Source organism: Actinomadura macrotermitis (genome assembly GCF_009604375.1).
GTDB classification, from domain to species: Bacteria; Actinomycetota; Actinomycetes; order Streptosporangiales; family Streptosporangiaceae; genus Spirillospora; species Spirillospora macrotermitis.
Map to the genome: position 1 here is coordinate 55685 of NZ_WEGH01000005.1, position 110950 is coordinate 166634.

General features: G+C 73.7%; 109 protein-coding genes and 1 riboswitch (1 of these 110 only partly in view). Of the genes, 62 read left to right on the top strand and 47 right to left on the bottom strand.

The window, feature by feature from the left end; translation table 11 throughout:
- The 4 genes from uvrC to whiA form a co-directional block, all read left to right on the top strand.
- Positions 1 to 1247, top strand: partial view of an excinuclease ABC subunit UvrC gene (gene uvrC / locus ACRB68_RS32905; protein WP_328595080.1) — the 3' portion only. 709 nt of this gene lie to the left of the window's left edge; only the last 1247 of its 1956 coding nucleotides appear in the window; its start codon lies beyond the left edge, outside the window; its stop codon occupies positions 1245 to 1247.
- A complete protein-coding gene (gene rapZ / locus ACRB68_RS32910) occupies positions 1244 to 2122 on the top strand; it encodes an RNase adapter RapZ (RefSeq protein ID WP_153539596.1) in 879 nt (292 codons plus the stop codon). The genes uvrC and rapZ overlap by 4 nt, the downstream gene beginning before the upstream one ends.
- A 42-nt stretch (positions 2123 to 2164) precedes the next feature.
- Positions 2165 to 3142, top strand: a complete 978-nt coding sequence (locus ACRB68_RS32915) for a gluconeogenesis factor YvcK family protein (RefSeq protein WP_328595081.1) — start codon at positions 2165 to 2167, stop codon at positions 3140 to 3142.
- Positions 3143 to 3233: 91 nt separating this feature from the next.
- Positions 3234 to 4214 (top strand): DNA-binding protein WhiA, encoded by a 981-nt coding sequence (gene whiA, locus ACRB68_RS32920; RefSeq protein ID WP_153539598.1) that lies wholly within the window; start codon positions 3234 to 3236, stop codon positions 4212 to 4214.
- 64 nt (positions 4215 to 4278) lie between these two features.
- Here the strand turns inward: whiA and ACRB68_RS32925 are convergent, their stop codons facing one another.
- The 3 genes from ACRB68_RS32925 to ACRB68_RS32935 all read right to left on the bottom strand — a co-directional run bounded on the left by ACRB68_RS32925 (position 4279) and on the right by ACRB68_RS32935 (position 7740).
- Complete coding sequence (locus tag ACRB68_RS32925; protein ID WP_153539601.1) at positions 4279 to 5412, bottom strand: hypothetical protein; 1134 nt, start codon at positions 5410 to 5412, stop codon at positions 4279 to 4281.
- On the bottom strand, positions 5409 to 5933 hold the full coding sequence (locus tag ACRB68_RS32930; protein ID WP_153539603.1) for a sigma-70 family RNA polymerase sigma factor: 525 nt from the start codon (positions 5931 to 5933) through the stop codon (positions 5409 to 5411). The genes ACRB68_RS32925 and ACRB68_RS32930 overlap by 4 nt, the downstream gene beginning before the upstream one ends.
- Before the next feature lie 64 nt (positions 5934 to 5997).
- On the bottom strand, positions 5998 to 7740 hold the full coding sequence (locus ACRB68_RS32935; RefSeq protein ID WP_153539605.1) for a heparinase II/III domain-containing protein: 1743 nt from the start codon (positions 7738 to 7740) through the stop codon (positions 5998 to 6000).
- A gap of 382 nt (positions 7741 to 8122) precedes the next feature.
- Here ACRB68_RS32935 and gap point away from each other — a divergent pair, with 382 nt between their 5' ends.
- From gap to ACRB68_RS32960, 5 genes are all read left to right on the top strand, one after another.
- A complete protein-coding gene (gap, locus tag ACRB68_RS32940; protein WP_328595082.1) occupies positions 8123 to 9130 on the top strand; it encodes a type I glyceraldehyde-3-phosphate dehydrogenase in 1008 nt (335 codons plus the stop codon).
- A 72-nt stretch (positions 9131 to 9202) separates the two neighbouring features.
- Positions 9203 to 10390 carry a phosphoglycerate kinase gene (locus ACRB68_RS32945; protein ID WP_153539606.1) on the top strand — a complete coding sequence of 396 codons (1188 nt, stop codon included), beginning with the start codon at positions 9203 to 9205 and terminating at the stop codon, positions 10388 to 10390.
- A gap of 3 nt (positions 10391 to 10393) precedes the next feature.
- Positions 10394 to 11188 carry a triose-phosphate isomerase gene (tpiA, locus tag ACRB68_RS32950; protein WP_153539608.1) on the top strand — a complete coding sequence of 265 codons (795 nt, stop codon included), beginning with the start codon at positions 10394 to 10396 and terminating at the stop codon, positions 11186 to 11188.
- Between the two features lie 170 nt (positions 11189 to 11358).
- A complete protein-coding gene (gene secG, locus ACRB68_RS32955) occupies positions 11359 to 11604 on the top strand; it encodes a preprotein translocase subunit SecG (RefSeq protein WP_456356041.1) in 246 nt (81 codons plus the stop codon).
- Positions 11605 to 11696: 92 nt separating this feature from the next.
- Positions 11697 to 12071, top strand: a complete 375-nt coding sequence (locus ACRB68_RS32960; RefSeq protein WP_328595083.1) for an RNA polymerase-binding protein RbpA — start codon at positions 11697 to 11699, stop codon at positions 12069 to 12071.
- A gap of 79 nt (positions 12072 to 12150) precedes the next feature.
- Here ACRB68_RS32960 and ACRB68_RS32965 read toward each other — a convergent pair whose 3' ends face one another.
- Positions 12151 to 13449 (bottom strand): acyltransferase family protein, encoded by a 1299-nt coding sequence (locus ACRB68_RS32965; RefSeq protein ID WP_235960668.1) that lies wholly within the window; start codon positions 13447 to 13449, stop codon positions 12151 to 12153.
- A gap of 201 nt (positions 13450 to 13650) precedes the next feature.
- Positions 13651 to 13738: riboswitch (ZMP/ZTP riboswitch) on the top strand.
- Between the two features lie 57 nt (positions 13739 to 13795).
- Between ACRB68_RS32965 and ACRB68_RS32970 the strand changes: the two genes are divergently transcribed.
- Complete coding sequence (locus tag ACRB68_RS32970; RefSeq protein WP_153539612.1) at positions 13796 to 15070, top strand: serine hydroxymethyltransferase; 1275 nt, start codon at positions 13796 to 13798, stop codon at positions 15068 to 15070.
- Between the two features lie 7 nt (positions 15071 to 15077).
- Here ACRB68_RS32970 and ACRB68_RS32975 read toward each other — a convergent pair whose 3' ends face one another.
- Both ACRB68_RS32975 and ACRB68_RS32980 read right to left on the bottom strand, forming a co-directional pair.
- On the bottom strand, positions 15078 to 15863 hold the full coding sequence (locus tag ACRB68_RS32975) for a class I SAM-dependent methyltransferase (RefSeq protein WP_194293553.1): 786 nt from the start codon (positions 15861 to 15863) through the stop codon (positions 15078 to 15080).
- Positions 15860 to 16927, bottom strand: coding sequence for a GNAT family N-acetyltransferase (locus ACRB68_RS32980; RefSeq protein WP_153539616.1), 1068 nt, complete (start codon positions 16925 to 16927; stop codon positions 15860 to 15862). Before ACRB68_RS32980 ends, ACRB68_RS32975 begins: the two co-directional genes overlap by 4 nt.
- Positions 16928 to 17072: 145 nt before the next feature.
- Between ACRB68_RS32980 and ACRB68_RS32985 the strand changes: the two genes are divergently transcribed.
- The 3 genes from ACRB68_RS32985 to ACRB68_RS32995 all read left to right on the top strand — a co-directional run bounded on the left by ACRB68_RS32985 (position 17073) and on the right by ACRB68_RS32995 (position 19440).
- Positions 17073 to 17723 carry a carboxymuconolactone decarboxylase family protein gene (locus ACRB68_RS32985; RefSeq protein WP_328595084.1) on the top strand — a complete coding sequence of 217 codons (651 nt, stop codon included), beginning with the start codon at positions 17073 to 17075 and terminating at the stop codon, positions 17721 to 17723.
- Positions 17716 to 17955, top strand: a complete 240-nt coding sequence (locus ACRB68_RS32990; RefSeq protein WP_153539620.1) for a hypothetical protein — start codon at positions 17716 to 17718, stop codon at positions 17953 to 17955. The genes ACRB68_RS32985 and ACRB68_RS32990 overlap by 8 nt, the downstream gene beginning before the upstream one ends.
- An 87-nt stretch (positions 17956 to 18042) precedes the next feature.
- On the top strand, positions 18043 to 19440 hold the full coding sequence (locus ACRB68_RS32995; protein WP_153539622.1) for an NAD(P)/FAD-dependent oxidoreductase: 1398 nt from the start codon (positions 18043 to 18045) through the stop codon (positions 19438 to 19440).
- A gap of 1 nt (position 19441) precedes the next feature.
- On the opposite strand, the gene ACRB68_RS33000 is transcribed toward ACRB68_RS32995, so the two are convergent.
- Genes ACRB68_RS33000 through ACRB68_RS33020 form a run of 5 tightly spaced genes read right to left on the bottom strand, consistent with a single transcriptional unit; the run spans position 19442 to position 22666 of the window.
- Positions 19442 to 19879 (bottom strand): DsbC family protein, encoded by a 438-nt coding sequence (locus ACRB68_RS33000; RefSeq protein WP_153539624.1) that lies wholly within the window; start codon positions 19877 to 19879, stop codon positions 19442 to 19444.
- Positions 19880 to 19933: 54 nt separating this feature from the next.
- On the bottom strand, positions 19934 to 20530 hold the full coding sequence (locus ACRB68_RS33005; protein WP_153539626.1) for a Fic family protein: 597 nt from the start codon (positions 20528 to 20530) through the stop codon (positions 19934 to 19936).
- Positions 20527 to 21204 (bottom strand): hypothetical protein, encoded by a 678-nt coding sequence (locus tag ACRB68_RS33010; RefSeq protein WP_207709917.1) that lies wholly within the window; start codon positions 21202 to 21204, stop codon positions 20527 to 20529. The genes ACRB68_RS33005 and ACRB68_RS33010 overlap by 4 nt, the downstream gene beginning before the upstream one ends.
- A 31-nt stretch (positions 21205 to 21235) precedes the next feature.
- The gene (locus ACRB68_RS33015; protein ID WP_153539628.1) at positions 21236 to 21859 is read right to left on the bottom strand and encodes a hypothetical protein; all 624 of its coding nucleotides are present in this window, start codon (positions 21857 to 21859) and stop codon (positions 21236 to 21238) included.
- Positions 21860 to 21916: 57 nt separating this feature from the next.
- On the bottom strand, positions 21917 to 22666 hold the full coding sequence (locus tag ACRB68_RS33020) for an isocitrate lyase/PEP mutase family protein (RefSeq protein WP_153539630.1): 750 nt from the start codon (positions 22664 to 22666) through the stop codon (positions 21917 to 21919).
- A gap of 68 nt (positions 22667 to 22734) precedes the next feature.
- Here ACRB68_RS33020 and ACRB68_RS33025 point away from each other — a divergent pair, with 68 nt between their 5' ends.
- On the top strand, positions 22735 to 23166 hold the full coding sequence (locus tag ACRB68_RS33025; RefSeq protein WP_207709918.1) for a hypothetical protein: 432 nt from the start codon (positions 22735 to 22737) through the stop codon (positions 23164 to 23166).
- Here the strand turns inward: ACRB68_RS33025 and ACRB68_RS33030 are convergent.
- Positions 23153 to 23551 (bottom strand): ATP-binding protein, encoded by a 399-nt coding sequence (locus ACRB68_RS33030; RefSeq protein WP_153539632.1) that lies wholly within the window; start codon positions 23549 to 23551, stop codon positions 23153 to 23155. The two genes, ACRB68_RS33025 and ACRB68_RS33030, sit on opposite strands and share 14 nt — an antisense overlap.
- 436 nt (positions 23552 to 23987) lie before the next feature.
- Here ACRB68_RS33030 and ACRB68_RS33035 point away from each other — a divergent pair, with 436 nt between their 5' ends.
- On the top strand, positions 23988 to 24854 hold the full coding sequence (locus tag ACRB68_RS33035; protein ID WP_153539633.1) for a helix-turn-helix domain-containing protein: 867 nt from the start codon (positions 23988 to 23990) through the stop codon (positions 24852 to 24854).
- Positions 24851 to 25066 carry a DUF397 domain-containing protein gene (locus ACRB68_RS33040; RefSeq protein WP_153539635.1) on the top strand — a complete coding sequence of 72 codons (216 nt, stop codon included), beginning with the start codon at positions 24851 to 24853 and terminating at the stop codon, positions 25064 to 25066. Before ACRB68_RS33035 ends, ACRB68_RS33040 begins: the two co-directional genes overlap by 4 nt.
- A 221-nt stretch (positions 25067 to 25287) precedes the next feature.
- On the opposite strand, the gene sigJ is transcribed toward ACRB68_RS33040, so the two are convergent.
- Positions 25288 to 26202 carry an RNA polymerase sigma factor SigJ gene (gene sigJ, locus ACRB68_RS33045; RefSeq protein WP_328595085.1) on the bottom strand — a complete coding sequence of 305 codons (915 nt, stop codon included), beginning with the start codon at positions 26200 to 26202 and terminating at the stop codon, positions 25288 to 25290.
- An 84-nt stretch (positions 26203 to 26286) separates the two neighbouring features.
- Between sigJ and ACRB68_RS33050 the strand changes: the two genes are divergently transcribed.
- Positions 26287 to 27201 (top strand): NADP-dependent oxidoreductase, encoded by a 915-nt coding sequence (locus tag ACRB68_RS33050; RefSeq protein WP_153539637.1) that lies wholly within the window; start codon positions 26287 to 26289, stop codon positions 27199 to 27201.
- Between the two features lie 4 nt (positions 27202 to 27205).
- Here the strand turns inward: ACRB68_RS33050 and ACRB68_RS33055 are convergent, their stop codons facing one another.
- Positions 27206 to 28084, bottom strand: coding sequence for an SDR family NAD(P)-dependent oxidoreductase (locus tag ACRB68_RS33055; protein WP_153539639.1), 879 nt, complete (start codon positions 28082 to 28084; stop codon positions 27206 to 27208).
- 81 nt (positions 28085 to 28165) lie between these two features.
- Here ACRB68_RS33055 and ACRB68_RS33060 point away from each other — a divergent pair, with 81 nt between their 5' ends.
- From ACRB68_RS33060 to ACRB68_RS33070, 3 genes are read left to right on the top strand one after another with little or no spacing between them, the layout of a single operon-like run.
- Positions 28166 to 28756, top strand: coding sequence for a TetR/AcrR family transcriptional regulator (locus ACRB68_RS33060; RefSeq protein WP_153539641.1), 591 nt, complete (start codon positions 28166 to 28168; stop codon positions 28754 to 28756).
- The gene (locus ACRB68_RS33065; protein ID WP_153539642.1) at positions 28753 to 29142 is read left to right on the top strand and encodes a RidA family protein; all 390 of its coding nucleotides are present in this window, start codon (positions 28753 to 28755) and stop codon (positions 29140 to 29142) included. Before ACRB68_RS33060 ends, ACRB68_RS33065 begins: the two co-directional genes overlap by 4 nt.
- Positions 29143 to 29165: 23 nt before the next feature.
- Positions 29166 to 29654 (top strand): GNAT family N-acetyltransferase, encoded by a 489-nt coding sequence (locus ACRB68_RS33070; RefSeq protein ID WP_153539644.1) that lies wholly within the window; start codon positions 29166 to 29168, stop codon positions 29652 to 29654.
- On the opposite strand, the gene ACRB68_RS33075 is transcribed toward ACRB68_RS33070, so the two are convergent.
- The 5 genes from ACRB68_RS33075 to ACRB68_RS33095 form a co-directional block, all read right to left on the bottom strand.
- The gene (locus ACRB68_RS33075) at positions 29636 to 30232 is read right to left on the bottom strand and encodes a hypothetical protein (protein ID WP_153539646.1); all 597 of its coding nucleotides are present in this window, start codon (positions 30230 to 30232) and stop codon (positions 29636 to 29638) included. The two genes, ACRB68_RS33070 and ACRB68_RS33075, sit on opposite strands and share 19 nt — an antisense overlap.
- 55 nt (positions 30233 to 30287) lie before the next feature.
- Positions 30288 to 31079 carry an ABC transporter permease gene (locus ACRB68_RS33080; protein ID WP_153539648.1) on the bottom strand — a complete coding sequence of 264 codons (792 nt, stop codon included), beginning with the start codon at positions 31077 to 31079 and terminating at the stop codon, positions 30288 to 30290.
- Positions 31076 to 31963: an ABC transporter ATP-binding protein gene (locus tag ACRB68_RS33085; protein WP_153539650.1), complete on the bottom strand. Its 888-nt coding sequence runs from the start codon at positions 31961 to 31963 to the stop codon at positions 31076 to 31078. The genes ACRB68_RS33080 and ACRB68_RS33085 overlap by 4 nt, the downstream gene beginning before the upstream one ends.
- 91 nt (positions 31964 to 32054) lie before the next feature.
- Positions 32055 to 32726 carry a response regulator transcription factor gene (locus ACRB68_RS33090; RefSeq protein WP_153539652.1) on the bottom strand — a complete coding sequence of 224 codons (672 nt, stop codon included), beginning with the start codon at positions 32724 to 32726 and terminating at the stop codon, positions 32055 to 32057.
- 9 nt (positions 32727 to 32735) lie between these two features.
- Positions 32736 to 33911 (bottom strand): sensor histidine kinase, encoded by a 1176-nt coding sequence (locus ACRB68_RS33095; protein WP_328595086.1) that lies wholly within the window; start codon positions 33909 to 33911, stop codon positions 32736 to 32738.
- Positions 33912 to 34007: 96 nt separating this feature from the next.
- Here ACRB68_RS33095 and ACRB68_RS33100 point away from each other — a divergent pair, with 96 nt between their 5' ends.
- Entirely contained in the window at positions 34008 to 35162 is a 1155-nt protein-coding gene (locus ACRB68_RS33100) for a serine hydrolase domain-containing protein (RefSeq protein WP_153539656.1), read from the top strand.
- Positions 35159 to 36673, top strand: coding sequence for an alpha/beta fold hydrolase (locus ACRB68_RS33105; protein WP_153539658.1), 1515 nt, complete (start codon positions 35159 to 35161; stop codon positions 36671 to 36673). Before ACRB68_RS33100 ends, ACRB68_RS33105 begins: the two co-directional genes overlap by 4 nt.
- A gap of 3 nt (positions 36674 to 36676) precedes the next feature.
- On the opposite strand, the gene ACRB68_RS33110 is transcribed toward ACRB68_RS33105, so the two are convergent.
- From ACRB68_RS33110 to tkt, 9 genes are all read right to left on the bottom strand, one after another.
- Positions 36677 to 37855, bottom strand: coding sequence for a L,D-transpeptidase (locus ACRB68_RS33110; RefSeq protein WP_328595087.1), 1179 nt, complete (start codon positions 37853 to 37855; stop codon positions 36677 to 36679).
- An 86-nt stretch (positions 37856 to 37941) separates the two neighbouring features.
- Positions 37942 to 38721 carry a 6-phosphogluconolactonase gene (gene pgl / locus ACRB68_RS33115; RefSeq protein WP_328595088.1) on the bottom strand — a complete coding sequence of 260 codons (780 nt, stop codon included), beginning with the start codon at positions 38719 to 38721 and terminating at the stop codon, positions 37942 to 37944.
- Positions 38718 to 39722, bottom strand: coding sequence for a glucose-6-phosphate dehydrogenase assembly protein OpcA (locus ACRB68_RS33120; RefSeq protein ID WP_153539660.1), 1005 nt, complete (start codon positions 39720 to 39722; stop codon positions 38718 to 38720). Before ACRB68_RS33120 ends, pgl begins: the two co-directional genes overlap by 4 nt.
- Positions 39722 to 41257, bottom strand: a complete 1536-nt coding sequence (gene zwf / locus ACRB68_RS33125; protein WP_328595089.1) for a glucose-6-phosphate dehydrogenase — start codon at positions 41255 to 41257, stop codon at positions 39722 to 39724. Before zwf ends, ACRB68_RS33120 begins: the two co-directional genes overlap by 1 nt.
- 94 nt (positions 41258 to 41351) lie before the next feature.
- Positions 41352 to 42941 (bottom strand): glucose-6-phosphate isomerase, encoded by a 1590-nt coding sequence (locus tag ACRB68_RS33130; protein WP_153539662.1) that lies wholly within the window; start codon positions 42939 to 42941, stop codon positions 41352 to 41354.
- Complete coding sequence (locus ACRB68_RS33135) at positions 42938 to 44602, bottom strand: phosphoheptose isomerase (protein WP_328595090.1); 1665 nt, start codon at positions 44600 to 44602, stop codon at positions 42938 to 42940. Before ACRB68_RS33135 ends, ACRB68_RS33130 begins: the two co-directional genes overlap by 4 nt.
- Positions 44603 to 44686: 84 nt before the next feature.
- Complete coding sequence (locus ACRB68_RS33140; RefSeq protein ID WP_153539663.1) at positions 44687 to 46354, bottom strand: glucose-6-phosphate isomerase; 1668 nt, start codon at positions 46352 to 46354, stop codon at positions 44687 to 44689.
- Positions 46351 to 47472: a transaldolase gene (tal, locus tag ACRB68_RS33145; RefSeq protein WP_153539665.1), complete on the bottom strand. Its 1122-nt coding sequence runs from the start codon at positions 47470 to 47472 to the stop codon at positions 46351 to 46353. The genes ACRB68_RS33140 and tal overlap by 4 nt, the downstream gene beginning before the upstream one ends.
- Before the next feature lie 48 nt (positions 47473 to 47520).
- Positions 47521 to 49572, bottom strand: a complete 2052-nt coding sequence (gene tkt, locus ACRB68_RS33150) for a transketolase (RefSeq protein ID WP_235960709.1) — start codon at positions 49570 to 49572, stop codon at positions 47521 to 47523.
- A gap of 719 nt (positions 49573 to 50291) precedes the next feature.
- On the opposite strand from tkt, the gene ACRB68_RS33155 reads away from it, so the two are divergent.
- Genes ACRB68_RS33155 through ACRB68_RS33165 form a run of 3 tightly spaced genes read left to right on the top strand, consistent with a single transcriptional unit; the run spans position 50292 to position 53601 of the window.
- Positions 50292 to 51269, top strand: a complete 978-nt coding sequence (locus tag ACRB68_RS33155) for a heme o synthase (RefSeq protein WP_328595240.1) — start codon at positions 50292 to 50294, stop codon at positions 51267 to 51269.
- 60 nt (positions 51270 to 51329) lie between these two features.
- On the top strand, positions 51330 to 52544 hold the full coding sequence (locus ACRB68_RS33160) for a PrsW family intramembrane metalloprotease (RefSeq protein WP_153539668.1): 1215 nt from the start codon (positions 51330 to 51332) through the stop codon (positions 52542 to 52544).
- Positions 52545 to 52599: 55 nt separating this feature from the next.
- Positions 52600 to 53601 carry a COX15/CtaA family protein gene (locus tag ACRB68_RS33165; RefSeq protein ID WP_328595092.1) on the top strand — a complete coding sequence of 334 codons (1002 nt, stop codon included), beginning with the start codon at positions 52600 to 52602 and terminating at the stop codon, positions 53599 to 53601.
- A gap of 32 nt (positions 53602 to 53633) precedes the next feature.
- On the opposite strand, the gene ACRB68_RS33170 is transcribed toward ACRB68_RS33165, so the two are convergent.
- Complete coding sequence (locus tag ACRB68_RS33170; RefSeq protein ID WP_153539670.1) at positions 53634 to 54287, bottom strand: TetR/AcrR family transcriptional regulator; 654 nt, start codon at positions 54285 to 54287, stop codon at positions 53634 to 53636.
- Between the two features lie 167 nt (positions 54288 to 54454).
- Between ACRB68_RS33170 and ACRB68_RS33175 the strand changes: the two genes are divergently transcribed.
- Both ACRB68_RS33175 and ACRB68_RS33180 read left to right on the top strand, forming a co-directional pair.
- Entirely contained in the window at positions 54455 to 55519 is a 1065-nt protein-coding gene (locus ACRB68_RS33175; protein WP_235960670.1) for a medium chain dehydrogenase/reductase family protein, read from the top strand.
- Between the two features lie 44 nt (positions 55520 to 55563).
- Positions 55564 to 56220 carry an SRPBCC family protein gene (locus ACRB68_RS33180; RefSeq protein ID WP_153539672.1) on the top strand — a complete coding sequence of 219 codons (657 nt, stop codon included), beginning with the start codon at positions 55564 to 55566 and terminating at the stop codon, positions 56218 to 56220.
- A 26-nt stretch (positions 56221 to 56246) separates the two neighbouring features.
- Here ACRB68_RS33180 and polX read toward each other — a convergent pair whose 3' ends face one another.
- From polX to ACRB68_RS33205, 5 genes are all read right to left on the bottom strand, one after another.
- Positions 56247 to 57962, bottom strand: coding sequence for a DNA polymerase/3'-5' exonuclease PolX (gene polX / locus ACRB68_RS33185; protein WP_153539674.1), 1716 nt, complete (start codon positions 57960 to 57962; stop codon positions 56247 to 56249).
- Positions 57963 to 58000: 38 nt separating this feature from the next.
- On the bottom strand, positions 58001 to 58831 hold the full coding sequence (gene prcB / locus ACRB68_RS33190; protein ID WP_328595093.1) for a proteasome subunit beta: 831 nt from the start codon (positions 58829 to 58831) through the stop codon (positions 58001 to 58003).
- Positions 58832 to 58908: 77 nt separating this feature from the next.
- Entirely contained in the window at positions 58909 to 59841 is a 933-nt protein-coding gene (locus tag ACRB68_RS33195) for an EamA family transporter (protein ID WP_407924322.1), read from the bottom strand.
- Between the two features lie 3 nt (positions 59842 to 59844).
- Positions 59845 to 60624, bottom strand: a complete 780-nt coding sequence (locus ACRB68_RS33200) for an ABC transporter permease (RefSeq protein ID WP_153539676.1) — start codon at positions 60622 to 60624, stop codon at positions 59845 to 59847.
- On the bottom strand, positions 60621 to 61547 hold the full coding sequence (locus ACRB68_RS33205) for an ABC transporter ATP-binding protein (protein WP_153539678.1): 927 nt from the start codon (positions 61545 to 61547) through the stop codon (positions 60621 to 60623). Before ACRB68_RS33205 ends, ACRB68_RS33200 begins: the two co-directional genes overlap by 4 nt.
- Before the next feature lie 329 nt (positions 61548 to 61876).
- Here ACRB68_RS33205 and ACRB68_RS33210 point away from each other — a divergent pair, with 329 nt between their 5' ends.
- From ACRB68_RS33210 to ACRB68_RS33285, 16 genes are all read left to right on the top strand, one after another.
- Positions 61877 to 63277: an APC family permease gene (locus ACRB68_RS33210; protein ID WP_328595094.1), complete on the top strand. Its 1401-nt coding sequence runs from the start codon at positions 61877 to 61879 to the stop codon at positions 63275 to 63277.
- An 11-nt stretch (positions 63278 to 63288) separates the two neighbouring features.
- Entirely contained in the window at positions 63289 to 64530 is a 1242-nt protein-coding gene (locus ACRB68_RS33215; RefSeq protein ID WP_153539682.1) for an arginine deiminase, read from the top strand.
- A gap of 37 nt (positions 64531 to 64567) precedes the next feature.
- Entirely contained in the window at positions 64568 to 65569 is a 1002-nt protein-coding gene (gene argF, locus ACRB68_RS33220) for an ornithine carbamoyltransferase (protein ID WP_153539684.1), read from the top strand.
- 44 nt (positions 65570 to 65613) lie between these two features.
- A complete protein-coding gene (gene arcC, locus ACRB68_RS33225; RefSeq protein ID WP_153539686.1) occupies positions 65614 to 66549 on the top strand; it encodes a carbamate kinase in 936 nt (311 codons plus the stop codon).
- A 62-nt stretch (positions 66550 to 66611) separates the two neighbouring features.
- On the top strand, positions 66612 to 68084 hold the full coding sequence (locus ACRB68_RS33230) for an amino acid permease (RefSeq protein ID WP_328595095.1): 1473 nt from the start codon (positions 66612 to 66614) through the stop codon (positions 68082 to 68084).
- Positions 68081 to 68989: a universal stress protein gene (locus ACRB68_RS33235; RefSeq protein WP_153539688.1), complete on the top strand. Its 909-nt coding sequence runs from the start codon at positions 68081 to 68083 to the stop codon at positions 68987 to 68989. Before ACRB68_RS33230 ends, ACRB68_RS33235 begins: the two co-directional genes overlap by 4 nt.
- Positions 68990 to 69095: 106 nt before the next feature.
- Positions 69096 to 69875: a helix-turn-helix transcriptional regulator gene (locus tag ACRB68_RS33240; protein ID WP_407924323.1), complete on the top strand. Its 780-nt coding sequence runs from the start codon at positions 69096 to 69098 to the stop codon at positions 69873 to 69875.
- A complete protein-coding gene (sufB, locus tag ACRB68_RS33245; RefSeq protein ID WP_153539690.1) occupies positions 69872 to 71284 on the top strand; it encodes a Fe-S cluster assembly protein SufB in 1413 nt (470 codons plus the stop codon). The genes ACRB68_RS33240 and sufB overlap by 4 nt, the downstream gene beginning before the upstream one ends.
- Positions 71284 to 72408 (top strand): Fe-S cluster assembly protein SufD, encoded by a 1125-nt coding sequence (gene sufD / locus ACRB68_RS33250; RefSeq protein WP_153539692.1) that lies wholly within the window; start codon positions 71284 to 71286, stop codon positions 72406 to 72408. The genes sufB and sufD overlap by 1 nt, the downstream gene beginning before the upstream one ends.
- Positions 72405 to 72722: a bifunctional 3-phenylpropionate/cinnamic acid dioxygenase ferredoxin subunit gene (locus tag ACRB68_RS33255; protein WP_153539694.1), complete on the top strand. Its 318-nt coding sequence runs from the start codon at positions 72405 to 72407 to the stop codon at positions 72720 to 72722. Before sufD ends, ACRB68_RS33255 begins: the two co-directional genes overlap by 4 nt.
- A 24-nt stretch (positions 72723 to 72746) precedes the next feature.
- Positions 72747 to 73514: a Fe-S cluster assembly ATPase SufC gene (gene sufC, locus ACRB68_RS33260; RefSeq protein ID WP_153539696.1), complete on the top strand. Its 768-nt coding sequence runs from the start codon at positions 72747 to 72749 to the stop codon at positions 73512 to 73514.
- Positions 73515 to 73611: 97 nt separating this feature from the next.
- The gene (locus tag ACRB68_RS33265) at positions 73612 to 74877 is read left to right on the top strand and encodes a cysteine desulfurase (protein WP_153539698.1); all 1266 of its coding nucleotides are present in this window, start codon (positions 73612 to 73614) and stop codon (positions 74875 to 74877) included.
- A gap of 90 nt (positions 74878 to 74967) precedes the next feature.
- Entirely contained in the window at positions 74968 to 75426 is a 459-nt protein-coding gene (gene sufU / locus ACRB68_RS33270; RefSeq protein ID WP_153539700.1) for a Fe-S cluster assembly sulfur transfer protein SufU, read from the top strand.
- Entirely contained in the window at positions 75423 to 75818 is a 396-nt protein-coding gene (locus tag ACRB68_RS33275; RefSeq protein WP_153539702.1) for a metal-sulfur cluster assembly factor, read from the top strand. Before sufU ends, ACRB68_RS33275 begins: the two co-directional genes overlap by 4 nt.
- 146 nt (positions 75819 to 75964) lie before the next feature.
- Positions 75965 to 77128 (top strand): sensor histidine kinase, encoded by a 1164-nt coding sequence (locus ACRB68_RS33280; RefSeq protein WP_153539704.1) that lies wholly within the window; start codon positions 75965 to 75967, stop codon positions 77126 to 77128.
- The gene (locus ACRB68_RS33285; protein ID WP_153539706.1) at positions 77125 to 77775 is read left to right on the top strand and encodes a response regulator; all 651 of its coding nucleotides are present in this window, start codon (positions 77125 to 77127) and stop codon (positions 77773 to 77775) included. The genes ACRB68_RS33280 and ACRB68_RS33285 overlap by 4 nt, the downstream gene beginning before the upstream one ends.
- Here the strand turns inward: ACRB68_RS33285 and ACRB68_RS33290 are convergent.
- Both ACRB68_RS33290 and ACRB68_RS33295 read right to left on the bottom strand, forming a co-directional pair.
- Positions 77750 to 78859 (bottom strand): EAL domain-containing protein, encoded by a 1110-nt coding sequence (locus ACRB68_RS33290; protein ID WP_328595096.1) that lies wholly within the window; start codon positions 78857 to 78859, stop codon positions 77750 to 77752. The two genes, ACRB68_RS33285 and ACRB68_RS33290, sit on opposite strands and share 26 nt — an antisense overlap.
- A 151-nt stretch (positions 78860 to 79010) precedes the next feature.
- Entirely contained in the window at positions 79011 to 79406 is a 396-nt protein-coding gene (locus ACRB68_RS33295) for an ABC transporter permease (RefSeq protein ID WP_153539708.1), read from the bottom strand.
- A 93-nt stretch (positions 79407 to 79499) separates the two neighbouring features.
- Here ACRB68_RS33295 and ACRB68_RS33300 point away from each other — a divergent pair, with 93 nt between their 5' ends.
- From ACRB68_RS33300 to ACRB68_RS33325, 6 genes are all read left to right on the top strand, one after another.
- Complete coding sequence (locus ACRB68_RS33300) at positions 79500 to 80138, top strand: AIM24 family protein (RefSeq protein WP_328595097.1); 639 nt, start codon at positions 79500 to 79502, stop codon at positions 80136 to 80138.
- Positions 80138 to 80788: an AIM24 family protein gene (locus tag ACRB68_RS33305; RefSeq protein WP_153539710.1), complete on the top strand. Its 651-nt coding sequence runs from the start codon at positions 80138 to 80140 to the stop codon at positions 80786 to 80788. The genes ACRB68_RS33300 and ACRB68_RS33305 overlap by 1 nt, the downstream gene beginning before the upstream one ends.
- Complete coding sequence (locus ACRB68_RS33310) at positions 80789 to 81541, top strand: AIM24 family protein (protein ID WP_328595098.1); 753 nt, start codon at positions 80789 to 80791, stop codon at positions 81539 to 81541.
- Positions 81542 to 81762: 221 nt separating this feature from the next.
- Positions 81763 to 83361: an ABC-F family ATP-binding cassette domain-containing protein gene (locus tag ACRB68_RS33315; RefSeq protein ID WP_328595099.1), complete on the top strand. Its 1599-nt coding sequence runs from the start codon at positions 81763 to 81765 to the stop codon at positions 83359 to 83361.
- 116 nt (positions 83362 to 83477) lie between these two features.
- Complete coding sequence (locus tag ACRB68_RS33320; protein WP_018656527.1) at positions 83478 to 83690, top strand: helix-turn-helix domain-containing protein; 213 nt, start codon at positions 83478 to 83480, stop codon at positions 83688 to 83690.
- Between the two features lie 171 nt (positions 83691 to 83861).
- Positions 83862 to 84695 (top strand): enoyl-CoA hydratase/isomerase family protein, encoded by an 834-nt coding sequence (locus ACRB68_RS33325; protein ID WP_153539716.1) that lies wholly within the window; start codon positions 83862 to 83864, stop codon positions 84693 to 84695.
- A 60-nt stretch (positions 84696 to 84755) separates the two neighbouring features.
- Here the strand turns inward: ACRB68_RS33325 and ACRB68_RS33330 are convergent, their stop codons facing one another.
- The gene (locus tag ACRB68_RS33330; RefSeq protein WP_153539718.1) at positions 84756 to 86678 is read right to left on the bottom strand and encodes a Xaa-Pro dipeptidyl-peptidase; all 1923 of its coding nucleotides are present in this window, start codon (positions 86676 to 86678) and stop codon (positions 84756 to 84758) included.
- 200 nt (positions 86679 to 86878) lie between these two features.
- Here ACRB68_RS33330 and ACRB68_RS33335 point away from each other — a divergent pair, with 200 nt between their 5' ends.
- Both ACRB68_RS33335 and ACRB68_RS33340 read left to right on the top strand, forming a co-directional pair.
- On the top strand, positions 86879 to 88801 hold the full coding sequence (locus ACRB68_RS33335) for an ABC transporter ATP-binding protein (RefSeq protein WP_194293554.1): 1923 nt from the start codon (positions 86879 to 86881) through the stop codon (positions 88799 to 88801).
- A 215-nt stretch (positions 88802 to 89016) separates the two neighbouring features.
- A complete protein-coding gene (locus ACRB68_RS33340; RefSeq protein WP_153539719.1) occupies positions 89017 to 89169 on the top strand; it encodes a hypothetical protein in 153 nt (50 codons plus the stop codon).
- On the opposite strand, the gene ACRB68_RS33345 is transcribed toward ACRB68_RS33340, so the two are convergent.
- Positions 89153 to 90109, bottom strand: a complete 957-nt coding sequence (locus ACRB68_RS33345; RefSeq protein ID WP_153539721.1) for a sulfotransferase family protein — start codon at positions 90107 to 90109, stop codon at positions 89153 to 89155. The genes ACRB68_RS33340 and ACRB68_RS33345 overlap by 17 nt on opposite strands.
- A 108-nt stretch (positions 90110 to 90217) precedes the next feature.
- Here ACRB68_RS33345 and ACRB68_RS33350 point away from each other — a divergent pair, with 108 nt between their 5' ends.
- The 3 genes from ACRB68_RS33350 to ACRB68_RS33360 all read left to right on the top strand — a co-directional run bounded on the left by ACRB68_RS33350 (position 90218) and on the right by ACRB68_RS33360 (position 92953).
- Positions 90218 to 90979, top strand: a complete 762-nt coding sequence (locus ACRB68_RS33350) for an SIR2 family NAD-dependent protein deacylase (RefSeq protein WP_153539723.1) — start codon at positions 90218 to 90220, stop codon at positions 90977 to 90979.
- A 91-nt stretch (positions 90980 to 91070) separates the two neighbouring features.
- Complete coding sequence (locus ACRB68_RS33355; RefSeq protein ID WP_153539725.1) at positions 91071 to 92069, top strand: S66 peptidase family protein; 999 nt, start codon at positions 91071 to 91073, stop codon at positions 92067 to 92069.
- Positions 92066 to 92953: a hypothetical protein gene (locus ACRB68_RS33360; protein ID WP_153539727.1), complete on the top strand. Its 888-nt coding sequence runs from the start codon at positions 92066 to 92068 to the stop codon at positions 92951 to 92953. The genes ACRB68_RS33355 and ACRB68_RS33360 overlap by 4 nt, the downstream gene beginning before the upstream one ends.
- A gap of 40 nt (positions 92954 to 92993) precedes the next feature.
- Here the strand turns inward: ACRB68_RS33360 and yczE are convergent, their stop codons facing one another.
- Positions 92994 to 93623: a membrane protein YczE gene (gene yczE / locus ACRB68_RS33365; RefSeq protein WP_153539729.1), complete on the bottom strand. Its 630-nt coding sequence runs from the start codon at positions 93621 to 93623 to the stop codon at positions 92994 to 92996.
- Positions 93624 to 93705: 82 nt separating this feature from the next.
- Here yczE and yczR point away from each other — a divergent pair, with 82 nt between their 5' ends.
- A complete protein-coding gene (yczR, locus tag ACRB68_RS33370; protein WP_153539731.1) occupies positions 93706 to 95157 on the top strand; it encodes a MocR-like transcription factor YczR in 1452 nt (483 codons plus the stop codon).
- Between the two features lie 15 nt (positions 95158 to 95172).
- Here yczR and ACRB68_RS33375 read toward each other — a convergent pair whose 3' ends face one another.
- Positions 95173 to 95607, bottom strand: coding sequence for a CBS domain-containing protein (locus tag ACRB68_RS33375; protein ID WP_153539733.1), 435 nt, complete (start codon positions 95605 to 95607; stop codon positions 95173 to 95175).
- A 133-nt stretch (positions 95608 to 95740) separates the two neighbouring features.
- Here ACRB68_RS33375 and ACRB68_RS33380 point away from each other — a divergent pair, with 133 nt between their 5' ends.
- Both ACRB68_RS33380 and ACRB68_RS33385 read left to right on the top strand, forming a co-directional pair.
- Positions 95741 to 97198: an MFS transporter gene (locus ACRB68_RS33380; RefSeq protein WP_153539735.1), complete on the top strand. Its 1458-nt coding sequence runs from the start codon at positions 95741 to 95743 to the stop codon at positions 97196 to 97198.
- A 95-nt stretch (positions 97199 to 97293) separates the two neighbouring features.
- Positions 97294 to 98607, top strand: coding sequence for an NAD(P)/FAD-dependent oxidoreductase (locus ACRB68_RS33385; protein ID WP_328595100.1), 1314 nt, complete (start codon positions 97294 to 97296; stop codon positions 98605 to 98607).
- A gap of 30 nt (positions 98608 to 98637) precedes the next feature.
- On the opposite strand, the gene ACRB68_RS33390 is transcribed toward ACRB68_RS33385, so the two are convergent.
- The 4 genes from ACRB68_RS33390 to fdhD all read right to left on the bottom strand — a co-directional run bounded on the left by ACRB68_RS33390 (position 98638) and on the right by fdhD (position 103393).
- Positions 98638 to 100401 (bottom strand): SDR family oxidoreductase, encoded by a 1764-nt coding sequence (locus tag ACRB68_RS33390; RefSeq protein ID WP_328595101.1) that lies wholly within the window; start codon positions 100399 to 100401, stop codon positions 98638 to 98640.
- Positions 100398 to 101243 (bottom strand): M24 family metallopeptidase, encoded by an 846-nt coding sequence (locus tag ACRB68_RS33395; RefSeq protein ID WP_328595102.1) that lies wholly within the window; start codon positions 101241 to 101243, stop codon positions 100398 to 100400. Before ACRB68_RS33395 ends, ACRB68_RS33390 begins: the two co-directional genes overlap by 4 nt.
- Before the next feature lie 241 nt (positions 101244 to 101484).
- Positions 101485 to 102420 (bottom strand): metal-dependent hydrolase, encoded by a 936-nt coding sequence (locus tag ACRB68_RS33400; protein ID WP_153539737.1) that lies wholly within the window; start codon positions 102418 to 102420, stop codon positions 101485 to 101487.
- A gap of 160 nt (positions 102421 to 102580) precedes the next feature.
- A complete protein-coding gene (fdhD, locus tag ACRB68_RS33405; protein ID WP_153539739.1) occupies positions 102581 to 103393 on the bottom strand; it encodes a formate dehydrogenase accessory sulfurtransferase FdhD in 813 nt (270 codons plus the stop codon).
- A gap of 166 nt (positions 103394 to 103559) precedes the next feature.
- Between fdhD and ACRB68_RS40365 the strand changes: the two genes are divergently transcribed.
- Positions 103560 to 103823, top strand: a complete 264-nt coding sequence (locus tag ACRB68_RS40365; RefSeq protein ID WP_194293555.1) for a DUF4333 domain-containing protein — start codon at positions 103560 to 103562, stop codon at positions 103821 to 103823.
- A gap of 37 nt (positions 103824 to 103860) precedes the next feature.
- On the opposite strand, the gene ACRB68_RS33415 is transcribed toward ACRB68_RS40365, so the two are convergent.
- Both ACRB68_RS33415 and ACRB68_RS33420 read right to left on the bottom strand, forming a co-directional pair.
- Positions 103861 to 104487, bottom strand: a complete 627-nt coding sequence (locus tag ACRB68_RS33415) for a trimeric intracellular cation channel family protein (protein ID WP_153539742.1) — start codon at positions 104485 to 104487, stop codon at positions 103861 to 103863.
- A 23-nt stretch (positions 104488 to 104510) separates the two neighbouring features.
- A complete protein-coding gene (locus ACRB68_RS33420; protein WP_153539744.1) occupies positions 104511 to 104693 on the bottom strand; it encodes a DUF3099 domain-containing protein in 183 nt (60 codons plus the stop codon).
- Between the two features lie 83 nt (positions 104694 to 104776).
- Here ACRB68_RS33420 and ACRB68_RS33425 point away from each other — a divergent pair, with 83 nt between their 5' ends.
- Both ACRB68_RS33425 and ACRB68_RS33430 read left to right on the top strand, forming a co-directional pair.
- A complete protein-coding gene (locus tag ACRB68_RS33425) occupies positions 104777 to 105532 on the top strand; it encodes an SDR family oxidoreductase (RefSeq protein ID WP_153539746.1) in 756 nt (251 codons plus the stop codon).
- 123 nt (positions 105533 to 105655) lie between these two features.
- Positions 105656 to 106309 carry a hypothetical protein gene (locus tag ACRB68_RS33430; RefSeq protein ID WP_153539748.1) on the top strand — a complete coding sequence of 218 codons (654 nt, stop codon included), beginning with the start codon at positions 105656 to 105658 and terminating at the stop codon, positions 106307 to 106309.
- Between the two features lie 7 nt (positions 106310 to 106316).
- Here ACRB68_RS33430 and ACRB68_RS33435 read toward each other — a convergent pair whose 3' ends face one another.
- A complete protein-coding gene (locus ACRB68_RS33435; protein ID WP_153539749.1) occupies positions 106317 to 108152 on the bottom strand; it encodes an AMP-dependent synthetase/ligase in 1836 nt (611 codons plus the stop codon).
- A gap of 151 nt (positions 108153 to 108303) precedes the next feature.
- Here ACRB68_RS33435 and selD point away from each other — a divergent pair, with 151 nt between their 5' ends.
- Positions 108304 to 109314: a selenide, water dikinase SelD gene (gene selD, locus ACRB68_RS33440; protein WP_407924332.1), complete on the top strand. Its 1011-nt coding sequence runs from the start codon at positions 108304 to 108306 to the stop codon at positions 109312 to 109314.
- Positions 109315 to 109401: 87 nt separating this feature from the next.
- Positions 109402 to 110904: a peptide MFS transporter gene (locus tag ACRB68_RS33445; RefSeq protein WP_153539751.1), complete on the top strand. Its 1503-nt coding sequence runs from the start codon at positions 109402 to 109404 to the stop codon at positions 110902 to 110904.
- The last annotated feature ends 46 nt before the right edge of the window (positions 110905 to 110950 follow it).

The following is a 110950-nucleotide window of genomic DNA, read 5'->3' on the forward strand; positions in this document are numbered from 1 at the left end:
TCCGGGCGCTGGAGCAGGCCCTGGAGAAGCAGGCGGTGGTGCTGCCCGACAGCACCGACTGCGACATGGTCGCCTTCGCCGAGGACGAGCTGGAGGCCGCCGTCCAGGTCTTCTACGTGCGCGGCGGCCGCATCCGCGGCCAGCGCGGCTGGGTGGTCGACAAGGTCGAGGCCGTCACCACCGGCGACCTGGTCGAGCACTTCCTGCTGCAGATCTACAGCGAGAGCGACTCGGTGCCGCGCGAGGTGCTGGTCCCGGAGCCGCCGCCGGACGAGGCCGCGATGACCGAGCTGCTGTCGGAGCGGCGCGGCGGCCCCGTCGCGCTGCGGGTGCCCCAGCGCGGCGACAAGAAGTCGCTGCTGGAGACCGTCGCCCGCAACGCCCACGAGGCGCTCAAGCAGCACAAGACCCGCCGCGCGAGCGACCTCACCACCCGCAGCCTGGCGCTGCGCGAGCTGCAGGACGCCCTGGAGCTCGACCAGGCGCCGCTGCGCATCGAGTGCTACGACGTGTCCAACCTGCAGGGCAGCAACGTGGTCGCCTCGATGGTGGTGTTCGAGGACGGCCTGGCCCGCAAGAGCGAGTACCGGCGCTTCTCGATCAAGGCGGTGGAGGGCCAGGACGACGTCCGCTCCATCCACGAGGTGATCACCCGCCGGTTCCGCCGCTACCTGGCCGAGAGCGAGAAGACCGGCGAGCTGGACGCGCTGGCCGAGGACCCGGACGCGCCCGACGACGCCGCGCACCAGCCGATCGACCCCGAGACCGGCAAGCCGCGCCGCTTCGCCTACCCGCCGAACCTGGTGCTGGTCGACGGCGGGCAGCCGCAGGTCGCCGCCGCGCAGCTGGCCCTGGACGAGCTCGGCATCGACGACATCGCCGTCGCCGGCATCGCCAAGCGGCTGGAGGAGCTGTGGCTGCCCGGCGACGACGACCCGGTCATCCTGCCGCGCAACAGCGAGGGCATGTACCTGGTGCAGCGCGTCCGCGACGAGGCGCACCGGTTCGCCATCACCTTCCACCGGCAGAAGCGCTCCAAGGCGATGACGGTGAGCGAGCTGGACGCCGTCCCCGGGCTCGGCCCGGCGCGCCGCGCCGCGCTGCTGAAACACTTCGGCTCGGTGAAACGGTTGAAAGAGGCGACGCCCGAACAGGTCGCCGAAGTGCCCGGCATCGGCCTGCGCAGCGCCGCGGCGATCCTGGCAGCCCTGCACGGCACCACTGACACTGGGGGGAAACCGGCATGACCGCTGAGACCAAGGTCCCGGACATCGTCATCGTCACCGGGATGTCGGGCGCCGGCCGCAGCACCGCGGCCAAGGCGCTGGAGGACCTGGACTGGTTCGTGGTCGACAACCTGCCGCCGGGCCTGCTGGCCACGATGGCCGACCTCGGCGGCCGGGTGAAGGACGCCGTCCCGCGCATCGCCGTCGTCGTCGACGTGCGCAGCCGCGGCTTCACCGAGGACCTGCACTCCTCGATCGCCGAGCTGGAGGCGCGCGGGGTGCACCCGCGGGTGGTGTTCCTGGAGGCCGGCGACGCCGACCTGGTGCGCCGCTTCGAGAGCGTGCGCCGCCCGCACCCGCTGCAGGACGACGGCCGGCTGGTGGACGGCATCGCCCGCGAGCGCGAGCTGGTCCGCGAGGTGCGCGCCGAGGCCGACCTGGTGATCGACACCAGCGGGCTGAACGTGCACGAGCTGCGCGCCAAGATCGTCGGCTTCTTCGGCAACGACACCGGCGAGTCCAGCCTGCGCGCCACCGTGGTGTCGTTCGGCTACAAGTACGGGCTGCCGGTCGACGCCGACCTGGTGGTCGACTGCCGCTTCCTGCCGAACCCGCACTGGGTGCCCGAGCTGCGCCCGAAGACCGGCCGGGACGCCGACGTGCGCGACTACGTCCTCGGCCAGCGCGGCGCCAAGGAGTTCCTGGACGCCTACACCGAGGTGCTGCGGCTGCTCGCCGACGGCTACGAGCGCGAGGGAAAGCACTACGTCACGCTCGCCGTGGGATGTACCGGTGGCAAACACCGTAGTGTGGCCATGGCGGAGCAGATCTCCGCCCGGCTGCGGGACGAGGGCATCGAGGTGCAGGTCGCCCACCGTGACCTCGGCCGTGAGTGAACGAGACCTTCGCGGGTCGGGTACGAGGAGACGAAAGCCGCGGTGAACGCCCCAGGCCCCAAGGTGGTCGCGCTCGGCGGGGGTCACGGCCTGTACGCCTCGCTGTCGGCGCTGCGCCGCGTCACCGACCGGCTGACCGCCGTGGTGACCGTCGCCGACGACGGCGGCTCCAGCGGCCGGCTGCGCGCCGAGCTCGGCGTGCTGCCGCCCGGCGACCTGCGGATGGCGCTGGCCGCCCTGTGCGGCGACGACGAGTGGGGCCAGACCTGGCGTGACGTGGTCCAGCACCGCTTCCGCAGCAAGGGCGACCTGCACGACCACGCCGTCGGCAACCTGCTGATCGTCGCGCTGTGGGAGCTGCTGGCCGAGCAGGCCGGGTCCACCGTGGCCGGCCTGGACTGGGTCGGGCGGCTGCTCGGCGCGCATGGGCGGGTGCTGCCGATGGCGTCGGTGCCGATGGACATCGTCGCCGAGGTGCGCGGCGCCGACCCGGCCCGCCCGGACGAGGTCCGCCACGTCAAGGGGCAGGTCGCGTGCGCCAAGACGCCGGGCGAGGTGCTCGGCGTCTCGCTGGTGCCGGCCGACCCGCCCGCGTGCCCCGAGGCGCTCGCCGCCGTCGAGGACGCCGACTGGGTGGTGTTCGGGCCCGGCTCGTGGTTCACCAGCGTGCTGCCGCACCTGCAGGTCCCGGCGCTGGCGCGGGCGCTCACCGCGACCCGGGCCCGCCGGGTGGTGGCGCTGAACCTGGTCCCCCAGCCGGGCGAGACCGACGACTTCTCCCCGCAGCGGCACCTGGAGGTGCTGCAGGCGCACGCGCCCGGCCTGCGCGTGGACGTGGTGCTGGCCGACCGCGGCGTGGTCGAGGACACCCAGGCGCTGGACCGGGCCGTCAAGGACCTCGGCGGCCGGCTGGTGCTCGCCGACGTCGCCGCGCCGGACGGCTCGCCGCGTCATGATCCCGCCCTGCTGGCCCAAGCCTTCGTACAGATATTCGCCGAGGACCATCCGGCCGGGCCGTAATCGGCCACACTGCTTGGCAGGTTCGACGAGGGGTGGCGCCGGCCCACGGGGCGGGCGAGGATCGCAAGGACGAGGGGGAGAGGGTTCATCCATGGCGATGACCGGTGTGGTGAAGGACGAGCTGAGCAGGCTCACGGTGCTGAAGCCGTGCTGCCGCAAGGCCGAGGTCTCGACGTTGCTGCGGTTCGCCGGCGGCCTGCACCTGGTGAGCGGCCGGATCGTGATCGAGGCCGAGATCGACACCGGGGCGGCGGCCAGGCGGCTGCGCAAGGACATCGCCGAGGTGTTCGGGCACACCTCCGACGTGGTCGTCCTCGCCCCGAGCGGGCTGCGCAAGGGCAACCGCTACGTGGTGCGGGTGTTCCGCGACGGCGAGTCGCTGGCGCGCCAGACCGGGCTGATCGACAACAACGGGCGGCCGGTGCGCGGCCTGCCCCGGCACGTGGTGGCGGGCGCCGGCTGCGACGCCGAGGCGGCCTGGCGCGGCGCGTTCCTGGCGCACGGCTCGCTGACCGAGCCGGGCCGGTCGATGTCGCTGGAGGTGACCTGCCCCGGCCCCGAGGCCGCGCTGGCGCTGGTCGGCGCCGCCCGCCGGCTGAAGATCCACGCCAAGGCCCGCGAGGTGCGCGGGGTGGACCGCGTGGTGGTGCGCGACGGCGACGCGATCAGCGCGCTGCTCACCCGGCTCGGCGCGCACGACAGCGTGCTGGCCTGGGAGGAGCGCCGGATGCGCCGCGAGGTGCGCGCGACCGCCAACCGGCTGGCCAACTTCGACGACGCCAACCTGCGCCGCTCGGCCCGCGCGGCCGTCGCGGCGGGCGCCCGCGTCGCGCGCGCCCTGGAGATCCTCGGCGACGACGCCCCCGACCACCTGGTCAACGCGGGCCGGCTGCGGCTGGAGCACAAGCAGGCGTCGCTGGAGGAGCTCGGCCAGCTCGCCGACCCGCCGCTCACCAAGGACGCGATCGCCGGCCGTATAAGGCGTCTGCTGGCCATGGCCGACAAGCGCGCGAGCGACCAGGGCATCCCCGGCACCGAGGCCAACCTCACCGCCGACATGCTCGCCCCCTGACCGGGCGCCCCCTCCCGTCCTCCGGCCCCGGCCGCCGCCACGGCGGCCGGGGCCGACGGCGTTCTCAGACGGCCCAGACGTTGACGAGGCGGCCCTGCGCGTCGTAGCCGGCCAGCCGGCCGATGCGGTTGGTCGTGGCACCGCGCGCGAGGCCGGTGGCGTGGACCGAGAACACCCGGCCGCCGCCGCCGAGGTCGACCATCCGGGCGGGCAGCTTCCGGCCGTCGCGCAGCTCGGCGACCACCCGCGTCATGCGCGGCGCGGCGAAGCCGTACCACCACCGCGACCGCGGGCCCTCGACGAGGCGGTAGACGGCGCCGAAGTTGCGGCCCGCGCCGGGGCCGGACGCGACGCTCTCCTCGGTGCCGAACCCGACCACCGCACCGTCGCGGAAAAGGTGCATGGTGACCGGGCCGTGCCGGGCCGGGAAGGTGAACAGCGGGGTGCCGGTCGTCAGCGGCCGCGGCTGGCTCAGCGTGAGCGTTCCGACCGGCGGGAACTGCCTGGTCCACCCTTCGGGCGTCAGCTCGTCCAGGTGGGGCGGTGAGACCGCCTGCAGCACCGGCAGCAGCACCGCCGTGTTCGGCCCGGCCATGACCGACAGGCTCGCCGGGCCGTGCCCGTTGCGCTGGGACGGGCTGAGGGGCACCTGCCAGATCCGCGGTGTCCCGCCGCCGATCCGTATGGGCGCGCCGGTCAGCCGGCCGGTCGGACGAAGGTCGGTGACGCGGCCGTCGGCCACCCCGTAGAGCACGCTTCCGGGCTCCTGCCCGTCGCTCTGTCCCGTCGAGCGCTCCATGATGACCGCGGCGTGCTGCCCGCCCGGGATCCGCCAGGGCCGGCAGTCCCCACCGCCCGTGGCGGCCCGCCAGCACAGCAGGTTCCCGGCGATCCACACCGAGGTGTCCCGGTCGGGGCGCCAGACCGGCCCGGTCGGGCGGTAGCGCGGGTCCAGGTCGCGGAGCAGGGACGCCGCCGGGCGCGGCGCCCGCTGTTCCGGCTGGACGACCACGAGCACGGCCGCGGCCAGCGCGAGCACCGATGCGGTCGCGGCGGCGGCGAGCGCGGGCGCCCAGCGGCGGCGGCGCCGGGCGCGTGCGAGCCGGGCCAGGTTGTCGGCGCGGGCGTGCCCGTGCGGCTCGACCCGGGCGGCCTCGGCGGCCAGGGCCGCCCGGATCCGCTCCTCGATGGTCGTCATGACGTCTCCCGCAGGGTCCGGCCGAGCGCGGCGATGGCGCGCGAGGTGTGGGTCTTGACGGTGCCGACGCCGACCCCGAGGGTGTCGGCGGTCTCCCGTTCCCCGAGGTCCAGCCAGTAGCGCAGCACCAGGACCTCGCGCTGGCGGCGCGGCAGCAGGTCCAGGGCGGCCAGCAGCTCGCGCACCGACTCGCGGTGCACGGCGCCGGCCTCGGCCGACGCCTCGGTCCCGGTCTCGGCGAGCTGGGCGCGCCGCCGCCGCGCCACGCCGAGGTGCCGCAACCGGTTGCGTGTCAGGTTGCACACGGTGCTGCGCAGGTAGGCGAGCGCCGCGTTCGGGTCGCGCAGGGCGCGCCGCCTGCGGTGCAGCCGGACGAACGCCTCCTGCGCGACGTCCTCGGGGTCGTCGGCGCCCAGCAGCCGGGCGAAGCGCACCAGGCCCCAGAAGTGGGCGTCGAAGAGCGCGGCGTATCCGGTCTCGGGGAGACCGGCCGCCGCCTCCCCGGCAGGGGAAGAGATCATGGTTGTAGGACAGCCGGGACGCGCCGGCGTTGACGCCGCGATGGTGAACATGCGGTGAACGGGTTCACGGCAGCCGCCGCAGGGAGCCGTCGGCGGCGACCTCGAAGGCCAGCCGCCGGCCGGCGATCCGCGTCTCGGCCCGCAGCGTCCCGCCCGGCCCGGCGGTGGTGCGCACCCGCGGCCTGGCGCCGTTGCGGGACGGCGCGATGAGCGTGAGCATCCGCACGTCGGTCCCCGCCCCGCTCATATGGACGACCGGGGCCTTCAGGACCGTCCGCTCGGCGGGCGCGATCCAGCCCTGCGCGACCTGCGCGGGCAGGGTGCCCGCGCCCGGCAGCGGGATGCCCAGGAAGTCCACCCGGACCCGGCCCGCGCGGGCGACCGCGCCGTCCGCGACGGGGGCGGCGGTGAACGCGGCGGGCAGGTGCCACAGCTGCTCGGCGGTGCGCGGCTCGGTGGAGCGGGCGCCGTCGAGCACGACCATGGCGTCGGGGCCCGACGCGACCAGCACCGACCGGGTCCGGGTCGTGCCGGTGTAGGCGGTGTCGGTGAAGGAGAAGGTGTCGGCGCCGGGGGCGAAGCGGTGCGCCGTCAGGGCGGTCGCGGCGTCGGGCCGTAACTGCGCGCCGCGTACCACCAGCGTGTTGTGGGAGTCGGGGGAGCGCAGCAGCTTCCGCCAGGACGGGTCGCTGTAGCCGGCGTGGCCGCCCGGGACGATGAGGTCGCGGCCCGCGGCGAAGAACGTCAGCGCCATGTGGTCGTCCTGGCCGTGCGCGAACCGGCCGGGCCCGAACCGGGCGGTGTAGGCCATCGCGTTCCGCTTCCAGCCGGAGCGGCCCATCACGTACCCGGCCTGGTAGACGCGGGCGCGGGCCTTCGGCGGGGTGCCGCGGCGCCCGCCGGAGGCCACGTGCTCGATCGGCCCCCGCCCGCGCCTGGAGATCTCGGACGCCCGGCCCGCGTAGGACTCGCCGATCTGCAGCAGGTCCCCGGCCGGGGTGAGCTGGAAGGCGATGAACTCGTCCAGCAGCCCGAGGCGCCGGTCCATCTCGGCCGGCACGGGGCGGCCGCAGGCCCGCATGGTCTTCAGCGCCAGGCGCCACCGGCCCCGGTTGTAGACCGCGTAGTGGGCGGACTGCTCGTTGCCGGCGCCCTCGGCGTCGATCGCGGGCCGCGCCCCGCCCGGCGGGTCCAGCATCGCCTCCACCAGCCGCCGGTGGCCGATGTCCGCCAGGTCGGGCCGGCCGATCGCGCAGCCGGCCGCCAGCAGGATCATGGACTCGTCGGTGCCGTGGTTCCAGGGGCCGGAGTAGTGCCGGGGGTCGGCCAGCCAGGACGCGTGCCGCGCGATCGCCTCGTCCAGCCAGCGCGCCCGGTAGCGGGCGCGCAGGCAGGTCATGGTGATCAGCCGGAACTTGGTGCCCTCCTCGACCGCCTCCCGCCGGTCGGCGCTCAGCCGGCCGGGGGAGGCGTTGTCGTGCAGCCAGTCGCGGACGATCGCGGCGGCCCGCTCCAGCGACGGCCCGTCGCCCGCGCCGATCAGGCCGCCGAGCCATTCCAGCGAGTGCAGCCACAACTGCCACGTCCGGTTGCGGTAGGGGTCCAGGCCCCAGTCCACGTCGGTGCCCGAGGCCACTTTCACCGGTGCGGTGCCGGGGGCGCGGAACAGGCCCGCGGCGACCTGGGCGGGCGGGTTGACGGTGCCGTCCAGGCCGTTGTAGCCGAGGCACGGCATTCCGGCGACGGGAGGGGCGGCCGGCGGCGCGATGCCCGCCGCGGGACCGCCGCAGGCGGCCGCGCCCAGCATCAGGAGGACAGGCCAGAGTCGTGGCTTCACAGGGCGGAGACACCGAGGACCGGTCCCGGGTTGACCCCCGAACGGTGATCATCACGACATTTCCTGCGGTTCATCGCCGCGATGCCTCAGCGCCCCGGAACCGCCCCAAAGCCTTCACCGTGCGGTTCGGCGACCGGCTGCGGCGGCCGGCTCAGGGGCTGCGCGCCATTGGTATAGACAAGGTGGTCTAGACCCTGCCGCCGCAGGCCGGATCCCCCGGACGGGTGAGGGCGGCTCACCCCCTGATTTCCCACGCCACCGGTGTCGGAGGGCGGGGCGGGCATTGGATAGGCTCGGTGGCAGGGGGCGACCCCTGGACCAGTGCGAGACGACGTAAGAGGAGAGCCGTTCCGTGACCATCCGAGTAGGCATCAACGGGTTCGGCCGGATCGGCCGTAACTTCTTCCGCGCGGTCAAGGCCAGCGGGGCCGACATCGAGATCGTGGCGGTCAACGACCTGACCGACAACGCCACCCTGGCCCACCTGCTCAAGTACGACAGCATCCTCGGCCGCTTCCCCGAGGAGGTCAAGGCGACCGCGGACGAGATCATCGTCGGCGGCCAGACCATCAAGGCCTTCGCCGAGCGCGACCCGGCCAACCTCAAGTGGGGCGAGCTCGGCGTCGACGTGGTGGTCGAGTCCACCGGGTTCTTCACCGACGCCAACAAGGCGCGGGTGCACGCCGACAACGGCGCCAAGAAGGTCATCATCTCGGCCCCGGCCAAGAACGAGGACGTCACCATCGTCATGGGCGTCAACGACTCCCAGTACGACGCCGCCGCGCACACGGTGATCTCCAACGCCTCGTGCACCACCAACTGCCTGGCCCCGATGACCAAGGTCCTCCAGGACACCTTCGGCATCGAGAAGGGCCTGATGACCACCATCCACGCCTACACCCAGGACCAGAACCTGCAGGACGCGCCGCACAAGGACCTGCGCCGCGCCCGCGCCGCCGCCCTCAACATCGTGCCGACCTCCACCGGCGCCGCCAAGGCGATCGCGCTGGTCATGCCGGAGCTGAAGGGCAAGCTGGACGGCTACGCGCTGCGCGTGCCGATCCCCACCGGCTCGGCCACCGACCTGACCGTCGAGGTCGCCCGCGAGACCACCGTCGAGGAGGTCAACGCCGCGATGAAGGCCGCGGCCGAGTCCGGCCCGCTGGCCGGCGTGCTGACCTACACCGAGGACGAGATCGTCTCCTCCGACATCGTGACCGACCCGTCGTCGTGCATCTTCGACGCCGGCCTCACCAAGGTGATCGGCAACCAGGTCAAGGTCGTCGGCTGGTACGACAACGAGTGGGGCTACTCCAACCGCCTGGCCGACCTGGTCAAGCTCGTCGGCTCCCAGCTCTGATCCACCCCGTCCGCCGTGGCCCGAGACCCTCGGACCACGGCGGGCGCGTATCCGGAAGGACATCGCGTTTCGATGCGCACCATCGACGATCTCGACGTCGCCGGCCGGCGGGTGCTGGTCCGCGCGGACCTGAACGTCCCGCTGCAGGACGGCACGATCACCGACGACGGCCGGATCCGGGCCAGCCTGCCGACGATCACGAAGCTGGCCGCCGCCGGCGCCAAGGTCATCGTCTGCGCCCACCTCGGCCGCCCCAAGGGTGAGGTGAAGCCCGAGTTCTCCCTCGCGCCCGTCGCCGCCCGCCTCGGCGAGCTGCTCGGCACCGACGTCGCCTTCGCCGGCGACGTGGTCGGCGACTCGGCCCGCGCCACCGTGGACGGCCTGGCCGACGGCCGGGTCGCGCTGCTGGAGAACCTGCGCTTCGAGCCGGGCGAGACCAGCAAGGACGACGCCGAGCGCGGCGCGTTCGCCGACGAGCTGGCCGCCCTCGCCGACCTCTACGTCGGCGACGGCTTCGGCGCCGTGCACCGCAAGCACGCCAGCGTCTACGACGTGCCGAAGCGCCTCCCGCACGCGGCCGGCGGCCTCATCGCCACCGAGGTCGAGGTGCTGAGGAAGCTCACCGAGGACGTCGCGCGCCCGTACGCGGTCGTGCTCGGCGGGTCCAAGGTCTCCGACAAGCTCGGCGTGATCGACAACCTGCTCGGCAAGGCCGACCGCATCCTCATCGGCGGCGGCATGGTCTTCACCTTCCTGAAGGCGCAGGGCCACGAGGTCGGCAAGAGCCTGCTCGAAGAGGACCAGCTGGACACCGTCCGCGAGTACCTGGCGCGGGCCGAGCAGAACGGCGTGGAGTTCGTGCTGCCGGCCGACATCGTCGCCGCCACCGCGTTCGCCGCCGACGCCGACCACGAGGTGGTCGCCGCCGACGCCATCCCGGCCGACCGGCTCGGCCTGGACATCGGCCCCGAGTCGGGCAAGCTGTTCGCCTCCCGCCTCGCCGACGCCGAGACGGTCTTCTGGAACGGCCCGATGGGCGTGTTCGAGATGGAGCCGTACTCGCACGGCACCCGCGCCGTCGCGCAGGGCCTGATCGACTCGGGCGCGTTCACCGTCGTCGGCGGCGGCGACTCGGCCGCGGCCGTGCGGCAGCTCGGCTTCGACGAGGGCGCGTTCTCCCACATCTCCACCGGCGGCGGTGCCAGCCTGGAGTACCTCGAAGGCAAGACGCTGCCCGGCCTGCAGGCTCTGGAGGACTGACACATGGCCCCCACCACCCCTTCCCGTAAGCCGCTCATGGCGGGCAACTGGAAGATGAACAACAACCACCTCGAGGCGATCGCGCTCGTGCAGAAGCTGGCGTTCGCGCTCAAGGAGGCCGACTACGACGCGGTGGACGTGGCGGTGCTGCCGCCGTTCACCGCGATCCGCTCGGTGCAGACCCTGATCGACGCCGACCGGCTGGCGATCGCCTACGGCGCGCAGGACGTCTCCCAGCACGCCTCGGGCGCCTACACCGGCGAGATCTCCGCGGCGATGCTGGCCAAGCTCGGCTGCTCGTACGTGACCGTCGGCCACTCCGAGCGCCGCGAGTACCACAACGAGACCGACGCGGTCGTCAACGCCAAGGCGCGGGCCGCGCTCGGCGCCGAGATCACCCCGATCGTGTGCGTCGGCGAGGGCCTGGACGTGCGCAAGGCCGGCGAGCAGGTCGGGCACGTGCTGGCCCAGCTCGACGGCGCGCTGGAGAAGATCACCGCCGAGCAGGTGCGCGGCCTGGTGATCGCCTACGAGCCGGTTTGGGCGATCGGCACCGGCGAGGTCGCCACGCCGGCCGACGCGCAGGAGGTCTGCGCCGCGATCCGCACCCGGATCGCGGAACTGTACGACGGCGGGGTGGCCGATCAGGTCCGCATTCTGTACGGTGGCTCGGTCAAGGGCGGCAACGTCGCGGGGATCATGGCGCAGTCCGACGTGGACGGCGCCCTGGTCGGCGGGGCCAGCCTGGACCCGGCCGATTTCGTGCGGATCTGCCGGTACCGCGACCAGCCCGCCTGATCAATTCTGATTAATTCGGGCGTGTCACGGGGGTTCTTGCCGAACCAGGGAGTTCTTCGTCGTACCCTTCGTACCTGACGGGTAAACCACCCGGCGCGATCCTCCGTCCTTGCTAGAGACGTACCCCGCTGCAGCGGGGGTGGCCAGAAAAGGCGCTGAACACTGTGAATGTGTGGATCATCACCACGTCCGTCGTGCTCATCATCTGCAGCCTGCTGATGGTGGTCCTCGTGCTGATGCACAAGGGCAAGGGCGGCGGCCTCTCCGACATGTTCGGCGGCGGTATCTCGTCGTCGCTCGGCGGGTCCTCGGTGGTCGAGCGCAACCTCGACCGGCTGACGGTCGGCGTCGGCGTGATCTGGTTCGCCTCGATCATCGTGCTCGGGCTGCTGTTCAAGAGCAAGGGCGTCGGCTGAGCCAGGCCGCGTGGATACGTACGATCGCCGCGCCGCCGTCCGTGCCCCGTCGGGGCGCGGACGGCCGCGGCATACTGAGCGAGGAGTAGTCCGTGGGTAGTGGCAACGCGATTCGGGGTAGCCGTGTCGGGGCCGGCCCGATGGGAGAGGCCGAGCGCGGGGACGCGGCGCCCCGTGTGTGGGTGACCTTCTACTGCGCCAACCGGCACGAGACCCGTCCGAGCTTCGCGACCGACGTCGCGGTGCCGGACACCTGGGACTGCCCGCGCTGCGGGTTCCCGGCCGGTCAGGACAAGGACAACCCCCCGGCCCCGCCGAAGACCGAGCCCTACAAGACGCACCTGGCGTACGTCAAGGAGCGGCGCAGCGACGAGGACGGCGAGGCCATCCTCGAGGAGGCGCTCGCCAAGCTGCGCGAGAAGCGCGCGCTGGTGAAGAAGGCGATGGAGGCCGCCGCCCGCGGCTGACGGCCGCGCCGGTCCTGAGCCGGACGTGGAAAGGCCCCGATCCCGCCCGGGATCGGGGCCTTCGGCGTTCCGGCCTGCGTCAGCCGAGCCGTCTGGCGACCTTGCGGCCGAGCTCCTGCATGGGCTTCTCCACCAGCCGGTAGGTCAGCTGGCTCGCGGCGAGCAGCAGCCCGAGGAACACCACGATGACGAGCGGCTGCTGGTGCACGGGCTTGCCGAACACGTGCGTCATCGCCTCCAGCAGCACCGGGTGCAGGATGTACACCGAGTAGCTGACGACGCCGAGCCACACCAGCCAGCCCGGCATCCGCCGGTCGCGCAGCAGCATGCCGCCCGCGAACACCAGCGCCGCCAGGACCACCGCGCTCGCCCAGGCCCGCTTCACCCCCCAGTCGGTCATCCCCGCGCCCCAGGCGGCCTTCTCGTAGAGGCCGAGCGCCACCGCGGACACCAGCACGGCGGCGGCGGTGAGCAGCGCGGTGCGCCACCGGATCTGGCCGCGCTCGGCCCGGTAGATCGCGGTGCCGGTGAACATCACCGCCAAGATGATCAGGCCCTCCCAGGTGGCGGCCCGGCTGTCGAGGGTGGCCAGGGTGAACGCCAGCGCCGCGCCGAGCAGCGCGCCGGCGCGCATGAGCGCCGGGCGGCGCGCGCAGGCCAGCGTGATCGCGGCGGCCATGGTCACGAACGCGACGACCACCAGCGGGGTCACCCCGGTGGCCTCGGCGAGCATCCTGGTCCGGGCGAGCCCGACCACCGCGATCGCCAGGGCCGTCAGGGTGAGCGCCGCCGAGGCCGAGCGGCGGTGCAGGCCGACCGAGAACAACCCGACGACCAGCAGGTAGAACGCCATCTCGTAGGACAGCGTCCACAGCACGTAGACCGCGTTCGGCACCGACAGCAGGTCCTGCATCATCGTCAGGTGCGCGAGCACGGCGGCCACCGGCCCGGTGCCCGCCAGGTGCGGGCCGAGCGGCCGCACCCCGGACACCGACAGCAGCACCATCGCGGTGAGCGCGACGAGCAGCAGCGGGTAGATCCGGAACACCCGGCTGACCCAGAACCGCCGCACGTCGCCGGTGCGCTCCAGCGAGGCCGGGACGATGTACCCGCTGACCAGGAAGAACACCAGGATGCCGAAGGCGCCCGGGTCGAACCACTCGGTCATCGCCTCGCGGGCGGGGTAGGTGTACTCGCCCATCGCGTGGTGCACCGCGACGACCAGCGCCGCCAGCCCGCGCAGCGCGTCCAGCCAGCCGAGCCGCCCGGTGCCGGACCGGCTCGCGGGAGGGTCGCGGGGAGGGGGCGCCTGCGGCGCCGCCTCGGGGGGCGGGAGGACGGTGACGGGTGCCGCTGTCGAGGAGAGTGCAGAGTCCATTTCCAACTGACCGTAGCGGGTCGGGTGAGTGGCCGGGCCGGGTGACGGACCGGTTCCGGCGGCTCACGAGTCTAGGGGAGCGCTTCGAAAGATCATGGCGTCTCGGGGGCGGGCACGCCAGGGGACCGGCGGCCTTTCCACCCCGCGACCGGATGATCTGCGGCCCGGCCGCCGCCTCGCGCCGGGCCCGGCCCGCTATGCTTGCCCGCAAGCGACTGGCGCAGTCAAGGTGGGCTCGACCACCGGGGAGCGAAGCACGTCCGCTACACCGCGCGCCTGGGTGTACGGGCCCCTCAGCCGGGGGTTCCCGTACCGAGCCCCCGGCGTGACCGGCGCGGAGGCCGTCATGCATGAGCCCGTCATCCCCCACCTTCAGGCCGAAGACCCCGAGATCGCGGGGCTGGTGGAGGCCGAGGCCCGCCGCCAGTTCGAGAAGATCCGGCTGATCGCCTCGGAGAACTACGTCTCGCCCGCGGTGCTGGAGGCCACCGGCTCGGTCCTCACCAACAAGTACTCCGAGGGCTACGCGGGCCGCCGCTACTACGAGGGCCAGCAGAACATCGACCCGGTCGAGCTGCTGGCGATCGAGCGGGCGCGGTCGCTCTTCGGCGCCGAGCACGCCAACGTCCAGCCCTACTCGGGGTCGCCCGCCAACCTCGCGGTCTACCTGGCGTTCCTGCAGCCCGGCGACACCGTCCTCGGCCTGTCGCTGCCGATGGGCGGGCACCTCACCCACGGCTGGTCGGTGTCGGCGACCGGCAAGTGGTTCAACGCGGTCCGCTACGGCGTGCGCGCCGACACCGGCCGCATCGACATGGACGAGGTCCGCGACCTGGCCCGCAGGGAGCGGCCGAAGCTGATCTGGTGCGGCGGCACCGCCATCCCGCGCACGATCGACTTCCCGGCGTTCGCCGAGATCGCCCGGGAGACCGGCGCGGTGCTGGCCGCCGACATCGCGCACATCGCCGGGCTGATCGCGGGCGGCGCGCACCCGTCCCCGTTCGGGCACGCCGACGTGGTGTCGACCACCACGCACAAGACGCTGCGCGGCCCGCGCGGCGCGATGGTCATGTCGACGGCCGAGCACGCCGCCGCGATCGACAAGGCCGTCTTCCCCGGTCTGCAGGGCGGCCCGCACAACCACACCACCGCCGCCATCGCGGTCGCGCTGAAGGAGGCCGCGACACCGGGCTTCGCCGCCTACGCGCGGCAGATCGTGGCGAACGCCCGCGCGCTCGCCGCCGCGCTGCTGGAGCGCGGCTACGACCTGATCTCCGGCGGCACCGACAACCACCTGATCCTGATCGACCTGACCAACAAGGGCGTGGCGGGCAAGCCGGCCGCGCAGGCGCTGGACCGGGCGGGCGTGGAGCTGAACTACAACGCCGTCCCGTTCGACCCGCGCAAGCCGTTCGACCCCTCGGGCCTGCGCCTCGGCACCGCCGCGATCACCACCCGCGGGCTGACCGAGGAGCACATGCCGCAGCTGGCGGCCTGGATCGACGAGGTCGTCCAGGCCACCGCCAAGGGCGACGCGGCGGAGGTGGAGCAGAAGGTGGCGGCGCGGATCCGCGAGCTGCTGGCCGCGCACCCCATGCCCGGCTGGGCCCCCGCGCCCTGACGGGCCGCTAGGCGGTGCGGCGCAGCACGGTGATCATCCGCCAGGCGGCGGGGTCGGTGAGGGCGACCGGGCCGAAGTCGCCGTACTGCGCCGCCGCCTCCAGCCCGCCCGCCAGCCGGATCGCGGCGGCCAGCTCGGTCGCGGTCCAGAACCGGTAGGGGACGACGTCCTCGATCACCCGGGTGCCGGCGGCCTCGGTGATGGCCACCGTCACGTGGTCGTCGGCGATCTGGGTGACCGGGTCGAGCCGGTCGTCCGGGCCGCCCCACTGCACGGCGGCGTGCACGCCGGGCCGATCGACCGTCCACGCGGTGGTGACGCTCGGGTCGTCGCCGAGCCGGTCGCGCGGGTGCGACATCTCCAGCACGTACAGGCCGTCCTCGGCCAGGTGCTCGGCGACCCGCCGCAGGTGCGCGGTGAAGGCGTCCAGCGTCATCAGGTGCGAGGTCGAGTCGAGCATGGTGACGACCAGGTCGAAGCGGCGGCCGAGGGCGAAGGCGGTCATGTCCTCCTGGACGACCTCGAGCCGCACCCCGGCCGCCCGCGCCTCCCGGTCGGCGTAGGCGCACATCGCCGGGTGCAGGTCCAGCGCGGTGGCGGTGAGGCCGCGCCGGGCGAACTCGCGGGCGTGCTCGGCGGGGCCCGCCGCCAGCTCCAGCACGGTGCGGACGGGCCCGGCGGACGCGGGCCGGTGCTCGGCGCACCAGCCGAGCACCGCGTCCACCTCGGGGGCGACGTCACGGAACGAGCAGGTGAGCGCGTAGGCCCAGGGGTCGTCATAGATGCCGGTCACCGCGCCATTTTGCCAGCCGCCCCCGCTCCGGTGTCCGCCGCGGTGCGCCCGTCCAGGCGGAGCCGCACCTCCACGATGCCCGGCTCCTCGGTGCGGCGGGTACGGCCGCCGAGGGAGGTCAGCAGCCGCCGGACGCGGGCGTTCTCGCTGAGCGCGGTCGCGCGCATCTCGACCAGCCCGCGCTCGCGGCCGAGCACCAGCAGCAGGGCGGCCAGGGCGCGGCCGAGGCCGCGGCCCTGCCAGGCGTCCTCCACCAGGAACGCCAGCTCGGCGACGCCGGGGTCCAGCACGTGGATCAGGTGCGCCATCGCCAGCAGCGACCCGTCGGGGCCCTCGGCGACCAGCGTCAGGCCGTGCGCGGGGTCGCAGAACCGGGCGATGGCGCGCGACGTCGGGTAGGGCTTGGCGCTGAAGTAGCGCATCCGGCGGCTGTCCAGCGAGCAGCGCTCGTGCATGGCCCGCACCGCGGCCGCGTCGCGCGGCTCGATCGGCCGGACGGTGATGTGGGTGCCGTCGCGCAGCGGGACGCGGCGCGAGGCGGGCCGCGGCTCCCCGGCGGGCAGCACGGCGCGCACCAGGGCGTCGGCGCGGGCGGCCTCGGTGGCGGTGAACGGCAGGCCGGGGCGGCGCAGCCGGACCGCGCGGCGCTGCCCGACGGGCACGGTCAGCACGTCGGCGCCGCTCTCGGGCGCGTCGCAGGCGTTGGTCCAGGCCGCGCCGCGGGCGCGCAGCAGCTCGGCCAGCACCTCCGGCAGTGTGTGCGGCTCGGCGCGCAGCCGGGCGGCCAGCACCAGGGCGCGGGTGGGCTCGTCCACCAGCTCGCGCGGGCGGGCCGGGACCGCGACGGTGCGGACGCCGCCCGCGGCCTCCAGCGCCGCGGTCAGCTCGGCCGCGCCGGCGCCGCCGGCGGGCACGTCCACGACGAACTCGTCCACCACGCCCTCGGTGTCGACCTGGACGGACAGGCCGAGGATGTTGGCGCCGCGCCGGGCCAGCGCGGCGGTGAGCACGGCCAGCCGGCCGGGGCTGTCCTCGATCTCGGTGCGGATGCGCAGCAGCGGCATGGAACGTTCCTCCGGACGTCGGGGGTCACTTGGGACCCACCGTCCCCCGGCCCTGTTACGGAACGGCTACGTCACCATGAGGCGGGGGTTTCACATAGCGGGCAGGGGCTTGAGGCGGCGCCGCGCACCGCCTAGCGTGCGATGGGTGATCGACCCATTGAGCGGTGACCACATCGGCGAACCCCACCCGCCCGAGCGGCTGCCGGCGCTGCCGCCCGCCGTGCTCGGCGAGGACCAGCGCGCGCTCTACCAGGCGATCACCGGCGGGCCGCGCGGCGCCGGTCCCGCCCCGTTCCGGCTCGTCGACGACGAGGGCCGTCTCACCGGCCCGTTCAGCGCGATGCTCTACAGCCCGGCCATCGGTCAGCCGCTGCAGGAGCTCGGCGCCGCGCTGCGCTTTCGCACCGCCTTCACCCGGCGGGAGCGGGAGATCGCGATCCTGGTGGTGGCGCGGCACTGGCGGTCGGACTTCGAGTGGTACGCGCACGAGCGGACCGGCCGCCGCGCCGGCCTCACCGAGGCCGAGCTGACCGCGCTGCGCGAGGGCCGCGCGCCGATGCTGGCCGACGTGCGCGAACGGCTGGTCTGCGAGGCGGCCGGCCGGCTGGCGGCCGACCACGACCTCGGCGACGCGCTGTACAACGAGGCCGCCGCCACGCTCGGCCGGGCGGCGCTGGTCGAGCTGGTCACCCTGGTCGGCTACTACGCGGGGCTCGCGCTGCAACTGCGGGTGTTCCGGGCCGGCCTGCCGGCCGGCGAGCAGGCGCCCGACTGGGGGGAGAAGGACGATGAGTGACATGACGGGCGCCCGCCGGTCCGCCGCGGGAGCGGCCGCGCCCGTACCGGGCGAGGAGGCCGTCCGCCGGTTCGCCGGGGGCCATGGTCCGCGGGCGGGGCGCGGCGCCGGGATCGACGACGCGGGGACGCCGCGCGCCTTCACCGGGCCGCGCCGCGACCTCACCGGGATCGACGCGGCCGGCGGAGCCGTCCGGCCCGCCGTGTCCATGCATCGCGGCGACCCCGACTGATACGGAACACGTCGTTCAATGGCGGGTTGACAATAGATTCCGTCGCCCTCTGGGCTTTTGACTGGGTGATACAGCAGTATTGTCCCCATGAGTCCTGCTCCCGCCCCGCTCGCGCCCGACTTCGCCAACGGCGGCGTCTCGTACTGGTACCGCGCGATCGGCGTGCCGGAGCCCGGGCCCCGGCTGCCGGGCTCGCTGTCGTGCGACGTGTGCATCGTCGGCGCCGGGTACACGGGGCTGTGGACGGCCTACTACCTCAAGCGGGCTCAGCCCGACCTGCGGATCGTCGTGCTGGACAAGGAGTTCGCCGGGTTCGGGGCGTCCGGCCGCAACGGCGGCTGGCTCGTCGGGGAGATCGCCGGGGCGCGCGAGCGGTACGCCGCCCGGCACGGCCGGCCGGCCGCCGTGGCGCTGCAGCGCGCCATGTTCGACACCGTCGCCGAGGTGGTCAGGGTCGCCGAGGCCGAGGGCATCGACGCCGGCATCGTGCACGGCGGGGTCCTCACCGTCGCCCGCAACGCCGCCCAGCAGGGCCGCCTGGCCGACATGATCGCGGCGAGCCGGGAGTGGGGCTGGACCGAGGACGACCTGATGCCGCTGGACCCCGCCGAGCGCCTGAACGTGGCGGGCGCGACGGGGCTGGCGTGGAGCCCGCACTGCGCCCGCGTCCAGCCCGCCGCGCTCGTGCGCGGCCTCGCGCGGGTCGTGCGGGACCTCGGCGTGGAGGTCTACGAGCGGACCCCGGTGCGGCGCATCCGGCCCGGCGCGGCCGTCACCCCGTACGGGACGGTCAGCGCCGACTACGTCCTGCGCGCCACCGAGGGCTTCACCGCGGACCTCGCCGGGCACCACCGCGACTGGCTGCCGATGAACAGCTCCATGATCGTCACCACCCCGCTGCCGGCGGAGACCTGGGCCGAGATCGGCTGGAAGCGGCGCGAGCTGCTCGGCGACATGGCGCACTACTACATGTACGCCCAGCGCACCGCCGACGACCGCATCGCCTTCGGCGGCCGCGGCAAGCCCTACCGGTACGGCTCCAGGATCGACGACGACGGCCGCACCCGCCCGCGGACCGTCGACGCCCTCTGGGAGATGCTGACCGGCATGTTCCCCGCCGCCGCCTCCACCGGGCGGGTCGCGCACGCCTGGTCAGGGGTGCTCGGCGTGCCCCGCGACTGGTGCTCGACCGCCGTGGTGGACCACACCACCGGCCTCGGCCACGCGGGCGGCTACACCGGCCACGGCGTCGCGGCGGCCAACCTCGCCGGCCGCACCCTGCGCGACCTGGTGCTGCGCCGCGACACCGAGCTGACCGCGCTGCCGTGGGTGGACCGGCGGGTGCGGCGCTGGGAGCCCGAGCCGCTGCGCTGGCTCGGCGTGCACGCCATGTACGCGCTGTACCGGACGGCCGACGCCCGCGAGCGCACCTCGGTGGACACCTCGGCGCTGGCCCGGATCGCCGACGCGATCACAGGTCACTGAATCACTGGGCGGCGAGCCGGCGCTCCAGCTCGCCCGCGGGCAGCGCCCCGGCGATCATCGTGCCGTCGGGGAAGACCAGCGTCGGCGTCGCGTCCACGCCGAGCTCCTCGGCGGCCAGGCGCAGCCGGGCGATCGGCGCGTGCGCGTCGGGCGGGTTCGCCGGCTCCACACCCTCGGCCATCAGCCGCGCCCACGCCGCGGCCCGGTCGGGGGCGCCCCAGACCAGCCGGGTGAGGCGGTCGGCGTCCGGATAGGTCTCCAGCGGCAGCGGGATCGTGTGCACGGTGACGTCGCCGGCCTTGGGCAGGATGTCGCGGAACAGCTCGCGGGTGAACGGGTCGGCCGGATCGCCGAACACCGCTACCTTGCGCCGCCCGTCGCCGTGCGTCTCGGTGAACGCCAGGTCGAGCGGCAGCTCGTCGAACCGCAGTTCCGCCATGTCCGGTCCCCCTCACCGTCGAGGGGCGATGTACCCGCGGGTGAGCGGGGTGAATCACCGGGTGAGGGCCACCAGCAGCCGGGCGAGGTCGGCCGCGCCCTCGGGGTCGTCGGCCCAGCGCGTCGTCCGCAGGGGGAGCGCCCGGCCGAGGCGCACGCCCTCGCGGGCGAGGACGAAGGCCAGCGCGAGCATCGCCGCGCGGGCGTTGCCGTCGGCGAAGGGGTGGAAGAACAGCACGTCGAGGTGGACGCGGGCGGCGCGCGCGGGGAGCGGGAGGCCGGGCTCGGTGCTCTCGGCCAGGTGACGCTCGAACCGGGCCTGCGTGTCCGGCGCGATCCCGTACCGCTCGCGGCCCTGCTTGGCGTAGGCGGGCGTGGTGCGGAAGGGCGCGTCGGCCACGCCGAGGACGGTGCGTTGCCAGGCCGCCATGAGCGGGAAGGAGAGGGGCAGGTCACGCGCGGCGTCGGCGCGGACCTGCCGCAACGCGGCGCGGGCGCGGGCGGCGCCGGCGGGGTCGCGGTCGCCCCGGGTGGCGGTGAAGAAGCCGGCGACGGCGTCGCGGGCGGCGTGGACGGGAGCGGTGACGTCGTCCGGCGGCCAGGGGACGCGGCCGCGTACCTCGCACCAGGCCGCCAGCGCGTCGGCGGTCATTCCATCCCGCCGATCTCGGTGGCGAAGCGCTCTCCGACCTCGGCGATCACGGTGGGCCTCGGCTCGACCCAGCTCTCGAACCGCCCGCCGACCGCCGCCTCGACGATGCGCGCCGCCTGTTCCGCGCCGATGCCCTGCGCGGCCAGGAACCATTCCAGGACCAGCGTGCACATCCCGTGCCAGCCGCTCTCGCTGTGGGTCCGGTCGACGACCAGGGTGACGAGGCGCGTGCAGGCCCGCTCCCAGTACCAGGGGTCGGCCGCCGCGGGGTCGCCGTCCGCGGGCGGGGCCAGCGCGGCGAAGCGCCCGGCGAGGTCCTCCAGCCAGTCGCGCCACTCCCGCAGCGACCGCACGATCAGCCGGGCGGTCTCCTCGCGCGTGCCGTGCATCGAGTGCCCGGCGCAGCACCAGGTGTCCACCACGCCGCTGCCGAGGCCCCCTTCGCCCGGAGACCAGTTCCAGCCCGCCGCCCAGAAGCCGTAGCGGGCGGTGAGCAGCCGGGTGATCGCGGTGGTGTGCTTTTCGCGGTCGTAGTAGCCGACCACCTCGGGGTCGGGGATCAGCGGCATGAGCAGGCCGGTCAGGAGGGCCGCCTCCTGGTCGGAGCGGTCGAAAGGGCGGCCGGCCGGGTCGAGCTCCGCCCAAGTGGCATTCCAGATGAAGCGCTCGTCCACGGGACGAGCCTCCCATAACGGCGTCCGGCGGTCAGGAGAGCTCGGCGTGGACCCGCTTCGCCCGGGCGAGCATGGCGGAGGTGGCCGGGACCTCCATCGTGATCAGGCCGACCGTCCTGCCGTCGGTCCAGACGACCGAGTCGTTGGTGGTCACGGGGCCGCCGGCGAAGGCGTTCTGGTAGGCGCCGAGGCCGAAGCCGACCTGGACGCTCTTCACATCGGGGGAGCCGAAGGGAACGGTCGCGGCCGTCACGGTCCGCCGCCGGTGGTCGGCGGCGAACTTCTTGACGTCTTCGATCACCGCGTCGGCCCCGCCACCGCGCAGCGTGCCGCCGGCATAGAAGAACCGGTCCATGACGCGGTCGCTGCCGGGCATCCGGTAGTAGCCCGCCTTGATCCCGGTGAGCCGGTCGCGCAGCGGCTGCGGCAGCGCCGAGGCCAGCTTGGTGAAGTCGGCCGACCGCTCCAGCTTCGGGTCGCGGGCCCAGCCGGTCAGCCGCTGCGGCGCGTTGAACTCATAGGGACGGACCGCCGGCAGGGCGGGGCCGAGCGCCCTGCCGGCCGCCTGCACCGGGTCGCGCGGCTTGACGGCCTCGGCGGTGCAGCCGGCGGCCGGCGGGACCAGGGCCAGCGCGCAGAGGATCCTGAGGAGCATGTCCCTGATCTTGCCGTCCCGGGAATCCCCACGTCATGGGCCTGTTGTCCCGGGCGATCAGGGACGCAGGAGCCGCTCCACGTCGGCGTAGGAGGGCATGGGCAGGGACGGGCGGCCGGCGAGCTCCAGCGCGGTGCCGACGGCCGCGTGCAGGGCGGCGCGGTAGAGGAGCGAGCCGGTGCTGACGCGCTTGACGCCCAGTTCGGCCAGGCGGGGGAGCGAGGTGCGGCCCGGCAGGTGCAGGACGTTCAAAGGGACCCGTGCGGTGTCCAGGACGGCCTGGATGTCGGCGTCGTCCGCGATGCCGGGCACGAAGACGCCGTCCGCGCCGGCGTCCTGGTAGGCGGCGACGCGGCGCAGCGTCTCGGGCAGGTCGGGCTCGCCGAGCCAGAAGGTGTCGGTGCGGGCGTTGAGGAAGACGCCGGGCGCCGCCTCCTTCACGGCCCGGACGACGGCCGCGTGGTGCCCGGCGTCGCCGCGCGCGTCCTCCAGGTTCACGCCGGCGACGCCGTAGGAGGCCAGTTCGGCGACGAGCGCGCCGACCTCGCCCGGGTCGGCGGAGAAGCCGTCCTCCAGGTCGATACTGACCGGGACCGGCAGCCGGGCGAGGCCGCGGGCCAGCGCTGCGGTCTCCGCGCGGGTCGCGCCGGCGGCGTCGGGCTTGCCCGCGACGGCGGCGACGCCGAGGCTGGTGGTCGCGACCGCGGCGAAGCCGGCCTGAGCGAACATCGCCGCGCTCGCGAAGTCCCAGGCGTTGGGGATGAGCAGGGGATCGGCCCCGTGGTGCAGGTCGTGGAAGCTCGTCATGACCGCAACGGTAGGGCCGGGACGTTTCGGTGCCGGTGGAAGTGTCGGGCACCGGCATACTTGAGGCCGTGATCGATGAATCGGGCGAACTGTGGCGAGGCGACGACTTCGCGGACCTCGCCGAGTTCGTGACGGACTTCGAGCCCGAGGGCCACGAGGTCGAGCGGGTCGTGGAGGCCGTCTGCGGCCCCTGCGGCGGCCGGGTCTTCCGGGTCCTGGCCGACGACGGCAACGGTGCCCGGCGGGAGTGCGCGGGCTGTGGCGGCGCCTCCTTCATCGCCGACAGCGGCGAATACTGGGACGAGCAGAACGCCGAGTACTGCGGCTGTCCCTGCGGCGGCGAGGAGTTCAACCTCGGGGTCGGCTTCTCCCTGTACGAGGAGGGCGACGTGCGCTGGATCAGCATCGGCCTGCGCTGCGTCGCCGACGGCACGCTCGGCGTCTACGCCGGCTGGAAGGTCGGCTACGGCCCCTCGGCGCACCTGCTCAACCAGGTGTGACGAACTCGGCCCAGACGGTGGTGCGCGGACCGTCCGGGCGGTGGCCCCAGCGGACGGCGAGCGCGGCGACGATGTGCAGGCCCCGCCCGCTCTCGCCCGCGGGGTCGGCCCGCGGGACGGGGCGTCCGCCGCCCGCGCCCTCGTCGGTCACCTCCGCGCGCAGGACACCGGGGGCGTGGAAGAGGGCGACGGTGAACTTGCCGCCCCGGCCGGACGCGGTGTGCCGGACGGCGTTGCCCGCCAGCTCGTCGACCACCAGGGCCATGTCGTCGAGGAGCTCGGCGTGGACCGGGGCGAGAATGTCGCGCACGAAGCGGCGCGCGTGGGGGACCGAGCGCTCGACGCCGGGGAGGGTGAGCGCCGCGATGAGGCGCGGGCCGCTCATGCCGCCGCGTCCATCGCGATCTTGCGGGCGACCTGGTCGAGACGCGCGGTGCCGAGCTCGGCGCCGCGCCAGCAGAGGCGCCAGGCCCCGCACCGCTGGACGGCGAGCACGGCGTCCCGCCGCCCGCCCCGGCAAGGGATATGAAGGACAGGTTCGGCATTATAGGGAAATATCAGAATCGCCGTGGCCGGCACGGCGCGCAACTCCCACACGAGCCGGACCAGGAGCGTGAATCTCTCTTCTGAAGGCGCCATCGACCTTCCTTCCCTCGGGGACACGGCCAGGGTCGCCGCGGCGGGTCATGGCTTCAACGCCTTCATGAGAGATGCGACATATCTCTTTGTGAATCTGCGAAGTGCGGGTGTATGAAAAAGCTGATGTATCTAACTTTCTCTGAACTGATTGACAAGACGACTTCCGGTGACATGGTGGCAGCATGTCCTCTGAGCAGCGGATGTCCTATCGGCGCAAGATGATCGGCGATACGCTGCGGCGGTTGCGGGAAGAGCGCAACCTGACCCAGTCCGCCGCCGGAAGGCTGCTGGAGCGGTCGGCCGCCTCGCTGAGCGCTTACGAGAACGGACATCGGGCGATCCGCCCGCGCGACCTTAAGCACATCCTCAACGAATACGGGGTCGCCGACGAGCGTTTGCGCGATCACTTGCTCAGGCTTGCGCATGACGGACGCCAGGACGGCTGGTGGAAAGACCTTGCCGAGCGGGTCAAGCCAGGGTTCATCTTGGAGTACGCCTCGCTGGAGGCGGACTCCGCCTGCATCCGCGACTTTGAGCCCTATGTAGTGCCCGGACTTCTACAAAACGAGAATTATGCCCGAGATGTCATCTCTCAATCGGGCATTACGCTGCGTCGCACTCCGGATTCGGTGGATACGGGCGTCGAGATCCGGATGAGCCGGCAACGCGTGCTGCAACGCGTGCCGCCGCTTCACTACAGCGCCATCCTCGGAGAGGCGGCGCTACGGAACATGGTGGGAGGGCGGAGGGTGATGCGGGAGCAGCTGAACAAGCTGAGGGACGTATCCCTGCTGCCCAATGTCGACCTTCGGGTGATCCCCTTCGAGGTGGGATCACACCCGGGGATCGATGGCGCGTTCTCGATTCTCGATGTGGGGTCGGAAGGGCTGATGCGCATCGTGTCCGTCGACAGCCTCGTCCGAAGCTGGTACGTCGATGAGCCCGAGGATGTCGATCACTACGCGGAGGTGTATGAGCGGCTGCGTGAGTGCGCGCTGTCTCAAGTGGAGTCCCGGGAGCTGATCGAACGGATATCGTCCGACCTATGACGGAGTCATTCATCGTTGGCGCCCACTGGAGGAAGAGCAGCCGCAGTGGTGGTGAAGGGACCAACTGCGTCGAGGCGGCCGCGCGCGTTACGGGGCCGGGCGTCGCGGCGCGTGACTCCAAGGATCCTGACGGCCCGGTGCTGGCCTTCACCCCGTCCGGCTGGGCGTCGCTCCTCTCCGAGATCAAGCGCGGAGCCCTCGACCTCGCCTAACGCGGTGGCGCAGAGCGTTTCCGGCGGCTCCAGGACGTGTCCGGAGTAGGACGAGCGCGCCGCCTGTCCAGGGCCCGATGTCTCCTTTAGTGTCCGAGTCGGGACTGAACCGCTCTTCCTCGGTACTCGCCGCGTAGGAACGGTTACATCGGGGGCGATCCGGCGGTGGACGGCTTCCGCCGCCGACGGTACATAGGGTGATGGCGGAGGTCGCCATGCCCTCAAGGACGCAGCGCCGGCCCGTCCTCTGCCGTCACGGCCGCGAACTTGTCGGGGTTGACGATGAGATGGCAGGCGCTCACCCGGCCGTCGGCGACCTGCAGCTGGAAGTGGACGAACGGGCGGTCGTCGGCCGTGACCTGAAGGGCGGGCCCGCCGTTGGCGGTGACCAGCCGGTAGCCGATCCGCGCCGCGGGGTCGACGCCGGCCGAGTCGGTGAAGGATCTGCTGAGCTTCATGATCTTCAGCACGAACCGGGCCACCTGCTCGGGGCCGGTGATCGGGCGGCGCGGCGCCACCGCCTTGCCGCCGCTGTCGGCGATCAGGCGGACGTCGGGGGCGAGCAGCCCCATCAGCTCCGCGACGTCGCCGTTCAGGCAGGCGCCGAGGAACCGGTCGGTCACCTGCCGCCAGGCGACGGGGTCCACCTCGAAGCGCGGGCGGCGCTCCTGCACGTGCGTGCGCGCCCGTGCCGCCAGCTGCCGCACGGCCGGTTCGCGCCTGTCCAGGGCTGCGGCGATCTCGGCGTAGGGGAACTCGAAGACGTCGCGCAGGACGAACACCGCCCGCTCCAGCGGCGACAGGGACTCCAGGACCACCAGCAGCGCCAGCGACACCGACTCGGTCCGCAGCACGCCGGCGGCGGCGTCCGGGCCGGTCAGCAGCGGGTCGGGCAGCCATTCGCCCACGTAGGCCTCGCGCCGCGCCCGGACCCGCCGGAGCCGGTCGACGGCCAGCCGGGTCGTGACGGTGACCAGGAACGCCTCCGGGTCGGCCACCGGGCCGGCCTTGGACCAGCGCAGCCAGGCCTCCTGCACCACGTCCTCGGCGTCGGCGACCCGCCCGAGCACCCGGTAGGCCACGCCCATCAGCAGGTTCCGGTGGGCCAGGAAGTCCCGCTCGCCGCCGTCCGGCACGCCGCCTCCCGATCATCGCGTTCCGCGGGGCATGCTAGCCGCCCGTCCTATAAGTTTGATCTTCCAACCCACTGAGGAGGGACCATGAAGGCGATACGCATTCACGAAGAGGGCGGTTTCGAGGGCCTGGTCTTCGAGGAGGCGCCCGCCCCGTACAGCGCGACCGGCGACGTGCTGGTGAAGGTGCGCGCGGCGGGCCTCGTGCCGGACGAGCTGTCCTGGCCCGGCACCTGGGTGGACCGCGCCGGGCGCGACCGCACCCCGTCCGTCCCGGCCCACGAGGTGGCCGGGGAGGTCGCCGAGGTCCGCTACGGCACCACCGGCCTCGCCGTGGGCGACCGCGTCTTCGGGCTCACCGACTGGCACCGCGACGGCGCCGCCGCCGAGTACGTCGCGGTGGAGGCCCGCAATCTCGCGCCGATGCCGCGGACCGCGGACTTCGTCCAGGCGGCGTCGCTGCCGGTCGCCGGGCTGACGGCCTACCAGGGACTGTTCGTCCACGGCGGCCTGGAGGCCGGCCGGACGGTGCTGGTCCACGGCGGAGGCGGCGGGACCGGGGCCCTGGCCGTCCAGCTCGCCGCGCAGGCCGGGGCCCGCGTCATCGCGACCGGTCGCGGCCGGGCCGCGCAGGTGGCCCGCGAATGCGGCGCCGAGGACTTCGTCGACCTGGAGGAGCGGGCGTTCGAGGACGCCGTCGGTCCGGTGGACCTGGTCTTCGACACCATCGGCGGTGACGTCCTGGCCCGCTCGGCCGCCGCGGTCGCGCCCGGCGGCGTCCTGGTGTCGATCACCGCGCCGCCGCCGGTGGCGCCGGAGGGAGGCCGCGCCGCCTTCTTCATCGTCGAGCCCGACCGCGCCCAGCTCGCCGAGCTGGCCCGCCTGGTCGACGAGGGCCTGCTCCGTCCCCAGGTGGGCGCCGTCTACCCGCTGGCCGAGGCCAGGGAGGCGTTCGCCGCCAAGCAGCGCGGCGTTCCGGGCAAGGTCGTGCTCGAGGTCTGAGGCCCTAGGCGTCCAGCCCGGCGAGTTCGGCGCTGTCGCGCCACAGGGCGTCGCGCAGGTCGTCCCGGCGGGCCAGTTCGGAGGGCTGCTTCCAGACGAGCTCGTTGTCGCGGAGGGCCGCGTAGTACCGGCCCGCCGGCGGCCGTGCCCGGCCGAGGGCGAGGTCGGCCAGGGCATCTCCTGCGGCCGCGACGCTGTTCGGGGACGGGCCGAGGGCCGACAGCGGCCGGGCCAGGACCCGCCAGCCGGCGCGGACGGCCCGCGGGTAGTGGCGGACCAGGCCGGTGGCGGGGACCGGCCCGGGGTCGTAGGCGAGCACGGTGGCGTCCAGGCCGGGCCGGGCGGCGAGCGCGCGGACGGTGAGGAGGTTGCAGAGCTTGGAGGAGGAGTAGGCGCGGCCGGCGGCGGTCCAGGGCGTCCGGCCGCGCTCGGGGTCGAGCTCGGGGTGGGCCAGCCGCCGGGCGTCGGCGTGGCGCGGCGCGGGCTGGACGGTGCGCTCGGCCGGGTCGTGCGTGCCGCTCGTGGTCAGCACGACGGTCGCGCCCGCGGCCAGGTGCGGCAGCAGGAGCCGCGCCAGCAGGTAGTGGGCGAGGTGGTTCACCCCGAACGCCGTCTCGAACCCGTCCGCCGTCCGGCCGCCGCGCGGCGGGATCAGGCCCGCGTTGAGGACGAGCGCGTCGATCTCCTCGCCCGCCAGGCGGCCGGCGACCGCGCCGGCGAACGCCCGGACGTCGTCCAGCCGGGCCAGGTCGAGCGGGAGCGTCTCGGCGGCCCCGGGCCCGGGACCGCGCGCGCCGAGCAGGACCCGGCCTTCGGCGGCCAGGCGGCGCAGCGCGACCGCGCCGATCCCCGAGGTGCCGCCGGTCATCACGATCGTGGGCATCGGCCGCCTCCACGCTAGGGTGAGTCGTGACTCAGGTTCGCGACAATATGAGTCGCGACTCATCTTTGTCAACGGAGGACGATGGAGCAGCGGGACAGGCCGATGCGCGCCGACGCCCGGCGCAACCGGGCGAAGATCCTGGCGGCGGCCGAGGCGGTGTTCACCGCCAAGGGTCCGGCCGCCTCGACCGAGGAGATCGCCGAGCGGGCCGGGGTGGCGATCGGCACGGTGTTCCGGCACTTCCCGGTCAAGGAGGCGCTGGTCCAGGCCGTCGTCGCCGAGCGGCTGCGCCGGCTCGCCGAGGCGGGGCGCGCGGCGGCCGGGGAGCCGGACCCGGGGGCGGCCTTCTACGCGTTCATCGCGCACTGCGTGGGGGAGGCCGCGACCAAGCATTCCTTCGCCGACGCGCTGCCCACCGCCGGGATGGACCCCTCGGCCGTCCACGACGCGGTGCTGGGCGGGGTGGCCGAGCTGGACGAGGCCGTCGGGGCGCTCCTGGCCAGGGCGCAGCGGGCGGGCGCGGTCCGCGCCGACCTCACCGTCCCCGAGGTGGCCGCCGTGGTCACCGGCGCCGCCCGGGCGGCCGAGTTCTGCGGGCCGGACGGGCGGCTGCGCGCCCGGGTGCTCGGCGTGATCTTCGACGGGCTGCGTCCGCTAGCCTCGGCGCCATGACGCAGCGGCGAGTGATCCTCAGCGGATCCACCTTCGAGGAGCAGATCGGATACGCGCGGGCGGTCGTGGACGGCGACCGCGTGTACGTATCGGGGACGACCGGGTTCGACTACACGGCCATGACGATCTCCGACGACGTGGTCGAGCAGGCCGAGCAGTGCCTGCGCAACATCGAGGCGGCGCTGGCCGAGGCGGGCTGCACGTTCGACGACGTGGTGCGGGTCCGCTACCTGCTGCCCGACCGCGCCGACTTCGAGCCGTGCTGGCCGGTCCTGCGCCGCCGCTTCGGCACCGTCCGCCCGGCCGCGACCATGCTGGAGTGCGGCCTGGCCGACCCCCGCATGAAGATCGAGATCGAGGTCGACGCGCGGCGGACGGCGGGCTGACGAACCGTGGTAGACCAGGGCATATGACCGATCTTGTGACCGGGCGGCTGCTGCTGCACCCGATGAGCGTCGCCGAGGCCGAGCAGTTGGTGGCGGGCGAGCCCGCCGCGGGGGAGCGGTGGGCGCCCGGCTACCCCGAGGAGGTCGACGTCCTCGGGGCGCGCCGCTACCTGGAGGCGTGCGCGGTCACCGGCGACCAGGGGGCGTTCGGCGCCTACGAGATCCGGCGCCGCGCGGACGGCGCGGCGATCGGCGGCGCCGGCTTCCACGGGCCGCCCGACGAGCACGGCGACGTCACCGTCGGCTACGGCCTCATCCCCGCCGTGCGCGGCCACGGCTACGCCGCCGAGGCGCTGCGCGGGCTGCTGGCGCTGGCGGGGGAGCGGGGCGCCCGCCGGGTGCTCGGCGACACCGCGCGCGACAACGTCGCCTCCCAGCGCGTGATGACGGCCGCGGGGATGCGGCTGGTGCGCGAGGAGGACGGCCTCCGCTACTACGCGGTCGAGGTCTGACGGGCCCGCAGCATCGCGGTGGCACGGTCCCGGACGAAGGCCTCGGGGTCGCGTTCGGCGATCTGCCGGACGGTGCGCCCGAACACCTCGTAGCCGGTGTAGTCCGCCGCCCACAGCGCGGCGTAGCGCACCCGGGCGTCGCCGTCGCCGAGGACGGCGCCGATCCGCTCCACCACCCGGCGGTCGGGCTCGGCGGTCGCGGCGAGGCCGAGGCGCAGCGCCGCCTGCCCGCGCTCCCGGGCGCCGGGGGCGTGGTCGAACGCGGCGCACAGGTCGGCGACCGTCCACGGCGCGAGGGCCTGCGCGGCCTCGGCCGACAGCTCCTTCAGCGTCTCGGGGCGGCGGCCGGTGAAGACGTAGTGGCCGATGCCGAACATCGCGTCCTCGAGGTAGTGCAGGGCCGCGCCGTCCGGCGCGGCCCAGGTGACGCGGCCGCCGGTCCCGGCGGCGCGGTCGCGCTCGGTGACCTCGCCCATCGGCCAGCGGCGGGACCGCGCGAACGCGTCCAGGTCCTCCACCGTCGTCTCGGGACGCAGCACGCGCCGCTGGGTCTGGAACCGATCATCGCTGCTGGGCATGCGGGGCATTGTCCTGGTGATCACCGCTTCGCGCCAGCGGAACGCCGGGACCGGCTCACTTCACCTCGCGGCGGGCCAGGCGGACGGTCCCGGCGGCGAGCGGCAGCAGCAGCCACACCGCCAGCGAGGCGGCGACGCGGGCCCACTCCCCGGACGTGACGCCGGGGTGGGTGAGCGCGTCGAGCGTGCGGTGGGTGTCCAGCCACTTGGCCGTCCCCTCCAGCCGGCCCACCATCGCGCCGAGCGTCGACCACAGGGTCGGCAGCAGGAAGTACAGCACGACGGCGAGGGGCGTGTTCATGAACAGCATCCCGAACGCCGTGCCCATGAGGACCGACGCGACCGCGAAGAGCAGCACGGTGGCGACCAGGGACGGCTCGACCGTCCAGCCGCCGCCCGACCGGCCGAGCAGCCCGCCGGCCGCGCGGCCGAGGACGGCGGCGGCCAGCCCGGCCAGCGCGAAGCCCGCGCCGAGGACCGCGCCGCCGAGCAGCTTGGCCGCCACGACCCGGTGCCGGTCCGGGACGAGCAGGCAGGTGCTCAGCATGGTGCGCTGCGACCATTCGGTCGTCACCGCGAGGATGCCGAGCACCGGCAGCAGCAGCCCGACCCCGAGCTGCGCGGCGACGAAGAACTCCCCGAGGCTCTGCTCTCCCTTCGGCGCGGTGTACAGCACCACCGGCATCATCGCGACGGCCGTGAGCGCGACCAGGATCAGCAGCCAGCGGCCCGAGCGGGTGTCGGTCGTCTTGCGCAGCTCGACGGCGGTCAGCCGGGCCAGGGAGGGCCGGGGCGGCTCCGCCAGGTCGGCGTGGGCCGTGGCCGGGCGCGTCAGGGTGGCGGTCATCGCGTGGCTCCATGGGTGAGGGTGAGGAACAGTTCTTCCAGGCCGTTCCCGTTCGCCTGGCGCAGTTCGGTGAGGACGACGCCGGCCCGCGCCGCGGCGTGCCCGGCGGCCTCGGCGGACCCCTGCACCAGGTAGGCGCCGGTGCCGTCGGGCCGGGACGGCAGCCGCGCGCCCGCCAGCGCCGCGTGCAGCGCGGCCGGGTCGGTGGCGCGCACCAGCACCCCGCTGGCGTCGCCGAGCAGCTCCTCCTTGGCGCCCTGGGCCGCGATCCGGCCGCCGGCGATCACCACGAACCGGTCCGCGACGGCCTCGACCTCGCGCAGCAGGTGCGACGACAGCAGCACCGTGCCGCCCCGGTCGGCGAAGCCGCGCAGCAGCGAGCGCATCCAGAAGATGCCCTCGGGGTCCAGGCCGTTGGCGGGCTCGTCCAGGATCAGCACCTTCGGGTCGCCGATCAGGGCCTGCGCGAGGCCGAGCCGCTGGCGCATGCCGAGGGAGTAGGCGCCGACCCGCCGCCGGGCCGCCTTGGCCGGCAGCCCGACCGCCTCCAGCATCTCCCCGACGCGCCGCTGCTCCACGCCGACGGTGCGCGCGGTGAGCGCCAGCACCTCGCGGCCCGAGCGGCCCGCGTGCTGCGCGGCGGCGTCGAGCAGCACCCCGACGTGCCGGCCGGGGTTGGCGATGCGCCGGTAGGGGCGGCCGAGCACGGTCGCCGCGCCGTCCGACGGCGGGGTCAGCCCGCAGATCATCCGCATCGTGGTGGACTTGCCCGCGCCGTTCGGGCCGAGGAAGCCGGTGACGGTGCCGGGCGCGCACCGGAACGTCACGTCCCGGACGGCCTCGGCGCCCCGGTAGCGCTTGGACAGGCGTTCGACTTCGATCATGCGTCCAGCCTGCCGGGGGCGGCCCGGCCGCCGCGACGTCCGAAGGTCGAGACCAGGGCGTCCGAAGGTCGATCCCGCGCCGGCCGGGCGGTCAGTCCCTGGGGCCGTCGTCGCCCGCGTCGTGCACCAGCAGCGCGATCTGCACCCGGTTGTTCAGCTCCAGCTTGGTCAGCAGCCGCGACACGTACGCCTTGACGGTCGCCACGCTGAGCGACAGCTCCCGGCCGATCTCGCTGTTGGTGCGGCCCCGCCCGACCAGCGCGGCGACCGCCCGCTCGCCCTCGCTGAGGCGGCCGAGCAGCTCGCGGGCGCGCTGCCGCCGCGGGTCCACGCCGCTGTCCGCGACGTAGGTCATCATCTTGCGCAGCACGGCCGGCGACAGCATCGGCTCGCCCGCCGCGACCTGCCGGATCGCCTGCACGATCTGCGCCGGCGGGGTGTGCTTCAGCAGGAACCCGCTCGCGCCCGCGCGCATCGCGCGCAGGATGTGCTCGTCGGTGTCGAAGGTGGTGAGGATGATGATCTCCGGCGGCTCGCGGCGGGCGCGCAGCCGCTCGGTGGCCGCCAGGCCGTCCATCCGGGGCATCCGGATGTCCATCAGCACCACGTCGGGGCGGTGCTGGTTCACCGCGGCCACGACCTCGGCGCCGTCGGCGACGTCGCCGACCACCGCCAGGTCGTCCGCGCCCGCCAGCATCATCGCCAGGCCCGCGCGCACCAGGGCGTCGTCGTCCACGATGAGCACGCGGATCGCAGAGTCCATGACGTCAGCCTAGAGGTCGCGGCCGGGGCCGGGGCCCTCGTCCGCCGGGACCGGCAGCCACGCGTAGAGCCGGAAGCCGCCGTCGCCGGTCCGGCCGTGCTCCAGCGTCCCGCCCACCAGCGCGACGCGTTCGCGCAGGCCGAGCAGCCCGGCGCCGGCGCCGGGCAGGGCGTCCGCGGCGGGGCCGGGCGGCGGCGGGTTGACGATCTCGACGGTGAGCCCGGCCCGCCCGGGGAAGCCGAGGGCGACCCGCACCGGCGCGCCGGGCGCGTGCTTGCGGGCGTTGGTGAGCCCCTCCTGGACGATCCGGTAGGCGTGCCGGCCGATCCGGTCGGGCACCTCCGGCGCGTCGGGCAGCCCGTCCTCCAGCGTGACGTGCGCGCCCGCCGCGCGCGCCTGCTCGACCAGCGCGGGCACCTCGGGCAGCGTCGGCTGCGGCCGGTCGGGATCGGCGCCGCGCGTGTCGTCGCGCAGCACCCCGATCACCTGGCGCAGGTCCTCCATCGCCTCGTAGGCGGTCCGCCGGATGACCCCGGCGGCGTCGCGCTGGGCGGCGGGCGCGCCCGGCGGGAACTCCAGTGCCCCGGCGTGCACCGCCAGCAGCGAGATCCGGTGCGCCAGCACGTCGTGCATCTCGCGGGCGATCCGCTCGCGCTCCAGCAGCCGGGCCTCCTCCACCCGCAGCCGCTGCCCCTCCTCGGCCTGCCGGGCCCGCTCCCGCAGCGAGGAGATCAGCTGGCGCCGGGACCGCACCAGCAGCCCGGCGGCGATCAGCACCGCGTAGCCGAGCGTCACCACCACGATCGCCTGCACCCGCTCGCGCGCGCCGCCCAGCGGCACCAGCGCGAAGGTGAGCGCGATGAGCCCGGTGTTCAGCGCCGCCACGGCGGCCGTCGCCCGCCAGGGGCGGTGCACCGCGACGGTGAACGAGGCCATCGCCATCGCGCCCATCGCGACGGCGGAGAACAGCCAGGCGACGGTGAGCAGCAGGCAGACCCGCACCGGCCAGCGGCGGCGGAACAGCACCAGGACCAGCATGGCCGCCGCGCCGACGGCGACGTCGCGCCATGCCTCGGCGGAGGACTTGCCCGGATACTCCTCCAGGGCGCCCTGCAGCATGAACAGGCCGATCACGACGGCGGCGGCGAGCACACCGAGGTCACGTGCCGTCCGCCGCAGATCCACCCGGCCAACGCTACCCCCACGCATGGGGCAGGCCCCCGTGCCGCCGGGGTGATCGCCCTACTGCGGCGCGGCGCGGCGCTGCCTAGCGTCTGAGCCATGACCTTCCGACGCACGACAACGGCGTTGACAGTGGCGTTGGCGGCGGGCGGCGTCCCGGCCGTGCTGGCGGGGCCGGCCTCGGCGGCCCCGCGATGCGGCGACCGCCCGGCCGTCCGCCGCGCCATGGAGCGGCTGACCGGGACCGACCGCGTCCCCGGCGTGGCCGTCCGGATCGAGGATCCCCGCTGCGGGACGTGGTCGGCCGCGAGCGGCAAGGCCGACCTGCGGACCGGGCGGCCGATGCGCGCGGACGAGCGCGTCCGCATCGGCAGCGTCACCAAGTCCTTCACCGCGACGGTGGTGCTGCAGCTCGCCGCCGAGGGCCGCCTCTCGCTGGACGCCCCCGTCGACCGCTACCTGCCCGGCCTGATCCGCAAGGGGCCCTACGACGGCCGCAGGATCACCGTGCGGTCGCTGCTGCGGCACACCAGCGGCCTGCCCGACCACATGGACTCCTTCGACGACTCCGGGCAGTACCGCTTCCGGCACTTCGAGCCGCGCGAGCTCGTCGCGCGGGCCCTCGCCATGGACCCGCCCGCGAAGGAGTGGCACTACTCCACCACCAACTACATCGTCGCCGGGATGATCGTGCAGGCCGTGACCGGGCACCGCACCGAGGACGAGGCCGTCCGGCGGATCGTCCGGCCGCTCGGGCTGCGCGACACCTACTGGCCCGGCGACGCCACCGGCATCCGCGGCCGCCACCCGCGCGGCTACGTCCGCGAGGAGAAGGACGGGACGGTGCGCTGGACCGACCGGACCCGGATGAACATCTCCGCCGGCGGCGCGGGCGGGGCGATCATCTCCAGCCCGCCCGACGTGGCCCGCTTCTTCGGGGCGCTGCTCGGCGGCCGGCTGCTGCCGCCCGCCCTGCTCGCCGAGATGCGGCGCACCGTGCTCGCCGACCCCGACCGGGTCTGGCCGGGCGCCCGGTACGGGCTCGGCCTGATCGAGACGCCGCTCTCCTGCGGCGGCACCTGGACCGGGCACGCCGGCGGCATCGAGGGCTACAGCGCCTACGGCGGCGTGCGGACCGGCGGCCGGCGCCTCGCGGTGTCGATGAACGAGGACGCGCCCGACATGCGGACGTTCCAGGACGTGCTGGCGCTCGTCGACACCGCCTTCTGCGACGACGGAAGGAAGAACTCATGATCAGGGTCGTCCCCGCCGTGGCGCTCGCCGTCGGCCTCGCCGCCGCCTCCGTGGCCGCCGCGCACGCCGCGCGGGGCGAGGAGGGCCTCGGCCGCTTCGAGCACCAGCGGATCACCTGGAAGGGCTGCGCCCTCGGGCCCGGCGACGAGACCGGCACGGAGCTGGACAAGGCCGGCGCGCGCTGCGCGGACGTCACCGTCCCGCTGGACTACGCCGCCCCGGGCGGCCGGACCGTCACGATCGCCGTCTCCAGGCTCGCCGCGACCGACCGCGCGCACCGGATCGGCACGATGATCGTCAACGGCGGCGGGCCCGGCCCCGCCATCGACATGCCGCCCTACATCAAGGCCCTGATGGGCAAGGCCGGGGCCCGCTACGACCTGGTCGGCATGGACCCGCGCTCCACCGGCCGCAGCGTCCCGGTCGACTGCGGCTGGCCGAGCGGCCACTGGGTGCGGTCGGCGGGCACCACCCGGGCCTCGTTCGAGCGGGGCGTCGCGTTCGCCCGCGACCTCGCCGCGCGCTGCGCCGCCCGGCACGCCGACGTGCTCCCGCACATCAGCACCCGCAACGCCGCCCGCGACATGGACGTCATCCGCGCCGCCCTCGGCGAGCGGCGCGTCTCCTACAACGGCGCGTCCTACGGCACCTACCTCGGCGCCGTCTACGCCCAGATGTTCCCCGGACGGCTGGACCGGGTGGTGCTGGACAGCGCCGTCGACCCGGACAAGTGGAGTCCGCGTCTGCTGCACGGCACCGAGGGCGCCAACGAGCGGGCCCTCGCGCACTGGGCGGACTGGGCGGCGCGCCGCGACAGCGCCTACCACCTCGGCCGGAGCCGCGCGGCGGTGCTCGCGACCGTCCGCCGCGTCATCGAGGCCTCCGCGCGGACCCCGCTGCGCGTCGGCCCCTACCGGGCGGACGACACGATCACCCCTGTCGTCCTGTTCAACCTGCTGCAGAACGACCAGGACGGCCCGCGCGCCGAACTCGCGTCGGCCGTCACCGGGATGGCCAGGGCGGCCCGCGGCGAGCACGTCCCGGCCACCGGCCCGCTCGGCGACACCCTGGCGTTCCTGCTGACCGGCGCCGAGTCCCGCTACGGCAGCGCGCAGACGGCGCTGCTCTGCGGCGACGCGGCGGCCCCGCGCGACCCGCAGGTGTACTGGCGCGACGTGCGGAAGGCCCGCCGCGTGCATCCGTTCTTCGGCGGGATCGGCGCGAACATCAACCCGTGCGCGTTCTGGCCTACGGCGCCTCGCGAGCGTCCGACGAAGGTCGCGACCACGCTGCCGTCGATCGTCGTCGGCGCCACCGGCGACACCCGCACCGTCTACCCGGCCTCGCAGGCGCTGCACCGGCTGCTGAAGGGCTCGCGGATGGTCACCCTGCGCGGCGCCGACGTGCACGCCCCCTACCAGGCCGGCTACGGGGACGCCTGCGTGAACGCGCAGGTCAACGGCTATCTGGCGACGGGACGCCGGCCCGCCCGCGACGTCGTCTGCGGCTGAGGGTCACTTGAGCGGCGCGCCCGTCACCGGGGTGCCGAGCGCGCCGTCCTTCAGCCACGCGTCCCACGACTTGGCCCATGGGGTGGGGCCGTTGCCGAACCGCAGCTTGCGGGTGGTGCCGGTGACCTCGATGATGTCGCCCCGGTTGGTGAAGTTGAAGAACCACTTGGCGTCGGCCGGGGAGGCGTTCACGCAGCCGTGGCTGACGTTGGCGTTGCCCTGCGCGCCGGTCGACCAGGGCGCGGCGTGCACGAACGTGCCGCTGTAGGTCATCCGCACGTTCCACTTGGTCGGGATGCGGTAGGCGCCCGGGTCGCCGGTGGTGGCCGAGTCCATGACGATGTCGGCGGCCTTCTCCTGCGCGATCATCACGCCGGAGTAGCTGTCGTCGCCGGGCTTGCCGAGGCTCACGTTCATCGTGCGGACGGTCCGGCCGCCGTCGGTGACCTTCGCGACGTGCTTCTTCGCGTCGATCTTGGTGATGTGCTGCGGGCCGACGGTGAAGTTCAGCGTCCGGTCCTTCATCCCGTAGACCCCGTCGCCGACCTTGAGCCCGGCCAGATGCGCGACGACCTGGACCTTCTGCCCGGCGGGCCAGTACTGCTGCGGCCGGAAGTCGACCTCCTTGTCGCTGACCCAGCTCCACGCGCCCGGCACCGGCGTCGACATCCGCACCTCCAGCGCGCGTTCCACCGCGGCCCTGGCCTCTTTGGTCGCCACGGGGCGCGACAGGATGAGCTGCACCGGCATGCCGACGCCGACCTTCTCGCCCTCCAGCGGCGACATGCCGCTCTCCAGCTTCGCGCGCGGCGTCAGCGTGGTGAACGTGGAGGTGCCGGTGCCGCCCTCGCCCTTGGCGGTGACGGTGTAGGTGGTGCCGGGCCGCAGCCCCCACGCCGACTTCCAGGACGACCTGTCCGGCGCGAGCGCGCCCGCAGCCTTGTTGCCCTTGGCGTCGGCGACGGTGACCTCGGTCAGCTTCCCCTTGCCGGCCTTGACGGTGACCGGCTGGTCGGGGGCGACGTCCTTGGTGCCGTTGGCCGGAGTGATCACCGGGGGAGCGGCCTTGCCGTCCTTGCCGCCCGTGTCACCACCGCCACCGCCGCTGCCGCCGCCGGAACACCCGGCCGCTCCGATCAGCACTACACCGGTGAGCGCCGTCGCCGTCCGTCCCTTCACCACGAAACCCCCTCTTCGATCGACCAGATAGGTCTTCCCCCGCTCGCCGAAGTATGCGGCGGGCGGGGGAAGGATCGGGGGGAACGGGCTCAGGGGGAGGCGATGCGCTCCAGCCCGGGCGGCAGCTCGGCCGCGGCGGCCCGGTCCAGCAGGTACAGCGTGCGCTGGCGGCCCTGCGCGCCCGCCACCGGCACCTGCACCGGACCCGCCCCCGACAGGCCGAGCCGGACCGCGCGGGCCTTGGCCGAGCCCGCCGCGAGCAGCCACACCTCGCGCGCCGCCCGGATCGACGGCAGCGTCAGCGACAGCCGGGTCGGCGGCGGCTTCGGCGCGCCGCGCACCGCCACCACCGGCCGCTCGTCGTGCAGCGCCGGCATCTCGGGGAACAGCGACGCCACATGCGCGTCCGGGCCGACGCCGAGCATCAGCACGTCGAACGAGGGCACCGGGCCGTGGTCCTCGGGCCGGGCGGCGGCGCGCAGCTCGGCGGCGTACCGCGCGGCGGCCGCCTCCGGGTCGTCGCCGCCGGGGCCGTCCAGCGCGGGCATCGCGTGCACCCGCGCCGGGTCGACGCCGACGTGGTCCAGCAGCGCCTCGCGGGCGCCGGTCTCGTTGCGCTCGGGGTCGCCGGCCGGCAGGAACCGCTCGTCGCCCCACCAGATGTCCAGGTTGCGCCAGTCGACGGCGTCGCGGGCGCCGGTGGCGGCCAGCTCGGCCAGCACCGCGGTGCCGACGCCGCCGCCCGTCAGGACGATCGACGCCGACCCGCGGGCCGCCTGCACGTCCACGATCCGCGTCACCAGCCGCGCCGCCGCGGCCTTGGCCAGCAGCTCCTGGTCGCGGTGGACCAGGACCGACGGGGCGCTCACGAGGCGTCCGGCCCGTCCGCCGCCTTGGCGCGCGACCTGCCCGCGCCCTTCTTCGGCTCCGCCTTGGGCTCCGGCGCCGGCTCGCCGGCGGCGGCCTGCTCCTTGGCGAACCGCCGCGCGGCGTCCTCGTAGACCTCGTCGGGGTCCAGCCGCCGCAGCTCCTCGGCCAGCAGGTCGGCCATCGGGCGCCGCATCAGCGACACCTGCCGGTCGGGCTGCCCGTGCCGCGACAGCGTGGCCACCCGGCCGTCCGGCCGGGAGATCTCGATGTCGCCGTCCCTGGTCTTCAGGCTCACCCCGGTGATGCCCGGGCCGTCGGACACCTCGCGGCTCACCTTGACGCCGAGGCGCACCGACAGCCACGCCGCCAGCAGCTCGGCGCTCGGGCTGTCGGGCTCGCCCGACACCGAGCCCGACAGGATCTCGGCGTAGGGCTGGTCGAGCGTCGCCGCCAGCAGCGTCCGCCAGGACGTCAGCCGGGTCCAGGTGAAGTCGGTGTCGCCGGGCCGGTACTCCTCGGCCAGCCGGGCGAGGGTGCCGAGCCGGTCGCGGGCGGCGTAGGAGTCGGTGACCCGCCGCGAGGCGAGCCGGCCGAGCGGGTCCTCGGCCGGGATCTTGGGCACCTTGCCGCCCGGCCACCAGGTGACGACCGGGGTGTCCTGCATCAGCAGCGGCACCACGACCGAGTCGGCGTGGTCGGCCAGCGGCCCGTACATGCGCAGCAGCACGGTCTCGCCGGGCCCGGTCTCGCCCATCCGGATCTCGGCGTCCAGCCGCGAGGAGCTGCCGCGCGAGTCGCGCGAGATCACGGTCAGCACCCGGCAGGGGTGCTCGCGGGCCGCCTCGGTGGCCGCGCGCACCGCGTCGTACTGCGCCGACTCGTCGGTCACGATGATCAGGGTGAGCACCATGCCGACGGCGGGCCCGCCCATCAGGTGCCGGGCCTGGGTCAGCGCGTCCTGGATCTTGCGGGTGGTGGTGTCGGTGAGGTCGATGTTCATCAGAGCCGCCTCCATGCGCGTCCGTCGCGGGCCATGAGCTCGTCGGCGCTGTCGGGGCCGTAACCGCCGGACTTGTACTGCTCGATCCTCCTGCTGCCCGACCAGTACTCCTCGATCGGATCGAGGATCTTCCAGGACAGCTCGACCTCCTCCTGGCGCGGGAACAGCGGCGGGTCGCCGATGAGCACGTCCAGCAGCAGCCGCTCGTAGGCCTCGGGCGAGGACTCGGTGAACGACTCGCCGTAGGCGAAGTCCATGTTGACGTCGCGGATCTCCATCGAGGTGCCCGGCACCTTGGAGCCGAACCGCACGGTGATGCCCTCGTCCGGCTGCACCCGCATCACCAGGGCGTTCTGCCCGAGCTCCTCGGTGTCGGTCAGCGAGAACGGCAGGTGCGGCGCCTTCTGGAAGATCAGCGCGACCTCCGACACCCGGCGGCTGAGCCGCTTGCCGGTGCGCAGGTAGAACGGCACGCCCGCCCAGCGCCGGTTGTCGATCTCCAGCTTGACCGCGGCGTAGGTCTCGGTGCGCGAGTCGGCCGGGATGCCGTCCTCCTCCAGGTACCCCTTGACCCGCACGCCGCCCTGCCAGCCCGAGGAGTACTGGCCGTGCGCGGTGGCCAGGGACAGGTCCTCGGGCACCCGCACCGACGACAGCACCTTGGCCTTCTCCGCCCGGACCGCCTCGGCGCTGAAGGAGGTCGGCTCCTCCATCGCGGTCAGCGCGAGCAGCTGCAGCAGGTGGTTCTGGATGACGTCGCGGGCCGCGCCGATGCCGTCGTAGTAGCCCGCGCGGCCGCCGATGCCGATGTCCTCGGCCATGGTGATCTGCACGTGGTCGACGAAGCCGCGGTTCCAGATCGGCTCGAACATCGTGTTGGCGAACCGCAGCGCCAGGATGTTCTGCACCGTCTCCTTGCCGAGGTAGTGGTCGATCCGGAAGATCGACTCCTCGGGGAAGACGCGGTGCACGGTGTCGTTCAGCTCCACCGCGCTCTTCAGGTCGTGCCCGAACGGCTTCTCGATGACGACCCGCCGGAACCCCTCGTGCCCGGCGTCGTCGCCGTGGGCCAGGCCGCTGCGCTGCAGCTGCTCGACCACCTGCGGGAAGAACTTCGGGGGGATCGACAGGTAGAAGGCGTAGTTGCCGCCGGTGCCGCGGCTCTCGTCCAGCTCCTTGACCGCCATGGCCAGCGCCTCGAACGCGCCGGGGTCGTCGAACTCGCCCGGGACGAAGTGCATGCCCTCGGCCAGGTGGGTCCACACGTCCTCGCGGAACGGCGTGCGGGCGTGCTGCTTGACCGCCTCGTAGGCGATCTGCCGGAAGTCCTGGTGGTCCCAGTCGCGGCGGGCGAAGCCCACCAGCGAGAAGCCCGGCGGCAGCAGCCCCCGGTTGGCCAGGTCGTAGATGGCCGGCAGCAGCTTCTTTCGGGACAGGTCCCCGGTGACACCGAACAGCACCAGCACGCTCGGGCCGGCCACTCGTGGTAGCCGCTTGTCCCGGGGATCCCGGAGCGGATTGGGTGTGTCGCTCACGTGGGCGCCCCCTCTTTTCGCAATCTCAGCACTCTGCGTGGGCGTTCCTGCCCACGCTCACGGTCGGCTATCACGTTGTCCGGCAAGAACGGGTTCATGCCCCCGACCGGGCCGTTTCCAACAATCCGGCCAGGCCCTCCCGCCGGTCGTGCAGCCGCAACCGCACCACCGGCCGCCCGGCCGCCGCCGCCGCGCCGGCCGCGCCCGCGGCCCGCGCCGCCTGCAGCGGGCCGAGCAGGTGTCGCCGGTCCGGAGGCGTGGCGCTGTGGGGGACGTCACCGGACAACACCAGGTATACGCCCTTCTCCCGATGATCATTCCCTATCGCGGGGTAACGGCAACCCCAGCCGACGGTCACGGGGCGTGCCGCACGCGCCGCCAGCACCGCCGCGAGGCGCCTGACCTGCGGGCCCTGCCCCGCGACCGGGTCGGGGTCGAGGAAGGCGGCGATGTGCAGATGGCCCTCGGCCGCCGCGCGCGCCACCAGCTCGTCCAGCAGCTCGCCGAGGTCGCGCGCCCGCGCGAGGCCGGGGTCGGCGGTGTAGGCGGCGACGGCCCCGGCGGCCTCGCCGTCCACGAACAGCGGCTCGTCGCGCCGCGGGTCGGCGACCGGGTCGGGCCGGGGCGGGGCGAGCGGGTCCACGCCGAGCAGGTAGGCGGCGACGGCGGCGCCGTACTCCCACACCACCAGCTGCGCGGCCAGGGGGCCGCTCACGGTCGCGTCGTCCTGGTGCGGGCGGCCGTCCAGCGTCACCAGGAACACCTCCTCGCCCGGCAGCACCGGCACCCCGCCGTGCTGGACGAGCGGCAGCAGCCGCCCGCCGGTCGCGGCCGGCAGCAGCGCCGCGACCCAGTCGGCCAGGCCCGGCAGCGTCGCCGGGTAGCCGCCGATGACCACGGTGCCGCGGCCGGCGCGGACCGCGCCGCCGAGGATGGCGCCGAGCACCAGGCCGGGGTTGTTCTCGGGGCGGGTGAGGGCGGGCAGCACCGTGGCCGCCTGGTCCAGCAGCGCGCCCACGTCGGCGCCCGCGAGCGCCGCCGGGACCAGGGCGTAGGGCGACAGCGCCCCGAACGCGGTCGGCGCGGGGGCCTCCACCAGCGGGTGCCCGGCCTTGGCGGCGAGCTTCGCCGCCGCCGACCCGGGCGCGGCGACCACCACGAACCGCGCGGCGATCTCGGCGGGGGACAGGCCGATCTCCGCGAACGCCTCGGACAGGGCCTGCCGGACGGCGTCGTGGCCGGCGTCGTCGCCGGCCAGCACAACGACCGCGCGGTGCAGCCGCGCCCGGTCGGCGACCAGCCGCGCGACCGGCGCGGGGTCGGCGCCGTCCAGCACCAGCGGCGGCGCGCCCGTCCCGTCGGCGAAGCAGCGCACGATGAGCCCGGCCGCGTGCGCCGCCGCGCCGCGGCCGGCGAGCACCACGTCGGTGAGCCCGGCGTCGCGGGCCGCGTCGCGCAGCTCGCGCAGCCGGGGCAGCAGCGCCCGCGACGAGCCGGGCTGGCCGGGCCAGCACACCGCCGCGCCGTCCCGCCCGGTGGGCCACAGGCCCGGGTCCTCCGAGGCGAGCCGGACCGGCACCTGGTCGATCCACAGCCGCCCGAGCACCCGCTCGGCGGCCTCGCGGACCGGGCCCCGTGCGGTGATGGCCGTGTCGCCCGACACGACCGAGGTGAATCCGGTCACGGGCGGGAGGCCCCCGACAGCGACAGCGACACCGCGCGCACCACCTCGGCGACCCGCCCCGCGTCGGCGACCGGGTCGCGCAGGTGCAGCCGGACGACCGGCAGCCCGCGGTCGCGCAGCGCGCGCGTCTCGGCCAGGCCGCGCGCCAGCTGCAGCCGGGCCAGGCCGTAGGGGCGGCCCGGCACCGGGGGGTCGCCGAGCGGGTCGTCGCCGGCCGGCTCGCCGGTGATGATCAGGAACGCGCCGGTGCCCGGCCCGTCCTTGTGCACCGGGCCGGTCGCGTGCAGGTAGCCCGGGCCCTGCCCGTAGGAGACGGGCCGGTGCGCGCCGCGCGCGAGCGCGGGCGCCAGGTAGCGGCCGGAGAACTCGCCGGACAGGTAGGTCGCCACCGACAGGTAGCCGGTGCCCGGCACCCGGTCCAGCAGGCCCGCCACGACCGAGCCGAGGTCGCGGCCGCCCTGCCAGGACAGGTCGGCGTGCACCTCCACGCCGCCGTCGACGAACGCCGGGCGGCCGGTGTCCAGCGGCCCGGTGCCGGCCTCGCGCAGCAGCGCCGCCGCGTCGTCCTCGGCCTCCTGCACGGCGCTGCTGCCGGCCTCGAAGGGGTTGACGCCGAGCAGCCAGCCCGCCACCGCGGTCGCGTACTCCCACAGCAGGAACTGCGCGCCGAGCGGCGCCCACAGCGAGGTGTCGGCGTCCTCGGGCGCGGCCTGCTTCGGGTTGATGGCGATGCCGTGCGTGTCGGGCAGCGGCTGCGGGCAGCCCGGCGGCGCGAACGCCAGCACGCCGCGGCCGCGCTTGCCGGTGCCGACGGCCAGTAGCTGGGAGATCCACGCGGTGAGCGCGCCGCCCCCGCCGGGCTCGCGCAGCACCACCTTGTCGCGGGCGATCCCGTCGGAGCCCTGCTGGGCGCAGCCGCCGAGGATCGCGCCGAGCAGCAGGCCCGGGTTGTCCTCGGCCTGCGCCAGCGAGGGCGCCAGCGCCGCCGCCTCGTCCAGCAGCAGGTGCACGTCGGCGCCCGCGAGCACCGCCGGGACCAGGCCGTAGGCCGACAGCGCGCCGAAGTGGCCGGGCAGGTAGGGGTCGGTGAGGCCGATCCGGTAGCCGCACTGGCGGGCGAAGTCGTGCAGCGGGCTGCCGTGATCGGTGATCACCAGGAACCGGCCGGCGATCTCGCGCTCGGACAGGCCGTGCGCGCGGAACGCCGCGGTGAAGATCCGCCGGTAGGCGTCGCCCTCCAGGGACACCCCGGCCTTGCTGGACAGCACCACCAGCGTGCGGTCCAGGCGCTCCAGCGCGAACCCGAGCGCGGCCGAGTCGGCGCCGTCCAGCACCGTCAGGCCGCCGCCGGCCGCGCCGGGCCGGCCCTCCACGATCGCCTGCGCGGCGAGCGCCTCGGCGCCCACCCCGATCAGCACGACGTGGTCCAGGCCGGAGTAGCGGGCCTCGGCGACCAGGCCGTCGATCTGCTCCAGCAGCCCGCGCGAGGCGTGCGGCAGGTCCAGCCAGCCGAGGCGGTTGTGGTCCACCGTCCGGCGCCCCCACAGCCGCGGGTCCTTGCCGGCCAGGGCGCCGGGCACGCCGCAGCCCACGAGATAGTCACGCGCCTGCAGGGCCGCGTGCAGCACGTCGCCGCGCGTCAGTACGTCGTATCCGGACACCGTTCCTCCTGACCCCCATCGTTTCAGGAGTGACGCGACATTTGCGACCTTCTGCGCGATCTTCTGGTGTCCGGTCGCGGAACGCTAGTCCTTGAGCGCCTCGACGAGCTGGGCGACGCCTTCGGCGCGGTCGCGCAGGTGCAGCCGCACCACCGGGCGGCCGAGTGAGCGCAGCGCCCGCAGGTCGCCGAACGCCTGCGCCAGCTGGAGTTCGGCGAGGCTGTAGGGCCGGCCCGGCACCGGCAGGTCCCGCATGACGGCGCCGGTGATCTGCAGGAACGCCCCGTTCTGCGGGCCGCCCTTGTGGTACTGGCCGGTGGCGTGCAGGAAACGCGGCCCCCAGCCGAAGGTGACCGGAACCGGCTTGCGGCGCACCTGCGCCGCGCGGGCCGCCAGCAGCGTCCGCAGCTCGGCCGCCCGGGCGTCGCCGTCGCGGTCCAGGAAGGCCAGGACCGCCAGGTAGCCGCCGTCGGGCGGCGCCGCCAGCAGCGCGTCCAGCACGCCGGACAGGTCCTTGACACCCTTCAGCAGCCCCTCGGGGCCGTGCACCTCCACCGCGCCGCTCACCAGCACGGCCGGGCTGGACACGACGGTCGGCGCGGCGCCCTCCTCCGAGCGCAGCAGCGCCGCGGTGCCGGCCGCCGAGGCGGCCTCGTCCGGCGCGCCGAACGGGTCGACGCCGAGCACCCGCCCCGCGATCGCGGTGGCGTACTCCCACAGCAGGAACTGCGCGCCGAGCGGGCCCGCCACGCTGATCCCGGCCTCGCGGCCGGGGCCCGGCTCGTCCGGCCGGCTGCCGAGGACCACCCGGCGCAGGTCGCCGGTGAGCTCGAAGCCGGGGTCGTGCGCGCCGTCCAGGACGACCGGCAGCAGGCCCCTGCCGTCCTTGCCGGTGGCCCCGGCGACGAGCTGCTCGACCCAGCCGGCCAGGCCCGGCAGGCCCGACCCGTGGTCGGCCAGCACCAGCTTGTCGCGGCCGCCGAGCGCGCTCGCGGCGAGCGCCGCGCCGAGCGCGAGCGGGGGGTTGTCGTAGGGCTGGTCCAGCGCCGGGACGAGCGCGGCGGCCTCGTCCAGCAGCCGCGCCGCGTCCACGCCCGCGAGCGCGGCGGGCACCAGGCCGGCCGCGCCGAGCGCGCCGTAGCGGCCGCCGACGTCGGGCTCGGAGTGCACGATATGGTAGCCGGCCTCGACGGCCAGGTCGTTCAGCGGGGTGCCGAGATCGGTGACCGCGACGAAGCGGCCCGCCAGGTCGTCGCCGCCGATCCCGGCCTCGGCGAACGCCCGCTCGAATATCCGGCGCAGCGCGTCGGCCGCCACGCCGGTGCCGCTCCGGCTCGACACCACCACCAGCGTCCGCGCCAGGCCGCCGGCGAGGGCCGCGCCCACCTGGTGCGGGTCGGTGGTGTCCAGGACGGTCAGCGCGGCCCCCGCCGACCGGGCGATCACCTCGGCGGCGAGCACCGAACCGCCCGTGCCGCACAGCACGACCCGGTCCAGCCCGGCGCCGCGGGCGGCGCCGGTGAGCCCGGCCAGCCGGGCGGCCAGCGGACGCGCGGTCCGCGGCAGCTCCAGCCAGCCGAGCCGCCGCGCCGCCAGCGGCGCGGCGTCGGGGCCCCACAGGGTGGTGCCGCCGGCGGCCAGCGAACGCGGCACGCCGTCGTAGGCGAGCCGGTCCAGGACAGTCTCGCCCTGGTCGACGGCGTCGCCGCGCAGGGTGACGGAGACGCCGCCGGCGGTCACCACCGACGTCATGCCACGGCTCCCTGGCCCTTCTTCTCCAGCTCGCCCTGGACGGAGGCGATCAGCTCGGTCCAGGACGCCTCGAACTTCTGCACGCCCTCTTCCTCGAGGACCTTGACGACGTCGTCGTAGTCCACGCCGGCCTTCTTCAGCGCGTCCATGTGCGCCTGCGCGTCGGCGTAGTTCGGGCGGACGGTGTCACCCGAGGGGTCGCCCTGCTCGGCCTCGGCGTCCAGCGTCGCCTCCGGCATCGTGTTGACGGTGCCGGGCGCGACCAGCCCGTCCACGTACAGGGTGGGGGACAGGTCCGGGTCCTTCACGCCGGTGGACGCCCACAGCGGGCGCTGCGGCCGGGCCCCGGCGTCCTTCAGCGCCTTCCAGCGGTCCGAGGCGAACTTCTCCTCGTACAGCTTGTAGGCGAGCCGGGCGTTGGCCAGGCCCGCCTTGGAGCGCAGCGCCTTGGCCTCGTCCGAGCCGATCTTGTCGAGCCGCTTGTCGATCTCGGTGTCCACCCGGCTGACGAAGAACGACGCCACCGAGGAGATCTTCGACAGGTCCAGGCCGTTCTCGCGCGCCTGCTCCAGGCCCTCGAAGTAGGCGTCGATGACCTTGCCGTAGCGCTCCAGCGAGAAGATCAGCGTCACGTTCACGCTGATGCCCTCGGCGATCGCCTGCGCGATCGACGGCAGCCCCTTCTGGGTCGCCGGGATCTTGATGAACAGGTTGGGCCGGTCCACCATCCACCACAGCGCCCGCGCCTCGGCGGTGGTGCGCTCGGCCTCGTGCGCCAGCCGCGGGTCGACCTCGATCGACACCCGGCCGTCCAGCCCGTCGGTGCGGTCGTACACCGGCCGCAGCACGTCGCAGCCCCAGCGGATGTCGTAGGTGGTGATGGCCCGCACGGCCTCCTCCACGTCGACGCCGCGGACGGCCAGGTCGCGGACCTGGTCGTCGTAGGCGTCGCCCTTGCTCAGCGCCTTGGCGAAGATCGTGGGATTGGAGGTGACCCCCACCACGTTCTTGTCCTTGACCAGCGCCTCCAGGTTCCCCGTCCGCAGCCGGTCCCGGCTGATGTCGTCCAGCCAGATGGACACGCCCTCGCCGGAGAGCCTCTTCAGTGCCTCGTTCATGCTTCCTCCTCATCGAGGTCCGCGGTACCCGCCGCGGACGGGGGGTCGTCAGTTGCCGGTGGTCGAACCGCGGCCCGCGTCCGCCACGCCCGCCTTGATCAGGCTGGCCTTGGCGGCGGTGACGACGCGCTCGGCGGTGATGCCGAACTGGTCGAACAGCGTCTTGTAGTCGGCCGAGGCGCCGAAGTGCTCCAGGCCGACCGACTCGCCCGCGTCACCGACGAAGGAGCGCCAGCCGAGCGCGATGCCGGCCTCGACCGAGACCCGCGCGCGGACCCGCGGCGGCAGGACCTCCTGCTTGTAGGACTCGTCCTGCGCCTCGAACCACTCCACGCACGGCATGGACACCACGCGGGTCGGGGTGCCCTCCTCCTCCAGCGTCTCACGGGCGGCGAGCGCCAGCTGGACCTCGCTGCCGGTGGCGATGATCAGCACCGTCGGCTGCCCGTTGCTGGCGTCGGCCAGCACGTAGCCGCCCTTGGCGGCGCCCTCGGCCGAGGCGATGCCGTCGCCGCGCTCGAGCGTCGGCAGCTTCTGCCGGGTCAGCGCCAGGCCCGCCGGGCGGTCGTTGTGCTCCAGCACCGTCCGCCACGCCACGGCGGTCTCGTTGGCGTCGGCCGGGCGGACCACGTCCAGGCCCGGGATGGCGCGCAGCGACCACAGCTGCTCGACCGGCTGGTGCGTCGGGCCGTCCTCGCCGAGGCCGATCGAGTCGTGCGTCCACACGTAGGTGACCGGCAGCTTCATCAGCGCCGCCAGCCGGACCGCCGGCCGCATGTAGTCGCTGAAGATCAGGAAGGTGCCGCCGTAGGGGCGGGTGCCGCCGTGCAGCGCGATGCCGTTGAGGATCGCGCCCATCGCGTGCTCGCGCACGCCGAAGTGCAGGGTGCGGCCGTAGGGCCCGCCCGGGAAGTCCTTGGTCTGGAACTCCTCGGGGATGAAGGACGGCTCGCCCTTCATCGTGGTGTTGTTGCTCTCGGCCAGGTCGGCCGAGCCGCCCCACAGCTCGGGCAGCACCGGCGCCAGCGCCGACAGGATCTCGCCCGAGGCGGCGCGGGTCGCGATGTCCTTGCCCGGCTCGAACTCCGGCAGCGCGTCGGTCCAGCCCGCCGGCAGCCGGCGGGCGGCGATCCGGTCGTACTCGGCGGCGCGCTCGGGGTTGGCCGACCGCCAGGCGTCGAACGCCTTGTTCCACCGCGCGTGCTCGGCGCGGCCCCGGTCCGACACCTCGCGGGCGTGCGCCAGCACCTCCTCGGGCACCACGAAGCTCTCCGCGGGGTCCATGCCGAGGATCTTCTTGGTCGCCGCGACCTCGTCGGCGCCGAGCGCCGAACCGTGGATCTTGCCGGTGTTCTGCTTGTTCGGCGCGGGCCAGCCGATGATGGTGCGCAGCGCGATGAACGAGGGGCGGCCGGTCTCGGCCTTGGCGGCCTCCAGCGCCGCGGCCAGCGCGCCGACGTCCTCCTTGTACTCGCCGCCCTCGGTCCAGTCGACGCTGTGCACGTCCCAGCCGTAGGCCGCGTAGCGGGCCTTGACGTCCTCCGACATCGCGATCGAGGTGTCGTCCTCGATCGAGATGTGGTTGTCGTCGTAGATCACGACCAGGTTGCCCAGCCGCTGGTGCCCGGCGAGCGCGCTCGCCTCGTGGCTGATGCCCTCCTCGATGTCGCCGTCGGAGCAGATCGCCCAGACGGTGTGGTCGAAGGGGGACTCGCCCTGCGGCGCGTCGGGGTCGAACAGGCCGCGCTCGCGGCGGGCCGCCATCGCCATGCCCACCGCGTTGGCCAGGCCCTGGCCGAGCGGCCCGGTGGTGGTCTCCACGCCGGCGGTGTGCCCGTGCTCGGGGTGGCCGGGGGTGAGGCTGTTCCACTTGCGCAGCGACTTGATGTCGTCCAGCGACAGCGGGTAGCCCGACAGGTAGAGCTGGATGTACAGGGTCAGGCTGGTGTGCCCGCAGGAGAGCACGAACCGGTCCCGGCCCGCCCAGTTGGGGTCGGTCGGATCCTGCTTCAGGAAGCGCTGGAAGAGCAGATAGGCGGCGGGCGCGAGGCTCATCGCCGTGCCCGGGTGACCCGAGCCGGCCTCCTCCACCGCGTCCATGGCGAGGGCGCGGACCACGTCCGTCGCCCGCCGGTCCAGGTCGGACCATTCAAACGTGCTGTTGTCCCCACTCACGGAACGCCAGGCTCCTCTCGAACCACTTGTGCTGCAACGTCGAGCTGCAATGTCGTGCGGCGCCGGCCGGGCATCGGGCCCATGAGACCGCAACACGGCCCGCGCCGCCTGTCTTCCCCGAGATCGGCGGAACACGCCCGGCCGGACGGCCGGCGCGAACGCCGGGACGGCCGCCTCGCCGGGACCCGGCGAAGATCGCGCCGGGCCCGCGGCGAGCCTATCGAACCGGCGGGCCGCCGTTCCTGAGCTCGGATCGTCCTCGATGTGATGTGGGCGGCGTCATGCCGCGGGGGCGCCACGCCGTGCCACACAAGGTGACCCTTGCCCGAAGCGGTCCGGAGCTAACCCCCCGCACGGGTGAACCGAGGGGGGATGACGCAGTGCCTTTTCGGGGAGACCCCGATGCCGGGGCTCGTCGCTTCGCTCCGGGCGCCCCGGCCCCCCTCACCCCCTTCGGCGGCGCGTTCGCCGCCCCGGTGCTCGACCCCCGGAGGGGGCGGACTAAAGTGAGGGCGCGGCCGGCGACGACGGCCGCGACTGCTTACTCCAGACCCAGATCGCAGCCGGCCCGTGGCGCGATCCGATCGCGGGGGACCACCTCGGTGGTACGCGATGACTCTCCCTACTCGAACGTGGACCCGATGGTGACGGTGCTCAGTAACAAGCTCGGGATCGATCTCGACGACCAGGTGCCGGGGGCGCCTGCGACTCTCGTCGAGCCGGCGGCCGGACCCCGGTCGGTCGGCGCGAGCGTGCGCGCCTACGTGGCGCTCACCAAGCCCCGCGTCATCGAGCTGCTGCTGATCACCACCATCCCGGTGATGTTCCTGGCCGCCGGGGGAGTGCCGCCGCTCGGCACGGTGCTGCTGACGCTGGCGTTCGGCACGATGTCCGCCGGCGCCGCCAACGCGATCAACTGCTACATCGACCGCGACATCGACGCCAAGATGCGCCGCACCCGGCGCCGCCCGCTCGCCCGCGAGCTGGTCCTGCCGGGCCGCGCCCTGGTGTTCGGGATCACCCTGGCGACGCTGTCCACGATCGGGTTCGCGCTCTCGGTGAACGTGCTCGCCGCCGCGATGTCGCTGTTCGCGATCCTGTTCTACATCTTCGTGTACTCGCTGCTGCTGAAGCGGCGCACCTCGCAGAACGTCGTGTGGGGCGGCATCGCCGGCTGCATGCCGGTGCTGATCGGCTGGACGGCGATCACCGGCGGCATCGCCTGGACCCCGTTCGTGCTGTTCGGCGTGGTGTTCCTGTGGACGCCGCCGCACACCTGGACGCTCGCCATGCGCTACCGCGAGGACTACGCGGTCGCCAACGTGCCGATGCTGCCGGTCGTGGCCACCGAGCACCGCGTCATCGTCGAGAGCCTGGTCTACACCTACGCCACCGTCGCCTGCTCCCTCCTGCTGTGGCCGGTGGCCGGAATGGGCCCGGTCTACGGCGCCGTCGCCGTCGTGCTCGGCGCGGTGTTCCTGGCCGAGGGGCACCGGCTGCTGAAGGCCGTGCGGGCCGGGCAGACCGGCGTCCACCTGCGGCCGATGCGGTTCTTCCACCTGTCGAACGTGTACCTGGCGCTGCTGTTCACCGCCGTCGCCGTCGACCCGATCCTGCACTGATCACCGGCCGGTGACGCCCCGCTGACCCCTGGTGCCCGGCCCTGCGGTTACGCTCACCGCATGGCGCGCGTGGATCCCAAGGCGGTACTGGAAGGGCGAATCCCCGGACGGCCTCCGGTCGCCCTCATCTTCGGCGTCGCGGTGTCGTCGCTGTGCGCCCTGCTGGCGCTGGCCCTGGACGCCGTCCAGGGCGGCGCGGCCTTCTGGGTCGGGCTGGTCCTGGCCATCCTGCCGATCCCGCTGCTGATCGCGCTGGTGCTCACCCTGGACCGGATGGAGCCCGAGCCGCCGCGGGTGCTGGTGTTCTCGTTCATGTGGGGCGCGGGCGTGGCCGTCTTCGGCGCCCTGGTCCTGAACACCCTCGGCCTGCTCTACATCACCGTCCCGGTCTTCGGCGAGGTCAAGGGGCACTACATCAGCGCCACCTTCGGCGCCCCGCTGATCGAGGAGTCGCTGAAGGGCGCGGTGCTGTTCGGGCTGCTCTGGCTGCGCCGCAACGAGATCGACGGCTACGCCGACGGCATCATCTACGCCTGCATGGTCGGCCTCGGCTTCGCGATGATGGAGAACATCACCTACTACGTCCGGGCCTACGAGGAGGGCGGCGCGCACCAGCTGCAGACCGTCTTCATCCTGCGCGGCCTCGTCGTGCCGCTCAGCCATCCCCTGTTCACCTCCATGACCGGGCTCGGCGTCGCCTACGCCGCCACCCACCGGCGCGGCCGGATCATCGCGCCGCTGCTCGGCCTGCTCGCCGCCATGGTGATGCACGGCCTGTGGAACGGCTCCACCGCCTTCGGGGGCGGCGGCCTGGTCCTGGTGTACCTGCTGGACTTCGTGGTCCTGATCGTCCTCATGGTGATCGTCGCGGTGGAGCGGCGCGGCACGGTCCGCCGCATCGAGACCTACCTGCCGATGTACGCCGGGACGGGCCTGGTCACCCCGCAGGACGTGCGGATGCTGCACTCGCTGTCGGCGCGCCGCGCCGCCCGCCGCTGGGCCTCCTCGGTCGGCGGCCGGCCCGCCGCCCGCGCGATGACCGACTACCAGCTCGCCGCGACCGAGCTGTCCCTGCTGCACAAGCGGGCCGAGCGCGGCATCGCCGAGCCCCACTGGTTCGAGACCCGCCGCGACGCGCTGCTGTCCCTGATGGGCCTCGCCCGGCAGGCGTTCCTGCGCGTCCCCCGGCCGTCGGCACCGCAGGCGCCGCCGTGGGCGCCGCAGGGCCAGTCGGGCTTCCTGCCGCCTCCGCCGCCGGGCCCCTACGGCCGCTGAGCCCGAAGCGGGGGCCGGGTCGAGGCCACGCACCCGCGCCCATACGATTGATGCCGTGGCTGAGCGATCCGACGCCGTGGCGTCTCCGGGCAATCCGCTGATCCGAGCGTGGCACGCCGTGTGGCGGCCCACCCCGGCGTCCCTGCGGCTGCTCGCGCTGCTCGGCGTCCTCGGCAACGCCGGGATCGTCGCGACCGGCGGCGCGGTCCGCGTCACCAAGTCCGGCCTCGGCTGCCCCGACTGGCCGCGCTGCTCGGGCGACAGCCTGATCCCGACGCACAACCCCGAGCACCACGCGCTGAACATGACGATCGAGTTCGGCAACCGGATGCTCACCTTCGTGGTGCTGGCGATCGGCTTCGCCGTCTTCGTCGCCGCGCTGCGGCTGCGACCGCGCCGCAAGGACCTGGTGCGGCTGGCGTTCGCCCAGCCGATGAGCGTCGTCGCGCAGGCCGTGATCGGCGGCATCGTCGTGCTCACCGACCTGCACCCGGCGGCGGTGTCGCTGCACTTCCTGGTCTCCCCGGCGCTGCTGGTCTTCTGCGTGGCGCTGTGGGTCCGCGCGGGCGAGGGCGACGCCCCGCCCCGCCCCCTGGTCCCGGCGGGGCTGCACCGCCTCTCCCTGGCCCTCACCGCCGCGTGCGGCGTCGTCCTGGTCGCGGGCACGGTCGTCACCGGCACCGGCCCGCACGCCGGCGACGCCAAGTCGCGCCGCTGGGGGTTCGACATCGAGGACGTCGCCCGCGTCCACGGCGCGCTCGCCTGGATCACCGTGGCCCTCACGGTCGCCCTGCTGGTCTGGGCCTTCCGCGGCGCGGACATCCCGCCGGCCTTCCGGCGCCGGGCGGTGGAGCTGCTCGTCCTGGAGCTGCTGCAGGGCGCGGTCGGCTACATCCAGTACTTCACCGGGGTGCCGGCCCCGCTGGTCGTCCTGCACATGCTCGGCTCGGTGCTGATGTGGATCACGGCCCTGCGGCTGGTCCTGGCCACCCGCGACCGCGGCCCCGTCGCCGCTCCCGAGCCTGCCGCCCCGGCCCGCGAGGCCCAGCCCGCCTGACGCCGGGCGGCGGGGACGGCCGATGGCGGGGCTCAGCCCGCCAGCAGATCGTCCAGTTCGGCCGCGAAGAGCCGGGCGGGGTCGAACCCCATGCCGGTGAAGTGCCCGGCGAGCTCCAGGGACAGGACGCCGTGCAGCCGCGTCCAGAAGCTCAGCGCCCGGTGCAGGGCCGCCGGCGGGGCGGGGTGGTCGCCGGCCCAGTCGCGGTGGTCCGCCAGATGCGCGTCGAACGGCGTCGCGGGACCGTCCGAGGGCAGCGCCGCGCAGGCGTCGAGCAGGACCGCCATGGTCTCGGACGAGATGGCCGTGATGTCGTCGGGGGCGTGGTACCCGGGGACCGGGGTGCCGTAGATGAGCAGGTACCGCTGGGGGTCCTCCAGCGCCCAGGCGCGCAGGGCGTGCGCCAGCGCGGCCAGGTCGGCGCCTGAGCCGGCGGCCGCGCGGAGGGTGTCGGCGAGGCTGCGGTAGGCGTCCCGGACGAGGTCGGTGATCAGCTCGTCGCGCCCGGCGTAGTAGCGGTAGAGCGCGGGGCCGCTCATGCCCATCCGCTTGGCGATCGCGTTGAGGGAGAGCGCGGACGCCCCCGTCGTGGCGATCTGCTCCCGCGCGTGTTCCTTGATCTCCGCGCGCACCTGGGCGCGGTAGCGCTCGCGCGGGGTCGTGGTGTCCGTCGCCGCCTTCGCCATGACCTGCCGTCCGTCCGACCGTGTAGCTACGCCCTGAAGATTTAGTTAGAAGGTATCACGAACCTTGTTGACGTCCCCATGCGCTGGCGGTTATAACTTCTAACGAAAGCGTGACTGCCTAACGCAGCACCGCACTTCTTCTCCATGGCGATGAACGGGAGCCCCACATGAACATGCAGGTCCGTGACCAGAGCCGGCACGCGAACACCGAAGGGCTCGTCGAGGTCGTCCTGCCGGGCGAGGTCGAGCCGGAAGGGCTGCGGATCCGGCACGGCGCCGTCCCCGCCCCGGGCCCCGGCCAGGTCCTGATCCGGATGGAGGCGACGGGCGTCTCCTTCGCCGAGCAGCAGATGCGCCGCGGCCGCTACTACGACCAGCCGCCGTTCCCGTTCGTGCCCGGCTACGACCTGGTCGGCACGGTGGCGGCCGTCGGCGAGGGCGCCGACCCGGGCCTGGCCGGCACCCGGGTCGCCGCGCTGGTCAAGGTGGGCGGCTGGGCCAGCCACGTGCTCGTCGACGCCGCGGACGCGGTGCCGGTGCCGGACGGTATCGGCCCGGCCGAGGCGGAGGCCCTCGTCGTCAACGGCATCACCGCCTGGCAGATGCTGCACCGCAAGGCGCGCGTCCGTGCCGGGCAGACCATCGTGGTGCACGGCGCCAACGGCGGTGTCGGCTCGGTCCTGGTCCAGCTCGCCCACGCCGCGGGCGTGAAGGTCATCGGCACCGCCTCGGCGCGCCACCACGACGCGCTGCGGGAGCAGGGCGTCGTCCCGGTCGACTACCGGGACGGCGACGTCGCCGCCCGGATCCGCGAACTCGCCCCCGGCGGGGTGGACGCCGTCTTCGACCACGTCGGCGGCCGCGGCATCGTCGGCTCCTGGAGCCTGCTGGCCCCCGGCGGCACCCTCGTCTCCTACGGCAGCGCGTCCACCCGCGACGACGAAGGGCCCAAGCAGTGGCCCGTCCTCAAGCTGCTCGGCCGGGTCTGGTTGTGGCACGCCCTGCCCAACCGGCGCCGCGCCTACTTCTTCAACGTCTGGGCCGGACGCGCCCTGGCCAAGGACCGCTTCCGGGCCCGCCTGCGCGCCGACCTCACCCAGGTCTTCGCCGCCTACCGGCGCGGTGACATCACCGTCCAGGTCGCCGCCCGGCTCCCGCTCGCCCGCGTCGCCGACGCCATGCGCCTGGCCGAGTCCGGCACCGTCGCCGGAAAGGTCGTCCTGACGCCGTGACGCGCCGCATCCCCGCACAAGCCCCCAGAACCAGGAGAAGAAGCATGCTCAGCAACGGATCATCGAGCTCGCCCCGTCACCCGCACGTGCGCACCACCGCGCTCACGCTCTCGTTCGCCGCCGCGGGCGTCCTCGTGAGCGGCGCCCCGGTGGCCCAGGCCGCCACCGGGCGGCCCCATCACGACACCAGGCCCGAGTGCCGCGGGGAGGGCGTCGACCCCACCGCCCGTATCCGCTACCGGTCCGACATCGTGATCAAGGCGCCGCTGCGCACCGTCTTCGCGCTGCAGGCCGACGTGGAGCGCTGGCCGGCGTGGCAGGCCCCCGTCCTCACCAGCGAACGCCTCGACGCCGGCCCCCTCCGCAAGGGTTCGCGGTTCCGGTGGACCACCCCGGGGCCGCCCACGCCTACGACCCCCGCCACCACCATGACCATCACCTCCACGGTCCGGCAGCTCCGGCACAACGCCTGCATCCTGTGGAGCGGGCCTGCGGTCGGCCAGGGCGTGCGCATCGACGAGGGCGTCCACCTGTGGACCTTCACCAAGGTCAAGGGCGGCGTGCGCGTGCACACCGAGGAGACCTGGACCGGCGCCCAGGCCGAAGCCGACGTCCCCTGGGCGACCGAGATCCTCGGCGCGGGCCTGGAAGCGTGGCTGCGCGACCTGAAGGCCACCGCCGAAGCCCGCACCGGCCGCTGACGGGCGGCGGACCGGCCGGGCGTCCCTCAGCCCTTCTTGGCGGCCAGGAACTCGCGGAGGCGGGGGAGGGGCCAGGTGTTGATCACGTCGTCGGGGGTCAGCCAGCCGCGCTGGGCGGTGCCGACGCCGAAGCGGATGTTGCGCTGGTCGGCGACCGAGTGCGCGTCGGTGTCGATCGAGAACTTGACGCCGAAGCGCAGCGCGCGGCGGATCAGGTCGGCCGGCAGGTCGAGCCGGTCGGGGAAGCAGTTGACCTCCATGGCCGTGCCGGTGCGGGCGGCGGCGCGGAAGACCTCGTCCCAGTCGGCGTCGACGGGCGCGCGGCGGCCGATCAGCCGGGCCGTCGGGTGGCCGATGACGTGCACGTGCGGGTTCTCGCAGGCCGTGATGAAGCGGCGCGTCATCTCGGCCTGGTCCTGGTTGAAGTGGGAGTGGACCGAGGCGACGCACATGTCGAAGCCCGACAGGAAGTCCGCGTCCCAGTCGACCGAGCCGTCCGGGCCGATGTTCAGCTCGCTGCCGTGCAGGATCGCCAGGTCCGGATACTCCTTCTGCAGGGCGCGGATCCGCTCGCGCTGGGCGAGCATCTTCGCGTCGGTCATCTGGTGCATGGCCAGGTCGGGCGCGTGGTCGGTGACGGCGTAGTACGCGAGGCCCCGCTCGGCGGCGGTGCGGACCATCTCCTCCAGCGTCGCGCGGCCGTCGGTGAGGTCGGTGTGGGTGTGCAGGTCGCCCTTGATGTGTTCGACGGTGACGAGGTCGGGGAGCGCGTCGGCGAGGGCGGCCTCGATCTCGCCGCCGTCCTCGCGCAGCGCCGGCGGGATCCACGGCATGCCGAGGCGCTCGTAGACCTCCTCCTCGGTCTCCGAGACGATCAGCTCGCCGGAGGCGGTGAACAGGCCGTACTCCGACAGCTTCAGCTTGGCCTTGACCGCGATCTCGCGGGTGCGGATGTTGTGCGCCTGCGAGCCGGTGAAGTACTGCAGGGCCGCGCCCCACGACTCCGGCGGGACGACCCGCAGGTCGACCTGCGGCCCCCGGTAGGTGCGCACCGAGGTCTTCTTGTCGCCGCCCGCGATGACCTCGGTGACGAACGGCAGGGCGGTGAACGCCTCCATCAGGGGGCGCGGGTCGGCCGAGGCCGCCAGGACGTCGACGTCGCCGATCGTCTCGCGCATCCGGCGCAGCGAGCCGGCGTGGGTGATCCGTTCGGCGAGCGGGGCCAGGGCCGCGACGATCTCGTCGGCGAGGGCGGCGGCGGTGCCGATCAGGACGCGGTCGCCGGTCTGGCGCAGCAGCTCGATGCCGTGCCGGATGTTCTCCTCGGACTTGGGCCCGAAGCCCTTCAACCCGTGCAGCCGGCCCTCGTCGAGGGCCGCCTCCAGCTCGTCGACGGTCGCCACGCCGAGCCGCTGGTACAGCAGCAGCGCCTTCTTCGGCCCGAGGGTGGGGATCGCGGTCAGCGCGCGGACGCTGCTGGGCACCTGCGCGCGCAGCTCCTCCACCTGCCGGATGGTGCCGGTCTCGTTGTAGTCGACCAGCTTCTTGGCGATCGCCTCGCCGACCGCCGGGATCTTCTTCAGCCCCGTCAGGTTCAGGCCCGAGACGTCCTCGGGATACCCGGCGATCGCCCGCGCCGCCTTCTCGTACGCCCTGATCTTGAACGCGTCGCCGCCGGTGATCGACAGCAGGTCCGCCAGTTCCTGGATGAGGGCCGCAGCCTCGTCGTTCGCCCGTGCCATAGGCCGAGTCTAGGGCGCAGGTACGACGTTCCCCGGGCTCAGCGCAGCGGCGCGACGGGCCCGTCCGGCCGGCGGTGGCGCTGCTCGACGACCCGGTCGACGACCGCCGCCACCTCCTCCTCCGGCAGCATCCGGAAGCCGTCGGCGGTGACGGTGGCGATGCTGGGGTAGATGCGGCGGGTCTGGTCCGGCCCGCCGGTGGCCGCGTCGTCGTCGGCGGCGTCGTACAGCGCCTGCACGCACACCTCGGCGGCCTGCGCCGCCGTCAGGTCGTCGCGGTAGAGCTTCTTCAGCGAGCCGAGCGCGTACGGCGAGCCCGACCCGTCGGCGTGGAAGCGGTGGGTCTCCTGCGGTGAGCCGGTGATGTCGTAGCTGTAGATGTGCCCGGTGCCGCCGTCGACGTCGAACCCGGCGAACAGCGGGACGACGGCGAGGCCCTGCAGCGCCTGCGCGAAGTTGGCCTGGACGACGGCGCCGAGCCGGCGGGCCTTGCCCGGCAGCGACAGCGGGACCATCTCCATCTTCTCGTAGTGCTCCAGCTCGACCTGGAAGAGGCGGACCATCTCCAGCGCGAGGCCGACGGTGCCGGCGAACGCCACGACCGAGTACTCGTCGCCGCGCTGCACCTTGTCCAGCTCGCGGTAGGCGATGCGGTTGCCCGAGGTGGCGCGGCGGTCGCCGGCCATCATCACCCCGCCGGGGAAGGTCAGCGCCAGGATCGTGGTGCCGTGCGGCAGGTCGGGGGTCTCGCCCACCCGGTTGATCGGCAGCATCTCGGGGGAGTGCTCGCGCAGCAGCCCGACGAACGAGGGGTTGCCCGCCTCGAAGAACTCCGCCGGAAGTCCCTGCTCCTCGCCCCAGCCGGTCACGGCGACCCCTCTCCGCTCATCGCTTCGTCCTCTGATCGATCCTTGCACGCGGCGGGAGGTGCCCGCCACCGGCGGGCTCACGCCTCGGCGGCCGCCGGTGGTTCCTTCTGCCCGAGCGTGGCGCCGACGCAGGCGACGATGACGCAGCCGATCGCGGCCCACTGGCGGCCCGACAGCACCTCGCCGAGCAGGACGAGCCCGATCAGCGCCGCCACGGCGGGCTCCAGGCTCATCAGGATGCTGAACAGCCGGGCCGGCATGCGCCGCAGCGCCTCCAGCTCCAGCGAGTAGGGGATGACCGACGACAGCAGCCCGACGCCGAGGCCGAACAGCAGCAGCTCGGGGTCCAGCAGCGCGCCGCCGCCGGTGCCGACGCCGACCGGCAGCACCGCGGCCGTCCCGACGATGCTGGCGATCGCCAGGCCCGAGGTGCCGGAGAAGCGCTGCCCGGTGGCGGCGCTCAGCAGGATGTACCCGGCCCAGCCGGCGCCGGCCAGCAGCGCGAACCCGATGCCGACCAGGTCCATCGACCCGCCGCGGGCGAGCATCGCGACGCCGGCGAACGCCAGCAGCGCCCACACCAGGTCGCGGGGTCGCCGCGAGCCGGCGATCGCCACCACCAGCGGCCCGAGGAACTCGACCGTGACGGCCACGCCGAGCGGGATGCGCTGGAAGGACTGGTAGATGGAGAAGTTCATCAGCGCGAGCGTCAGCCCGAACCCGGCGACGACGGCGAGGTCGCGGCGGGTCCGGCCGCGCAGCTCGGTGCGCAGCGCCTTGCGGCACAGGAACGCCAGCACCAGCGCCGAGGTGCCGAGCCGCAGCAGCACCACCGCCCCGGGCGACATGCGGTCGAACATGTGCTTGGCCAGGCCCGCGCCGACCTGCACCGACACGATCCCGAGCAGGATCAGCGCGGGCGGGGGGACCGAGCCGAGCGACGGCAGCGCGGCCCGGCGCGGCAGCGGGCCCGCGCCGCCGTAGTGACCGGGTGCTTCAGCGAGTGCCACGGGTCATTCCCATCTGAAGAATCGGGCGGCGAGGGCGAGCCCGGCGACGGCCCACACCGCGAGGACGAGCAGCGGCTTGCCGGGGAGGGACGCGCCGTGCTGCAGCACCTGGCGCAGCCCGTCGGCGAGCGCGGAGATCGGCAGCAGTTCCAGGGCCGAGCGCACCCCGCCGGGGAACTTGTCCAGCGGGAACACCACGCCGCCGACCGCCAGCAGCAGGATGTAGACGAGGTTGGCGGCGGCGAGCGTCGCCTCGGCGCGCAGCGTCCCGGCCATCAGCAGCCCGAACCCGCTGAACGCGGCGGTGCCGAGCAGCAGCAGGACCAGCACCGACAGCGGGTCGCCGTGCGGGTGCCAGCCGAGCGCGAGCGCGACGCCGCCGATCACCACCGCCTGCAGGGCCTCGACCAGCACGACGGTGAGGGTCTTGGCGGCGATGAGCCCGGCGCGCGGCAGCGGGGTGGCGCCGAGGCGCTTCAGCACGCCGTAGCGGCGCTCGAAGCCGGTGCCGATCGCCTGCCCGGTGAACGCCGTCGACATCACCGCGAGGGCGAGGACGCCCGGGGCGAGGAAGTCGACGCGGCGGCCCGGCAGGTCCAGCAGCGAGGTCGCGCTGAACAGGGTGAGCAGCACCACCGGGATGATCAGGGTGAGGAGCAGCTGCTCGCCGTTGCGCAGCAGGCCGCGCACCTCGTAGCCGGTCTGCGCGGCGATCATGCGGGGCAGCGGGACGGCGCCGGGCGCGGGCGCCAGGTCCAGCGGCGGGGTGGTGGTGGCGGTCATGCGCGCAGCTCCCGTCCGGTGAGCTCCAGGAAGACGTCTTCCAGGGTCCGCCGTTCGATCCTCAGGTCCTCGGCCAGCACGCCGTTGGAGGCGCACCAGGCCGTCACGGTGGCCAGCAGCTCGGGCCGCACGTCGCCCTCGACGAGGTAGTGCCCGGCGGGCGACTCCTTGGCCGCGCTGCCGGCCGGCAGCGCCGTCAGCAGCTCGTCCAGGCCGAGGCCGGGCCGGGCGCGGAAGCGCAGCTGGCGTTCGGCGCCGGTGAGCTCGGCGGGCGAGCCCTCGGCCACCACCCGGCCGTGGTCGACGATCACGACCCGGTCGGCGAGCCGCTCGGCCTCCTCCATGTAGTGCGTGGTGAGCACCACCGACACCCCGGCGGCGCGCAGCTCGGCGACCAGCTCCCAGGTGGCGTGCCGGGCCTGCGGGTCCAGGCCGGTGGTGGGCTCGTCCAGGAACACCAGCTCGGGGCGGCCGACGATGGCGACGGCGAGCGACAGCCGCTGCTGCTGCCCGCCCGACAGCCGCCGGAACGCGGTGCGCGCGTGCTCGGTGAGGCCGAGCCGCTCCAGCAGCGCGCCGGTGTCCAGCGGCGCGGCGTGGAAGGAGGCGACCAGCTTCAGGAACTCGCCGGCCTTGGCGGTGCCGGGCACGCCGCCCGACTGCGGCATCACCCCGACCCGCGGCTTCAGCGCCCGCGCGTCCGCGGCCGGGTCCAGGCCGAGGACGCGGACGGTGCCGCCGTCGGCGCGGCGGAAGCCCTCGCAGATCTCGATCGCGGTGGTCTTGCCCGCCCCGTTCGGGCCGAGCAGCGCGGTGACCTCGCCGCGTCCGGCGCGCAGGGACAGGCCGTCCACGGCGGCGACGCCGCCGTAGCGCTTCACCAGCGCGTCGATCTCGACCGCGCAGTCTCCGGGGGGTGCCATGACGACGAGTTTAGGTCCGTCCCCGGACGGCTCTGCGCGGGGCCCGCCGACGTGTCCGGGACCACACCCCGGCCGGCGTTCGCCGTTTCCTTTTCCCGTTCGTCGCCGAATGTTCTCCCGCCCCTGGAATACCCAAGCCGGAGTCAAATTCTCTCAATGCCCGCCCAAAAGGGAAGGGGCGGCGCGGCTTGATCGTCGATGGCGTTTCGGTAGATCGCCCCCGGGTAATTCCCAGCCTGTCACCCGCATTGCGGAGATGGCTTCGGGGACTTCTGTTTTCTGCCGGGGGAACGAGCGTGGAAATGGCCGGGTCGGAGGCTTGGGAAGGGGTGACCCTGTCCCGGGCCGAGGCGGCCGCCCCCGCGAAGGACGACGCGGCGGACGCCTCGTCCGGCGGCCGGCTCGGCCTGCCCCAGGCGACCGCCCTGGTCGTCGGCAACATCGTCGGCACCGGCATCTTCCTGCTCCCGGCGTCGCTCGCCGAGATCGGCACGATCAGCTTCGCGGTGATGGGGGCCACCGCGGTCGGCGCCATCGCCCTCGCCCTGGTGTTCGGCCGGCTCGGCGCGCGCGTCCCGGCGAGCGGCGGCCCCTACGCCTACGCCCGCGACGCCTTCGGGGAGTTCGCGGGCTTCCTGACGGCGTGGTCGTTCTGGCTCACCGCCTGGGGCGGCAACGCCGGCATCGCGGTCGCCTGGGTCGGCTACGTCAACTACTTCCTGCACTGGGACTCGGTCCCGGGCAAGATCGCGATCGGGCTGGCCGGGCTGTGGCTGCCGGCGCTGATCAACCTGTCCGGGGTGCGCAACATCGGGGTGTTCCAGCTGGTCACCACGGTGCTGAAGTTCGTGCCGCTGATCTTCGTGGGGATCGTTGGGCTGTTCTTCCTCAAGGCGGGGAACTTCGGCCCGTTCAACGCCAGTGGTGGGTCGCTCTGGCACGCGGGCTGGCTCGCGGCCGGGCTGATCCTGTTCATCTACTCCGGCATGGAGAGCGTGACGATCGTCGCCGAGCGGATCAAGGACCCGGCGCGCAACGTCGGCCGCGCCAGCATCCTCGGCGTGCTGGCCTGCACCGCGCTCTACCTGCTGGCCACCCTCGCGGTCTTCGGCACCGTGCCGCACGCCCGCCTCACGGGCTCCGACGCGCCGTTCGCCGACGCCGTCAACAACATGTTCGGCGGCGGCGGCTGGGGCGCCGCGATGGCGGCCTGCGCGATCGTGTCGGGCATCGGCGCGCTGAACGGCTGGATGCTGCTGGTCGCCGAGATGCCGATGGCCGCCGCCCGTGACGGCATGTTCCCCGCCGCGTTCGGCCGGACGACGCGGCGCGGCGCGCCGGTCGTCGGCATCATCGCCGGAGCCGTTCTCAGCTCGCTGATGCTGCTGTCGTCCTACGCGTCCGAGAACGCTTTCAACACCATTTTGCTGTTCGCCTCGTTCACCACCGCCATCCCCTATTTCTTCTCCGCCGCCGCGCAGCTGTTCTGGCTGGTGACCGGAGGCCGGAAAGTGAGCCGGGGACGCCTGTTGCGGGACATGGCGATGGCGGTCGTCGCGCTGCTGTTCTCCTTCGCCATCGTCTACGGCTCCGGCGACCAGGCCGTCATGCTCGGCGTCCTGGTGCTGCTGGTCGGCGTTCCGGTCTACATCTGGACCAAGGCCGGGCGCGGCGAGTACGGGCCGCGGGAGACGGGTCGCGCCGGGAACCCCAGCGCCAGGAACCACTAGGAGGCCACCGAATGTCTTTCCACGTCGAGTCCGAGGTCGGCACGCTCCGGCGGGTCCTGGTGCACCGGCCCGAGCTGTCACTGAAGCGCCTCACCCCGTCCAACGCCGCCGACCTGCTCTTCGACGACGTGCTGTGGGTGCAGCGGGCCGGGGAGGAGCACGACGAGTTCCGGCGGGTCCTGGCCGGCCGCGGCGTGGAGGTGTTCCTGCTGGAGGACCTGCTGCGCGAGACCATCGAGCTCCCCGAGGCCAGGAAGCACATCCTGGACCACGTGATCGACCCCCGGCGGTACGGGCCGCTCGCCGTCGACGCCGTCCGCAACGGCTTCGACGCCATGGACGTCCGCGAGCTCGCCGCCTACCTGATCGGCGGCATCACCAAGCGGGAGATGCTGGAGCGCGTCTCCGAGCCGAAGTCGATCGCGTCCCACACGCTCGGCATGGACGACTTCATCCTGACCCCGCTGCCGAACCACCTGTTCACCCGCGACACCTCCTGCTGGATCTACGACGGCGTGTCCATCAACCCGATGCGCAAGAAGGCGCGCGAGCGGGAGACGGTCAACTACGAGGCCATCTACAAGTGGCACCCGATGTTCGCCGACGGCTACGGCAGGCCCGACGACGGCGGCTACAACATCTGGTACCAGGGCACCGCGATGGCGCCCGCCACCATCGAGGGCGGCGACGTGCTGGTGATCGGCAACGGCGCGGTCCTGATCGGGGTGAGCGAGCGCACCCAGCCGCAGGCGGTGGAGTTCCTGGCCCGGTCGCTGTTCGCGCGCGGCTCGGTCCGCCGGATCGTGGCGCTGCGGATGCCGCAGCGGCGCGCGTTCATGCACCTGGACACCGTCATGACGATGGTCGACCACGGCGTGTTCACCAAGTACGCCGGGATGGGCATGCTGCCGTCGTTCACCGTCGAGCCGGGCGACAACGAGAAGGAGCTGAAGCTCACCGACCATCCGGCCGAGCAGATGCACAAGGCCATCGCCGCCGCGCTCGGCCTGGACGACATCAAGGTGCTCACCGCCGTCCAGGACGTCTTCGCCGCCGAGCGCGAGCAGTGGGACGACGGCTCCAACGTGCTGGCGGTGGAGCCGGGCGTGGTGATCGCCTACGAGCGCAACACCACCACCAACAACTTCCTCGCCAAAAACGGCATCGAGGTGATCACCATCCGCGGCAGCGAGCTCGGCCGCGGCCGCGGCGGACCCCGCTGCATGAGCTGCCCGCTCGAACGCGACGCCTGAGCGGCCCGGACCGCACGCCGAAGGACGGTAGGACGACATGGCATTCAACCTGCACGGCCGCAGCTTCCTCAAGGAGCTGGACTTCACCCCGCGCGAGTGGCGGCTCCTGCTCGACCTGTCGGCGGACCTGAAGGCCGCCAGGCTCGGCGGCACCGAGCGGCCCGTCCTGGCGGGCAGGAACATCGCGCTGATCTTCGAGAAGACCTCCACCCGCACCCGCTGCGCCTTCGAGGTCGCCGCGCACGACCAGGGCGCGCACGTCACCTACCTGGACTCGAGCGGCTCGCAGCTCGGCCACAAGGAGTCGGTCAAGGACACCGCCCGGGTGCTCGGCCGCATGTTCGACGGCATCGAGTACCGCGGCAGGAGCCAGCAGGCGGTGGAGGAGTTCGCGCGTTTCTCCGGCGTCCCGGTGTGGAACGGTCTCACCGACGAGTGGCACCCCACCCAGATGCTGGCGGACCAGCTGACCATGCGCGAGCACAGCGACAAGCCCCTGCACGAGGTCGCCTTCGCCTACCTCGGCGACGGCCGCAACAACATGGCGCACTCCTACATCGTCTCCGGCGCGCTGATGGGCATGGACGTGCGGATCGTGGCGCCCCGCACCCTGTGGCCCGACGAGGACGGGGTGGTCGGGCCCGCCCGCGAGATCGCCGCCGGCACCGGGGCGACCATCACCGTCACCGAGAAGGTCGACGAGGGCGTGCGCGGCGCCGACTTCGTGATGACCGACGTGTGGGTGTCCATGGGCGAGCCCGAGAAGGTCTGGGACGAGCGGGTGCGGCTGCTGCGGGACTACCAGGTCAACCGCGGCGTCCTGGAGGCGACCGGCAACCCGCGGGTCAGGTTCATGCACTGCCTGCCGGCCTACCACGACCGCGGGACCGCCGTCGGGCGGGAGATCTTCGACAAGACCGGGATGGACGCGCTGGAGGTGACCGACGAGGTCTTCGAGTCCGACGCCTCGATCGTCTTCGACGAGGCCGAGAACCGGCTGCACACCATCAAGGCAATCATGGTCGCCACGCTCGGCTGAGCGGCACCGGCCGCCGGCCCGCCGGCAGGAGGACGGGGAACCACATGCGTGTAGTCGTCGCGCTCGGGGGCAACGCCCTGATGCGGCGCGGGCAGCGGCCCGACGCGGAGCCGCAGCGCGCCAACGTGATGGCGGCGGTGAAGGCGCTCGCCCCGCTCGCCGAGCGGCACCAGCTGATCATCACGCACGGCAACGGCCCGCAGGTGGGGGTGCTGGCGCTGGAGAGCGTCAACGACCCCGAGCTGGAGCGCCCCTACCCGCTGGACACCATCGGCGCCGAGACCCAGGGCATGATCGGGTACTGGATGCTGCAGGCGCTGCAGAACGCGCTGCCGGGCCGCCAGGTCATCGCCATGATCAACCAGACGCTGGTGTCGGCGGTGGACCCGGCGTTCGGCGACCCGGCCAAGTTCGTCGGCCAGGTCTACGACCGCGCGGAGGCCGAGCGGCTCGCCAAGGAGTACGGCTGGACCGTCAAGCCCGACGGCGACCGGTGGCGCCGCGTGGTGCCCTCGCCGGTGCCGCAGCGGGTGGTGGAGATCCGGCTGATCCGCACGCTGGTGGAGGCCGGCACCGTGGTGATCTGCGCGGGCGGCGGCGGCGTCCCGGTGGTGCGCAACGACGTCGGCCGGCTGGAGGGCGTCGAGGCGGTGATCGACAAGGACCTGACCGGGGCGCTGCTGGCCGAGACGCTGGAGGCCGACGCCTTCCTCATCCTCACCGACGTGCCGCGGGTGATGCGCGGCTTCGGCACTCCGGACCAGCAGGAGATCGCCAGCACCACCCCGCACGAGCTGCGCGCCGAGGACTTCCCGGCCGGCTCGATGGGGCCGAAGGTCGAGGCGGCCGCCGGGTTCGTCGAGCGCACCGGCGACATGGCCGCGATCGGCAGGCTCGACGAGTGCGTGCAGATCCTGGAGGGGCGGGCGGGCACGATCATCACGCCGAACGCCACCTGGCCGCTGACCAGCACGCTCTAGCGGAGTAGCGCGCGCTGACCCGGGTATCGAGCACCGTCGTCAACATCGGAGGGGGGCACGGCGTGGAAGCAGGCACCGGTTCCGCCGGGCTGTTGCACAGCCTGGTCCGGACCAAGCCGGTCGACCAGATCGTGAGCGAGGGCGGGCAGGGCGCGGGCGGTGAGCTGAAGCGCACGATGAGCCTGCTGCAGCTGACGCTGTTCAGCGTCGGCGCCACCCTCGGCACCGGCATCTTCGTCGTGCTCGGCGAGGCGGTGCCGCTCGCCGGCCCGGCCGTCGTGCTGGCGTTCGTGCTGGCCGCGGTGACCGCGCTGTTCTCGGCGCTGTCCTACGCCGAGCTCGCCGGCACCATCCCGGTCTCGGGGTCGTCGTACTCCTACGCCTACGCCACGCTCGGCGAGCTGGTCGCCTGGGTGTGCGGCTGGTGCCTGCTGCTGGAGTACGCGGTGTCGGTGTCGGCCGTCGCGGTCGGCTGGGGCGCCTACCTCAACGAGTTCTTCGACAAGACCCTCGGGTTCACCATGCCGGCGGCGATCAGCAACTCGCCGGGCGAGGACGGCGGCGTCGTCAACATCCCCGCCGTCGTGGTGGTGCTGATCGCCACCCTGCTGCTCCTGCGCGGCACGTCCGAGAGCGCGACCGCCAACACCGTCATGGTGATGCTGAAGGTCGGCGTGCTGGCGTTCTTCTGCGTGGTCGCCTTCACCGCGTTCCGCGCGGGCAACCTCACCCCGTTCGCGCCGATGGGCTGGGCCGGGATCAGCGCGGCCGGCTCGAAGGTGTTCTTCTCCTACATCGGGTTCGACGCCGCCTCCACCGCGGGCGAGGAGGCCAAGAACCCCAAGCGCGACCTGCCGCTCGCCATCATCTTGTCGCTGCTCATCGTGACCGTGGTGTACGTGCTGGTCGGGCTGAGCGCGGTCGGCGCGATGCCGTGGAAGCGGTTCTCGCTGAGCGGCTCGGAGGCGTCGCTGGCGCGGGTGCTGGACGAGGCGACCGGCATGGCCTGGCCGTCGGCGGTGCTGTCGTTCGGCGCGGTCGTCGCGATCACCAGCGTGGTGCTGACCGTGATGTACGGCCAGACCCGCATCCTGTTCGCGATGTCGCGCGACGGGCTGATCCCGCCGATCTTCCAGAAGGTGAGCCCGCGACACGCGGTGCCGGTCGCCAACACCCTGATCGTGGCCGGCTTCATCGCGGTGCTGGCCGCGGCGATCCCGCTCGGCCGGCTGGTGGACGCCACCAGCATCGGCACGCTGTTCGCGTTCTCGCTGGTCAGCCTGGGCGTCATCGTGCTGCGCCGGACCCGGCCCGACATGCCGCGCAGCTTCCGCACCCCCTTCTATCCGATCACCCCGCTGCTCGGCATCGGGTTCTGCGTCTACCTGATGGTCGGGCTCGGCGCGGTGACCTGGACGGTCTTCCTGCTGTGGGCCCTGGTCGGGCTCGCCGCCTACTTCGCCTACGGACGCCGGCACTCGCGGCTCGCCGCCGAGCCCGCCGGGCGGCCCGCCACCGGAAAGGAGTCACGATGAGCGACCGGTTGCGCGTGCTGGCCGGCTACTCGCCCGACGACCGCGGCGAGGACGCGCTGGCGCTCGCCGCCCTGCTCGCGCGCGGCACCGGGGCGGCGCTGACCGTCGCCAACGTGCACCCGCCCGCCTGGCCCGCGCGCGGGCCGGGCTCGGTGGACGCCGAGTGGGTCGGCTACCTGAAGGAGCAGTCGGCCGCGGCCCTCGCCCAGGCGGGGGAGCGGCTGGGCGCGCTGAAGGTGGCCAAGAAGGACGCCGCGTTCCGCCAGCACGCCCACCGGGGCAGCGGCCGCGGCCTGATCGAGGTGGCCGGGGAGACCGGCGCGGGGCTGATCGTGATCGGCTCGGCGCCGCGCGGCCGGCGCGGCCGCATCGCCATCGGCAGCACCGCCGACCAGCTCCTGCACGGCTCGCCGGTGCCGGTCCTGCTGGCCCCGCGCGGGTACGCCGAGGAGGCGCCGGAGCGGTTCGGGCGGCTGACCGTCGCCTACTGGCGGCGCCGCGACACCGAGGCCCCGCTGGCGGTGGCCGGGGCCTTCGCGCGCCGGCTCGGGCTGCCGGTCCGGCTGGTCACCCTGGTGCTGCGGCCCCCGGGGCTGCCGGCCCGGTTCCTGCGCGCCGACGACGTCGTGCAGCGCCAGCTCGCGCAGGCCGAGAAGGACCTGGCGCACGCCGCCGGGGTCGTCGGCGCGGACGGCGCGGTGGAGGTGCGGACCGAGGCGGTGCCGGGCGTCGGCATCGCCAAGACGCTCGGCGCGGTGGACATGCCGCCGGGCGAGGTGCTGGCCTGCATGTCCAGCCATGACGGCCCGCTGCGCAAGGTGTTCCTCGGCGAGAGCGCCGGCAAGATCGTCCGCGCCGCGCCGTGCCCGGTGCTGGTGCTGCCGCGGGGCGGCGGGACGCGCTGAGCGCGCATCAGTGCAGGTTAGGTAAGGCTTACCTGCGTGAGCGACGACATCGGGAGTTCACTTGGTGGCCGGGAAGTAATTACGGCACACTGATGTTGTGAAAAACGTGAACGAGCATCCGACGAGCGCCCCGGCCGCCCCCGCGCGGTCCGCCGGCGTGCCGTCGGGTGGCGCCGGGCAGGGCGAGCGCGACACCCGCGCCCGCGTCGCCCGGCTCATCCTCGAGCACGGTCCGATCACCGCGTCCGGCCTCGGCGAGCGCATCGGGCTCACGCCCGCCGCGATCCGCCGGCACCTGGACGCGCTGCTCGCCGAGGGCATGATCGAAACGCGCGAGGCGCGCTCGCAGAAGTCCCGCGGGCGCGGCCGGCCGGCCAAGTGGTTCGCCATCACCGACGCCGGCCGCAGCGCCTTCGTGCACGCCTACGACGACCTGGCCACCAGCGCGCTGCGCTTCCTGGCCGAGACGGCCGGGGAGCAGGCGGTCACCCGCTTCGCCCGGCGTCAGATCGCCGACCTGGAGCGACGCTACCACCCGGTGGTCAAGGGGGCCCCGCCCCAGCAGCGGCTCCGCACGCTGGCCGAGGCCCTGTCGGGCGACGGCTACGCCGCGGCGACCGCCAAGGCCCCCTGGCCCGGCGGCGGCGAGCAGCTCTGCCAGCACCACTGCCCGGTCGCGCACGTCGCCGCGGAGTTCCCGCAGCTGTGCGAGGCCGAGACCGAGGCGTTCGGCCGGCTGCTCGGCCTGCCGGTGCAGCGGCTGGCGACCATCGCCCACGGCGACGGAATCTGCACCACCCACGTCAGCTCGCGCTCCCTGTGCGAAGGGGAGCCGGCCGACGGTCCGGATATTGATGACGAGGAGTCCGGGAGGACCTCCCTATGACGACTGCAGCCCACCCGGAGCTGGAAGGGCTCGACCGGTACAAGTTCGGCTGGGCCGACTCCGACGCCGCCGGCGCCTCGGCCCGCCGCGGCCTGAACGAGGACGTCGTCCGCGACATCTCGGCCAAGAAGAGCGAGCCGGAGTGGATGCTCGACCTGCGCCTGAAGGGGCTGCGGCTGTTCGACAAGAAGCCGATGCCCTCCTGGGGCTCGGACCTGTCGGACATCGACTTCGACAACATCAAGTACTTCGTCCGCTCCACCGAGAAGCAGGCGGCGTCCTGGGAAGAGCTCCCCGAGGACATCAAGAACACCTACGACAAGCTCGGCATCCCCGAGGCCGAGAAGCAGCGGCTGATCGCGGGCGTCGCGGCGCAGTACGAGTCCGAGGTCGTCTACCACAAGATCCGTGAGGACCTCGAGGAGAAGGGCGTCCTGTTCCTGGACACCGACACCGGCCTGCGCGAGCACCCGGAGATCTTCCAGGAGTACTTCGGCAAGGTCATCCCGGTCGGCGACAACAAGTTCGCCGCGCTGAACACCGCGGTGTGGTCGGGCGGCTCGTTCATCTACGTGCCGCCGGGCGTGCACGTGGAGATCCCGCTGCAGGCCTACTTCCGGATCAACACCGAGAACATGGGCCAGTTCGAGCGGACGCTGATCATCGCGGACGAGGGCTCGTACGTGCACTACGTCGAGGGCTGTACCGCGCCGATCTACAAGTCCGACTCGCTGCACTCGGCCGTGGTGGAGATCGTGGTGAAGAAGGACGCGCGCGTCCGCTACACCACCATCCAGAACTGGTCGAACAACGTGTACAACCTGGTGACCAAGCGCGCCGTCGCCTACGAGGGCGCCACCATGGAGTGGATCGACGGCAACATCGGCTCCAAGGTCACCATGAAGTACCCGGCGGTCTACCTGCTCGGCGAGCACGCCAAGGGCGAGACGCTGTCCATCGCCTTCGCCGGCGAGGGCCAGCACCAGGACGCGGGCGCCAAGATGGTGCACGCCGCCCCCAACACCTCCTCCACCATCGTGTCCAAGTCGGTGGCGCGCGGCGGCGGCCGCACGTCCTACCGGGGCCTGGTGCAGATCCAGGAGGGCGCCGAGCACAGCAGGTCCACCGTCAAGTGCGACGCGCTGCTGGTGGACCAGATCAGCCGGTCCGACACCTACCCCTACGTCGACGTCCGCGAGGACGACGTGGAGATGGGCCACGAGGCCACCGTCTCCAAGGTGTCGGAGGACCAGCTGTTCTACCTGATGAGCCGCGGCCTCACCGAGGACGAGGCGATGGCCATGATCGTGCGCGGGTTCGTCGAGCCGATCGCGCGCGAGCTGCCGATGGAATACGCCCTTGAGCTGAACCGGCTCATCGAGCTGCAGATGGAAGGAGCCGTCGGCTGATGGGGCTCGACACTCGTCCCCTCTCGACGTTGCACGAGAGGGGTTCCTTCGAGGTCGCCGACTTCGAGGTCCCGACCGGCCGCGAGGAGGAGTGGCGGTTCACCCCGCTGCGCCGCCTGCGCGGTCTGCACAACGGGTCCGCCGCGGCGGACGGCAAGATCCTCCTCGAGGTGGACGCGGCGCCCGAGGTGACCGTGGAGACCGTGGGCCGCGGCGACGCCCGGATCGGCACGGCGTTCACGCCCGCCGACCGGGTGAGCGCGCAGGCCTGGGCGTCCTTCACCGAGGCGACCGTCGTCACCGTGCCCAAGGAGACCGAGGCGTCCGCGCCGACGGTCCTGCGGCTGCGCGGCGAGGACGCCGGCGCCGCCGCCTACGGGCACACCACCGTGATCCTGGAGCCGTTCGCCCGCGCCACCGTCGTGCTGGCGCACCGCGGCGACGCGACCTACGCCGACAACGTCGAGTTCATCGTCGGCGACGGCGCCTCGCTGTCGGTGATCAGCCTGCAGGACTGGTCGCACGACAGCGTGCACGTGGCGCACCAGTACACCCGCCTCGGCCGCGACGCCCGGTTCGTCTCGCACAACATCACCCTCGGCGGCGACCTGGTGCGGATCTCGCCGACGGTCGCCTACGACGGCCCCGGCGGCGACGCCGAGCTGTACGGCGTCTACTTCGCCGACGGCGGCCAGCACCTGGAGCACCGGCTGCTGGTGGACCACACCGTCCCCAACTGCCGCAGCCGGGTCGACTACCGCGGCGCGCTGCAGGACGAGGGCGCGCACGCCGTCTGGATCGGCGACGTGATCATCCGCGTCGAGGCCGAGGGCACCGACACCTACGAGCTGAACCGCAACCTGGTGCTGACCGACGGCACCCGGGTGGACTCGGTGCCGAACCTGGAGATCCTGACCGGCGAGGTCGCCGGCGCGGGGCACGCCTCGGCGTCCGGACGCCTGGACGACGAGCACCTGTTCTACCTGCAGGCCCGCGGCATCACCTTCGACGAGGCCCGGCGCATGGTCGTCCGCGGCTTCCTCGGCCAGCTCATCGAGCGCATCGAGGTGCCCGAGGTCCGCGAGAAGGTGCAGCAGGCGATCGAAGCGGAGCTGGACCGATGAGCTTTGTGAAGGTGTGCGCCGTCGCCGACATCCCCGCGGACGGGGCCCTCGGCGTGGAGATCGACGACACCCCCGTGGCGCTGGTGCGCACCGGCGACGAGGTGTACGCGGTCAACGACATCTGCTCGCACGCCGAGGTCTCGCTCTCCGAGGGCGAGGTCTACAACGGCACCATCGAGTGCTGGCTGCACGGGTCGTGCTTCGACCTGCGCAGCGGCAAGCCCACCAACCCGCCGGCGACGCAGCCGGTCGCCACCTACCGGGTGAAGGTCGAGGACGGCGACGTCTACGTCTCGCTCGGCTCCGACGACTGAACCCACGAGGGAAAGCACACAGATATGGCCACGCTTGAGATCCGCGACCTCCACGTCTCCGTCGGTGCGGGCACCGACGGCAGCAAGGAGATCCTGCGCGGGGTCAACCTGACGGTCAAGGCCGGCGAGACCCACGCGATCATGGGGCCGAACGGCTCCGGCAAGTCCACCCTGGCCTACGCCATCGCCGGGCACCCCAAGTACACCGTCACCGGCGGCACCGTCACCCTGGACGGCGAGGACGTCCTGGAGATGAGCGTCGACGAGCGCGCCCGCGCGGGCCTGTTCCTGGCGATGCAGTACCCGGTCGAGGTGCCCGGCGTCTCGGTGTCGAACTTCCTGCGCTCGGCCATCACCGCCGTGCGCGGCGAGGCGCCGAAGCTGCGCGACTTCTCCAAGGAGATGAAGGCCGCGATGGACGCGCTGTCCATCGACCCGGCGTTCGCCCAGCGCAGCCTGAACGAGGGCTTCTCCGGCGGCGAGAAGAAGCGGCACGAGATCCTGCAGCTGGAGCTGCTCAAGCCCAAGATCGCGGTGCTGGACGAGACCGACTCGGGCCTGGACGTGGACGCCCTGAAGGTCGTCTCCGAGGGCGTCAACCGGTTCAGCGCGCAGGGCGAGACCGGCGTGCTGCTGATCACGCACTACACCCGCATCCTGCGGTACGTCAAGCCCGACTTCGTGCACGTCTTCGCCGGCGGCAAGATCGTCGCCGAGGGCGGCCCGGAGCTGGCCGACGTGCTGGAGAACGAGGGCTACGAGAAGTACGTGAAGGCGGGCGCATCGGCATGAGCGGGCTGGAGGGGCGCGGCGCCGCCTGGACTGAGGAGCCTGCGACGAGGGAAGGCGGCGCCGTGAAGGCGCCCCGGAAGCCCGCGGGAGGTACGGCATGACATTGCTCCCCGAGGAGATCAAGAAGGACTTCCCGCTGCTGCAGCGCACGGTCCGCGGCGGCGCGCCGCTGGTCTACCTGGACTCGGGCGCGACGTCGCAGAAGCCGGTGCAGGTGCTGGACGCCGAGCGGGAGTTCTACGAGCGGCACAACGCGGCCGTGCACCGCGGCGCGCACCTGCTCGCCGAGGAGGCCACCGACGCGTTCGAGGCCGCCCGCGCCAAGATCGCGGCGTTCGTCGGCGCGGTGCCGGGCGAGATCGTGTTCACCAAGAACGCGACCGAGGCGATCAACCTGGTGGCGTACGCGATGAGCAACGCCGCCACCGCGGGGCCCGAGGCCGAGCGGTTCAAGGTCGGCCCCGGCGACGAGATCGTCGTCACCGAGATGGAGCACCACGCCAACCTGGTGCCCTGGCAGCAGCTCTGCCAGCGGACCGGGGCGACGCTGCGCTGGTTCTCGCTCACCGACGACGGCCGGCTGGACCTGGACGACCTGGACGGGCTGGTCAACGAGCGCACCAGGCTGGTCGCGCTCACCCACCAGTCCAACGTGCTCGGCACCGTCCCGCCGGTCCAGCTGATCGCCGAGCGCGCGCACGCGGTCGGCGCCCTGGTCATCGTGGACGGCGCCCAGTCGGTGCCGCACCAGGCCGTGGACGTGACGACGCTCGGCGCCGACTTCCTGGTCTTCTCGGGGCACAAGATGCTCGGCCCGACCGGCATCGGCGTGCTGTGGGGCCGCCGCGAGCTGCTGGAGGCCATGCCGCCGTTCATCACCGGCGGCTCCATGATCGAGGTCGTCCGGATGGAGGGCTCGACCTTCATGCCGCCGCCGCAGCGGTTCGAGGCGGGCTCGCCGAACGTCGCCCAGGCCGTCGGCCTCGGCGCGGCCTGCGACTACCTCACCGCGCTCGGCATGGACAGCGTGCACGCGCACGAGGAGATCCTCACCGGCTACGCGCTGGAGCGGCTCGGCGAGATCGACGGCGTGCGGATCATCGGCCCGGCCACCACCGAGGCGCGCGGCGGCGCGGTGTCGTTCACGGTGAACGACATCCACCCGCACGACGTCGGGCAGGTGCTGGACGAGCTCGGCGTCGAGGTCCGGGTGGGGCACCACTGCGCGTGGCCGATCTGCCGCCACTTCGGCATCCCGGCGACGACCCGCGCCTCGTTCTACGTGCACAACACCCTGGCCGACATCGACGCGCTCGCCGAGGGTGTGCGCAAGGCGCAGAAGTTCTTCGGCACCGGCCTTTAGCCGGGGCTGCGGAGGGGACGTCCCCTCCGCGAGGAACAGCCTGACACCGGCCCGTGTTGTAGGACGCGAAGGCCGCCGAGAAAGGAAGTCATGCAGCTCGAGGCGATGTACCAGGAGGTCATCCTGGATCATTACCGCAACCCCCTGAACAAGGGGCTGCGGGAGCCGTACGAGGGCGAGGCGCACCACGTCAACCCGACCTGCGGCGACGAGATCACGCTGCGGGTGCACCTGACCGGTGCCGGGCAGGACGCGGTCGTGGCCGACGTCTCCTACGACGCCATGGGCTGCTCCATCAGCCAGGCCAGCGCCTCGGTGATGAGCGACCTGATCATCGGCAAGTCCGTCAAGGAGGCCATGGAGGTCGGGGACGAGTTCCTGACCCTCATGCAGTCGCGCGGACAGGACGTCCAGCTCGACGAGGACCTCCTGGAGGACGCCGTGGCCTTCGCCGGCGTCTCCAAGTACCCCGCCCGCATCAAGTGCGCCCTGCTCGCCTGGATGGCGTGGAAGGACGCGACCGCCCGCGCCCTCGGAGAGGCATCATGACCGACGACATCCCCGCGACCGACTCGCCCGCCACCGAGGCCCCCGCCGAGGCGCCCGCCGCCGAGGCCGCCGCGGCCCCGGCGGGCACCGTGCCCGACGAGGAGATCCTGGAGGCGCTCAAGGACGTGGTGGACCCCGAGCTCGGCATCAACGTCGTCGACCTCGGCCTGATCTACGGCATCGACCTGGCCGACGGGATCGCCACCATCGACATGACGCTGACCAGCGCCGCCTGCCCGCTCACCGACGTGATCGAGGACCAGGCGCACAGCGCGCTGGAGGGCCTGGTCAAGGACGTCAAGATCAACTGGGTCTGGCTGCCGCCGTGGGGCCCCGACAAGATCACCGACGAGGGCCGCGACCAGCTGCGCGCCCTCGGCTTCAACGTCTGACCCGCGTCTCCCGCACAGCGTCTCTCGCACCGGGGCCGCGTCCTGCCAGGGACGCGGCCCCGTCGCTTTTCCGGCCCGGATACTTCGAAGGATGTACGCCCGCCCGTCTCCAGGGCGGACGCGCGGGCCGTCCGGGACATGCTGAGATGGGAAGCGTGCGCTTCACCACCCGCAGGGACGTCCTGTACGCCGTGTCCGCCCTGGCGGGCGGCCTGCTGATGCTGTCGGCGCACGGCTACTCGAGCTGGGGCGAGCACTGGAGGCCCGCCGTCGCGCTGCGCGCCGTCCCGCTCGCCGGCCTGTGCCTCGGCATGCTGTTCCGCCGCACCGCGCCGCTGACCGGCCTGGCGATCTCCAGCGCGTTCAACCTGATGGACCTGGTCCTCGGCCCGAGCCTGGCCAGCGCCGTCATCTACACCGACGCGCTGTACGCGGCCGGCGTCTACGGGCCGCGCCGCCTCATCCGGTGGCTGCTCGGCGGGACCGTCGCCGCGACCCTGCTGGCGGGCGCGGCGGTGTGGGCGGCGACGGGGCGGCCGGGCGTGGCCGTCGTGCTGGGCGCGGTCGCGGGCACCACCTGGGTGGCGCCGGTGCTGACCGCGATGGCCGTCGTGGAGCACCGCGACCGGGCCCGCGCCGAGCACCAGCGCGCCGAGCAGCTGGTCCTGCTGAACGAGCTGGACCGGCGCGGCGCCGTCGTCGCCGAGCGCGCCCGGATGGCCCGCGAGCTGCACGACGTCATCGCCAACCACCTGAGCGCGGTGGCGCTGCACTCCTCGGCCGTGCTGAAGCTGCCCGACATGGACCGGGCCGGCGTGGTCGGCGCGATGGAGGTCATCCGGGAGAACAGCGTGCAGGGCCTGGCCGAGATGCGCCGCATGATCGGGCTGCTGCGCGAGGGCGAGGAGGAGGGCCCGGCCGCCGTGCCGCGCCTGGCCGAGCTGGACCGGCTCGTCGCGCACACCGCCCGCGCCGACCTGGCCGCCGCGCTCACCGTGCGCGGCGACCCGCCCGAGCTGCCCGCCGCCGTCGAGCTCGCCGCCTACCGCATCGTGCAGGAGTCGCTGACCAACGCCCTCAAGCACGGCGGCCCCGGCCGCGCCGAGGTGTGCCTGGAGTACCGCGCCGACCGGGTGGTCGTGGAGGTGTGCAGCCCGCTCGGCGCCGGGGCGGGGCTGCCCGGGTCGGGCAGCGGCCTGATCGGCATGCGCGAGCGGGCCGCCATGCTCGCCGGCGACTTCACCGCCGGCCCCGACCGCGGCCGCTGGCGGGTCCGCGCCGAACTGCCCGTCGAACTGGAGAGCGCATGATCGAGGTGCTGGTGGCCGACGACCAGGCGGCGGTCCGCGCCGGGCTGGTGCTGATCCTGCGCAGCGCGCCCGGCATCACCGTGGTCGGCGAGGCCGCCGACGGCGAGCAGGCCGTCGAGCTGGCCCGGCGGCTGCGCCCCGACGTGGTGCTGATGGACGTGCGGATGCCGCGGCTGGACGGCGTCGCCGCGACCCGCGAGCTGGCCGGCGTCGCCGACGTGCTGGTGCTGACCACCTTCGACGTCGACGAGTACGTCTTCGGCGCGCTGCGGGCCGGCGCCGCCGGGTTCCTGCTGAAGGACGTGGACGCCGACCGGCTCGTCGAGGCCGTGCGCACCGTCGCGGCCGGCGAGGGCGTCATCGCGCCGCAGGTCACCCGCCGCCTGATCGGCGCGTTCGCGGACGGGGCGCCGGCCCGCCCCGGCCCGCCGCCGGACCTGGCCGGGCTCACCCCGCGCGAGCGGGAGGTCTTCGCCTGCCTCGGCGAGGGGCTGTCCAACGGGCAGATCGCGGCCCGCCTGGACATGGCCGAGACGACGACCAAGACCCATGTCAGCCGCATCCTGGGCAAGCTCGGGCTGCGCAGCCGGGTCCAGGCCGCGATCATGGCCCGGGAGGCGCTCAGCGGGCCGCCAGGCCCCGGATGAGGTCGGCCACCCGCACGATGCCGAGGCAGCGGCCGACCTCGTCCACCACCACCAGGTCGTCGTACACCCGGTCGTCCTCGCGGCCCGCCGCGCGCAGCGCCGCGATCGCCGGGACGGTGCGCGGCACCGTGCGCGGCGCGTCGGCGAGCCGCACCGCCGGCTTGTGCGCGTGCAGCGCGTGCCCGTAGGCGCCCGACAGCCGCAGCAGGAAGCGGGTGCGGTCCACCGCGGCGCGGGGCCGCTGCCGCTCGTCCACCAGGATGATGCTGGTGGTGCTCGCCTCGGCGTTCAGCACGTCCAGCACCTCCCCGGCGCTGGCGGTGTCGGGCATCGTCACCGCCGGCAGGGTGAACTCGGTGACGCGCGGCCCGAGGCCGTTGTCGGGCCGCGGCGGCTCCGCGGCCGCCACCGGCACCGTCACCGGCATCCCGGGCCACCACTCCGGCGGCGCGAGCGCCGGGCCCTGCACCAGCCGCACGCCGAGCTCGCGCATCCGCAGCACCTGGTCCTCGCCGGCCAGCCCCGGCGCGAGCACGTGCGCGCCGATCTGCTGCGCCAGCCCGACGACCGCCGACACCAGCGCCGCGCGGGCGGGGTCGGCGCCGGCCCGGCGGGCCAGCTCGGCGTCGATCCTGATCAGATAGGGGACGACGTCCACCAGCAGGTCCAGCGGCGCGTGCGCGGCGCCGATCCCGCCGAGGGCGACCAGGTAGCCGGCCCGGCGCAGGCCGCGCAGCGCGGCCGACACCGCCGGGCGCTGCGCGGGCGGGAAGCCGCCGCCGACGCACAAGATCACCTCGCGCGGGCGGCGGCCGGTCGCGGTGAGGCCCCGGTGCAGCTCCTCCAGCACCTCGTCGCCGAACGCGAGCGACTCGGCGCGCACGCCGATCTGCAGCGGCAGCCGGGTGCCGGCGGCGTCGGCGGCGCGGACGGCCTCGGCGGCGGCGCGCAGGTCCCGCGAGACCGGGTCGCCGGAGCCCTCCCGGCCCGCATGCGGCTCGACGGCGACGACCGCGCCCGAGCCCAGATCGACGACCGGGCGGAAACCCGCGCGGGCCGGTAGCAGGACATCCAGAGGTGACACAACGGCATCATGCCGTCGTGATCATGACAAATACGAAGGCGTGGTCCAGAGTTCACGCACTGTTCGGTGCCCGGTGGGCCGGAGCGCCGGACCGCGGATTACGGTCCGCCCGGGCACCGGTTCCGGCCGCGGAGCATCGGCGGCGGCCGGTTCACAGGCTGCGGCCGCCCGCCACCGCCGACAGCAGGTAGGTGGCCCCGGCGAGCGCCGCCAGCCACGCGTAGGGCGTGACGTCCGCGCCGCGCAGCGCCTGCACGACGAACGCGGCGACGATCCCGGCGGTCAGCATGTCGCCGGTCATCGCCGCCGCCTTCAGGTGCGCGCGGCCGCGGTGCCCGCTGCCGTACCCGTCGCCGAGCGGCAGCGCCGGCTCGTTGCGCCGGTAGGCGAGGTAGCCGGCGTACCCGGCCAGGACGGCGAGCGCGACCAGCGCGGTGCCGGTGCGCCCGGCCGCGCCGAGCACGCCCGCGACGGCGGCGGCGACGGCCAGCACCAGCAGCGGGACGATCCAGCGGCCGGGTCCACGACGTTCGGGAGCGATCCACATGACCGGCATTTTCCCCGATGGGCGGATGAACGGGCGGGCAACGCGCCCGGGGGATCGAACCTTGACCGCGGCGGACCGGTATCTTGTCGCCCCGTGGCGCAATTTCGACTGAACGGCTCAAAGATGCTGGCCGTCGATCTGGCGGGCGAGACGATCCGGGCGCTGAACGGCGCCATGGTCGCCTACGAGGGCCAGATGACGTTCAAACGGCAGGGCATGACCGGTGGTGAGGGACTGCGCGGCGCGCTGAAGCGCCGGATCGCCGGCGAGGGCATGACCCTCATGGAGGTCACCGGGCAGGGCACCGTCTACCTGGCCAGCGAGGCCACCGAGGTGACCCTGGTGCCGCTGGCGGGCGAGACCCTCTACGTGGAGTCCGAGAGCCTGCTGGCGCTGGACGGGCGGCTGCAGACGGGCGTGCAGTTCGTCGGGCTGCGCGGCATGGGCACCGGGCAGGGCATGGCCACCACCAAGGTGGACGGGCACGGCACCGTCGCGATCTTGTCCGACGGCCCCGCGATCGCGCTGGAGGTGACCCCGCAGACGCCGCTCTGCGTCGACCCCGACGCCTACGTCGCGCACCGCGGGCAGCTCCAGCAGGACGTCGTCACCGACGTGAACTGGCGCACCGTGCTCGGGCAGGGCTCGGGCGAGAGCGTGCAGTTCCGGTACCAGGGGCACGGCCTGGTCTACGTCCAGCCGGCCGAGCGCAGCGGGATTCTGGAGATCTGATGCCGGGATACACCTCGATCAACTCGAAGATGCTCCAGGTGCCGGTCGCGCCGGGCCGGGAGGTCTACAGCAAGCGCGGCGCGATGCTCGCCTACACCGGCGAGGTGCACTTCGAGCCGACCGCGACCGCCGGGCAGGGCATCGGCGGCGCCCTCGGCCGCGCCATGGCCGGCGAGCACTCGGCGATGATGCACGTCACCGGGAACGGCCAGGTGATGTTCGGGCACGCCGGGCTGCACGTGCAGGTCATCGACCTGCAGGGCGACACCCTGTACGTGGAGGCCGACCGGCTGCTGGTGCACGACACCGCGCTGCAGGTCGGCACGATGTTCATGGGCGAGCAGGGCGGCGTCGGCGGCGTGCTGCGCGGCGCCGTCACCGGGCAGGGCCTGTTCACCAGCACCCTCACCGGGCACGGCTCGTGCGCGGTGCTGTCGCACGGCGGGGTGATGGAGCTGCCGATCACCCCGCAGCGGCCGGTGCACGTCGACCCGCAGGCCTACGTGGCGCACCGCGGGCAGGTACAGAACAAGCTGACCACCGCCGTCGGGCTGCGCGACCTGATCGGGCGCGGCTCGGGCGAGGGCTTCCAGCTCCAGCTGAGCGGCTCCGGCGTCGTCTACGTCCAGGCCAGCGAGAGGAAGATCTGAGTGAGCACCCAGACGTTCAACGCGCAGACGCTTCCGGCCAACGACAACGTCAACCCCTACGCCTTCAGCGTGGACCTGAACGGCCAGTGGTTCGCGCAGAAGGGCAAGATGATCGCCTACTACGGGCAGATCAGGTTCGAGGCGCTGTCGGCCGGGCCGCTGGACCAGCTCGTCGCCGCCACCTTCCACTCGCCGCTGTACGCGCAGGACTGGATCGTGGCGCAGGGGCAGGGCAAGCTGCTGCTCGCCGACCGCGGCTTCGACATCAACTCCTTCGACCTGGACGAGGGCAACCTCACCATCCGGGCCGGCAACCTGCTGGCCTTCGAGCCGGGCCTGGAGCTCAAGCAGTCGATCATCCCGGGGTTCCTCACCCTGATCGGGACGGGCCGGTTCGTGGCCGCCTCCAACGGCCCGGTGCACTTCGTCGAGCCGCCCATCCGGGTCGACCCGCAGGCGCTGCTCGGCTGGGCCGACTGCCCCTCGCCGTGCCACCACTACGACCACTCCTACATGCGGGGCGTGCTCGGCACGGCGCGCATGCTGACCGGTCTCGGCGGCACCTCGGGGGAGGAGCACCAGTTCGACTTCACCGGGCAGGGCACGGTGCTGATGCAGTCGTCGGAGGTCGTCACCAACCAGGACACGCTGCTGCGCGACCTGGAGGGCCAGGTCGGGATGCTCGGCGTCGGCGGCCTGGAGCGGCTGCACGGCACGATCGGGCAGCGGATCGCCGCCGAGCGCCAGCACTGAGCGGGCGCCCGGCGGCGGCCCGCGCCGCGGCGCGGGCCACCGCTCGTACATCTGTTCTAACGCATTCGGCATGGCCGCTTCCCGGTCCGCCGTCACGTACACTGAACAGATGATTTCGCTCCTGAGCTGACAGGCCCCGCAGGCGCGTCCCGGTCCCGACCGCGACGCGCTGTTTCATGCCGTCCGCCCGCCGAGCCGCCCGTCTGGGGAGCCCCGTCACTGTGATCATCGCCAACGACATCGAACTGCGCGCCGGATCCCGGCTGCTGATCGAGGCCGCGTCCTTCCGCGTCAACCCCGGCGACCGGGTCGGCTTCGTCGGCCGCAACGGCGCCGGCAAGACCACCCTCACCAAGGTCCTGGCGGGCGAGGCCCTGCCCGCCCAGGGGTCGGTGACCCACTCGGGCACCATCGGCTACCTGCCGCAGGACCCGCGCGGCGTGGACCTGGAGGAGCTGGCCCGCGACCGCATCCTGTCCGCGCGCGGCCTGGACGAGGTGATGCGCAAGCTGCACGCCGCCCAGGAGCGGATGGCGACCGCGACCGGCGCCGAGCGCGACAAGGCCGTGCGCCAGTACGGGCGCCTGGAGGACCGGCTGCACGTGCTCGGCGGCTATTCCGCCGAGCACGAGGCCGCCTCCATCGCCTCCAGCCTCGGTCTGCCCGACCGCGTCCTCGGCCAGCCGCTCGGCACCCTGTCGGGCGGCCAGCGGCGCCGCGTGGAGCTGGCCCGCATCCTGTTCTCCGACGCCGACGTGCTGCTGCTGGACGAGCCGACCAACCACCTGGACGCCGACTCCATCGTCTGGCTGCGCGACTTCCTGAAGTCCCACCAGGGCGGCCTCGTGGTGATCAGCCACGATGTGGAGCTGCTGGACGCGGTGGTCAACCGGGTCTTCCATCTGGACGCCAACCGCAGCGTCATCGACGTCTACAACGTCGGCTGGAAGAAGTACCTGGACCAGCGCGAGACCGACGAGCGGCGCCGCAAGCGCGAGACGGCCAACGCCCAGCGGCAGGCCGCGACGCTGCTGTCGCAGGCCGACAAGATGCGCGCCAAGGCGACCAAGGCCAAGGCGGCCCAGCAGATGGACCGGCGCGCCCGGCAGCTGCTGGCGGGCGTGGAGGGGGAGCGGCAGGCCGACAAGGTGGCCAAGATTCGCTTCCCGGATCCGGCACCGTGCGGCAAAACACCCCTCACCGCCACGGGTTTGTCGAAATCGTACGGATCCTTGGAAATCTTCACCGATGTCGATCTCGCCATCGACCGCGGCAGCCGGGTGGTCATCCTCGGCCTGAACGGCGCCGGGAAGACCACCCTGCTGCGCATGCTGGCGGGCGTCGACAAGCCCGACACCGGCACCATCGTGCCCGGCCACGGGCTGCGCGTCGGCTACTACGCGCAGGAGCACGAGACGCTGGAGGTGGAGCGCTCGGTGCTGGAGAACATGCAGTCGGCGGCGCCCGACCTCGCACCGGTGGAGGTCCGCAAGATCCTCGGCTCGTTCCTGTTCTCCGGCGACGACGTGGACAAGCCCGCGGGCGTGCTGTCGGGCGGCGAGAAGACCCGGCTCGCCCTGGCGATGCTGGTGGTCTCCAGCGCCAACGTGCTGCTGCTCGACGAGCCCACCAACAACCTGGACCCGGCCAGCCGCGCCGAGATCCTGGCGGCCCTGCACACCTTCGCCGGCGCCATCGTCATGGTGACCCACGATGAGGGCGCGGTGGAGGCGCTCCGACCGGAAAGAGTGATTTTGCTGCCAGATGGTGTGGAAGACATCTGGAGTGACGAGTTTGCCGATCTGGTGGCACTTGCGTGACCTGCGCGTCAGCTTCCGCAGATCTTTTCTGGCCGAGTGGGTAGCCGAACGGGCGGGAATGACTGATCATGGCGGGGGATAACGCAGCGGTCACCACATCACTACGGGAGGTACTCGTGGCCGAGACCCTCAAGAAGGGCACCCGCGTGACCGGTGCCGAGCGCGACAAGCTGGCGACGGAACTCAAGAAGAGGTACGACTCCGGCGAGAGCATCCGCGCCCTGGCAGCCGCCACCGGCCGCTCGTATGGGTTCATCCACCGGATTCTCACCGAATCCGGCGTCAACCTGCGCGGTCGCGGCGGAGCGACCCGCGGTAAGAAGTCCTGACCGGACGTCGACCCCTCGGATGAGCGCACCGCCTGACCCGTCGCCGGGACCGACCGAGTAAGGTTCGGTCGCGGCGGCGGGGCGGGCGCCGGGAGGTCCCGCACCCGCTGTGACGTGCACGGAACAACATCGGCACCGGCCGGTGAGGCGTTGCTCGCGGAAAGGGAACTCATGGCGGACGCGAAGGTGGAGCAGGGGCGGCCGGATGCGGTCACCGGCGGTACGGGCCTGCCCACGGCCGAGGAGCTGGCCGCGGCCGGGCTGCTGCTGGACATCGACGGCGCGGTGGCGACCGTCGCGCTGAACCGGCCCGAGCGCCGCAACGCCATGACGTTCACCCTGTGGCGGACGCTCGCCCGCATCGGGCGCTCGCTGCCCGCGGAGGTGCGCGTCGTGGTGCTGCGCGGCGAGGGCAGCTGCTTCTCCGCCGGCATCGACCTCGGCATGTTCTCCGGGGAGGGCGAGGGCTTCGCCGACGGCAGCGACGAGGCGGCCGCCGACGCGTTCATCGCCGACCTGCAGCAGGGCTACACCTGGCTGCGGCGGCCCGAGATCGTCACCATCGCGCAGGTGCACGGGCACGCCATCGGCGGCGCCTTCCAGCTGGCGCTGGCCTGCGACATCCGGGTGATCGCCGACGACACCCGCTTCTGCATGAAGGAGCCCGCCCTCGGCCTGGTGCCCGACCTCACCGGCACCAAGCCGCTGGTGGAGATCGTCGGCCTGAACCGGGCGCTGGAGCTCTGCCTGACCGCGCGCACCGTGCTCGCCGACGAGGCGCTGCGCCTCGGCCTGGCCGAGACCGTCGTGCCCGCCGCCGACCTGCCCGGCGCGGTCGCCGACCTCACCGCCTCGCTGCTGGCCGTCAACGCCGGCGCCGCCGTGGCGACCAAGCGGCTGCTGCAGCAGGCGTCCGAGAACACCCTCGAGCAGCAGTGCGCGGCCGAGCGCCGGGAGCAGATCGGCCGGCTGCGCGAGATGTTCGGCGGCGCCGCGCAGGGCTGACCCGCACACAGCGCACGGGCAGGGCCCGGACCGCCGCGGCGGTCCGGGCCCTGCCGCGTCCTACCGCAGGGCCGTGCTCCCGCCGGGCCCGACCGGCAGCCACACCTTGCTGGTGCCCGGCACCAGGGACACCTTGGTGCCCGCCGGGTAGCGCAGCGTGTAGTCGTAGTCGGTGGACAGGACGATCACGCCGAGCCGGTGGCCGGGCTTGACGACGTAGTCGGTCGGCTCCAGGTCCCAGCGCAGGGAGTACTGCTTCCCGGCCCTGAGCGGCTCGCTGCGGGCCGCGCCGTGCCGGTTGCGGGCGTCGAGCCACCCGCGCGTGATGATCTTGTAGGGGGCCGTCTCGGTGTGCAGCACCTGGCGGGTGGTGCAGCCGGGGTCGCCCGGGACGCTCTGGCCGAAGCAGACCTGCTCGGCCGTGGTGTCGCGGGTGCCGGTCGGCCGGGTGTCGGTGCCGTAGTCGACCAGCAGCGCGGTCAGGTACGGGGAGCGGCCGTCCAGGGAGGCGCGCACCGACGCCGCCGGGATGCCGTCCAGGCGGAGCGGCCTGGTCAGCGGCGGGGTGAGGAAGGCCAGCCGGTTCGGGTCGGCCTGGTCCTCGTTGACCAGCAGCTGGTCGGCGGTGCGGGTGCGGCCGGCGTCCACCAGCGTCTGCGGGGCGCCGTGGCGGGGCCGCAGGCCGAGCGTGCCGGGCTGCCCGGCCGGGCCCGCGTTCAGGCTGACCGCGACCTTCGAGGTGCCCGGGACGGGCCAGTCGGCCGCGGTCTCCCACTGGCCGGGGGCGCGCTCGATGTCGACGCGCGGCTCACGCTCGATGCCGTTCCGGATGTCGTACAGGTAGCGGTCGAACCAGTGGTGGATCTGGCGCAGCCACTCCTCGACCCGCCAGCGGAACGGGGTGGAGTGGTTGCCCTGCGACAGCCACAGCTTGCGCGGCACGCCCGCCTGCTTGAGGGCGTTCCACCACTGCGCGGAGTTCTTGACCTTGACGTTCCAGTCGTTCAGGCCGTGCACCACCATGACGGCCGCGTGCACGTTGCGCGCCTGGCCGACGTAGTCGCGCTGCGCCCAGACCTTGCCGTAGTCGCCGGTCTCGCGGTCCTGGGCGGCCTCGATGCCGTCAATGACCTTCGTGCAGACCTCGGGGTTCTGCCGGGTCAGCACGGCCTTGGCGAGGACGTCCAGGTCCTCGCCCTGGTAGCCGCCGGGCGCGACGACGCCGCCGTTGGCGCGGTAGTAGTCGTACCAGGAGGAGATGCCCGCGATCGGCACGATCGCCTTCAGGCCCTTGACGCCCGTCGCGGCCGCCATGTTCGGCAGTGTGCCGTTGTAGGACTGGCCGATCATGCCGACGTTGCCGGTGGACCAGTCGGCGGTCACCGGCGTCCCGTCGGGCGCCCAGCCCTTGGCGCGGCCGTTCAGCCAGTCCACCGCGGCCTTGGCGCCGGCCTGCTCGCTGCGGTCCCCCGACGTCGGGCAGCCGGTCGAGCCGCCGGTGCCGATGCTGTCCAGGTTCGCCACGGCGTAGCCGCGCGGCAGGAAGTAGTTGTCGTAGATGCCGGGGAAGTAGTCGGCGACCGCGCGCTTGCTCGACTGCTTGGCCAGGGCGCGCGCGGAGTCGATGTCGACCGAGTGGTTCGGGACGTCCTTGATGCCGGCCCAGTACGGGCTGGCCTCCAGGATCGTCGGGACCTTCAGCCCGGCCGCGGTCTCCTTCGGCCGCATGATCCGCATCTGCACGCGGTCGCGGACGCCGTCGTGGTCGCTGTCGGCGGTCGTCTCGATGTTCACCGTCTGGGTGAGCGCGTCGGCCCGGCTGTAGATCGGCTGGGTCTCGCCGCCGCGCACGTGGGGGGTCGCGGGCGCCTTGTGGGCGGGTCCGGCCGCGGCGGCGGGCAGGGCGGTGGCGAGCCCGCCGGCGGCCAGCAGCGCCGCGCTGAGGGTGAGCGCGGCGCCGCTTCGCGGGAAGCGTCGTGTCAAGAGGGGCTCCTGAGGGGTGTGAGCCGGAAATTCTTGATCATGTTTACGCCGTGCGGACCTGCCTGTCCACACAAAGGCCCTATGTCGGTCACTTCAGCCGAGAGCGGAGCGCGGGAAGCGGGGCGGCCGGCCCGGTGTTGGATAGGGCGGCGAGATGCTTACTTGATTACGTTTCATCGATCCCCTCGTGGAGGCCCCGAATGACGATGCCGGGCAACGGCTGGCAGGTGATGGCCTCGTTCCGCCGTGACGACTCGGTGACCAAGCAGAAGCTGAAGCCGGGCACCGTGCGGCGCATCGCCGGGTACGCCCGCCCCTACACCCGCGAGCTGGTGCTGTTCCTGGCGCTCAACGCGTTCGCCGCGGTGATCGTGGTGGCCAACCCGCTGCTGCTGAAGTCGATCATCGACCGGGGCATCGTGCCCGGCCGCACCGGCCTGGTGGTCTGGCTGGCCGTCGCGGTCGCCGGCCTCGCCCTGCTGGAGGCCGTCCTCGGCCTGTTCCAGCGCTGGTACTCCGCGCGCATCGGCGAGGGCCTCATCTACGACCTGCGCACCCAGGTGTTCGGGCACGTCCAGCGCCAGCCCGTCGCGTTCTTCATGCGCGCGCAGACCGGGTCCCTGGTCAGCCGGCTGAACTCCGACGTGATCGGCGCGCAGCGCGCCCTCACCACCACGCTGTCGTCGGTGGTGTCCAACGTGATCAGCCTGGTCCTGGTGCTGGTCACCATGCTGGTGCTGTCCTGGCAGGTCACGGTGATCGCGCTGCTGCTCCTGCCGATCTTCATCCTGCCCGCCAAGTGGGTCGGCCGCCGGCTGTCGTCGATCTCCCGCGAGCAGATGCAGCTGGACGCCGAGATGAGCTCGCTGATGACCGAGCGCTTCAACGTCGCCGGCGCCATGCTGGCCAAGCTGTACGGCCGCCCCGCCGACGAGGAGGAGCTGTTCTCCGGCCGCGCCGCGCGGGTCCGCGACATCGGCGTGGTCGCCTCCATGTACGGCCGGGTCTTCTTCACCGCGCTCACCCTCGTCGCGGCCCTCGCCACCGCCATGGTCTACGGCGTCGGCGGCTACCTGGTGGTGGACGGCTCCCTGCAGCTCGGCACGCTGGTCGCCCTCGCCACCCTGCTCACCCGCATGTACGGGCCGCTGACCGCGCTGTCCAACGTGCACGTGGACGTGATGACGGCCTTGGTCAGCTTCGACCGGGTGTTCGAGGTGCTGGACCTCAAGCCGCTCATCGACGACCGCAAGGGCGCCACGCCGCTCGCGGTCCCGGCGGGCGCGGACGGGCAGGGTCCGGCCGCGCCGTCCGTCCAGTTCGACCACGTGCGGTTCGCCTACCCGGCCGCCGAGGAGGTCTCGCTGGCCTCCCTGGAGTCGATCGCGCGCACCGACACCGCCCCCGGCCGCGAGGTGCTGCACGACGTGGACTTCACCGCCGAGCCGGGCCAGCTGGTCGCGCTGGTCGGCCCGTCCGGCGCGGGCAAGTCCACCATCACCCACCTGGTCTCGCGCCTGTACGACGTGTCGGGCGGCGCGGTGCGCGTCGGCGGCGAGGACGTCCGCGACGTCACCCTGGCGTCGCTGCGCGAGCGCGTCGGCGTGGTCAGCCAGGACGCCCACCTGTTCCACGACTCCATCCGCGCCAACATGGCCTACGCCAAGCCGGACGCCTCCGACGAGGAGATCCTGGCGGCGCTGGAGGCCGCGCAGATCGGCGGCCTGGTCGCCGCGATGCCCGAGGGCCTGGACACCGTGGTGGGGGACCGGGGCTACCGGCTGTCGGGCGGCGAGAAGCAGCGCCTGGCCCTCGCCCGGCTGCTGCTGAAGGCCCCCTCGGTGGTGGTGCTGGACGAGGCCACCGCGCACCTGGACTCCGAGTCCGAGGCGGCGGTGCAGCGGGCGCTGAAGACCGCGCTCGCCGGCCGGACCTCGCTGGTGATCGCGCACCGGCTGTCCACCATCCGCGAGGCCGACCAGATCCTGGTCGTCGAGGACGGCCGGATCGCCGAGCGCGGCACCCACGAGGAGCTGCTGCTCGCCGGCGGCCTGTACGCCGAGCTGTACCGCACCCAGTTCTCCCGCCAGAACCGGGAGGAGGCCGCCACCGAGGCGTTCTGACCCGTTCCCCCCGCGCTCCTCTCCAGCGCGACCGGCGTTACCTGTGAATATCGGCGTGTCCTGAGGGAAAACCCTTACGTGTATCCGCGCGATGCGGTTTTCTTGTCTTCCTTTCCGGGCGCCGTGATCGCAACCTGACGGCCATCCCGTGACATCACAGTGGTAGGCGGGTGCCACCGTCCAGTGCGCCGCATCCGCGCGAGAGAGGGGAAAACATGCGTCTGACGATCAACCCCGAACGGCTCGTGAAGCCCGGTCCGGGCCGCTACACCGTGCTGCTGGTCGGCCTCGGCGCCGCGGGCGTCGCGCTCGGCTGGCTCGGCCCGGAGGTGGCGCACTCCTCGGCGGCGGTCATCCGCCGCCGCTGAGCGGGTACCCCAGGCGCGTCAGCTCGGTCCCGGCGATCTTCTCGACCTGCGCGAGCTGCCGCGGCGTCAGCCGCTCGCGCCAGACGCCCGTCGCGGGCTCGGCCGCCTCCCGGTCGCGGGGGCGGACCAGGCCCGCCAGGGTGCCGGTGGACACCGGCGCCTCCAGGAAGGCCGACACCTGCCCGGCGATCCGGCTGGGACTGGCGATCAGGTCCTCGTAGCGGACGGTGTGCAGCTGGTCGTCGGGGGTCTGCGCGCGCAGCCGGGCGCTGAGCCGCACCGAGCCGCGCCAGCGCAGCGCGCACTTGACCGCCGCCGCCGACCTCGGCCAGCGGTCGCGCTCGGTGAGGTCCTCCACGCCGAAGAAGGGGTTGGGGAACACCTTGTCCAGGTTGGCCAGGCCCGGCTTGAACCAGGCCAGGCAGCGCTCGTCGGTGAGCATGTCGGCGACCACGTCGCGGCCGTCGCGGATGACCTGCAGCAGCTGGGCGTCGGGGAAGGCGTCCAGCAGCACGTCGGCGCTGTAGATCAGGTCGGGGGAGGCGTCGGCGAACCGCGCCACCTCGCGCGGCTCCACGCACGGCCCGGCCCGGTCGGCCTCGGCGCGGGTGGCGCCGGCCCGCAGCCGCAGCCCGGCCAGCTCCCGGCACTCGGGCGGGCACTCCGCGCAGGAGCGCGCCGAGATCTGCCACGCCTCGGCGTAGGCGTCGCGCAGCACCCGGGCGGCGCCCGTCCCCTGCTCGGAGGCGATCGCCGGGCGGCGGGCGAAGGCGTACAGCAGCCGCAGCACGCTCGGGCGGCCGGAGGTCAGGTGGAAGCCCGCGGACCGCTTCAGCGCGCGCGCGAGCAGGTCCGCGCCGGAGTGGGGGGCTCCCAGCACGAACACGGGGCGGCGGACCTTCGTGCCGTGGATCACCAGGATGTGCGGCGTCGACCTCATAGAAGTGCCTATTTTCGCATCTCCGAAGGCGTGGACGGCCGCGACGCTCCGCCGGATCCGGCCGGATATCCGTCTCGAACCAGTGCGTTCCGGACCTAGCCTGGGGTCATGGACGTTCCTCCCGCGCTGCTGGCCGCCCTGCCGGACGCCCGGTCGATCACCGTGCTCACCGGCGCCGGGATCAGCACCGACAGCGGCATCCCCGACTTCCGCGGCCCGCAGGGCGTGTGGACCAGGGATCCGGCGGCCGCGCGGCTGTCCACGATCGGCGCCTACCTCGCCGACCCGCAGGTCCGCGCCGACGCCTGGCGGTCTCGCCGCGACCACCCGGCCTGGCACGCCGAGCCGAACGCCGCGCACGCCGCCCTGGCCGGGCTGGAGCGGGCCGGCCGGCTGCGCGCGCTGATCACCCAGAACATCGACGGGCTGCACCAGCGCGCCGGGTCGGCGGCGGTGCTGGAGATCCACGGCACCATGCGCGAGGCCGAGTGCCTGGCCTGCGGCCTGCGCACCCCGATGCCGGAGGTGCTGGCGCGGGTGGACGCGGGCGAGCAGGACCCGCCCTGCCCCGAGTGCGGCGGCATCCAGAAGTCGGCCACGATCTCCTTCGGGCAGCCGCTGCGGCAGGACGTGCTGGACGCCTCGATCACCGCCGCCCGCGAGTGCGACCTGTTCCTGGCCGTCGGCACCTCGCTGACCGTCGAGCCGGCCGCGAGCCTCTGCCTGGAGGCGGTGGAGCGCGGCGCCCCGCTGATGATCCTGAACGCCGAGCCGACGCCCTACGACGCGGTGGCCGCCGCCGTCGTGCGCGGGCCGATCGGGGAGACGCTGCCGCGGCTGGCGGATCTGGTCCTCGGGGCCGCCCGGTGAGCCCCTGCCAGCTCGTGCCCGCCGCCCCCTTTCCCTTGCGCGCGTATCCTGCGAAGCTCTATGGGTCGTACGGCGAGGAGGAGTCGGGTTGATGAGCGGGGGCGCCCGCACGGGGGCGGGGGACGGCCGGTCCGCCGTACCCTCGGCCACCCCGCACCGCCCGCGGCTGCGTCCCGGTGACCGCGTCGCCGTGGTCGCCCCGAGCGGCCCGGTCGACCCGGCCCGCCTGGACGCCGGGCGCGCCGTGCTGCGCGGCCTCGGCCTCGAGGTGATCGTGGGCAAGCACGCGCTGCAGCGGACCGGCCTGGCCGAGGAGCCCGCCCCGGCGTCCTGGCACGGCCTGGCCGGCGCCGACGCCGACCGCGCCGCCGACCTGACGGACGCCTGGTGCGACCCGGCCGTGCGCGGCGTGGTCTGCGCCCGCGGCGGCTACGGCGCCACCCGCGTGCTGGACCACCTGGACTGGGCCGCGCTCGCCGCCGCCGGGCCGAAGGCCCTGCTCGGCTCCAGCGACGTCACCGCCCTGCACGCCGCGTTCGGCGCCCGGCTCGGCGTGACCACCTTCTTCGGGCCGATGCCCGCCGGGTTCCTCGGCACCGGGCACGCGGCCAGCGTGGAGTCGCTGCGCGCCGCGCTGTTCGGCGCGCCGGACGGCCGCCCGGCGGCCGTGCGCGGCACCCACGCCCTGGTCCCGGGCCGCGCCGAGGGCCCGCTGACCGGCGGGACCCTCGCGCTGCTGACGGCGCTGCTCGGCACCCCCTACGCCCCGCCGCCCGCGGCCGGCCGGATCGTGTTCCTGGAGGACGTCACCGAGGCGCCCTACCGGATCGACCGGATGCTGGTGCAGCTGCGCCAGTCGGGCTGGCTGGACGGCGCCGCCGGGTTCGCCCTCGGCGCCTTCACCGACTGCGGCGACCCCGCCGAGCTGGACGCGGTCCTGGCCGCCCGGCTCGGGCCGCTCGGCGTGCCCGTCCTGGCCGGCCTGCCCGCCGGCCACGGAACGTGCCAGTCCACCCTGGAGCTGGGCGCCCGGGTCCGGCTGGACGCGGGCGCACTGACGCTGCAAGCCCCCCACGGAGGTGCCCGATGAGCGGCCGGCACGCGCGTCCCGACCCGACCGATGACGGCACCCTGGACTCCCTGCTGGTGCTGGTCGCCGAGAGCCTCGGCTACTCCTGCCGGGCGCTGCCGGGCGACGTGATGCTGCTGGAGGGCGCCACCCGCCTGCACGTCAGCATGCGCAACCTGCGCCAGCTGGCCCGCCTGGTGCCGCGCGACGACTGGCCCGCGCTGGTCTCCGACCACGTCACCACGATCGTCACCGCGATCGAGGAGCCGCTGGACCTGTCGGACTTCGAGCTCGCCCAGCATCTGCTGCGCACCCGGATCTACCCGGCCGAGGCCGACAACGGCGTGCTGGCCGCGCGGCCGTTCGCGGCCGGGCTGATCGAGGTGGTCGTGGTGGACACCCCGACCACCGTGCGCACCGTCACCGTCGAGGAGATGCACGGCTGGCCGGTGTCGGGCGACGCCCTGTTCATGCTGGGCCGCTCCAACGTGCGCGCCGACGGGTCGCTGGAGCACACCGAGCAGGACCTGGCGGGCGTGCGGGTGTCGGTGCTGCACGGCTGGACGTTCTACGCCGTCACGCACCTGGCCTGGCTGGAGGAGTACCTGCCGATCGGCCCCTACGGCGCCCTGGTGATCGCGCCGAACCGCAGCCTGATCGTGGCGCACGCGCTGCGGCCCGAGGGCGACCCGCGGGCCCGGCACCGGGCCGCGGTCGCCGCCGCGGGCGAGCTGCAGGCGCACGCCCACCGCGCCTACGAGGACGGCCCCGGATCGCTCAGCCCGCACCTGTACTGGTGGCGCGGCGGCGAGCTCACCATGCTGGAGACCCGCTACGACGGCGACACGCTGGTGCTGCCCGGCGAGTTCGTGTCGATGCTGACCACCCTGGCCGCCGAGCACTGAGCCCGGCCCCCGAGGGGGACCGGGCCCGGCACGCGGCGGATCAGCACGCGGCGGGCTCGGGCCGGGGCTCGGCCGCGGGCGCCGGGACGGGCCTCTTGATCTCCAGGGCCGGGATGAACACGTGCGCGAGCGGGCCGATCGCGACCGCGTACAGCAGCGTCCCGACGCCGACGGTGCCGCCGAGCAGCCAGCCGAGCGCGAGCACGCCCACCTCGATGCCGGTGCGCACCACCCGGATGGAGTGGCCGCGCGCGGCGAGGCCGGTGGTCAGGCCGTCGCGCGGGCCCGAGCCGAACCCGGCGCCGATGTAGCAGCCGGTGGCGAAGCCGCCCACCGCGATCGCGGCGATCAGGTACGCCCAGCGGGCCGGCAGCGCGTGCGCCTCCGGCAGCAGGTACAGGAACAGGTCGGCGAACACGCCGACCAGCAGCACGTTGCTGATCGTGCCGAGGCCGGGGCGCTGGCGCAGCGGGATCCAGCCGAGCATGACCACCGCCCCGGCGATGATGATCCAGGTGCCGATGGACAGCCCGAACGTGCGCGACAGCCCCTGGTGGAACACGTCCCACGGGTCGTTGCCGAGCGTCGAGGACACCTGCAGGGCGATGCCGAGCCCGTAGAGGGCCAATCCGCCGTAGAGCTGCACCAGGCGTCGCACCATCAAAGCCATTGTCCGTTCCCCCCTCGATTTCAAGCCAGTTTGTCGCATTTGGCCCTGGAAACTTAAGGGCCAATGGGGGAAAGTGGCCTGTATGACCACCCGTTATGTGAGCGGCCCGCAGCTGGCCCGGCTGCTCGGCCAGACGCCGCGCGAGCGGCCCGTCTACCTGGCGCTGGCCCGGCGGGTCCGGGCGCTGGTCCTGGACGGCCGCCTCGCCGGGCACACCCGGCTGCCCGCCGAGCGCGACCTGGCGTCCGCGCTCGGCCTCAGCCGGACCACGGTGACCGCCGCCTACGACCGGCTGCGCGAGGAGGGGTACGTCGAGAGCCGGCAGGGCGCGGGCAGCTGGACCGCCCTGCCGCCGCTGCGCGGCCCGGCGCCGCTGGCGGGCGGCCCCGGGTACGGGATGAGCCGGGCGCCGGACGAGGCGGGGACCATCGACCTCGGCGCCGCCGCCCCAGGCGCCCCGGCGGCGTTCGGGGAGGCGGTCGCGGCCGCCGTCGCCGAGCTGCCCCGCTACAGCGACGGGCCCGGCTACGAGCCGGGCGGCATCGCCGCGCTGCGCGAGGTGGTCGCCGCCCGCTACGCCGAGCGCGGCGTGCCGACCCGCCCCGACCAGATCGTGGTCACCACCGGCGCCCAGCACGCCCTCGTCATGCTGCTGCGGGTGCTGGTGGAGCCGGGCGCGGCCGTGCTGGCCGAGCGCCCCACCTACCCGCACGCCCTGACCGCGTTGCGCGAGCGGCCCGCCCGGATCGTCCCGGCCGGTGTCACCGGCGGCTGGGACGCCGAGCTGATCGCCGGGGCCATGCGGCAGGCCGCCGTCCGGCTGGCCTACCTGATCCCCGACTTCCAGAACCCGACCGGGCACCTGATGGGGGCGGACGAGCGGGCCGTGCTGGCGGAGGCCGCGCGCCGCGCCGACACCGTCCTGGTCGCCGACGAGACCTTCGCCGAGCTCGCGCTGGACCCCGCCGCGGCGCTGCCGCCGCCGCTCGCCGCGTTCGACGCCACCGGCCGGGTGGTCAGCATCGGCTCGGCGTCCAAGCTGCTGTGGGGCGGCCTGCGCATCGGCTGGATCCGCACCACCGCGCCCCTGGCGCGCCGGCTGGCCGAGTCGCGCGAGTCGCTCGACATGGCCAGCCCCGTGCTGGACCAGCTGATCGTGCGCGAGCTGCTGCTCCGGCTGGGGGAGGTCCGCGCCGAGCGCGCGGCGGCGCTCACCGCGAGCCGCGACGCGCTGGTCGCGGCGCTGCGCGACCGGCTGCCCGGCTGGGAGTTCACGGTCCCGGACGGCGGCATGTCGCTGTGGGCGCGGGTCGGCCTGCCGGTGGCCTCGCTGCTCGCCGAGGCCGCCGAACGGCACGGCGTGCGGGTGGTGCCGGGGCCGGTGTTCGGCGCCGAGGGCGTGCTGGAGGACTTCGTCCGGCTGCCCTTCGTGCTGCCGCCGGGCACGCTGGCGGCCGCGGTGGACCGGCTCGCCGCGGCCTTCGCGGAGGTGCGGGCGGCGCCGGTCGCCCGGCCCCGGCCCGCCTACGTCTGACCCCCCGGGCGGGGGCTAGGGGGCGCGCTGGATGTAGTCGACCAGGTGCTCGCGCTCGCTCTCCAGCGCGTCGATGGCGCTCTTGACCACGTCGCCGATGCTGACGATGCCGGCCAGCCGGCCGCCGTCGACGACCGGCAGGTGCCGGATGCGGTGCTCGGTCATGGTGCGGCGCAGGTCGTCGACCTGGTCGCCGGGCGCGCAGGTGCGCACCTCGGCCGTCATGATCTGCGAGACGGGGGCGTCGAGCAGCGCGGCGCCGCGCTCGTTCAGCCGGCGGACCACGTCGCGCTCGGAGACGATCCCGGCGATGGCGGCGCCGTCGGGCGACACCACGGCGGCGCCGATGTTGTGCTCGGCCAGCACGGCGAGCAGGTCCCGCACGCTGGTACCGGGGGGCACCGTGGCGACCTCGGTCCCCTTCCTCCGCAACACGTCGCTGATGCGCATGTCTCACACTCCAGGGCTCGGCAGGTGACGTACCCGCCACCCTCACATGTTCGGCGACCGGGGAAAAGAGCGGCGGCGTGACGGCCGCGTACATGCGCCTGCATAAATCGTGCGGATCGGGAAGAAGGGGGCCATGACGTCCCCCCAGACCCGCACCATCGACACCGACATACCAGCCAGGCTCGACCGGCTGCCCTGGTCGCGCTGGCACTGGACGGTCCTGATCGGCCTCGGCGCCGTATGGATCCTGGACGGCCTGGAGGTCACGGTCGTCGGGGTCATCGGCCCCCGGCTCACCGGGCCCGAGGGCGGCCTCGGCCTCACCGACTCCCAGGTCGGGCTCGGCGCCTCGGTCTACGTGATCGGGGCCTGCCTCGGCGCGCTGCTGTTCGGCCACCTCACCGACCGGTTCGGCCGCAAGAAGCTGTTCCTGCTCACGCTCGCGCTGTACCTGGCCGCCACCGTCGCGACCGCGTTCTCGTTCGACCCGCTCTGGTTCTACCTCTGCCGCTTCCTCACCGGCGCCGGCATCGGCGGCGAGTACGCGGCGATCAACTCCGCCATCGACGAGCTGATCCCGGCGCGGGTGCGCGGCACCGTCGACGTGGTCGTCAACGGCTCGTTCTGGGTCGGCACCTCGCTCGCCGCCGCGCTGTCCATCCCGGTGCTGACCGGCAGCCTGGTCCCCGAGGACCTCGGCTGGCGGCTGCTGTTCGGCCTCGGCGGCCTGCTCGGCCTCGGCGTGCTGCTGGTGCGCCGCACCGTGCCCGAGAGCCCGCGCTGGCTGTTCATCCACGGCCGCGAGGACGAGGCCGAGCGGATCGTGGCCGGGATCGAGCGCGAGGTCGAGCGGGAGACCGGCGCGGCGCTGGAGCGCCCGGACGGCACGATCCGGGTCCGGCAGCGCCACACCATCGGCTTCGGGGAGATCGTCTCCACCGCCGTCCGCCGCTACCCGCGCCGCACCGTGCTCGGCCTCGCCCTGTTCATCGGGCAGGCGTTCCTGTACAACGCCGTCTACTTCACCTACGCGCTGGTGCTGTCGAAGTTCTTCAAGGTCGCCGACGCGCACGTCGGCTACTACCTCATCCCGATCGGCGTCGGGAACTTCCTCGGCGCGTTCGTGCTCGGCCGGCTGTTCGACACCGTCGGCCGCCGCCGGATGATCGCGATCTCCTACATCGGCTCGGGCGTGCTGCTCGTCGGCACCGGGCTGCTGTTCCGGGCCGACGTGCTGGACGCCTGGACGCTCACCGCCTGCTGGTGCGCGGTGTTCTTCCTCGCCTCGGCGGGCGCGAGCGCGGCCTACCTCACCGTCAGCGAGATCTTCCCGATGGAGACCCGGGCGATGGCGATCGCGGCCTTCTACGCGGTCGGCACCGGGCTCGGCGGCGTGATCGGCCCGGTGCTGTTCGGCCGGCTGGTGGAGACCGGCAAGCTCGCCGCGGTCGCGACCGGCTACTTCATCGGCGCCGCGCTGATGATCGCGGCGGGCGTGGTGGAGCTGCTGATCGGCGTGGAGGCCGCCGGGCGGTCGCTGGAGGACATCGCGCCGCCGCTGTCGGCCGAGGAGGAGAAGGCCGCGGCCTGACCTGCGGTCGCACACCCACCCCGGCTCCGGGGCGGCGGTCCGCCCTCACGTAACGTGATGGGACGAAAGCGGATCGTCGCCCTAAGGAGCAAGTCGTGCCCGCACCCCGGATCGTCATCGTCGGCGCCGGCTTCGCCGGCTACCACCTCGCGCGCCGCCTGGAGCGGCGGCTGCGGCCGCACCAGGCGCACATCCGCATCATCGCGCCGTTCGGCTACACCCTCTACCAGCCGCTGCTGCCCGAGGTGGCGGCGGGCGTGCTGGACCCGCGCTCGATCGCCGGGCCGCTGCACCGGCTGCTGAAGCGCACCCAGCTGACCGCCGGCAAGGCCTCCGGCGTCGACCTGGCCGCCCGCCGCGTCGAGGTCACCATGATCGACGGCTCGACGCGCACCGTGCCCTACGACCGGCTGGTGCTCTGCCCGGGCAGCGTCACCCGCACCTTCGACATCCCCGGGCTCACCGAGCACGCGCACGGGATGAAGAACCTCGCCGAGGCCGTCTACCTGCGCGACCACGTCATCGCCCAGCTGGAGCTGGCCTCCACCGCCCAGGACCCGGCCGAGCGCGCGGCCCGGCTCGGCTTCCTGGTCGTCGGCGGCGGCTACTCGGGCGTGGAGACCGCCGCCAACCTGCAGCTGCTCACCGTCAAGGCGATGCGCGAGTTCCCGCGGCTGGACCCGGCGCTGCTCAGCTGGACGCTGGTGGACGTGGCGCCGCGGCTGCTGCCCGAGCTCGGCGAGCGCCTCGGCGCGGTGGCGCTGCGCAAGCTCACCCACCGCGGCCTGGACATCCGGCTCGGCGTCAGCCTGCGCGAGCTGACCGCCGACACCGCGACGCTCACCGACGGCAAGGTGCTGCCCTGCCGCACCGCGATCTGGACCGCCGGGGTCACCCCGGCGCCGGTCGTGGCGACCCTGGACGCCCCGACCACCAAGGGGCGCCTGGTCGTGGGCGCGGACCTGCGCCTGGCCGGGCACCCCGAGGTGTACGCGCTCGGCGACGCCGCCGCCGTGCCCGACCTGGTCAAGGGCGACGGCGCGATCTGCGCGCCGACCGCCCAGCACGCCACCCGCCAGGCCCGGGTCGCCGCCGACAACGTGCTGGCCTCGCTGCGCGGCGGCGAGCCGCGCGTGTACCGGCACCAGGACCTCGGCATGGTGGTGGACCTCGGCGGCAGCCAGGCGGTGGCGCGGCCGCTCGGCATCAGCCTGACCGGTGTGCCCGCCCAGGCCGTCACCCGCGGCTACCACCTGGCCACCGTCCCGTCGCTGCGGGCGCGGTCCCGGGTGCTCGGGGACTGGCTGCTGCACAACGTGGCGGGCGACGACCTGATCCGGCTCGGGTTCCTGGACACCCGCACCGACGACCTGGCCGACCTGAAGCACACCGTGACCGCGCGGCGGTGAGCCCGGGGCCGCCGCCGCGCGGGCGCCGCCTCAGTCGGCGTCGATCCGGGCGAACAGCCGCATCAGCCCGGGGGAGACCCGCGAGAGCAGGTGGCTGATCCGCGCCTCGGGCGTGACCGGCACGACGGCCTTGTCGCGCTGCACGGCCGCCACGATCTGCTCCGCGACGCGGTCGGGCCCGTAGCCGCGCAGCGCGTAGGCGCGGGCCGCCCGGCGGCGGCTCGCCGCCTGCTGCTCCTCGGACCGCCCGACGAACCGCGACGTCCGGGTGATGGCGGTGTTGACGATGCCGGGGCAGATGGCGCTCACCCCGATGCCCTGGCCCTTCAGCTCGGCGCGCAGGCACTCGCTCAGCATCAGCACCGCCGCCTTGCTGGTGGCGTAGGCGGGCAGTGATCGCGAGGGCGTGAACGCCGCCGCCGACGCGGTGTTGACGATGTGCCCGCCCTGCCCGCGCGCGGTCATCTGCGCGGCGAACAGCCGGGATCCGTGGATGACGCCCCACAGGTTGACGTCCAGCACCTTGCGCCAGTCGTCCTCGGAGTGCTCCAGGAACGGGCCGGCCATGCCGATCCCGGCGTTGTTGACGACCACGTCGGGGACGCCGAGGTCGTGCAGCACCGCCTTGGCGAAGTCCTCCATCGCCGCCGAGTCGGACACGTCCACCCGGTAGGCGCGCCCGGCCGGGCCGAGCAGCCCGGCGAGCTCGGCGGTGCGCTGCGCGGCCGGCAGGTCCAGGTCGGCGGCCACGATCTCGGCGCCGCGCTCGGCGAACGCCAGCGCGGTGGCCCGGCCGATGCCGCTGCCGGCGCCGGTGACGACCACCAGCGAGCCCTCGAAGGGGCGCCGGTCCGCGGCGACCCGGGCCCGGCGCACGGCGCGCTCCGCGGCGATGGCGAGGGGCTCGCCGCGGACCGCGGTGATGTGCTCGGTGATCCACTGGGCGACGACGCCGGGGTGGCTGCGCGGCACCCAGTGCCCGGCCGCGACCGTCCGCAGCGACAGGTTCGGCACCCGCGCGCCGAGGCCCTCGACCAGGTGCGGCGACACGAACAGGTCCCGGGTCGGCACGATGACCTGGGTGGGCACGGTGGTGCGGCGGTCGCGCGGGCGGCGCAGGCGCTGCAGCATGTTGGCCCGGTACAGGCCGACGCCCGCCGCGCCGTCGCGGCCGAGGGTGCGCGCGGGGTGGCCCTCGCGGGCCGGGACGCCCTCGCCGAGCTCCAGGGCGCGCGCGAACGGCCTGCCGAGGCCGGCCCGCCACAGCAGCTCCGGCAGCAGCGGGGTCTGGAAGAAGTAGATGTACCAGGAGCGCACGGCCTGCCCGAGGGCGGCCTTGATGTTGCGCGGCGTCGGCCGGGTCGTCTTGCGCCGGGTCCAGTGCGCCACGTGGTCCAGGCACGGCCCGGAAATGGAGGTGAAGGAGGCGAACCGCTCGGGCATCGTGCAGGCGGCCTCCCAGGACTGGATGGAGCCCCAGTCGTGGCCGACCAGGTGCACCTTGCGGTCGGGCGCGGTCGCGTCCAGCACGGCCCGCAGGTCCGACATCAGGTACTCGAAGGTGTAGCGCCGGCGGCCGAAGGGGCGCGAGGAGGCGCCCGCGCCGCGCACGTCGTAGCGCACCACGTGGTAGCGCTCGGCGAGCAGGCCGGCGACCTCGTCCCACACCGCGTGGGTGTCGGGGTAGCCGTGCATCAGCACGACGGTCGGCCTGGCCGGGTCGCCCTGCTCGTAGACGGCGAGGTCGACGCCGTCGCCGCGGACGTGCCGCCGCCGCTCGTCCCCGGTGCTCACGCGTTCTCCTCCCGTCGCGCCCAGCGGTGCACGTGGGGCAGGTCGTCGTCGAGCCAGAACGCGTCGTCCTCGGTCACCACGAGCAGTTCCTCGAACTTCACGCCCACGCCGCGGAAGCCGATGTGCGGCTCGACCGCCCACAGGCCGGGCGTCGGCGGGTGCGCGGACTGCTTGGCGCCGTTCCACAGCGGGGACCGGCCCGCCATCCGCTCCTTGACCAGCTCGCGGCCGATCGTCTGCAGGAACCGGACGCCGAACGGGAAGCCGACGCCCTTCGGCAGCGGGCCGCCGATGACGCCGACCTGGTGGCCGATGACGCGCCCGGGGTACTTGCGGTGCCGGTTGTCGTAGCCCTGCCGCTCGATGAGGGCGTCCACCTCGGCGTAGATGTCGGCGAACGTGCGGCGCTCGCGCACCAGCTCCAGGATGAGCGTCCGATAGCGGGCGAGGTCGCCGTCCAGCCGCTCCCAGATGCGGTTCTCGCCGAGGACGCCGCCGTAGCCGATGTCGGCGGAGTAGCCCTTCTTCACCGGCGCCATGTCCAGGATGTAGGGCATGCCCTCTTCCAGGCGGGTGCCGGTCGGCAGGAACTGGGTGGGGATCTTGAAGCCGCGGAAGGCGGTGCGGTCGCCGAACCAGGCGAACGGGGTGTGCAGCCAGTCGTCCACGCCGCGGTCGCGCAGCCAGCGGCGCATCCGCCGGCACGCCTCCCGCTCGGTCACGCCCGGTTCGAGCGTGGCGGCCACCTCGTCGGCGCACTGGTAGCACAGACGCTGGATCTCACGGAAACGCTCAAGCTCCGCGGCATTGCCGGTACGGGCGAGCGCGACATTATTGGACACAGCGTTAATTAACCGCCTGCCTTGAACTCAGGTCAAGTCAGGACGAAGCGATGAGCACCCTTCGTGTGCTGTGATCTCCTTCACAACAGCCTGAGCCGTCACGCGAGCGCGACCGAAGTCTGCAGCCGGGGGCCGAAGCCGAAGGCGAGGCCCCCGGCTGCAGATCGCGAAGCGATGCAGCGCTCGCCGATCTCGGTCAGGGGGTGAGCCGCCAGGCGAGCCCCCCTGGGCCGGGATCCCATTAATACGGGTCGTAGCCCGCCGCCTGGGCCGCGGGGGAGTTGAGCAGGTACTCCAGGGCCCGGGGGGTCGAGCACACCTGCGAGGGGTGGTGCGAGGGCTTGAGGTAGACCGGGGCCTCGCCGAGCAGCAGCTTGAAGATGCCCGGGATGTGGCCGTTGCGGACGGAGCGGCGGTAGGCCAGCAGGACGCGCGGCAGCGACAGCCTGTCCTTGACGGCAGGGTCCTGCTTCAGCAGGTACAGCGAGCCGCCGATCAGCGCCCAGTACAGGAAGAACAGCGAGACCACCCAGGCGAAGACGCGGGTCGGGTACCGGCCGCCCACGGCCTTGAAGGTGTCGAACACCACCGACCGGTGCTCGACCTCCTCGGCGCCGTGCCAGCGCAGCAGGTCCAGCATCGTCGGGTCGATGCCCGCCTTGTCCAGCTTGTCGTTGTCCATGAGCCACTGGCCGAGCACGGCGGTGTAGTGCTCGATCGAGGCGACCGCGGCCAGCTCGAAGCGCAGGCGCCGCCGCCAGGCCCGCGGGTTCTTCTCCTTCAGGGCCGCCATCTGCGCGGGCCGCTCGGCGTTGCCCTTGCCGGCCGGGCCGGTGATCTTGGTGACGTCGATCCCGTTGGCCGCCAGGATCTGGTCCAGCACGCCCTCGTGCGAGCGGGCGTGCACCATCTCCTGGCCGATGAAGCCGCGGATCTCCTCCAGCAGCTTGGCGTCCTTGATGAGGGGGCGGGCGTCCTTGACGCACTGGATGAACCACTTCTCGCCCTCGGGCAGGACGATGTGGAACGAGTTGATGATGTGCGTCCCGACGGGGTCGCCGGGGATCCAGTGCAGCGGCGTCTTGGTCCAGTCGAAGGAGACCCGGCGGGGCTTGATGGGAGGATGGCGCTCGTCGATCTCGAACGCGGGGACGTCAGGCGTCAGTGGCCTCGTCATTCGCTCTCCTCACGGGTCGCGCAGGGGGTGGTTACCGAAGAGTACAGATGTCGCTTAGTGCCCATAAGCCCATGAAATGAACTCATGTACGGCAGTGAAACTCTTGTGCGCCAGGCCACATCGGACGCCGCCCCACTTGTCGCACCGTGACAAGAAGAGATCAGATCGTGATCCGGTGCGCTCCGGTGTAGACGTTCATCGTCTCCCCGCGCAGGAACCCCACCAGCGTCATCCCGGCGTCGGCGGCCAGGTCGACCGCCAGCGACGACGGCGCCGACACCGCCGCCAGCACCGGGATCCCGGCCTGCATGGCCTTCTGGGTCAGCTCGAACGAGGCGCGCCCGCTCACCATCAGCACGTGCCCGGCGAGCGGCAGCCGCCCCTCGCGCAGCGCCCGGCCGACGACCTTGTCGACGGCGTTGTGCCGGCCGACGTCCTCGCGCAGGACCAGCAGCTCCCCGGCGGCGTCGAACAGCCCGGCCGCGTGCAGGCCGCCGGTGCGGTCGAAGACCCGCTGCGCCGCGCGCAGCCGCTCCGGCAGGGCCGCCAGCAGCTCGGGGGAGAGCGTCAGCGGGTCGGCGGCGACGTCGTAGGGACGGTCGTCGCGCAGCGCCGCCACGCTGGCCTTGCCGCAGACCCCGCACGCGCTGGTGGTGGTGAACGCCCGCGTCAGCAGGGTGTCCGGCGGCCGCACGCCGGGCGCCAGCACCACGTCCAGGGTGTTCTGCTCCACCGTGTCGGCGCAGTAGCGCATGCCGGTCACATCGTCCGGGCCGGCGATGACGCCCTCGGCGGCCAGGAACCCGGTGACCAGGTCGAAGTCGTCGCCGGGGGTGCGCATGGTGATCGTCAGCGGGGCGCCGGCGACCCGGATCTCCAGCGGCTCCTCCACCGCGAGGGTGTCGGGCCGCCGCCCGCGGCTCCCGGACGTGCTGAGCCGCAGCACGGGCCTGCGCACGGTGATCCTCCCCATGCCGCGACCGTACCCCGGCGGGGTGCCGTTGTCCCGCTGCGAGGTCCCTGTACGGACGGGACGTCGTGCCCTGGCGGGCGGGCGGGGGCGGGACGCACCATCGAGACGTGTCCAGACGCCTCCGGGGGACCGGGGCGCACACCATCACGGGGAAAGAGAAGACCTCATGCGCAAGCTCCTGGTACTGCCCGTCCTGACGGCCGCCGTCGCGTTCGCCGCCGCGGGCTGCCAGATCGGCGGCAAGACCGTCGAGAAGGACAAGGTCGAGCAGCAGATCAACGACAAGCTCGGGCTGAGCGCGAGCTGCCCGCAGGACCTGAAGGGCGAGGTGGGCGCCAAGCTGGAGTGCAAGGCCGGCGCCCGCACCGTCACCGTCACCGTGACCTCGGTCGAGGGCAGCCAGGTGAAGTTCAACATGCAGGCCTCCTGACCGGCCGCGGGGGCCTGATCAGGGGACACGGGGAGTCTCAGTCGGTGACCCCGCGGGGGCGCGGGGTCCGCCAGCCGTAGCGCACGGCCAGCACGCGCAGCCCGAACACCAGCACCGCCGCCCCGGCGGTGACCAGGGCGCCGTGCAGGCCGAGCGAGCGCGCCGCCGCGACCACGGCGGCGCCGAGCATCGCCGGCAGCGCGTACAGCTGCCGGTCGTACAGCACCGCCGGGATCTGCCCGCTCAGCACGTCGCGCAGGATGCCGCCGCCGATGCCGGTGATGACGCCGAGCAGCGCCGCGTGCAGCGGGGACAGGCCGTGGTCCATGGCCTTGATGGTGCCGGTCGCGCAGAACAGGCCGAGGCCCGCGGCGTCGAACAGCAGGACGCCCGGCAGCAGCCGGGCCACCTGCGGATGCCAGTGGAACACCAGCACCGAGGCCACCAGCGGCGTCAGCACGTAGCCGAGGCTGGTGAAGGCCGCCGGCGGCACCGCGCCGATGATCAGGTCGCGCAGGATGCCGCCGCCGAGCGCGGTGATCTCGGCCAGCACCACCATGCCGACCACGTCCAGCCGCTGGCGCACCGCGGCGAGCGCGCCCGACACCGCGAACACGAAGATCCCGGTCAGGTCCAGCAGCCCGGCGACGTCCAGCTCCTCCATGGGGGGATCATCTCGCGGGAGGATCAGTCCCGGCGGTCCGGGTTCCAGTTGGCGATGATCACCGCGATCGGCGGCAGCACCGTCGCGACCAGCGACATCACGATCGCGGCGGGCGGGGAGAAGAACCGGACCACCGTCCAGGACAGCACGAACAGGGTCACGCAGACGCCCATGATGATCCCGTAGGCGAGTGCGCGGCGCCGCATACCCCCACCGTACGCCCGGGTGCCGAAGGCGCCTCGGTACGGTCTGGGGGGACTCGGTCCGCGACCGCGAGGAGAGGGACGTCATGGAACTGTTCAGCCTGGCCGGCAAGACCGCGCTGGTGACCGGGGGCACCCGGGGCATCGGCCTGATGATCGCGCGGGGGCTGCTGCAGGCCGGCGCCGCGAAGGTGTACATCAGCTCGCGCAAGGCCGAGGCGTGCGAGAAGGCCGCCGCCGAGCTCGCCGAGTTCGGCACGGCGGTGCCGGTGCCGGCCGACGTCAGCACCGAGGAGGAGTGCCTCCGGCTGGCCGGGCAGGTCGGCGAGCCGCTGCACGTGCTGGTCAACAACGCGGGCGCCACCTGGGGCGCGCCGCTCGCCGAGTTCCCCGCCTCGGCGTGGGACAAGGTCGTCGACCTCAACCTGAAGGCGCCGTTCTACCTGACCCGCGCGCTGCTGCCGCGGCTGCGCGAGGCCGCCACCCCCGACGACCCGGCGCGGGTCATCAACATCGGCTCGGTCGACGGCATCATGACGCCGGGCGAGCGCTACTCCTACACCACCAGCAAGGCGGGCGTGCACCAGCTCACCCGGGTGCTGGCCAAGGAGCTCGGCCCCGAGTCCATCACCGTGAACGCGATCGCCCCCGGGCCGTTCGAGTCCAAGATGATGGCCGCCACGCTCGACGCGTTCGGCGACGTCATCGCCTCGGCCGTGCCGCTGCGCCGGATCGGCCGCCCCGACGACATGGCGGGCACCGCGGTGTTCCTCGCCAGCCGCGCCGGCGCCTACGTCAACGGCGCGGTGATCCCGGTCGACGGCGGCCTGACGACCCTGTGACCCGGGCCTGACGCGCCCGTCCGTCCCGGGTGGCGCGCCCGGGCGGAACGGGACGGCGGCCTCATGATCGGGGCCGCCCGGGACCGGCAGGGTGATCCCAACCGAGGGAAGGGATCACAGACGATGAAGACGACGGGGGCCCGGGCGGCCGTGGCGGCCGCGCTCGCGGTGGCGGCGCTGGCGGGGTGCCGGGTGCAGGCCGGGACGATCGACCGGACGTCCGCCCCGGAGGCGGCGGGCGACCGGACGCCGGCGGCCGCGGGGACGACGCGGGGCGAGTCCCCGGACGACCGGCCGACGGCCGGCGCCACCGCGCCCGGGAGCGACCTGCCGCGCCTGGCCGGCGACTTCAGCCGGGACTACCCGGCCGAGGAGCGGCAGGCGGCGACGCTGCGCGAGCTGCAGAACGACCCGCCGCCGGCCGGCCCCAAGTACTCCCTCGGGCCGCTGATGGCCGGCATCTACATGGACCTGCGCGAGCCGCGCAAGCTCGACGAGGTGCTGGTGCTGCGCGCCGAGGGGAGCTTCCCCGACACCGGCGCGGCGCTGACCGACTTCACCGCGCGCATCCGCGCGCAGGGCGCGGAGCTCACCCCGGTCGACCCGGGCAAGGGCGGCGGGTCGGCCGGCTGCACCCCGCGCACCACCACCAGCGGCGGGACGAAGATCGTCTGCTACCTCGTCGACGAGACCACGCTGCTGCTGGTCTCCAGCAGCGGGACGGTGCAGGACGTCGGCGAGGCCCTCGCCCACATGCACGGCTATCTGAGGGCATGACCGGGGCTCAGCCGCGGTACAGCCCCTCGATCGCGTCGGTGTACTTGGCGTGCACCACGCGCCGCCGCAGCTTCAGCGTCGGGGTGAGCTCCTCGCTCTCGGCGGTCCACTCGGCGGGCAGCAGCCGCCACCGCTTGACCTGCTGGACGCGGGCGAGGCGCCGGTTGGCGTCGCGCACCGCGGCGCCGACCTCCTCCAGCACCGCCGGGTGCTCGGCGAGCGCGGCGAGGTCGGTGGTGTCCACCCCGTGCGCGGCGGCCCAGACGGGGGCGACCTCGCCGTCCAGGGTGATCAGCGCGACGACGTAGGGGCGCCGGTCGCCGTAGGCCAGGGCCTGCCCGATCAGCGGGTGCTCCTTCAGGTGGTTCTCCACCAGGGACGGGGCGATGTTCTCGCCGCCCGCGGTGATGATGATCTCCTTCTTGCGGTCCACCACCCGCAGGAAGCCGTCCTCGTCGAGCACGCCGACGTCGCCGGTGTGCACCCAGCCGTCCTCGTCGATCAGCTCGGCGGTGGCCTGCGGCCGGTTCAGGTAGCCGGGGGTGCAGGTCGCGCCGCGCACCAGGATCTCGCCGTCCTCGGCGAGGGCCAGGTCCACGCCGGGGAAGGCGCGGCCGACCGTGCCGAGCTTGAAGGCGTCGTCGAGGTTGGCGGTGATCGCGCCGGTGGTCTCGGTCATCCCGTAGGCGTCGAAGATCTTCAGGCCGAGGCCGGCGAAGAACCGCGCCACGTCCTCGGGCAGCGGCGCGGCGGCGCTGGAGGCCTGCACCACCCGGTCCAGGCCGAGCAGGGCGCGCATCGGGGTGAGCACGGCGGCGTCGGCGCGCTCGAAGGCGGCCGCCGCCTCGGGGGAGAGGGCGCCGCCGTACTCCTGGCCGGCCACGTAGGCGCGCCCGGCCTCCAGCGCGCCCTGGACGGCGGCCTTCTTGGCCTCGTCCGGCTCGGCGGCCAGCACCGCCTGGATGCCCGCCATGATCTTCTCCCAGACGCGCGGCACGCCGAAGAAGCCGTGCGGGCGCACCTCGCGCAGCACGGTGGTGAGCTGCGCGGGGTCGGGGCAGAAGTGGATGTGCGCGGCGCGGGTGACCGGCAGGTAGTAGCTGAGCACCCGGTCGGCGATGTGGGCGAACGGCAGGTAGGAGATGCCGACGTTGTGCTCGGGCAGGACCGAGGCGCCCTCCAGCAGCGCGGCCTCGTGCAGCACCATCGAGTGGGTGATCCGCACGCCCTTGGGGTCGCCGGTGGTGCCGGAGGTGTAGAGCAGGGTGGCGGTGTCGCCGGGCTTGACGGCGGCGGCCCGCGCGGCGGTCCCGGCGGCGTCGGCGGCGAGCCGCTCGCGGCCGAGCGCGGTGAGGGCGGCCCAGGTCAGGAAGCGCTCGCCGTCGGGGCAGGCGGCCTCGTCGAGCACGACGACCTTGCGCAGGGCGGGCAGCCGCTCCAGCGCGGGCAGCCACCGGTCGAGCTGGTCGCGTCCCTCCAGCACGGCGAACCTGGCCGCGCAGTCGCCCGCGACGAAGGCGACCTGGTCGGGCGCGAGGGTGGCGTAGACGGTGGTGGGCACGCCGCCCGCGTGCACGGCGCCGAGGTCGGCGAGCACGTGCTCGGAGCGGTTGGACATCATCAGCGCCACCACGTCGCCGGCCTCCAGGCCGAGCGCGGCGAACCCGGCGGCGGTCTCCAGGGCGCGCTCGCGCACCTGGCCCCAGGTGAGGGTGCGCCACCCGTCCGCCGTCCGGTCGGAGTAGGCGGGCCGGTCGCCGTGCCGGTCCGCGGTCGCGGCCAGCCGCGACGGCACCGTCCCTTCGGTCGGTGACTGCCCTGGCCGCATGCCGGCGTCGGTCATCTCGCACCCCTCCGCGATATAAGTGTTCACTTGCAAGGCAGCATCGCACCATGCCGAACCGCGTTCGGGCAAGGGTGTGCCGCCCCGGTGAGCGGATCCCTACCGTGCGTTTCTTGATCATTTGCGTGGACTGTGGGATACCTGCGCTGTGATCGGCCATGTCGCGTCCCCACGACTGACCCAGTACGCCCACGGCGGCGGCTGCGCCTGCAAGATCCCCCCGGGGGAGCTGGAACGGGTGCTGGCCGGGCTCACCGGCCCGGCCGGCGGCGCGGCGGACCCGGCCCGCCCGCTGCTGATCGGCGCCGAGGACGGCGACGACGCGGCCGTGCTGCGGCTGGACGGCGGCACCGCGATCGTGTCCACCGCTGACTTTTTCACCCCCGTCGTCGACGACGCCTACGACTGGGGCCGCATCGCCGCCGCCAACGCCCTGTCCGACGTGTACGCGGTCGGCGGCACCCCGGTGATGGCGCTCAACCTGCTCGGCTGGCCCCGCGACGCGCTGCCCGCCGAGCTCGCCCGCGAGGTGCTGCGCGGCGGCCGGGACGTGGCGGCCGCGGCCGGCTGCCCGATCGCCGGCGGGCACAGCGTCGACGACCCCGAGCCCAAGTACGGCCTCGCCGTCACCGGCGTCGCCGACCCCGCCCGGCTGCTCCGGCTGGACGCCGGGCGGCCCGGCGTGCCGCTGTCGCTGACCAAGCCGCTCGGCCTCGGCGTGCTGAACGCCCGGCACAAGGCCACCGGCGAGGTGTTCCCCGAGGCCGTGGAGACGATGACCGCGCTGAACGCCGAGGCCGCGCGGCAGGCGCTGGAGCGCGGCGTCACCGCCGCGACCGACGTGACCGGCTTCGGGTTCCTCGGCCACCTGTACAAGCTGGCGCGCGCGAGCGGCGTCACCGCCGTCGTGGACGCGGCGGCGGTGCCCTACCTGGCGGGCGCCCGCGAGGCCGTGCGGGACGGGTTCGTCCCCGGCGGCAGCCGCCGCAACCTCGCCTGGGTCGCCCCGCACGCCGACTTCGGCCGGATCGGCGAGCAGGAGCGGCTGCTGCTCGCCGACGCGCAGACCTCCGGCGGGCTGCTGGTGGCCGGCGAGGTCCCCGGCGCGCCCGTCGTCGGCGAGCTGACCGGCCGCGGTCGGCACACCCTGATCGTGCGCTGACCCGCGCCGCGGCCCCGTTCGAGCGGTGATCACGCTGGGTAGGTAGCCCGGTGCTGCCGGCGTGCACGATTCGGGGGGACGTACCGCATGGCGACGACGACTTCGGGCGGCGCGCCGCCCGCGCGCACCTTCTTCGGCCACCCGTGGGGCCTGGCCACGCTGTTCTTCACCGAGATGTGGGAGCGGTTCAGCTTCTACGGGCTGCGCGCGATCCTGGTGCTGTTCCTCGTCGCGCCCCCGGCCGACGCGGGCCTCGGCATGGCCGAGGGCACCGCCAAGGCGCTGCTCGGCGTGTACATGTCGATGGTCTACTTCGTCGCGCTGCCCGGCGGCTGGATCGCCGACCGCGTCCTCGGCGCGCGCCGCGCGGTGCTGATCGGCTGCGTGGTCATCATGTGCGGGCACATCGCGATGGCGATCCCCGGCGGCGCCGGGTTCGTCTACCTCGGCCTGCTGCTGATCATCATCGGCACCGGGCTGCTGAAGCCCAACATCTCCACCATGGTCGGCAAGCTCTACGAGGGGCAGTCCGAGGCCCGCCGCGACTCGGCGTTCTCCCTCTTCTACATGGGCATCAACATCGGCTCGCTCGCGCCGTTCGTCGTCGGCTACCTCGGCCAGGAGATCAACTGGCATCTGGGGTTCGGCGTGGCCGCGCTCGGCATGGCGTTCGGGCTGGTTCAGTACGTGCTCGGCGGCCGGCACCTGCGCGGCGTCGGCGAGGCGCCCGGCCACCGGCTCACCCCGGACGAGCGCCGCACCTTCGTGCGCGGCCTGCTCGCCGGGCTCGCCGTCCTCGCGGTGGCGGTCCTGGTCGCGGCGCTGGCGGGCGTGCTCACCATCGACGGCGTCACCGTCGCGCTCACCGTGCTCGCCGTCGCGGTACCGATCGCCTACTTCGGCTACCTGTTCCGCAGCCACGAGGTGACCGAGGTCGAGCGGGTCCGGCTGCGCGCCTACGTGTGGCTGTTCGCCGCCGCCGCCGTCTTCTGGATGATCGCCGACCAGGCCGCCGGGCCGCTCAACCTGTTCGCGCAGGAGAAGGTGGACCTCAGCGTGTTCGGGTGGCGGATGCCGAGCAGCTGGACGCAGAACATCAACCCCATCATGATCATCTGTCTGTCCGCGGTGTTCGCCTGGCTCTGGCTGCGCCTCGGCGACCGCGTCGGCACCGCGCAGAAGTTCGCGTTCGCGCTGGTGGTGACCGGCCTGTCGTTCGTGGTGATGTCGATGGCCGCGGCGGCGGCCTCGGGCGGCGCCAAGGTGTCGCTGCTCTGGCTGCTGGCGGTCTACCTGCTGCAGGTCGTCGGCGAGCTGTCGCTGTCGCCGGTCGGGCTGGCGATCACCACCCGGCTCGCGCCGCGGGCGTTCGCCAGCCAGATGATGGGCATGTGGTTCCTGGCCACCGCGGCGGGCGACGCGGTCGGCGGGCAGGTCGCCCGGCTGCAGGAGCCGTGGGGCGACGTACCGTACTTCCTGGTGCTCGGCCTGTCCACGATCGCCGCCGGCGGCGCGCTGTTCCTGTTCGCGCGGACGCTGCGGCGGCTGATCGGGGAGGACCGGCCCGAGGCCGCGGTGCCCGCCCGGTGACCCCGTCCCGGCCCGGTCACCCGCCGTTATCGTCCCTGGTCGTGTC

Excerpts from the sequence above, each read along its gene's own strand:
- rapZ (WP_153539596.1), top strand. The coding sequence starts at position 1,244 with ATGACCGCTGAGACCAAGGTCCCGGACATCGTCATCGTCACCGGGATG.
- whiA (WP_153539598.1), top strand. The coding sequence starts at position 3,234 with ATGGCGATGACCGGTGTGGTGAAGGACGAGCTGAGCAGGCTCACGGTG.
- ACRB68_RS32925 (WP_153539601.1), bottom strand. The coding sequence starts at position 5,412 with ATGACGACCATCGAGGAGCGGATCCGGGCGGCCCTGGCCGCCGAGGCC.
- ACRB68_RS32930 (WP_153539603.1), bottom strand. The coding sequence starts at position 5,933 with ATGATCTCTTCCCCTGCCGGGGAGGCGGCGGCCGGTCTCCCCGAGACC.
- ACRB68_RS32935 (WP_153539605.1), bottom strand. The coding sequence starts at position 7,740 with ATGCTGGGCGCGGCCGCCTGCGGCGGTCCCGCGGCGGGCATCGCGCCG.
- ACRB68_RS32945 (WP_153539606.1), top strand. The coding sequence starts at position 9,203 with ATGCGCACCATCGACGATCTCGACGTCGCCGGCCGGCGGGTGCTGGTC.
- tpiA (WP_153539608.1), top strand. The coding sequence starts at position 10,394 with ATGGCCCCCACCACCCCTTCCCGTAAGCCGCTCATGGCGGGCAACTGG.
- ACRB68_RS32965 (WP_235960668.1), bottom strand. The coding sequence starts at position 13,449 with ATGGACTCTGCACTCTCCTCGACAGCGGCACCCGTCACCGTCCTCCCG.
- ACRB68_RS32970 (WP_153539612.1), top strand. The coding sequence starts at position 13,796 with ATGCATGAGCCCGTCATCCCCCACCTTCAGGCCGAAGACCCCGAGATC.
- ACRB68_RS32980 (WP_153539616.1), bottom strand. The coding sequence starts at position 16,927 with ATGCCGCTGCTGCGCATCCGCACCGAGATCGAGGACAGCCCCGGCCGG.
- ACRB68_RS32990 (WP_153539620.1), top strand. The coding sequence starts at position 17,716 with ATGAGTGACATGACGGGCGCCCGCCGGTCCGCCGCGGGAGCGGCCGCG.
- ACRB68_RS32995 (WP_153539622.1), top strand. The coding sequence starts at position 18,043 with ATGAGTCCTGCTCCCGCCCCGCTCGCGCCCGACTTCGCCAACGGCGGC.
- ACRB68_RS33000 (WP_153539624.1), bottom strand. The coding sequence starts at position 19,879 with ATGGCGGAACTGCGGTTCGACGAGCTGCCGCTCGACCTGGCGTTCACC.
- ACRB68_RS33005 (WP_153539626.1), bottom strand. The coding sequence starts at position 20,530 with ATGACCGCCGACGCGCTGGCGGCCTGGTGCGAGGTACGCGGCCGCGTC.
- ACRB68_RS33015 (WP_153539628.1), bottom strand. The coding sequence starts at position 21,859 with ATGCTCCTCAGGATCCTCTGCGCGCTGGCCCTGGTCCCGCCGGCCGCC.
- ACRB68_RS33020 (WP_153539630.1), bottom strand. The coding sequence starts at position 22,666 with ATGACGAGCTTCCACGACCTGCACCACGGGGCCGATCCCCTGCTCATC.
- ACRB68_RS33030 (WP_153539632.1), bottom strand. The coding sequence starts at position 23,551 with ATGAGCGGCCCGCGCCTCATCGCGGCGCTCACCCTCCCCGGCGTCGAG.
- ACRB68_RS33035 (WP_153539633.1), top strand. The coding sequence starts at position 23,988 with ATGTCCTCTGAGCAGCGGATGTCCTATCGGCGCAAGATGATCGGCGAT.
- ACRB68_RS33040 (WP_153539635.1), top strand. The coding sequence starts at position 24,851 with ATGACGGAGTCATTCATCGTTGGCGCCCACTGGAGGAAGAGCAGCCGC.
- ACRB68_RS33050 (WP_153539637.1), top strand. The coding sequence starts at position 26,287 with ATGAAGGCGATACGCATTCACGAAGAGGGCGGTTTCGAGGGCCTGGTC.
- ACRB68_RS33055 (WP_153539639.1), bottom strand. The coding sequence starts at position 28,084 with ATGCCCACGATCGTGATGACCGGCGGCACCTCGGGGATCGGCGCGGTC.
- ACRB68_RS33060 (WP_153539641.1), top strand. The coding sequence starts at position 28,166 with ATGGAGCAGCGGGACAGGCCGATGCGCGCCGACGCCCGGCGCAACCGG.
- ACRB68_RS33065 (WP_153539642.1), top strand. The coding sequence starts at position 28,753 with ATGACGCAGCGGCGAGTGATCCTCAGCGGATCCACCTTCGAGGAGCAG.
- ACRB68_RS33070 (WP_153539644.1), top strand. The coding sequence starts at position 29,166 with ATGACCGATCTTGTGACCGGGCGGCTGCTGCTGCACCCGATGAGCGTC.
- ACRB68_RS33075 (WP_153539646.1), bottom strand. The coding sequence starts at position 30,232 with ATGCCCAGCAGCGATGATCGGTTCCAGACCCAGCGGCGCGTGCTGCGT.
- ACRB68_RS33080 (WP_153539648.1), bottom strand. The coding sequence starts at position 31,079 with ATGACCGCCACCCTGACGCGCCCGGCCACGGCCCACGCCGACCTGGCG.
- ACRB68_RS33085 (WP_153539650.1), bottom strand. The coding sequence starts at position 31,963 with ATGATCGAAGTCGAACGCCTGTCCAAGCGCTACCGGGGCGCCGAGGCC.
- ACRB68_RS33090 (WP_153539652.1), bottom strand. The coding sequence starts at position 32,726 with ATGGACTCTGCGATCCGCGTGCTCATCGTGGACGACGACGCCCTGGTG.
- ACRB68_RS33100 (WP_153539656.1), top strand. The coding sequence starts at position 34,008 with ATGACCTTCCGACGCACGACAACGGCGTTGACAGTGGCGTTGGCGGCG.
- ACRB68_RS33105 (WP_153539658.1), top strand. The coding sequence starts at position 35,159 with ATGATCAGGGTCGTCCCCGCCGTGGCGCTCGCCGTCGGCCTCGCCGCC.
- ACRB68_RS33120 (WP_153539660.1), bottom strand. The coding sequence starts at position 39,722 with ATGAACATCGACCTCACCGACACCACCACCCGCAAGATCCAGGACGCG.
- ACRB68_RS33140 (WP_153539663.1), bottom strand. The coding sequence starts at position 46,354 with ATGACGTCGGTGGTGACCGCCGGCGGCGTCTCCGTCACCCTGCGCGGC.
- tal (WP_153539665.1), bottom strand. The coding sequence starts at position 47,472 with ATGAACGAGGCACTGAAGAGGCTCTCCGGCGAGGGCGTGTCCATCTGG.
- tkt (WP_235960709.1), bottom strand. The coding sequence starts at position 49,572 with ATGGACGCGGTGGAGGAGGCCGGCTCGGGTCACCCGGGCACGGCGATG.
- ACRB68_RS33160 (WP_153539668.1), top strand. The coding sequence starts at position 51,330 with ATGGCGCGCGTGGATCCCAAGGCGGTACTGGAAGGGCGAATCCCCGGA.
- ACRB68_RS33170 (WP_153539670.1), bottom strand. The coding sequence starts at position 54,287 with ATGGCGAAGGCGGCGACGGACACCACGACCCCGCGCGAGCGCTACCGC.
- ACRB68_RS33175 (WP_235960670.1), top strand. The coding sequence starts at position 54,455 with ATGAACATGCAGGTCCGTGACCAGAGCCGGCACGCGAACACCGAAGGG.
- ACRB68_RS33180 (WP_153539672.1), top strand. The coding sequence starts at position 55,564 with ATGCTCAGCAACGGATCATCGAGCTCGCCCCGTCACCCGCACGTGCGC.
- polX (WP_153539674.1), bottom strand. The coding sequence starts at position 57,962 with ATGGCACGGGCGAACGACGAGGCTGCGGCCCTCATCCAGGAACTGGCG.
- ACRB68_RS33200 (WP_153539676.1), bottom strand. The coding sequence starts at position 60,624 with ATGACCGCCACCACCACCCCGCCGCTGGACCTGGCGCCCGCGCCCGGC.
- ACRB68_RS33205 (WP_153539678.1), bottom strand. The coding sequence starts at position 61,547 with ATGGCACCCCCCGGAGACTGCGCGGTCGAGATCGACGCGCTGGTGAAG.
- ACRB68_RS33215 (WP_153539682.1), top strand. The coding sequence starts at position 63,289 with ATGTCTTTCCACGTCGAGTCCGAGGTCGGCACGCTCCGGCGGGTCCTG.
- argF (WP_153539684.1), top strand. The coding sequence starts at position 64,568 with ATGGCATTCAACCTGCACGGCCGCAGCTTCCTCAAGGAGCTGGACTTC.
- arcC (WP_153539686.1), top strand. The coding sequence starts at position 65,614 with ATGCGTGTAGTCGTCGCGCTCGGGGGCAACGCCCTGATGCGGCGCGGG.
- ACRB68_RS33235 (WP_153539688.1), top strand. The coding sequence starts at position 68,081 with ATGAGCGACCGGTTGCGCGTGCTGGCCGGCTACTCGCCCGACGACCGC.
- sufB (WP_153539690.1), top strand. The coding sequence starts at position 69,872 with ATGACGACTGCAGCCCACCCGGAGCTGGAAGGGCTCGACCGGTACAAG.
- sufD (WP_153539692.1), top strand. The coding sequence starts at position 71,284 with ATGGGGCTCGACACTCGTCCCCTCTCGACGTTGCACGAGAGGGGTTCC.
- ACRB68_RS33255 (WP_153539694.1), top strand. The coding sequence starts at position 72,405 with ATGAGCTTTGTGAAGGTGTGCGCCGTCGCCGACATCCCCGCGGACGGG.
- sufC (WP_153539696.1), top strand. The coding sequence starts at position 72,747 with ATGGCCACGCTTGAGATCCGCGACCTCCACGTCTCCGTCGGTGCGGGC.
- ACRB68_RS33265 (WP_153539698.1), top strand. The coding sequence starts at position 73,612 with ATGACATTGCTCCCCGAGGAGATCAAGAAGGACTTCCCGCTGCTGCAG.
- sufU (WP_153539700.1), top strand. The coding sequence starts at position 74,968 with ATGCAGCTCGAGGCGATGTACCAGGAGGTCATCCTGGATCATTACCGC.
- ACRB68_RS33275 (WP_153539702.1), top strand. The coding sequence starts at position 75,423 with ATGACCGACGACATCCCCGCGACCGACTCGCCCGCCACCGAGGCCCCC.
- ACRB68_RS33280 (WP_153539704.1), top strand. The coding sequence starts at position 75,965 with ATGGGAAGCGTGCGCTTCACCACCCGCAGGGACGTCCTGTACGCCGTG.
- ACRB68_RS33285 (WP_153539706.1), top strand. The coding sequence starts at position 77,125 with ATGATCGAGGTGCTGGTGGCCGACGACCAGGCGGCGGTCCGCGCCGGG.
- ACRB68_RS33295 (WP_153539708.1), bottom strand. The coding sequence starts at position 79,406 with ATGTGGATCGCTCCCGAACGTCGTGGACCCGGCCGCTGGATCGTCCCG.
- ACRB68_RS33305 (WP_153539710.1), top strand. The coding sequence starts at position 80,138 with ATGCCGGGATACACCTCGATCAACTCGAAGATGCTCCAGGTGCCGGTC.
- ACRB68_RS33325 (WP_153539716.1), top strand. The coding sequence starts at position 83,862 with ATGGCGGACGCGAAGGTGGAGCAGGGGCGGCCGGATGCGGTCACCGGC.
- ACRB68_RS33335 (WP_194293554.1), top strand. The coding sequence starts at position 86,879 with ATGACGATGCCGGGCAACGGCTGGCAGGTGATGGCCTCGTTCCGCCGT.
- ACRB68_RS33340 (WP_153539719.1), top strand. The coding sequence starts at position 89,017 with ATGCGTCTGACGATCAACCCCGAACGGCTCGTGAAGCCCGGTCCGGGC.
- ACRB68_RS33345 (WP_153539721.1), bottom strand. The coding sequence starts at position 90,109 with ATGAGGTCGACGCCGCACATCCTGGTGATCCACGGCACGAAGGTCCGC.
- ACRB68_RS33350 (WP_153539723.1), top strand. The coding sequence starts at position 90,218 with ATGGACGTTCCTCCCGCGCTGCTGGCCGCCCTGCCGGACGCCCGGTCG.
- ACRB68_RS33355 (WP_153539725.1), top strand. The coding sequence starts at position 91,071 with ATGAGCGGGGGCGCCCGCACGGGGGCGGGGGACGGCCGGTCCGCCGTA.
- ACRB68_RS33360 (WP_153539727.1), top strand. The coding sequence starts at position 92,066 with ATGAGCGGCCGGCACGCGCGTCCCGACCCGACCGATGACGGCACCCTG.
- yczE (WP_153539729.1), bottom strand. The coding sequence starts at position 93,623 with ATGGCTTTGATGGTGCGACGCCTGGTGCAGCTCTACGGCGGATTGGCC.
- yczR (WP_153539731.1), top strand. The coding sequence starts at position 93,706 with ATGACCACCCGTTATGTGAGCGGCCCGCAGCTGGCCCGGCTGCTCGGC.
- ACRB68_RS33375 (WP_153539733.1), bottom strand. The coding sequence starts at position 95,607 with ATGCGCATCAGCGACGTGTTGCGGAGGAAGGGGACCGAGGTCGCCACG.
- ACRB68_RS33380 (WP_153539735.1), top strand. The coding sequence starts at position 95,741 with ATGACGTCCCCCCAGACCCGCACCATCGACACCGACATACCAGCCAGG.
- ACRB68_RS33400 (WP_153539737.1), bottom strand. The coding sequence starts at position 102,420 with ATGACGAGGCCACTGACGCCTGACGTCCCCGCGTTCGAGATCGACGAG.
- fdhD (WP_153539739.1), bottom strand. The coding sequence starts at position 103,393 with ATGGGGAGGATCACCGTGCGCAGGCCCGTGCTGCGGCTCAGCACGTCC.
- ACRB68_RS40365 (WP_194293555.1), top strand. The coding sequence starts at position 103,560 with ATGCGCAAGCTCCTGGTACTGCCCGTCCTGACGGCCGCCGTCGCGTTC.
- ACRB68_RS33415 (WP_153539742.1), bottom strand. The coding sequence starts at position 104,487 with ATGGAGGAGCTGGACGTCGCCGGGCTGCTGGACCTGACCGGGATCTTC.
- ACRB68_RS33420 (WP_153539744.1), bottom strand. The coding sequence starts at position 104,693 with ATGCGGCGCCGCGCACTCGCCTACGGGATCATCATGGGCGTCTGCGTG.
- ACRB68_RS33425 (WP_153539746.1), top strand. The coding sequence starts at position 104,777 with ATGGAACTGTTCAGCCTGGCCGGCAAGACCGCGCTGGTGACCGGGGGC.
- ACRB68_RS33430 (WP_153539748.1), top strand. The coding sequence starts at position 105,656 with ATGAAGACGACGGGGGCCCGGGCGGCCGTGGCGGCCGCGCTCGCGGTG.
- ACRB68_RS33435 (WP_153539749.1), bottom strand. The coding sequence starts at position 108,152 with ATGACCGACGCCGGCATGCGGCCAGGGCAGTCACCGACCGAAGGGACG.
- ACRB68_RS33445 (WP_153539751.1), top strand. The coding sequence starts at position 109,402 with ATGGCGACGACGACTTCGGGCGGCGCGCCGCCCGCGCGCACCTTCTTC.